88 protein-coding genes and 1 pseudogene (2 of these 89 only partly in view) are annotated in these 115,343 nt (G+C 46.1%); 73 read left to right on the top strand and 16 right to left on the bottom strand.

The window, feature by feature from the left end; translation table 11 throughout:
- The 11 genes and pseudogenes from ACSQ8O_RS23505 to ACSQ8O_RS23455 form a co-directional block, all read left to right on the top strand.
- A protein-coding gene (locus ACSQ8O_RS23505; RefSeq protein ID WP_436243584.1) for a hypothetical protein crosses the window boundary here: on the top strand, positions 1-546 show its end. It extends 1,215 nt beyond the left edge of the window; 546 of the gene's 1,761 nt are visible here — the last part of the coding sequence; its start codon lies off the left edge, out of view; its stop codon occupies positions 544-546.
- 327 nt (positions 547-873) lie between these two features.
- On the top strand, positions 874-6,300 hold the full coding sequence (locus ACSQ8O_RS23500; protein ID WP_436243583.1) for an S-layer homology domain-containing protein: 5,427 nt from the start codon (positions 874-876) through the stop codon (positions 6,298-6,300).
- 78 nt (positions 6,301-6,378) lie between these two features.
- Positions 6,379-9,108 (top strand): hypothetical protein, encoded by a 2,730-nt coding sequence (locus ACSQ8O_RS23495; protein WP_436243582.1) that lies wholly within the window; start codon positions 6,379-6,381, stop codon positions 9,106-9,108.
- A gap of 75 nt (positions 9,109-9,183) precedes the next feature.
- Positions 9,184-11,496 carry a helix-turn-helix domain-containing protein gene (locus ACSQ8O_RS23490; protein ID WP_436243581.1) on the top strand — a complete coding sequence of 771 codons (2,313 nt, stop codon included), beginning with the start codon at positions 9,184-9,186 and terminating at the stop codon, positions 11,494-11,496.
- Positions 11,497-11,604: 108 nt separating this feature from the next.
- Positions 11,605-12,117: pseudogene (locus ACSQ8O_RS23485) on the top strand (TerD family protein); the annotation flags it as partial.
- Between the two features lie 129 nt (positions 12,118-12,246).
- Entirely contained in the window at positions 12,247-12,861 is a 615-nt protein-coding gene (locus tag ACSQ8O_RS23480) for a vWA domain-containing protein (RefSeq protein WP_436243940.1), read from the top strand.
- A 199-nt stretch (positions 12,862-13,060) separates the two neighbouring features.
- On the top strand, positions 13,061-15,427 hold the full coding sequence (locus ACSQ8O_RS23475) for a bifunctional diguanylate cyclase/phosphodiesterase (RefSeq protein WP_436243580.1): 2,367 nt from the start codon (positions 13,061-13,063) through the stop codon (positions 15,425-15,427).
- A 24-nt stretch (positions 15,428-15,451) separates the two neighbouring features.
- The gene (locus ACSQ8O_RS23470) at positions 15,452-16,801 is read left to right on the top strand and encodes an ABC transporter substrate-binding protein (RefSeq protein WP_436243579.1); all 1,350 of its coding nucleotides are present in this window, start codon (positions 15,452-15,454) and stop codon (positions 16,799-16,801) included.
- 52 nt (positions 16,802-16,853) lie between these two features.
- Positions 16,854-17,381: a hypothetical protein gene (locus ACSQ8O_RS23465; RefSeq protein ID WP_436243578.1), complete on the top strand. Its 528-nt coding sequence runs from the start codon at positions 16,854-16,856 to the stop codon at positions 17,379-17,381.
- A gap of 12 nt (positions 17,382-17,393) precedes the next feature.
- The gene (locus ACSQ8O_RS23460; RefSeq protein ID WP_436243577.1) at positions 17,394-17,909 is read left to right on the top strand and encodes a DUF402 domain-containing protein; all 516 of its coding nucleotides are present in this window, start codon (positions 17,394-17,396) and stop codon (positions 17,907-17,909) included.
- A 33-nt stretch (positions 17,910-17,942) separates the two neighbouring features.
- The gene (locus ACSQ8O_RS23455) at positions 17,943-18,734 is read left to right on the top strand and encodes a Nif3-like dinuclear metal center hexameric protein (RefSeq protein ID WP_436243576.1); all 792 of its coding nucleotides are present in this window, start codon (positions 17,943-17,945) and stop codon (positions 18,732-18,734) included.
- On the opposite strand, the gene ACSQ8O_RS23450 is transcribed toward ACSQ8O_RS23455, so the two are convergent.
- Entirely contained in the window at positions 18,700-18,912 is a 213-nt protein-coding gene (locus ACSQ8O_RS23450) for a hypothetical protein (protein ID WP_436243575.1), read from the bottom strand. The two genes, ACSQ8O_RS23455 and ACSQ8O_RS23450, sit on opposite strands and share 35 nt — an antisense overlap.
- A gap of 481 nt (positions 18,913-19,393) precedes the next feature.
- Here ACSQ8O_RS23450 and ACSQ8O_RS23445 point away from each other — a divergent pair, with 481 nt between their 5' ends.
- Entirely contained in the window at positions 19,394-19,651 is a 258-nt protein-coding gene (locus ACSQ8O_RS23445; RefSeq protein ID WP_436243574.1) for a hypothetical protein, read from the top strand.
- A 137-nt stretch (positions 19,652-19,788) separates the two neighbouring features.
- Here ACSQ8O_RS23445 and ACSQ8O_RS23440 read toward each other — a convergent pair whose 3' ends face one another.
- The 3 genes from ACSQ8O_RS23440 to ACSQ8O_RS23430 form a co-directional block, all read right to left on the bottom strand.
- On the bottom strand, positions 19,789-20,322 hold the full coding sequence (locus ACSQ8O_RS23440; RefSeq protein WP_436243939.1) for a hypothetical protein: 534 nt from the start codon (positions 20,320-20,322) through the stop codon (positions 19,789-19,791).
- Positions 20,323-20,430: 108 nt separating this feature from the next.
- Positions 20,431-21,762, bottom strand: coding sequence for an FtsW/RodA/SpoVE family cell cycle protein (locus tag ACSQ8O_RS23435; protein ID WP_436243573.1), 1,332 nt, complete (start codon positions 21,760-21,762; stop codon positions 20,431-20,433).
- On the bottom strand, positions 21,759-22,091 hold the full coding sequence (locus tag ACSQ8O_RS23430; protein WP_436243572.1) for a PadR family transcriptional regulator: 333 nt from the start codon (positions 22,089-22,091) through the stop codon (positions 21,759-21,761). The genes ACSQ8O_RS23435 and ACSQ8O_RS23430 overlap by 4 nt, the downstream gene beginning before the upstream one ends.
- 369 nt (positions 22,092-22,460) lie before the next feature.
- On the opposite strand from ACSQ8O_RS23430, the gene ACSQ8O_RS23425 reads away from it, so the two are divergent.
- The 5 genes from ACSQ8O_RS23425 to ACSQ8O_RS23405 all read left to right on the top strand — a co-directional run bounded on the left by ACSQ8O_RS23425 (position 22,461) and on the right by ACSQ8O_RS23405 (position 26,990).
- Positions 22,461-23,447 carry an ABC transporter substrate-binding protein gene (locus ACSQ8O_RS23425; protein ID WP_436243571.1) on the top strand — a complete coding sequence of 329 codons (987 nt, stop codon included), beginning with the start codon at positions 22,461-22,463 and terminating at the stop codon, positions 23,445-23,447.
- 70 nt (positions 23,448-23,517) lie between these two features.
- Positions 23,518-24,528 (top strand): FecCD family ABC transporter permease, encoded by a 1,011-nt coding sequence (locus ACSQ8O_RS23420; protein WP_436243570.1) that lies wholly within the window; start codon positions 23,518-23,520, stop codon positions 24,526-24,528.
- Entirely contained in the window at positions 24,525-25,568 is a 1,044-nt protein-coding gene (locus ACSQ8O_RS23415) for a FecCD family ABC transporter permease (RefSeq protein ID WP_436243569.1), read from the top strand. The genes ACSQ8O_RS23420 and ACSQ8O_RS23415 overlap by 4 nt, the downstream gene beginning before the upstream one ends.
- A gap of 11 nt (positions 25,569-25,579) precedes the next feature.
- Positions 25,580-26,428, top strand: coding sequence for an ABC transporter ATP-binding protein (locus ACSQ8O_RS23410; protein ID WP_436243568.1), 849 nt, complete (start codon positions 25,580-25,582; stop codon positions 26,426-26,428).
- A complete protein-coding gene (locus tag ACSQ8O_RS23405; RefSeq protein ID WP_056623282.1) occupies positions 26,409-26,990 on the top strand; it encodes a nitroreductase family protein in 582 nt (193 codons plus the stop codon). The genes ACSQ8O_RS23410 and ACSQ8O_RS23405 overlap by 20 nt, the downstream gene beginning before the upstream one ends.
- A 57-nt stretch (positions 26,991-27,047) precedes the next feature.
- Here ACSQ8O_RS23405 and ACSQ8O_RS23400 read toward each other — a convergent pair whose 3' ends face one another.
- Positions 27,048-27,623 carry a TetR/AcrR family transcriptional regulator gene (locus tag ACSQ8O_RS23400; protein WP_436243567.1) on the bottom strand — a complete coding sequence of 192 codons (576 nt, stop codon included), beginning with the start codon at positions 27,621-27,623 and terminating at the stop codon, positions 27,048-27,050.
- Between the two features lie 171 nt (positions 27,624-27,794).
- Here ACSQ8O_RS23400 and ACSQ8O_RS23395 point away from each other — a divergent pair, with 171 nt between their 5' ends.
- From ACSQ8O_RS23395 to ACSQ8O_RS23310, 18 genes are all read left to right on the top strand, one after another.
- Positions 27,795-28,535 (top strand): SDR family oxidoreductase, encoded by a 741-nt coding sequence (locus tag ACSQ8O_RS23395; protein ID WP_436243566.1) that lies wholly within the window; start codon positions 27,795-27,797, stop codon positions 28,533-28,535.
- An 832-nt stretch (positions 28,536-29,367) separates the two neighbouring features.
- Complete coding sequence (locus tag ACSQ8O_RS23390; RefSeq protein ID WP_436243565.1) at positions 29,368-30,945, top strand: helix-turn-helix domain-containing protein; 1,578 nt, start codon at positions 29,368-29,370, stop codon at positions 30,943-30,945.
- Between the two features lie 99 nt (positions 30,946-31,044).
- The gene (locus ACSQ8O_RS23385) at positions 31,045-31,893 is read left to right on the top strand and encodes a DUF2935 domain-containing protein (protein WP_436243564.1); all 849 of its coding nucleotides are present in this window, start codon (positions 31,045-31,047) and stop codon (positions 31,891-31,893) included.
- A 387-nt stretch (positions 31,894-32,280) separates the two neighbouring features.
- Positions 32,281-33,624: an ArsB/NhaD family transporter gene (locus ACSQ8O_RS23380; RefSeq protein ID WP_436243563.1), complete on the top strand. Its 1,344-nt coding sequence runs from the start codon at positions 32,281-32,283 to the stop codon at positions 33,622-33,624.
- A gap of 152 nt (positions 33,625-33,776) precedes the next feature.
- Positions 33,777-34,445 carry a hypothetical protein gene (locus ACSQ8O_RS23375; protein WP_056623309.1) on the top strand — a complete coding sequence of 223 codons (669 nt, stop codon included), beginning with the start codon at positions 33,777-33,779 and terminating at the stop codon, positions 34,443-34,445.
- A 304-nt stretch (positions 34,446-34,749) separates the two neighbouring features.
- Positions 34,750-35,526: an ABC transporter ATP-binding protein gene (locus ACSQ8O_RS23370; RefSeq protein ID WP_056623312.1), complete on the top strand. Its 777-nt coding sequence runs from the start codon at positions 34,750-34,752 to the stop codon at positions 35,524-35,526.
- A 21-nt stretch (positions 35,527-35,547) separates the two neighbouring features.
- Positions 35,548-36,360, top strand: a complete 813-nt coding sequence (locus tag ACSQ8O_RS23365) for an ABC transporter permease (RefSeq protein WP_436243562.1) — start codon at positions 35,548-35,550, stop codon at positions 36,358-36,360.
- Positions 36,361-36,401: 41 nt separating this feature from the next.
- Positions 36,402-37,259, top strand: coding sequence for an ABC transporter permease (locus tag ACSQ8O_RS23360; RefSeq protein WP_436243561.1), 858 nt, complete (start codon positions 36,402-36,404; stop codon positions 37,257-37,259).
- Positions 37,260-37,281: 22 nt separating this feature from the next.
- Entirely contained in the window at positions 37,282-38,877 is a 1,596-nt protein-coding gene (locus ACSQ8O_RS23355; protein ID WP_436243560.1) for an FAD-dependent oxidoreductase, read from the top strand.
- Positions 38,874-39,215 (top strand): 4Fe-4S dicluster domain-containing protein, encoded by a 342-nt coding sequence (locus ACSQ8O_RS23350; protein ID WP_236290689.1) that lies wholly within the window; start codon positions 38,874-38,876, stop codon positions 39,213-39,215. Before ACSQ8O_RS23355 ends, ACSQ8O_RS23350 begins: the two co-directional genes overlap by 4 nt.
- Before the next feature lie 178 nt (positions 39,216-39,393).
- Entirely contained in the window at positions 39,394-40,998 is a 1,605-nt protein-coding gene (locus ACSQ8O_RS23345; protein WP_056623326.1) for an FAD-dependent oxidoreductase, read from the top strand.
- Positions 40,995-41,330 carry a 4Fe-4S dicluster domain-containing protein gene (locus tag ACSQ8O_RS23340; protein ID WP_171634581.1) on the top strand — a complete coding sequence of 112 codons (336 nt, stop codon included), beginning with the start codon at positions 40,995-40,997 and terminating at the stop codon, positions 41,328-41,330. The genes ACSQ8O_RS23345 and ACSQ8O_RS23340 overlap by 4 nt, the downstream gene beginning before the upstream one ends.
- A gap of 45 nt (positions 41,331-41,375) precedes the next feature.
- Positions 41,376-42,428 (top strand): ABC transporter substrate-binding protein, encoded by a 1,053-nt coding sequence (locus ACSQ8O_RS23335; RefSeq protein ID WP_436243559.1) that lies wholly within the window; start codon positions 41,376-41,378, stop codon positions 42,426-42,428.
- 34 nt (positions 42,429-42,462) lie between these two features.
- On the top strand, positions 42,463-43,077 hold the full coding sequence (locus tag ACSQ8O_RS23330; protein WP_436243558.1) for a nitroreductase family protein: 615 nt from the start codon (positions 42,463-42,465) through the stop codon (positions 43,075-43,077).
- A 4-nt stretch (positions 43,078-43,081) separates the two neighbouring features.
- On the top strand, positions 43,082-44,335 hold the full coding sequence (locus ACSQ8O_RS23325; RefSeq protein ID WP_436243557.1) for an MFS transporter: 1,254 nt from the start codon (positions 43,082-43,084) through the stop codon (positions 44,333-44,335).
- Positions 44,336-44,831: 496 nt separating this feature from the next.
- Positions 44,832-46,196 carry an ABC transporter substrate-binding protein gene (locus ACSQ8O_RS23320; RefSeq protein ID WP_436243556.1) on the top strand — a complete coding sequence of 455 codons (1,365 nt, stop codon included), beginning with the start codon at positions 44,832-44,834 and terminating at the stop codon, positions 46,194-46,196.
- Between the two features lie 137 nt (positions 46,197-46,333).
- Entirely contained in the window at positions 46,334-48,088 is a 1,755-nt protein-coding gene (locus tag ACSQ8O_RS23315) for a cache domain-containing sensor histidine kinase (RefSeq protein ID WP_436243555.1), read from the top strand.
- Between the two features lie 8 nt (positions 48,089-48,096).
- Positions 48,097-49,713 (top strand): response regulator transcription factor, encoded by a 1,617-nt coding sequence (locus ACSQ8O_RS23310; protein WP_436243554.1) that lies wholly within the window; start codon positions 48,097-48,099, stop codon positions 49,711-49,713.
- Here the strand turns inward: ACSQ8O_RS23310 and ACSQ8O_RS23305 are convergent.
- Entirely contained in the window at positions 49,695-50,015 is a 321-nt protein-coding gene (locus ACSQ8O_RS23305; protein WP_436243553.1) for a type II toxin-antitoxin system RelE/ParE family toxin, read from the bottom strand. The two genes, ACSQ8O_RS23310 and ACSQ8O_RS23305, sit on opposite strands and share 19 nt — an antisense overlap.
- Entirely contained in the window at positions 50,002-50,268 is a 267-nt protein-coding gene (locus ACSQ8O_RS23300; RefSeq protein WP_436243552.1) for a type II toxin-antitoxin system prevent-host-death family antitoxin, read from the bottom strand. Before ACSQ8O_RS23300 ends, ACSQ8O_RS23305 begins: the two co-directional genes overlap by 14 nt.
- Before the next feature lie 239 nt (positions 50,269-50,507).
- On the opposite strand from ACSQ8O_RS23300, the gene ACSQ8O_RS23295 reads away from it, so the two are divergent.
- From ACSQ8O_RS23295 to ACSQ8O_RS23245, 11 genes are all read left to right on the top strand, one after another.
- Complete coding sequence (locus ACSQ8O_RS23295; RefSeq protein WP_436243551.1) at positions 50,508-52,355, top strand: GH32 C-terminal domain-containing protein; 1,848 nt, start codon at positions 50,508-50,510, stop codon at positions 52,353-52,355.
- Positions 52,356-52,379: 24 nt separating this feature from the next.
- Positions 52,380-53,312 (top strand): carbohydrate ABC transporter permease, encoded by a 933-nt coding sequence (locus tag ACSQ8O_RS23290; RefSeq protein WP_436243550.1) that lies wholly within the window; start codon positions 52,380-52,382, stop codon positions 53,310-53,312.
- A gap of 19 nt (positions 53,313-53,331) precedes the next feature.
- A complete protein-coding gene (locus ACSQ8O_RS23285) occupies positions 53,332-54,168 on the top strand; it encodes a carbohydrate ABC transporter permease (RefSeq protein ID WP_436243549.1) in 837 nt (278 codons plus the stop codon).
- Positions 54,169-54,201: 33 nt separating this feature from the next.
- Positions 54,202-55,185 carry a carbohydrate kinase family protein gene (locus ACSQ8O_RS23280; protein ID WP_436243548.1) on the top strand — a complete coding sequence of 328 codons (984 nt, stop codon included), beginning with the start codon at positions 54,202-54,204 and terminating at the stop codon, positions 55,183-55,185.
- On the top strand, positions 55,182-56,681 hold the full coding sequence (locus ACSQ8O_RS23275) for a glycoside hydrolase family 32 protein (RefSeq protein ID WP_436243547.1): 1,500 nt from the start codon (positions 55,182-55,184) through the stop codon (positions 56,679-56,681). The genes ACSQ8O_RS23280 and ACSQ8O_RS23275 overlap by 4 nt, the downstream gene beginning before the upstream one ends.
- 99 nt (positions 56,682-56,780) lie before the next feature.
- Complete coding sequence (locus tag ACSQ8O_RS23270; protein WP_436243546.1) at positions 56,781-57,911, top strand: glycoside hydrolase family 88 protein; 1,131 nt, start codon at positions 56,781-56,783, stop codon at positions 57,909-57,911.
- 810 nt (positions 57,912-58,721) lie between these two features.
- On the top strand, positions 58,722-59,333 hold the full coding sequence (locus ACSQ8O_RS23265; RefSeq protein WP_436243545.1) for a hypothetical protein: 612 nt from the start codon (positions 58,722-58,724) through the stop codon (positions 59,331-59,333).
- An 85-nt stretch (positions 59,334-59,418) separates the two neighbouring features.
- Positions 59,419-59,637 (top strand): hypothetical protein, encoded by a 219-nt coding sequence (locus ACSQ8O_RS23260; protein WP_436243544.1) that lies wholly within the window; start codon positions 59,419-59,421, stop codon positions 59,635-59,637.
- Positions 59,638-60,368: 731 nt separating this feature from the next.
- Entirely contained in the window at positions 60,369-61,082 is a 714-nt protein-coding gene (locus tag ACSQ8O_RS23255; RefSeq protein WP_056623385.1) for an ABC transporter ATP-binding protein, read from the top strand.
- A gap of 17 nt (positions 61,083-61,099) precedes the next feature.
- Positions 61,100-62,320, top strand: coding sequence for an ABC transporter permease (locus tag ACSQ8O_RS23250; protein WP_436243543.1), 1,221 nt, complete (start codon positions 61,100-61,102; stop codon positions 62,318-62,320).
- A 138-nt stretch (positions 62,321-62,458) separates the two neighbouring features.
- On the top strand, positions 62,459-64,492 hold the full coding sequence (locus ACSQ8O_RS23245; RefSeq protein WP_436243542.1) for a Na+/H+ antiporter: 2,034 nt from the start codon (positions 62,459-62,461) through the stop codon (positions 64,490-64,492).
- Positions 64,493-64,634: 142 nt separating this feature from the next.
- Here the strand turns inward: ACSQ8O_RS23245 and ACSQ8O_RS23240 are convergent, their stop codons facing one another.
- On the bottom strand, positions 64,635-65,267 hold the full coding sequence (locus ACSQ8O_RS23240) for a DUF2306 domain-containing protein (RefSeq protein ID WP_436243541.1): 633 nt from the start codon (positions 65,265-65,267) through the stop codon (positions 64,635-64,637).
- Positions 65,268-65,461: 194 nt separating this feature from the next.
- On the opposite strand from ACSQ8O_RS23240, the gene ACSQ8O_RS23235 reads away from it, so the two are divergent.
- The 9 genes from ACSQ8O_RS23235 to ACSQ8O_RS23195 all read left to right on the top strand — a co-directional run bounded on the left by ACSQ8O_RS23235 (position 65,462) and on the right by ACSQ8O_RS23195 (position 75,004).
- Entirely contained in the window at positions 65,462-66,157 is a 696-nt protein-coding gene (locus tag ACSQ8O_RS23235; RefSeq protein WP_436243540.1) for a hypothetical protein, read from the top strand.
- A gap of 124 nt (positions 66,158-66,281) precedes the next feature.
- On the top strand, positions 66,282-67,568 hold the full coding sequence (locus ACSQ8O_RS23230) for a hypothetical protein (protein ID WP_436243539.1): 1,287 nt from the start codon (positions 66,282-66,284) through the stop codon (positions 67,566-67,568).
- 5 nt (positions 67,569-67,573) lie between these two features.
- Positions 67,574-68,440: a sugar phosphate isomerase/epimerase family protein gene (locus ACSQ8O_RS23225; protein ID WP_436243538.1), complete on the top strand. Its 867-nt coding sequence runs from the start codon at positions 67,574-67,576 to the stop codon at positions 68,438-68,440.
- 18 nt (positions 68,441-68,458) lie between these two features.
- The gene (locus ACSQ8O_RS23220; RefSeq protein WP_056623421.1) at positions 68,459-68,938 is read left to right on the top strand and encodes a DinB family protein; all 480 of its coding nucleotides are present in this window, start codon (positions 68,459-68,461) and stop codon (positions 68,936-68,938) included.
- 108 nt (positions 68,939-69,046) lie between these two features.
- Entirely contained in the window at positions 69,047-70,534 is a 1,488-nt protein-coding gene (locus tag ACSQ8O_RS23215) for a protein adenylyltransferase SelO (RefSeq protein WP_436243938.1), read from the top strand.
- Positions 70,535-71,230: 696 nt separating this feature from the next.
- Positions 71,231-72,235, top strand: coding sequence for a sulfonate ABC transporter substrate-binding protein (locus tag ACSQ8O_RS23210; RefSeq protein ID WP_436243537.1), 1,005 nt, complete (start codon positions 71,231-71,233; stop codon positions 72,233-72,235).
- 38 nt (positions 72,236-72,273) lie between these two features.
- On the top strand, positions 72,274-73,458 hold the full coding sequence (gene ssuD, locus ACSQ8O_RS23205; RefSeq protein ID WP_436243937.1) for an FMNH2-dependent alkanesulfonate monooxygenase: 1,185 nt from the start codon (positions 72,274-72,276) through the stop codon (positions 73,456-73,458).
- Positions 73,427-74,209 carry an aliphatic sulfonate ABC transporter permease SsuC gene (gene ssuC, locus ACSQ8O_RS23200; protein ID WP_436243536.1) on the top strand — a complete coding sequence of 261 codons (783 nt, stop codon included), beginning with the start codon at positions 73,427-73,429 and terminating at the stop codon, positions 74,207-74,209. The genes ssuD and ssuC overlap by 32 nt, the downstream gene beginning before the upstream one ends.
- A gap of 15 nt (positions 74,210-74,224) precedes the next feature.
- Positions 74,225-75,004: an ATP-binding cassette domain-containing protein gene (locus ACSQ8O_RS23195; protein ID WP_056623436.1), complete on the top strand. Its 780-nt coding sequence runs from the start codon at positions 74,225-74,227 to the stop codon at positions 75,002-75,004.
- 72 nt (positions 75,005-75,076) lie between these two features.
- Here the strand turns inward: ACSQ8O_RS23195 and ACSQ8O_RS23190 are convergent, their stop codons facing one another.
- From ACSQ8O_RS23190 to ACSQ8O_RS23180, 3 genes are all read right to left on the bottom strand, one after another.
- Entirely contained in the window at positions 75,077-76,555 is a 1,479-nt protein-coding gene (locus tag ACSQ8O_RS23190; RefSeq protein ID WP_436243535.1) for an oligosaccharide flippase family protein, read from the bottom strand.
- Between the two features lie 222 nt (positions 76,556-76,777).
- Positions 76,778-78,394 (bottom strand): response regulator, encoded by a 1,617-nt coding sequence (locus tag ACSQ8O_RS23185; protein WP_436243534.1) that lies wholly within the window; start codon positions 78,392-78,394, stop codon positions 76,778-76,780.
- The gene (locus ACSQ8O_RS23180) at positions 78,387-80,201 is read right to left on the bottom strand and encodes a cache domain-containing sensor histidine kinase (protein ID WP_436243533.1); all 1,815 of its coding nucleotides are present in this window, start codon (positions 80,199-80,201) and stop codon (positions 78,387-78,389) included. Before ACSQ8O_RS23180 ends, ACSQ8O_RS23185 begins: the two co-directional genes overlap by 8 nt.
- A gap of 181 nt (positions 80,202-80,382) precedes the next feature.
- Between ACSQ8O_RS23180 and ACSQ8O_RS23175 the strand changes: the two genes are divergently transcribed.
- From ACSQ8O_RS23175 to ACSQ8O_RS23160, 4 genes are all read left to right on the top strand, one after another.
- Positions 80,383-81,726 (top strand): ABC transporter substrate-binding protein, encoded by a 1,344-nt coding sequence (locus ACSQ8O_RS23175; protein WP_436243532.1) that lies wholly within the window; start codon positions 80,383-80,385, stop codon positions 81,724-81,726.
- 89 nt (positions 81,727-81,815) lie between these two features.
- Positions 81,816-82,697 carry a carbohydrate ABC transporter permease gene (locus tag ACSQ8O_RS23170; RefSeq protein WP_436243531.1) on the top strand — a complete coding sequence of 294 codons (882 nt, stop codon included), beginning with the start codon at positions 81,816-81,818 and terminating at the stop codon, positions 82,695-82,697.
- A 10-nt stretch (positions 82,698-82,707) separates the two neighbouring features.
- Positions 82,708-83,532: a carbohydrate ABC transporter permease gene (locus ACSQ8O_RS23165; RefSeq protein ID WP_436243530.1), complete on the top strand. Its 825-nt coding sequence runs from the start codon at positions 82,708-82,710 to the stop codon at positions 83,530-83,532.
- A gap of 5 nt (positions 83,533-83,537) precedes the next feature.
- Positions 83,538-85,250: a glycoside hydrolase family 66 protein gene (locus tag ACSQ8O_RS23160; protein WP_436243529.1), complete on the top strand. Its 1,713-nt coding sequence runs from the start codon at positions 83,538-83,540 to the stop codon at positions 85,248-85,250.
- Between the two features lie 131 nt (positions 85,251-85,381).
- Here the strand turns inward: ACSQ8O_RS23160 and tnpB are convergent, their stop codons facing one another.
- Positions 85,382-86,497, bottom strand: coding sequence for an IS200/IS605 family element RNA-guided endonuclease TnpB (tnpB, locus tag ACSQ8O_RS23155; RefSeq protein ID WP_436243528.1), 1,116 nt, complete (start codon positions 86,495-86,497; stop codon positions 85,382-85,384).
- 384 nt (positions 86,498-86,881) lie between these two features.
- Here tnpB and ACSQ8O_RS23150 point away from each other — a divergent pair, with 384 nt between their 5' ends.
- Both ACSQ8O_RS23150 and ACSQ8O_RS23145 read left to right on the top strand, forming a co-directional pair.
- Positions 86,882-89,788 (top strand): glycoside hydrolase family 66 protein, encoded by a 2,907-nt coding sequence (locus ACSQ8O_RS23150; RefSeq protein ID WP_436243527.1) that lies wholly within the window; start codon positions 86,882-86,884, stop codon positions 89,786-89,788.
- A 25-nt stretch (positions 89,789-89,813) separates the two neighbouring features.
- Complete coding sequence (locus ACSQ8O_RS23145; protein ID WP_436243526.1) at positions 89,814-92,573, top strand: glycoside hydrolase family 15 protein; 2,760 nt, start codon at positions 89,814-89,816, stop codon at positions 92,571-92,573.
- 59 nt (positions 92,574-92,632) lie between these two features.
- On the opposite strand, the gene ACSQ8O_RS23140 is transcribed toward ACSQ8O_RS23145, so the two are convergent.
- Entirely contained in the window at positions 92,633-94,990 is a 2,358-nt protein-coding gene (locus tag ACSQ8O_RS23140; RefSeq protein ID WP_436243936.1) for an immune inhibitor A domain-containing protein, read from the bottom strand.
- A 329-nt stretch (positions 94,991-95,319) separates the two neighbouring features.
- Here ACSQ8O_RS23140 and ACSQ8O_RS23135 point away from each other — a divergent pair, with 329 nt between their 5' ends.
- Both ACSQ8O_RS23135 and ACSQ8O_RS23130 read left to right on the top strand, forming a co-directional pair.
- Positions 95,320-95,805: a GNAT family N-acetyltransferase gene (locus ACSQ8O_RS23135; RefSeq protein WP_436243525.1), complete on the top strand. Its 486-nt coding sequence runs from the start codon at positions 95,320-95,322 to the stop codon at positions 95,803-95,805.
- 24 nt (positions 95,806-95,829) lie between these two features.
- On the top strand, positions 95,830-96,333 hold the full coding sequence (locus ACSQ8O_RS23130) for a dihydrofolate reductase (RefSeq protein WP_436243935.1): 504 nt from the start codon (positions 95,830-95,832) through the stop codon (positions 96,331-96,333).
- Positions 96,334-96,352: 19 nt separating this feature from the next.
- Here ACSQ8O_RS23130 and ACSQ8O_RS23125 read toward each other — a convergent pair whose 3' ends face one another.
- Both ACSQ8O_RS23125 and ACSQ8O_RS23120 read right to left on the bottom strand, forming a co-directional pair.
- Positions 96,353-96,658 (bottom strand): hypothetical protein, encoded by a 306-nt coding sequence (locus ACSQ8O_RS23125; RefSeq protein WP_056623474.1) that lies wholly within the window; start codon positions 96,656-96,658, stop codon positions 96,353-96,355.
- 200 nt (positions 96,659-96,858) lie between these two features.
- The gene (locus ACSQ8O_RS23120; RefSeq protein ID WP_436243524.1) at positions 96,859-97,833 is read right to left on the bottom strand and encodes an aldo/keto reductase family protein; all 975 of its coding nucleotides are present in this window, start codon (positions 97,831-97,833) and stop codon (positions 96,859-96,861) included.
- Between the two features lie 514 nt (positions 97,834-98,347).
- Here ACSQ8O_RS23120 and ACSQ8O_RS23115 point away from each other — a divergent pair.
- The 10 genes from ACSQ8O_RS23115 to ACSQ8O_RS23070 all read left to right on the top strand — a co-directional run bounded on the left by ACSQ8O_RS23115 (position 98,348) and on the right by ACSQ8O_RS23070 (position 114,767).
- Entirely contained in the window at positions 98,348-99,310 is a 963-nt protein-coding gene (locus ACSQ8O_RS23115) for an ABC transporter permease (RefSeq protein ID WP_436243523.1), read from the top strand.
- Positions 99,311-99,337: 27 nt separating this feature from the next.
- Positions 99,338-100,216, top strand: coding sequence for a carbohydrate ABC transporter permease (locus ACSQ8O_RS23110; RefSeq protein ID WP_436243522.1), 879 nt, complete (start codon positions 99,338-99,340; stop codon positions 100,214-100,216).
- Between the two features lie 108 nt (positions 100,217-100,324).
- A complete protein-coding gene (locus tag ACSQ8O_RS23105) occupies positions 100,325-101,923 on the top strand; it encodes an extracellular solute-binding protein (protein ID WP_436243521.1) in 1,599 nt (532 codons plus the stop codon).
- Positions 101,924-102,004: 81 nt separating this feature from the next.
- Positions 102,005-103,018, top strand: coding sequence for a response regulator (locus tag ACSQ8O_RS23100; RefSeq protein ID WP_436243520.1), 1,014 nt, complete (start codon positions 102,005-102,007; stop codon positions 103,016-103,018).
- Positions 103,018-104,823, top strand: a complete 1,806-nt coding sequence (locus ACSQ8O_RS23095) for a cache domain-containing sensor histidine kinase (RefSeq protein ID WP_436243519.1) — start codon at positions 103,018-103,020, stop codon at positions 104,821-104,823. Before ACSQ8O_RS23100 ends, ACSQ8O_RS23095 begins: the two co-directional genes overlap by 1 nt.
- A gap of 718 nt (positions 104,824-105,541) precedes the next feature.
- Positions 105,542-109,852 carry a chondroitinase-B domain-containing protein gene (locus tag ACSQ8O_RS23090; protein WP_436243518.1) on the top strand — a complete coding sequence of 1,437 codons (4,311 nt, stop codon included), beginning with the start codon at positions 105,542-105,544 and terminating at the stop codon, positions 109,850-109,852.
- Positions 109,853-109,885: 33 nt separating this feature from the next.
- Positions 109,886-110,923 carry an SGNH/GDSL hydrolase family protein gene (locus tag ACSQ8O_RS23085; protein ID WP_436243517.1) on the top strand — a complete coding sequence of 346 codons (1,038 nt, stop codon included), beginning with the start codon at positions 109,886-109,888 and terminating at the stop codon, positions 110,921-110,923.
- 40 nt (positions 110,924-110,963) lie between these two features.
- Positions 110,964-111,734 (top strand): SDR family NAD(P)-dependent oxidoreductase, encoded by a 771-nt coding sequence (locus ACSQ8O_RS23080; RefSeq protein ID WP_436243516.1) that lies wholly within the window; start codon positions 110,964-110,966, stop codon positions 111,732-111,734.
- Positions 111,731-113,788 (top strand): heparinase II/III domain-containing protein, encoded by a 2,058-nt coding sequence (locus tag ACSQ8O_RS23075; RefSeq protein WP_436243515.1) that lies wholly within the window; start codon positions 111,731-111,733, stop codon positions 113,786-113,788. Before ACSQ8O_RS23080 ends, ACSQ8O_RS23075 begins: the two co-directional genes overlap by 4 nt.
- Before the next feature lie 97 nt (positions 113,789-113,885).
- Entirely contained in the window at positions 113,886-114,767 is an 882-nt protein-coding gene (locus ACSQ8O_RS23070) for a TolB family protein (protein WP_436243514.1), read from the top strand.
- Between the two features lie 10 nt (positions 114,768-114,777).
- On the opposite strand, the gene ACSQ8O_RS23065 is transcribed toward ACSQ8O_RS23070, so the two are convergent.
- Positions 114,778-115,343 carry the 3' portion of a helix-turn-helix domain-containing protein gene (locus tag ACSQ8O_RS23065; protein ID WP_436243513.1) on the bottom strand. The gene runs 205 nt beyond the window's last position, so 566 of the gene's 771 nt are visible here — the last part of the coding sequence; its start codon lies off the right edge, out of view; its stop codon occupies positions 114,778-114,780.

Here is a 115,343-nt window from a genome sequence, read left to right as displayed (position 1 = left end):
AGTCAACTGCTGCTCGGAGTGAATTTTCTAACGAATGGCGGGGATACACATCCCAATTTGGATCGTATCCAAGGGAACATAGCAGCGACTGATTTCCGGATTCGTATGGAATTTGGCGGTTGTTTGGAACGAGTACAGCTAGAGAAGCAAGGTGCTAAAGCGCAGGTGATCATTGATGGAATGGTATTGCGATTCGAAAGTGTGTATGCCGTCTTTGAGGAGTCGGAAGAAACTCGATCGCCACGTGAGGAAGAGTTGTCCAGCTCATTGGCAGGTTGGGATTGGGAAATAAGCAAAGAAGGAGACATATACGGGCTTGACTTGATCATTCATCGTGGAGAGAAACGCACAATAGACTTTATGGCTTTGAACAAAGCAGCATTTCTTTTCTCCCTAACCATTGGCGACTTGGAAGGGTTACATCCTCAAATAACGCTATTGGAAGAAGCTGACCAAGTGACGGCGAGATATGTTGACGATATTGCCGATCGTGCGACACAGCAGCTGTCGATTTCATTGAAGCCGAACGATAAGCATCCGAACTAAGGTAATTAAGCATTTTGTAGCAGGGATTTCTCTCTGTTCGAAATGCTTTTTTTATGTTGAATGGAGTGACCTCATCATGCTACAGGTTACATCTTTTAAGGTGAACATAAGCAATCTGTTAAATGATAGCCGATTCAACAGGATCGAAAGAAATGCCACGTCATATAAAAAGTGTCTCTTGTGATTTTGTCCGTATTTGACTAAGTTAATTTCAGCATCCAGTTGTGATCATTGACGAGAGAGGACGTGTGAAAACGTGGGTTGATATAACTGTTAGATCAAATGACAAGTCGGTCAGGTCAATCGTTCGAGAAAGGGAGTTCTGTGATGAAGCGTCTAAAAAAAATAAGTTCCATCCTTTTCGCTATGATCGTTTTCATACAAGGTTTGGGTATGGCTTCGATGAGTCCTATGACCGCACAAGCGGCTGAATCCGTTTCACCGAAGTTGCTGAGCGGTAATAGGCTAGGTGAATTGTTCCCTCCGAATACAATCGTCATGAATACAGGAGCCTCATATACCTGGCAGCAAGATGGGCTTTATGCAACAGAATCCAATCTTGTCGCTTCAGATCCATTGGCTGCACGTAAAATGATGGACGGTTCTGTAAGCGTTGTCAGTACGGCTAGTCAATCTGGAAAAGCTTATGGAACAGTAGTCTATGACCTGCAAACTGTAAACCGTCTAACATCCTTGCAGGTGTGGTCAGAATTTTCAGCTGCAAGCGGATTGAAACAGGTAGAGATTCATGCAAGTCTCGATGGCATCAATTACAATCGTGTTGCGGTAACTGAGAGTGTATATGGGAATGATGTGGGCATTGTGCCTGTGAGCAGCGATATGAAACCTGCCCCCTATGCAAGATATGTAAAGGTTGTGCTTCATAAAGATCCAGCCAAGCTTATGATGAGCATCGGAGAAATTGCCATTTGGGGTGATGCTGTTCAGGAGCCGGCGATTCTAAGCAATAATCAATTAAAGACCGGTGGTTACTACCCAACGGGGACGCCGAAGTTGGATACGAAAGCAACGTATAGATGGAATACGGAGCAGCCCTTTGTGACACAGGCAGGATTACTTGCAACGGATAATGAGGCTGGTGCGAAGAATGACGGCAGTGCAGGCGGCTTGCCTGATCTGATTGATGGCTCGAGCACAGAGGGGACAGCGGATACAACAGCCAGCATGACTGCAGGTTCGCAAGGTCAATACGGAACCGTCACATTTACATTAAATGACGTATACCAGATCGGTTCAATTGATGTCTGGTCCAAAGCGAGCAGCGGAAATTTCATGGATGGTTATGAGGTTCTGTTAAGCACGGATAACATTAACTATTTCTCTAACGGTTATACGGCGAATCCGAACAATCGATACTCAGATGCGATGCTTAATACACCTTCCTACGGCATCCCTGGCAAGCACGCCAAATATGTCAGAATCGTCATGCATAACGCCAACGATTCCGATCGGTTAATTGCTGGCGAGATTGCGATTAAGGGTTGGAGACTTTATGATGCGACACTTGTCAAGAAAGACATGCCGGATCTTGTTGAACTCACCACTACGATCAAAAATTACAACACGTTGTATCTGGATTGGTCAGCCTACAATTCGGTGGTCAATAAGGTAAATAAATACAGTATCTATATACAGAAGAATGACTTCACATCGACGAATGGGCTAGCCGCTCGGGTGACAGCCGAAAATGGGTCAGCCGAACAGAAGGGGAAATTTCTTCTCGTTTCATCCTTAGAGCCAGAGACGACTTATTACATAGCTGTAACGCCAACGAGCACAACTTCGGGTGAACGTAAGGATGTCAGCACAATTAAAATAACGACGCCTAATGTCCTTGGCGGGGAGAAGATTGGGGACATTTTCGCCATTAATGATACACCCTACGGTGGAGGAAATTATGTTCATCACGGGGATAAAGAGGAAGAAAATATCATCCGTAAGCTTATGCTCATGCGAAGCATTGAAGGGATTAATTTTAATCGGTGGTGGATTCATGATTCTTGGGTTAAAGCATTCTCTAATATATACGGAATCGGGTTCCACACGTTTTATCATGGACCACAAGATGTACCCATGGAAAATAAGCAAGGGACCTGGACTTTCTCTACCGTCAATGAGCCCGATCTGAAAGGGACAAATCCCTCTGCACTAGCCTTACAGTTTAAACAAAACCACGAGAGCATGAAGGCAGTGGACAACCGAAATTTACTTATTGAGCCTGCTTTAGGCGGGACTGAGCCAGCAAGTATGACTTGGCTTGAGAATTTGTATAAATCCGATGGCCAAAATGGCGCTTTAGTAAAAACGTACTTTGATGTTCTTGATGTGCATCCTTATGTGAAAAATCATGAAGGTAGTCTGCCAGGTCTCGTTCCAGGCGCCCCGGAAATGCTAATCGGGAAAATAAATGAAATCGGTGCACTGAAAGCAAAATATGGCGATCAACATAAGCCCATCATATTCAGTGAACTTGGATGGAGCACATATACAGGAAGCGGCTATCTCCGACCTGTGGATAAGATGACGCAACGTAATTACTTAGCTAGAGCCTATATGCATGCAATTGCTGGCGGTATTAAGCGAATGCATTGGTACGATTTCCAAGATGACGGAGTCGATCCGACGAATCTGGAACATAATCTGGGCTTGATCGATTGGTATGGCGTTCCGAAGCCAAGCTATTATGCTTACTATACGATGGCAAAAGTGTTGAAAGACGCCAAGTTTATTGGACCCAAAGCGAATGTTGATCATCCGTATTATGGATATGAATATTGGCATGAAGGGAAAAATCAGTACATTACATCACTGTGGGCTGCTGATGAATCGACCAAAACAGCCACTTTCCAAACGAAGGATACCAGCCTTACTGTTGTGGGTATTGATGGGAGTTACGCCTACTTACCGGTTAATGATGGGATTGCCAGTTTAACAATTAGTGGTGCTCCTGTTTTCATATACTCGAGCACGGGCTTGGAAATCTCTTCGATTGATGATTCCTTTGTATTAAAAAACACTTCGGTGGATGTCAGACGTGGCGATACGCTCCATACGGTTATTCAACGTTCTGGCTTGGGAGTGGAACTGAATGGAAAGATTCAACTCATGGGTCCATCCGGTGATTGGAAACTCGAAGGTGAAGAAAGCTTTACTGCAGGAACAATGGCGATTCCGGTTGCTATCCCCATCCCTTTTAACGCGGAAGAGAAGGTGCATGAGGTAACGATTCAAGTGATCTCGGGTACGTCACTCATTGCAGCCATGAAATTGAAGGTCAACGTACTAGAGACCGTCAAAGTTCGTATTGTGCCTGAGGTTGCAGTGCCTGGAAGATGGAATGACTGGAATGCGGCAATCTATGTAGAGAATGCGACTGCTGACAAAGAGCTAAACGGTATCGTTCGAGTTACGGACGCGGTATATCTAACCCTAGGACAAGGAAGCCCAATTACGTTCAATCGCTTATTGCCAGGTGAAATTACGAAGATCACCATGCCGATTACCGCTCTACCGGAGCAAGCAAGAGCTAAATTGAAATTATCCATTGATTTGGATAGTGGATTTTCGAAGATTGTGGAAAGACCGTTTAATTTTATTGCAGCTGTAAACGACCAGACAGCGCCAATTATCGATGGCAAGCTATCTGAGGAAAGCTGGAGCAATAGCATGCCCATCGTCATAAACAGACGAGATCAAATTAAAAACATAGTCAACTGGGGTGGTGAGGCTGATTTAAGCGGCAAGGGCTTCCTGAAGTGGGATATGAATCAGCTATACTTTGGCATGGAAGTTCAAGATGACAAGCATTATCAAGTTGGAGCTGGCGGTGATCTGTGGCAAGGGGATAGCATCCAATTTGCCATTGATACGGGAAGAGAGGGCGGAGTCGGTAGCTCAGCCAACAATGAGTTCGGCATTGCACTAGGAGAACAAGGTCCGATGGTTTGGCGATGGCTCGCGGCTAACGGCAAGCCTATTGGGGAAATGACGACTGTGCAGTCAGCTGTTTATCGAAGCGCCATCGCTACTACCTATGAGCTTGCGATTCCTTGGACAGAGCTGCTGTCTCCAGGCCATACGGTGACGGACAAAGACATTTTTGGCTTTTCGATGCTCATCAATGAGAATGATGGAACAACCCGCCGAGGTTGGCTTGAATACATGAGCGGTATTGGTTCCAGTAAGAACACGCAATTATTTGAAGATCTGATATTCAGCCAAATCAATGCGCCAGAAGTAAAGGTTACTGGCGTGAAGCTTGACCAACCGACAGTAATTTTGAACAAGGGGCAATCCATGGTTCTGAATGCAACTGTACTTCCGAGTGATTCAACCAACAAACAGGTTCGGTTTACATCCAGTGATCCAGCGGTGGCCAGCGTATCGCAAGAGGTCTATGGCTTGCAAGCGACGGTGACAGGCGTCTCAGCTGGAACGGCAACGATTCGTGTGACGACCGTCGATGGCAGCTATTCGGCGACTAGTCGAGTAACCGTTCAGTTACCATCAGGTGAAAGTAATGTGCCTTCAGGCGGGGGAGCATGGATTCCAGCGCCAGTTCTTCCTGAGGTTCAGGCTGGAACGATCCGCTTTACAAACCCAGTGCTGAATCAAGACGGAACGGTTGAGATTGAAGTACCTATGGCTTCCTTGGAGAAAGCGATAGAAGGAGCATTATCTTCTGATCGAACGCTTATCGTCGATATTGCGAAAGTGACAGGTGCCAAGAAATTTCGGCTTAAGCTCCCTACAGCCATTCTTGACTCAGCTCAAAAGAGTAATATTGAAAGAATCCAATTCCGAACAGGTTTGGCGACGATAGCGTTGACTCCTGATGCGCTGTCTGACCAAGTGAAGCCGAACTCAGCTATTTTGGAGATTGTAGTGGAGGCGGTGCATTCAGATGCTCTTACTGGAGCAGTGGATTCCCGCATAGGAAACCAAGCTGTATATGACTTTAAAGTCATCCTTGACGGAATTAACATGCATGCGTTTTTCCGCAGAGATGCAGTTCAGATCTCGATGGACTATACGCTCGCACCTGACGAGAAGGGCGATCAAGTCATTGTGTACCACATCCGAGATGGTCAGATGCTTGAAGTGGTGAAGAATGGGAAATATGATGCCGCAACAGGGCAAGTAACTTTCACGACAAATCATCTTAGCTCATATACAGGTTTGTATACGCATGTGACCTTCGCCGATCTTCAGGATGCTGTGTGGGCGCAAAACAGCATTGAAGCATTAGCAGCAAGAGAAATTGTAAATGGTATTGAAAGTGATCGCTTTGCTCCGAATGAACAGGTTACGAGGGCCCAGTTCATTCAGATGCTGATGAATGCCTTCGATCTTACAGAAGCGGATGCTACAACGAGCTTCAGCGACGTGAATAAAGACGATTGGTTCTTCAAAGCAGTGGCAAGCGCTCAGAAGTTGGGAATCATCCAAGGGTATGTGGATGGGTCCTTTGGTGCCAATCAACCCATATCAAGACAAGATATGGCGGTTATGGCATCTAGAGTAATTACGTTAGCAGAGATTGAGCTGCGGACATTGATCGATCCTGTGAGTTTCGATGATCAGCCAGACATTGACGCTTATGCTCAGGAAGCGGTTAAGTCGATGCAAGCGGCTGGTATCATTAACGGATTAGCTGAAAATCGATTTGTACCGGATATGAATGCGACACGTGCACAAGCTGCAAAAGTCATTTATGGGCTGTTGTTAATGTAATTCTGAATGGGGTCGGTAACTATCGTTTTCAGATGGTGTACCGACCCACTAGTTAACCATCCAGAAAGGAGCTTTGCCATGCGTATTACGAAAAAGAGTTGTGCTCTGATAAGTGCTTTTGTGATTCTTCTTGGCTCGTTTTCCGCAGTGATCCCCACTAGTCAAACCGTACAGGCGGCAGTCAATCAAAAGCTGCTAAGTGGGAACGCTGTTGGAAGTGAATTGTTTCCGGCAGATACGCCAGCAATTGCAACAGGTGCGTCTTATACTTGGCTGTCCGAAGGGACCCATGCGACAGATCCAGGTCTCCTTGCATCGGATGAATCAGCATCACCGGATATGTCGGATGGTGGTAACGGCCCAGATGAGAATACCAGCAATTCGACGGGGAGTGTTGTAGGAGCGGCGGTTTATGGAACGATCATCTATGATTTGAAATCCGTATTTAAAGTATCTTCAGTTACCGTATGGGCGGACACGAACAATCAAAGTTATATGGATCAGTTAGAGGTATACGCCAGCTATGACGGTTTAACTTACAATCGGGTCGGGATTCAGGAGAACACGAATGCGCCAGATTCGGGTTTTGCTCCTGTTTCACTTGCCATTAAGCCTATTGTCAATGCGCAATATTTGAAAGTTATTATGCATAAAGATCCGAACAAGCAAGTCATGAGGCTAGGTGAAGTGGCGGTTCTTGGAGATGCACTTGAGCCTATGGCGATACTCAGCAATAACTATTTGAGAGCTTCCGGTACCTACAATACGTCCAAGCCGAAAATTGCAACAGGTGCTTCTTACACGTGGTTAACCGAGAATCCATTCATCACAGATGGCGATTTAATCAAGTTTGATAACGATGGATCCAAGAATGACACGGTAGGGGGACAGCCGGATTTAATCGACGGATCTAGCACGGAATCCGATGCAGCCTCAACGACCAACTCGATCTGGGGCTCCAAAGGGAAATTCGGTGCGGTTGTATTTAACTTAAACGATGTGTATCAAATTGGGAAAATTGACGTATGGACCTTGGCATCGGGGGGGAATAAGTTCATGGACGGGTATGAAGTTCTCGTCAGTACAGATGGTGTGAATTACACATCCCTCAGTTACACGACGAATACAAGCAGCCGTACGGCTAATGTGTTCGTGAATACACCAAGCTACGGCGTTCCTGGTCAGTTTGCCAAATATGTCAAAATCATTATGCATAACGCGAATAATTCGGAAATCCTGACGGTGGGAGAAATCGCAATTTGGGGCTGGAAGCTTTATGATGCGTCACTTCCTAAGCAGGCAACACCGGATCAAGTAGAGTTCACGGCTAAGCTCAAAAATTACAGCACGATGTATCTCGATTGGTCCAGTTACAACAGTGTGGTTAATAATGTGAACAAATATGGTGTCTACGTGGAGACCTCTCCCTTTACTAGTACATTGGGATTAAAGCCTACGTTTACAGCTGAGGCAAAGTCCGTTGAACAATTAGGTAAATATTTACCCTATTTCGCCTTGAAGCCCGAGACCACTTATTATGTAGCAGTGACCCCCTTCCAAGCGACTGGTGTTGAAAGGCGCGATGTGCAAACGTTGAAAGTAACAACACCATCTGTACTTGGAGGTGAAAGTGTCGGAGATATATTCGCCATCAATGATGCTCCCTATGGGGGTGGAAACTATATGCACCATGGTGAGACTGAAGATCTCTTTTTGATGACGAAATTGCGTTTGCTAAGAGATCTTGGAGGTATCAACAAGAACAGATGGTGGGATCACAGTAATGCCATGAAAACCTTGTATGGTAAAAGTGGATTGAATTTCCACTACTTCTATCATGGACCGAGTTATGTTGAGGGGGATAATAATGGAGGAGTCTATACATTCTCGACCTATAATGAACCTGATCTTGCCAATCGAAATCCAGCATCTGTAGCAGGTCAACTCAAGATAAACCATGATAGCTTGAAAGCCATCAGCAGCAAGAGCCTGCTTGTAGAGCCTGCACTTGCGGGTCTCGATCGTTTAGATCCCGCCAAAGGTTTAAATTGGCTGGACGATTTCTATAATTCCGATGGGCAGAATGGTGCTTTAGTGAAGACCTATTTCGATGTCATGGATGTCCATCCTTATGTCAAATATGAATATCCAGCTGTACCTGGACTTGATCAGGGTACTCCGGAGAAGCTTCTCGACACGCTGCAGCAATTGAAAGATACGATGACGAGCCATGGTGATGGAGACAAACCGATTGTTATTACGGAGTTAGGGTGGAGCACTTACACAGGCGGAAGCTACTTGAAAAAAGTAGATCGTGCGACCCAACGTAATTATTTGGCTAGAGCCTATATGCATGCCATTGCAAACGGAATTCGTACCATGCACTGGTATGATTTTGCCGATGATGGCACGGAGATGAATAACTTGGAGCATAACTTAGGGTTAATCGACTGGAATGGTAAGCCTAAGGAGAGTTATTACGGTTACTATACGCTGATTAGAGTGTTAAAAGATGCAAACTATTTAGGTGTGGTACCGGGCATTGCCAATCCTTACTATGGCTATCAATTCTGGGATGAGAATAAGAATAGATACATCACGTCTTTATGGGATGCCAGTTGGCAAACAACAAGTACCAATTCACGAACAGCGGTTATTGAGACGACTGAACCAGGAGTAACGATTGTTGGCATTGATGGAAGCTATAAATATGTCGCTGCAGTTTCGGGAGTTGTAAGCGTACCTCTTACAGGAGCACCTTTGTTTATCTATTCTCTGGCGAACGTAACTGTGAATTCCATTAATTAATGTATAATTATTCCTCCTGAAGGTCGTGTTAATGATACAATAAAAAACAAGTGCACGACCGAATGGAGGCCTGCCATGAGAAACAGTATTTCTGCGAAGGCCATGATGATTTATGGCATCGTATTCCTCTTTATTATCAGCCTAACGTTCTGGCTGTCCTATACGGGGACAGTGGGTAGGCTGCAAAAGGATTTGAAAGATACGAATCTTGCACTATTGAAACAAGTAGACTCCAAGATCGAGGGTGCCTTCCGCCAGACGGAAAAGGATTTGCTCTCCATGGCTGAGGGGTTGGAGTTTATTTATTTTATGAATAATAGCTATAGTGATGATGCACAAAGATACAGTATCCATTACACGCTGACGACAAGGCTGAGGGATTTTATCGCGAATAATCCGAATTACTCCTCTGTATTTGCTTATTCTCATGTTAGCGGAGATTTAATGACCGAGGCAACTTTTTTAAAACAAGCCTCGACAGAGTTTAATTGGTTAGCCCAATATTTGGATATGCCCGAATATTTCAAGTGGTTGTCGACGCAGAAAGTATGGGATGGTCAAAAAACAAAGGATGTAATTACTTTGGTCCGCAGTTTTCCAGCCCTCAGTAGCCCCGGCTTTAGGAAGGGTCTCATGGCCATTAGTATTCAAGAGGATGAATTGTTCCAAATGATTAAGACGATCTATGAGGATGGTCATCCCGGTCATTTCTTCATTCTGGATGCAGAAGGGAACGTCGTTACGCATGACGATAAAACTCAGCTTTACCGCAATATGAAGTCGTTACCCTATATAACTACGATACTAACAGATTCGGATAGCGGTTCGTTTAACGTTAAATTGGATGGCGTGCAGCAGTCTGTTTTTTATCGGACAAGTGAATATACGGGATGGAAAGTTGTCAGCATTATGCCGGAATCGACGGTATTTGAACCCCTTAAAGTTACACGCAATCTGTTGCTCATTTTTGCCGTTATCATGTTCAGCCTCGCGTTGTCTGCCTTATTCTATGTGAATCGCTGGACCTTTAAGCCGTTAGACCGATTAGCAGGCAAGATGTCTGGTATGAAGAAGGGGAGAGGACAGGGAGCTGAGAGCATTGGACTCAGCAGCTTAGAGCATATTTTCGATGAAATCCTAACAGACCGTGAGCACTTGGAACAGCATGTGAGGGATTCGAAGCCAATGCTCAAATGGAAGATCATGATGGAGCTATTGAATGGCAGTCGTTCTGATTTCCATGCAGTGTATCATCATTTGGAGTTTCAGGGGATACGCATGTATCCGGAGCGCTTCCTTGTGTGTACAGCAGAAATTAGCAAAGATGGCGAACAACTGTCACCGCGTGACGAAGCTTTGTACACCTATATGTTCTGTAATGTTACGGAAGAGTTGATTCGATCAGAGCATGCAGGAGCAGCTATAGACTTAGGAGGCGGCAGGGCGGCTGTCTTGCTAAGCTTTGCTGAAGGTGACCCAGAGCAAAATCATTTGCGGACATTGGTCATTCTTGAATTGATTCTTGATATTATGAAAAAACAATTTGGTTTGTCAGTGACGGTTGGTGTAGGCACATGCCGTATGGATATGCAGGAGATACCACGTTCGTTCGATGAATCACAGAAGGCACTACTCTATAAAATGATTTTCGGAAAGCACTCAGTGATATCTATAGACGATTTACAGCCGCCAGACCGACAAGATTATTACAAGCTCAGCCGAATGTCCGATCCAGTCATGGAAGCTTTAAAGCAGACCGATCGGGGTAAGATGCTTGCTTACTTATCAGATACCTTCCGTGCAGCTGTCGAAAGTAATCTTCCACCGGAGCTGATTAGGCAGCTGTGCTACGATCTCATGATGAAATCACTGCAAACTGTAAGTGCAATTGGCATTGAACCGGAAGTATCGATGGGGCCATTAAGCAGCATTTATGAGCGTATCGCAAAGTGTGAAAACTGGAAGGAAGCGGAACAGCTGGTTGGCGATATTCTCGAGGGTTTGGCCTCTCAAATAGAGGAAAAGCGCAGCCAACGCGGGAAGAATGAGACGATTGAGCGAATGCTGGATTATATTCGTACGCATTATCAAGAGCATGATCTATCTTTGGAACGACTGGCCAGCATGTTTCATCTGACTCCTCCATATATCAGTAGATTGTTTAAGGATCACACGGAGAGCAATTTTATCGATTATATGATTGAAATTCGCATCAAGGCTGCCATGGAGTTGTTGAAAGACAAGTCGATTAAAGTGAATGATGTATCGGATGCAGTAGGTTATGCGAATACGAGGAGCTTTCTGCGAACGTTTAAAAAATACACGGGTTTAACACCAACCGAGTATCGAGAACACATGTTGAAGCGAGAAACGTCGCAAATTGTTTAATGAAGTGGCCACGATGATATCATCGCGGCTTCTTTGTTTTCATAGGAAATCATGATACTGTTGAAGAGGTATAAACTACTATTTTTTATATGCTGAGGAGAAACATGTATGCTTCTTTCAAAAGGTCAAAAGATAGATGTAACTAAGGGAAAAGGGTTATCAAACCTAAAATTGCAATTTGGATGGTCGGCAGATTCAAAATTGAGCATAGATTCTTCGTGCTTTGTATTATCGGCAAATAATCGGTGCGAAAAAGATGAAGACTTTATCTTTTACGGGAATCCAGTTGCGCTAAATGGAGGAGTGATGCATGGTCAAGTTAGTGGACCAGATAAAGAGGTCATCTCCTTATGTCTGTCGAAGATCCCAGAAAGTACAGCAAGGATTGCTTTTTCGTTAACCATTCATGAAGGTGAAAAGTTCGGATACAGCATGCAAGATGTTTCTAATAGGTATGTAAGACTCATGGATGCCGATCGTGACGAGGAACTATTTCGTTATGAATATGGATCAGACTTGTCGAAAGAAACAGCAATAGTCGTTGGGGAATTATATAGGCACAATGGGGAATGGAAGTTTAATGCGATTGGCAGTGGTTTTTTTGGCGGATTAGCGGCGTTATGTACGAACTTTGGCTTAGAGATCGAGGACGAGGTAGTGAAAGAAACGGTTGATATAGAAAAGAAACCAGCCCTCTCAACTATCGATCTACGCAAGAAGCTTGTTCAAATCACGCTAGAGAAGAAAAAGATGAACAATGTTGCAGCTAGAGTTGGCTTAGTGCTCGACATCTCAGGATCCATGCAACTCTTGTATAAGAATGGGACAGTTCAAGAGGTTGTTGAACGGATACTGGCGGTAGCATGTAAATTTGATGATAATGCGACGCTAGACATTTGGGTGTATGACAACGAATTTAGTCGATTGTCTGCTGCAACAGAGCAAGATTTTGATCAATATGTGTTAAAAAATATTTTGAATAACAGAGATATCCATAAGTTTGGCCGTAATAACGAACCTCCTGTTATGAATGATGTTATTCGTAAATATACAGTTGAAAAGGATTCACCGCTTCCAGCGTTTGTTATCTTTATTAACGATGGCGGAGTTGTAAAATCAATTAAAAAAGTAATCGTGGAATCCTCACTCAAACCACTTTTTTGGCAATTCGTCGGAATAGGAGATTCTGATTTCGAAGTCTTGAAGAAGCTGGATACGATGGAAGGTCGAATCGTAGACAATGCCAATTTTATTCACATTAAGGATATTGCTAAGATATCCGATGAAGATTTATATAATCAGCTGCTGAACGAATTTCCATTATGGCTTAAAGAAGCGAAGGATAAAAGGGTTATTCGGAGTTGATGAACGGGCCCCTAACCATTCAATCTCAAGGGCTACCTCAACAAGGGTAGTCTTTTTGCACTTCAGTACATGCATAAATAAAGGAATCATCGTAATGCTAATACATTATTAATGATTTTCTATATAGATACTAAACAATTATAGGTTATGATAGGTTTTAGTTCAGTAACCGTAGAGTAGACAGGAGTTGACCATCCTTTTGATACACCTATTATCCAGGCTCGCTAGGCAATGGCGGCATAATTTTAACTTGTTCCGCAAAGCCCCGGGCGTACAGTCGGTGGGTCTGAAGCTGTTGGTCTGGGCAGTTGGCGGCACAGCGATCCTCTTTATTGGATTCAGTTTTTTTTCTTACTCACATTCGCAGCAGATTGTCATAGACAAGGTGACTTCAGCTACCAAGCAAACGGTTGTGCAATCTAGAGACACGTTAAATATTGTTTTTCGAAATTACGAGGATTTAACCTTTAGTATTTTGACTGATGAGGAAATGTTGAATCAACTGGGCATTTATGGGAGTGCGACAACAAGTCAGAATGAGAAATTCATGGCTAGGAATAAAATTGTTGAGAGCTTCGCTATTCGATTCTTTAGCAAAAGTGATATCACGAATATTCATGTGATCCCAGTAGATCCGAAGCTGAAAGAAATTACAACGGATACGCTCCATGCGGAATTAATCGAGTATAGTAAAGAAGAGTGGTTTCAGAGGGCGGTTATTGCCAATGGTGAAATCGGATGGCTCCCTACGAAAAGATATGGCTACTCGGATTTAGGACAACCCTCTTTTGCCATCAATCGGCTCATTAAATTGAGATCAGGTATGAAATATGTGCTTCTCATTGAGATCAGCTCGGAGGTATTAAAGCGTTCCATAGGTGATATATCAAGTGGAGAAATGGTTGTTCTGAATCCGGCCAATCAATTGTTGACCAGGACGAATTCAGAAATCGAAGGAGACTTCTATCGTATTCCTAACTTGTTCCGAGCAAATCCAATTCATGCTGGACATCCTTCCGAAAGTAAGACGGTCAAGGTGAATGGGGAGATGCAACTGGTTGTTGCGGAGAAGTTAGCGGCCAGTGACTGGACTGTACAGGCTGTGATCCCAGGCTCGGAATTGTTTAAAGATGCGAACACGATTGGCAATAGTATGTTGATAAGTATGATCGGAATTGCAATCATTACCTACTTATTTAACTACTACTTACAACGGCGACGGAATGCGAAGAAAATCCGATATATGGCTTACCACGATCACTTGACGGATTTAGCAAACCGGAAGCTGTTTATGGAGGTTATTGAAAAGGAAATTCAATCCGCGCGGCAATATAAGATGGAATTTACCGTTCTTTTTCTGGATTTGGACAGGTTCAAAATTATTAATGATACATTTGGCCATGAAGCGGGCGATAGACTGCTCATTGAAACAGCGCGCAGACTAGAAGATATCTTGGATAAATCATGTACCATTGCTCGTTTTGGCGGGGACGAGTTTCTGGTGCTGATACCGAACTCAGGGGATCCAGATGCAATATTGACAATCATTCAAGAGATTACCTTTCAGATTCAGAAGCCGGTATATTATGAAGAGAAAGAGCTTCATGTCTCTGTTAGTATAGGTGTTAGTATGTATCCGCAGGATGGAAATGATATCCAAAGCCTAACTAAGCACGCGGATACTGCCATGTACAGTGCGAAGGAAAGCGGCAGAAATAATCATAAGTTTTATAACACCACGATGGAAAAAAATACATATGAAAAGCTGTCATTAGAAAGAGATTTGCGCCATGCGATAGAGCGGGATGAGTTATTTCTCTATTATCAGCCTCAAATCGAACTAGACTCAGGGTGTATCATCGGGGTTGAAACGCTAGCCAGATGGGATCATCCGAAGCATGGTTTCATTCCACCGTCGGAGTTTATTCCTATTGCTGAGTACTCACGGCTCATCGTGCCCATCGGCAAATGGATTTTATACACAGCGTGTAAGCAAAACAAAGCTTGGCAGGACGCAGGGCTCCCTAAGGTGCATGTAGCTGTCAATTTATCGATTCACCAATTCCAGAATTCAGAGATTATCCAAACCGTTGCACAGATCCTGGAGGAAACAGGCTTGGAGCCGCAATATTTGGAATTGGAAATTACGGAATCCATTGCGATGCAAGATGTGGAGCAGGTTATTTTAACCTTGCAAGGCTTGTATGCCTTAGGGGTGAAAATTTCCATTGATGATTTCGGCACAGGTTATTCTTCCTTAAATTATTTGAAAAATTTCCCGATTCAACGGTTGAAAATTGATAAATCGTTTCTAGATGACATTGTACGCAATGAGAAAGAACGTGCTATCGTCGGAGCGATCATCATCATGGCACACAGTTTGAATTTACGAGTGACAGCCGAGGGCGTAGAGTCTATGGAACAAGTAGCTTTATTACAAGCCTGCAATTGCGATGAGATTCAGGGTTACATTTACAGTCGTCCCATTCCGACAGGCGAATGTGCAGAATTGCTGGCAGAGAGAAGGGTGTTTGACACAATTGGGAAACAACTACAGAATGGCTAACCATTTGAGCGCGAGGGGGAAACCATGATGAGGATTAAACAACGCGATAGGAAGAATTGGTTATTCGTTATGAATTGGATTGTGCTTGTGACCTTCGTAATGGGGTGTTCCGGTCAGGAGCATCCCTTGCCAACTTCATCGCTATCTAACGACACGAAAGTAACGCTGCGCATGATCGAGAGCTTGACGAATCAGAGTCGAACGGTCATTTTAAAAGGTTTACTTACCCAATTCGAAAGCCAAAACCCCAATATCCATGTGGAATTAATATCACCCCCGTTTACGCAGGCGGATATTACCATTAAGACGATGCTGAATGTGAAGCAAGAGCTCGACGTTATGGAAGTCAGAGATATTAATGTCGCTGATCTGGCGAGTCAAGGCTATATTGATCCATTAAACACGTACATGTCTTCTTGGGATGAACTAAATACGCTGTCTAATGCAGCCAAATCGATCTCAGTTGTGGGACGTAAGAATTACTTTATCGCGAACGGCTTGTATCAACGTCAAATGTTTTACAGAAAGGATTGGCTGGAGGCTGCAGGCCTTAAACCGCCTTCTTCGTGGGAAGAGATGTATGAAACGAGTAAAAAACTAACAGACCCTGCGAAGAATAAGTATGGCTTTTCCTTTCGTGGCGCTAAAGGGTCGATTACGATCTCGGATACGTTGATCAGGGCTTATAATGGTGATCGCGTAAATCTCGATGATGGTCAATTTCTGAGTGACGGATCGACGATTTACACTTCACCTGAAGCGGTGAAAGCGATGGAATTATATATGAACCTGTATAAGGATGCTTCGCCACCCGATTCGATTTACTGGGGATTCCAAGAACAGGTGGAGGCGTTCACCTCAGGTGTAACAGGTATATTGCTGCAGGATCCAGATGTTATTCAAACGATACAGGATAAAATGCAGCCAGGAACGTGGGCAACAGCACCTCTCCCAACAGGCCCCAAAGGGAATGCGCTTGTAAGTGTTGGCGGAGCCGGCTGGGGGATTGCATCGTATTCCAAGCATAAAGCGGAAGCATGGAAGCTGATTGCTTTTCTTTCCGGAGCTAAGCAAAATACGGAATTATCCAAAAAATACGGCCTGATACCGATTCACACCTCCGCGGTTTCTGATGCATTTTTCCAAACAGGACCCTATAGAACCTTGCTCGATATGACGCTCAAGCCAGATACTTTCCTTCTCTTCAAACCACCTTTCCAATATCCAGGCAACAGCAGCTGGGACAAGGTAGCGATGGAATCGGGGCAGGCGATGCTATCAGGGAATGCCACAATTGCGGAAACGTTAAGTAAGTGGGATGCTTTCTGGAAGGAACAGAAACGAACAACGGGGATTGAATTGAACAAGAATTGAAACGTGATAGAATAGAAAATAGCTGATATGTTTTTGAAAAGGAGAGCCTCAAGTGATTCCAGATATAGGGAACCTAGTTACTGTGACTCAAACCTTAGATCAAGCCGGCGTTCGTTACTCGTTAGGTGGCAGCGGCTTAATGCTGAGCCTTGGTTTAACGAACACGGTGGGTGACTGGGATGTTATGGTTGAAGCCCCAAAAGAGCAGGTCAAGAATGCGTTGCAGCACGAGCACATCGAAGAAATAACGAGTGGGGACTACCCATTTGGCACGGACTATAAGCTAGTCGTACAGAGTGATGCACCTCAGGTAGAGATTATCGGAGGACTCTCGATTTATACGGATGAAGGTCAATGCAGACTGCCCTCCATCCCGAGTACTACTTGGAACGGTATTCAAGTTGGCAGCCCTGAGGTCTGGTATGTGGCCTATGCCCTTATGAATAGGAGTGCGAAAGCGGCGATATTGCTGTCCTATTTGAAAGAAGTCGGTGCTAATAAAGACATTCTTATCAGACTGATGAATGAACCGCTTCCTGATGCGATCATGGGGGAAATCAGATTTCTGATTGAAACGTAAAAGGATGAAACAATGGCAAATCAAATCACAATTCAGGCGTTAAAATATGGTAATCGTCAACATTACGAATGGAACACAACCTTATTAGAAAAGACGGATTCACATATTGTTGTTCTAGGTGAGTACGGAAGACAGCTGCATCATTACACGAAGCAAAGTGTATTTACGATTGATAATTGGTCTATTGAATTTTTCTCATTTGATTCTTGGTTTACAGTTAGTGCTGAAGTTGTTGACGGCAGGTTAGAACAGTTCTATTGTAATATCAATCAGCCGGCAGTGATGAAGGGGAACTCCGTTTCTTTTGTTGATTTGGATTTAGATTATGTGAGAAGAAATGGTGTTTGGCAGGTTGTTGATGAAGATGAATTTGCTGCCCATGCGATTCAATTCGGTTATCCCGTTGATCTGATTGGGCAAGCCGAGCAAGCGTTAGTGAGTTTAAAGGAAAAGGTTGCAAAAAAGGAATTTCCGTTTGATGGTTATCTCGAAAAGTTCATGAATTGTATTCCTAGGTCATGCAGGTAATGATTACGAAACTATGGGGAGGTTTCATTTATCATGATTACGGTACAAATGATACTAGATCGCCTTATTGAACCCGTTGGACAACTAGAGAAGACAGTAGATACGCTGAAAAGTGGACGGTTGGATACGGAAGTTCAAAAAGTGGCTGTTGTATTTATGACGACGTATGCGGCAATTAAGCAAGCTGTCGAAGCAGGTGTCGATCTCATCATCACGCACGAACCGACGTATTACAACCATATGGATGAAGGCGAGTGGCTTAGCGGGAATCCAGTGTATGAAAAGAAGCGTGCGCTGATCGAGGAATCGGGTATTGCGATTTTTCGTTTGCACGATTACGTACATAGCTATAAACCAGACGGCATTCTGGTAGGCATGTTGAAGCAGCTAGAATGGGAATCTTATGCAAGTCCTGAGAATATGAGGCTGCTTACGTTGCCTCTTGATGAAGTGCATACCGTACGCACCCTTGTTGCTCATCTGAAAAGTAAACTGGGCATAGAAAATATGCTTGTAGCCGGGAATCCGGATCTGCCCGTGAAGCGTATGGGCCTAATGCCAGGAGCTTCCGGTGGCCGTTCTCATATCAAATTCCTCGGAAGTCAGGATATCGATGTACTAATTGTTGGCGAGACGAGTGAATGGGAAACGAACGAATATGTGAGGGATGCCGCGGATATGGGAATGGCGAAGGCGCTGATCGTAACGGGACACCAGAAGAGTGAAGAAGCAGGCATGCAGACAGTTGTGGAGATGTTACGCGAGGCGTTTCCTGAGGTGCAGGTGGCATTCATGGAGTGCCCGCTTGCGGTACAGCGGATTTGAGAATGATGAAAAAGAAGCCTGTCGCTTTGCGCGGCGGCTTCTTTTTGCTTTGTGAGGCCCGCTCGCCATCCACCATCCACCATCCACCATCTCTCCCTCGAGCCCGCCATCGACCACACTTCCACCCCGTCACGAGCTCTGCATCGGCCACACTTCCACCCCACCACGAGCTCTGCATCGATCACACTTCCACCCCGCCACGAGCCCTCCTCGAAGCCCTCCCTTTTGCGCAGGTTTAGTATATAAATGGAAAAAATACAGTTAATTTTGCCGATTTTCCTGAGATTGAGTGAATAGATGGAAAATGTACAGTTAATATAAGCACAATTAGTGGTATATGAGCTTTTGGCTGAAATTAACTGTATGAAATCCAGCTATTGCTTGTAAATGAGCAGAATCAGCAAAATTAGCTACATAATATCCAGTTAATTTAATTCGGTCGACATAGCGTGGGGCGAGACAGATTATGGTAGAAGTAGAAGTAGAAGTGGAAGTGGAAGTGGAAGTAGAAGTAGAAGTAGAAGTAGAAGTAGAAGTAGAAGAGTAGTTTCAAGCAGCAGTAGCAGTAACTATAGATTTCATGCTTGAATTAATGGCATAATTAGGAAAGTTAGTATTCCTAGCAAGAATGAATGCATTTGAGGAAGGAGATCGGGATTATGCAGCGTTTTAAGTATTTCTACAAGCAATTTCTGAAAGAGCCACTATGGTTTAAAATACTTGTCCTAACTGCATTGGTTATTGCAGTTGTGTTTAGTAGTTCTGGGTTTTCGACGAATGTCCAAAGTGTAGCCAAACTCGCTGCGGCGATCTTTTTTTGTACTTATGCGATAAAATTCCGAAAGCAAGTTAGGATCTCTGGTGCATTTTATGTGCTAGCAGGGTTATGTTTGTATGTGGCGTGGGATCGGTTATAAGCGTTGTCTTACTAATCCAAGGTGTGTACTAAGCATAGCATGGTCCCTTGGAGGTTAATTGAGGTGCCCACTCTCGCTTGCACAAAGCAAAGAAGCTAAGCGCAGTAAGCCGCTTAGCTTCTTTGTATGCCAGCACGTTACTTCTTCTTCCTACGCTTGCTAGCCAATGTATTAGAAGCCTTCCCATTCCCGCCGACGGCATCCTGCTGCTTCGTACCCGGACTTTCGATAGCGGAGTTGGTCCCACTCGTGCTGTACTTGCCAGCGCCGCTTGCCACCTGGGTAGCCGAAGCATTCGCTGCATGTTTGGGGAGCTTCACGATTTGATCGTTAATGACGACGATGATTTCTTTACCTTTACGGCGGATCTTGGCTAATTGTTTACTGCCAACACCAGATAACTTGCCTTTAGCGCCTTTCCCTATTCGGTTCTTCGCTTTGCCTCCTGCTCCAACACTTTGCTGTTGCTGACTGTGCGGTGATTTAATAGCGGCGTTACTGCCAGCAGCACTGCTGCGGCCTGCACCACTTGCGAGTTGCGTCGTGTTCGGGGCATTCGTAAATTGATGGTTAATAACGAATACCAGTCTATCGATGCCATGAATTGGCGATTGCGTAATGATACGTTTTTTCCCTTTTTCAATAATGATCGTGAGACGGTCTGATTTCATAATCACACAGAACCTCCCCATAGGTCTTTTCTCTTATGTATATGTCTGTAGGACAAATTGGTAAGGGATAGTTGCTGAGTGGGTGAAAAAGAGGTGCGAGCTACACGTCTATGTCATCAGGTAAGAGCCGAGGTCTTTACGCCGATATACACTAAGCATGAGACCGATGGATATAAATTGAAGAATAGCAAGTAATCCACTATAGCTAATGAATGGAAGTTGAAAGGTACTATATGGCGCTAGACCGATTGACATGAGCATGCTCCACGTATATTGCGTTGTAAACACAGCTAATAGGGCAGTTACGATGGCTTTTCCATAGGGCTCTTTCACTTTCCGGGAAACGTTAACGGTCTGCTGGACGAACAGAGCTACCATCATGACTAGAGCAATTCCAGCCCACCAGCCGAAACAGTAGATGAGGAAAGGGAACATCATCTCGGATTGAAGCGCAGGCAGTTTACTAAGCGGAGCACCAAAGCCATATCCCCACCAACCAGCAGATTGAATAGCTAATTTGGATTGAGTCAGCACATAATTCATACCTAGCGGATCTTGATTTGGATGTAAATAGGCGTAAAGACGATCGGCCTGATAGCTTAATTTGAGTACGAACAAGCCAAATGCAGCAGCAAGTAGGCTACAATGCGCAGCGAGAAGGGCACGCTTTTTTCGCAAAACCAGCAGCAAGCTCAAACATCCAATAAAGAACAGTACGAAATTATTAATTGAATGTGTAAATAAAAGGAGTGTACTTGGAAGCCAGACAGTTCCTACGTTGATCCAACTCTTTCGAATGAACGCACGTAGAGAGGATTCGTTCGCAATAGTTCTCTGTGGTTTACTCCAAATTCCAGCTAAAGCAATGAGCAGCAAGTAGGGGGAGAGCGCAGGGATATTCAGTTGAATAAGCCCAAACCTAACATAACCTCTAATGCCATTCATCATATCTCCAGAAAGTAGGACATAACTAAGTAACATAATTGTGCCGATATAGAGGACCCATGAGTATCCGGCTAATTTACGATAGTTACTAAAGCTGATCAACAGCATCAAGCATGAGCCTACGCTAAAAAACATAACTTGCATCTTGCCAAGTGAATTGAGATATGGACGATAGTTGGCGGCTTGAGCAGAGAATATAGCTACCAAACCGATGCCCATAAGAGCTACGACGACAGCAAGAAGCCCCCAGTTAAAACGAGGCCGATGGGCAAGATGAAACTGATGCCCGATCACATCAGGCGTCCCCATTTGAGAAATAGATTCCTTAACGGCAGCATCCAAATCGAACCCACTACTTAGTTTTTCCTCAATTAATTCCTGCAAATGACTTTCAAGCTCCAGACGAACTTCTGAATGGACTTCTTTTGCTTTAATTTCGCGACAAACCTGTTTCAAGAACGTAGTGATCTCCTCATGATGACGAAAGCTACTCATACGCCGCCCTCCCCAAGAACACGATCCACCGTATTGCGAAAAAGCGACCATTCTTGTTTCTTCACTTTGAGTTCGCCTTTGCCTGCCTTCGTTAGGCGATAATTTTTACGTTTCCGTCCCTCTTTCTCATCCCAATAAGCTTCAACATAGCCTTCAGATTCAAGCGTATGCAAAATGGGATAGAGCGTACCCTCCTTTAACGTGAATACGCCATCGGAATGCTTCTCCATTTCTTTGGTCATCTCATAGCCATACATGTCCTTCCGATCCAAAAGGGTAAGAATCAGAATGACGGTGCTTCCTTTCATGAGCTCTTTATTGATTTTCATGGTTGGCTCCTTTTTGACTATAGGATTACGATGCATCGAATATCTATGTATAATATAAAACAAAAGGAAGGTAATGGCAATATATTGCTGTCATTTAGAGAAATTAGATGATAACACAACGCTAACCCAAAAGCCTGAATCCATTTTCAAGTGGATGCAGGCTTTTATATCTTCAACGAACGTCCCACCAAAGATAAATTTAGTACATGAATCGGATAAAATCGGATATGTACAATATATTTTCAGCCCTTTATAATTGAGACTGAGAATTATTATCAATTATAAAATAGGGAGTCAGCATTAGCATTCTAAATAGATGGCTTGTTCATCACCAGTGTGTGCTCTGCTGTACAAGGAGGAAGAAACCGAATGAAATCTTTAAAAATGATGATCGTGCTGTTGCTAGCACTAGCCATTACGGCTTGTGGCAGTGGGACAACAGGCGGAAATGCAAGCAGTACAACGGCATCACCAGAAGCGGCTAAAGCAACTGCTGCAGCTGTGGTAGAGAAAACAATCAAGCACGCGATGGGGACCGTTACTTTGAAGAAAAAACCAGAACGGATCGTCGTTCTGTTCAATGGTATGACGGATATTGTTACACATTTAGGCGTCAAGCCTGTCGGTTCGGTTGAATCATGGGAAGAGAAGCCATGGTACAACTATTTGAGAGCCAATATGGAAGGCGTTAAGAATCTGGGTGAAGAAACGCAGCCGAACGTTGAGGCGATCGTAGCATTGAAACCAGACTTGATCATTGGGACCAAAGCTCGCCACGAGAAAATTTATCCGCAATTGGAAAGCATCGCGCCAACGATCATCACAGAAGAGATTTTCGATTGGAAAGCAAATTTGAAATATGCTTCGGATGCTCTTTATAAGGAGCAAGAAGGTGCGAAGATTGTAGCGGATTGGGATAAAGGGGTAGCGGAGTTTAAACAAAAAGCCGGGGATAAACTGGCAAAATCCGAAGTTTCGATTATCCGCTTTGAAAGAGACGGCAGTGCGCGTTTTTATGCAACTGGATTTGCTGGAACGATCTTTAAGGAACTGGGCTTACCGCGTCCGAAAGCACAGATTGTAGAAGGTAAGGCTGTAGTAAACATCACAACGAAGGAGCAAATGTCCCAGTTGGATGGCGAGTACATCTTTGATATTACGCGTCTGAACGCGGAGGAACCTGCAGTAGAGAAATCGCAGAACGATTGGACGTCTCATCCACTTTGGAAAAATCTCAAGGGTGTGAAGAACGGTAAATACTTTAAAGTAGACACGATTACATGGAACTTAGCGGGAGGCTCGATGGCAGCGAAAGCGATGCTAGCGGATCTCTACAAATATTTTGATATTAAATAGTTGAAACACTTAGGGATGAACGCTATGTTCATTCCTTTGTTGAAATATAAGGATTTGGGAGATTGTCATCATGAACCTTATGAATACGAGCTTATGGAAAATCGCCGGACTGTTCGCGCTGGTACTTATCCTGCTTGGGAGTTTTGCTTCCAGCATTCTGTTCGGTGCGACGCAGTTTGACTGGCATACGGCGTGGGCTTCCATCTTTCATTACGACGAGAATATCAATGATCAAATCATTCTTCGTACAACGCGTGTGCCGAGGGCCTGTATTGCCGCTGCCATTGGCGCAAGCCTAGCAATCGCAGGTACATTGATGCAGACTCTAACACGTAATCCACTGGCTTCGCCGAGTGTACTCGGGGTCAATGCGGGAGCAACATTGTTCGTTGTTCTTGCAGCAGTTGCGTTATCAATTTCATCGATGCAAGCCTTGATGTGGATCTCTTTTATCGGAGCGGCAGTCGGTGCCTTATCCGTGTATATCTTGGGCTCTTTTGGCCGAGATGGCTTAACGCCACTCAAAATTGTGCTCGCAGGAGCAGCCATGACCGCTCTATTCTCTTCCTTTACACAAGGCATCTTGGTGCTGAACCAACAGGGGTTAAGCACGGTGTTGTTCTGGCTAACGGGTACAATTGCGGGACGATCTCCGGATATGTTAATGACAGTCATCCCTTTCATGGCCATATGCTGGGTAGCTGCCTGGTTCATCGCGCGTGATATGAATTTACTTCTCATGGGTGAGGATACGGCCAAAGGATTGGGTCAAAAGACGATCTGGGTCAAATCAGTCGCAGGCCTTCTGATTGTCGTGCTTGCGGGCTGCTCTGTGTCGGTCGCGGGTCCCATCGGATTCATTGGCATTGTTATTCCGCATATCTCTCGGTTTTTCATCGGTGGCGATCATCGTTGGGTGATTCCTTATTGTGCCGTACTGGGGGCGATTCTGCTCATACTGGCGGATTTGGCTGCAAGATTTATTATGATTCCTGAGGAAATGCCTGTAGGCGTTATGACGGCCATTATTGGTGCCCCATTCTTTATTTATATTGCACGAAGGGGGCTTATCAAATCATGAAGGGTCATGTTCCGGTTCGATTGCGGCAAGGTAGGATTTCTTTTTTAGTCGAAAAGAAAGCGTTAAAGATCTCCCTCTTGTTATTCGTGGTTTGTATCGTGATTGCGATAGTAAGCACGGGGATGGGGGAAATGTACATATCTCCGATCGATGTGGTCCAAAGTGTCATAGGCATTGGCGCTGATGATCACGCGATGGTCGTCCAAAAGCTCCGCCTACCGCGAATTGTTATTTCCATGTTAGTTGGTTCTGCACTGGCTGCGGCGGGTGCGATCATGCAGGGGATCATTCGGAATCCATTGGCATCGCCAGATATGATGGGCGTAACCGGTGGAGCTTCGGTAGCGGCGGTCACTTTCCTTACGTATTTCAATGGCATGATCAGCATTCGGTGGCTGCCGGTGTCGGCTATGCTGGGCGCTGCGGTTGTTTCCGTCATTTTGTATATGCTTGCTTGGAAAAAAGGGGTCACACCCATTCGCCTTATTCTGGTCGGCATCGGGATGTCTTCGCTCATGTCGGCTGCGACGACGATGATGATCGTGTTTAGTCCGAGAAACGATCCCGGCACAGCCTACTTATGGCTGACAGGATCGGTTTATGCGTCGAATTGGGAAAATGTGATGACCGTACTGCCATGGACGGTTATCTTGATTCCACTAGCTTTTCTATTAGCTCGTCATGTCAATGTTGGACAGCTCGGGGATGATGTGGCAGCAAGCGCGGGAAGCGCGGTGGAAATCAACCGCTTAGTATTGCTGCTCATCAGTGTGGCGCTTGCGGGGGCAGCAGTTTCCGTAGCTGGCACGATCGGATTCATTGGCTTAATCGCACCGCATATGGCACGCAAATGGGTAGGCTCGAGCTTTGACAGCCTTTTACCCGTCTCAGCTCTACTCGGAGGCGCTATTGTGATGTTGGCTGATCTAGCGGGAAGAACGTTCTTTCTACCGCTCGATGTGCCAGTCGGTGTATTTACGGCAGCCGTAGGGGCACCATTTTTCATCTATTTGCTGTACACCAAGCGAAATTCAAGATAGGAGTGAAGAGCGTGCCAACCTTGGAAACCAGAAATCTTAATTTGACCTATGGCAACGAAAATATCATCGAGGGTCTGAATCTGTCTATTCCCAAAGGAAAGATTACGGTATTGATCGGTTCTAATGGCTGTGGGAAATCAACACTCCTGCGTGCGATGGCTCGCTTATTGAAGCCAGCTCATGGCGAAATCATTCTGGATGGCAAGCATATCGCGGAAATTCCAACGAAAGAAATCGCGAAGCGCTTATCGATCTTACCGCAAGGCCCGATTGCTCCGGAAGGGTTAACGGTATTTCAGTTAGTGAAACAAGGTCGGTATCCGTACCAGAACTGGCTAAAATCGTGGTCAGATGAAGATGAGCAATGTGTGAAGGAAGCTTTAGCGGTGACCAAAATGACCGAATTAGCGGAAACCGCGGTAGACTCCTTGTCCGGCGGACAGCGTCAGCGGGCGTGGATCGCAATGACTCTCGCGCAAGGGACCCAAACCATCTTGTTGGATGAACCGACAACGTATTTGGATATGGCTCACCAAGTGGATATTTTGGATCTGTTGTTTGAACTGAATGAACGTGAACAGCGTACGATTGTCATGGTTCTCCATGATCTCAATCTCGCTTGTCGATATGCGCATCATCTCGTTGCGATCAAAGATAAATCCGTCTTTGCCCAAGGGAAGCCAGAGGATGTCATTCATTCGGAGCTTGTCCGGCATGTTTTTGGAATGGAATGTGAAATTATCGGGGATCCGTTCTTCGGTACACCGATGTGTATTCCGAAAGGAAAAGGCCGGAAATCCGACAAGCTCATACCTAAGAAAATAGAGGAGGAAGTGAAGCATGAGCTTATCCGAAGTTAAACCAATGGGAACGGTAGCTGCGTTAATTAAAGAAAGAAGAACGATTCGTGACTTCAAACAAGATCCCGTTTCGGACGAATTGCTGCTGGCGTTACTGAATGTAGCCGTATGGGCACCGAATCATGGGAATAGACAGCCTTGGCGTTTCATTTTGTATAAAGGAGATGGACGCAAGGCATTGGCAGATGCGATGCTCCAATCCTATGATGACCCAGATATGAGAGAAAAACACGGGATACCCAAATGGAACGATTTCATGGCGATTCCCGCGCATCTCGTTGTGATTATGAAAGAAGACACACGCCAAAAGCAATGGGATGAAGACTACGGCGCGGTCTGCGCCCTCATCCAAAATTTCCAACTGGCTGCCTGGGAGCAAGGGCTCGGCGTCGTGTGGAAAACGAACAACTATAATTATGAAGCTGAGTTCCAACAATCAGTGGGCTTGCAGGCTGATGAGAAAATTGTTGGCGTTCTACATGTCGGATATCCAGCATCCATTCCCAAAGTACAACCGCGAAAGTCAGCCGAGGAAATGCTGACGATTATTGATTCTAAATAGCACCATTTAGCTCACGAATCGTTAAAGTTGATTCGCGGGCTTTTTTTTAGTTCCAGACTACTTCGGGTACACTTGATTATTTTCAAATAAATTCCGAACTTGATCGGCCATAAATTGTGTGGATTGCGGCATGTGATGACGTATCCACCACTCCACAATGCCAATAAAAGCAGAGGCCATGAATTGGGCTTTGATCTCATTGTCAATAATAGGCGTGTTGTCCGGCCTTTCCATTTTAACCATCAGATTGACTGTGATAAATTTCAGCAATTGGTCCCTGAATAGAAAGGCTCTCTGATTGGAAAACATAGCTGAGAAAAATGGGAAATGGTCACGAAAGTAATCAAAAACCGGTTTAGGCTCTTGTACCATTCCTTGGCTAACCGTATCGTGCTCCCGTTTCTTACATAACGAGATCAATTCGTTGATGTGCTCTTCAATGCATTTGTCCAAAAGATCGTATTTGTCACTGTAATGCAGATAAACGGTGCCGCGGTTCACATTGGCACGATCTGCAATCTCGTTAATGGTGATGTGTTCAAAATCTTTCTCCGAAAAAAGCTCGAGAAACGACTTCGTTATGGATTGCTTGGTTCGGAGTATACGGCGGTCGGTCTTAACAACGGATTCCATTTCTTTATTTGCCTCCTTCAGTTAATCAACATTTCTACGGGTGTTGTTGGATATGACACATTTACGTATCAATTAACCATTGAGTAATACGTGCTTCTGTCTATAATAATAATCAACGGCCGTTAAATATTCAACACGCGTTCAATATTGCAAGTGGGGGAGCATATAACAATGGAAAACATTCAAAATAAAGTAGTTATTATTACGGGAGCCTCCAGCGGAATAGGTGAAGCTACAGCGAAATTGTTGGCCCAAAGTGGCGCGAAGGTGGTATTGGCTGCAAGAAGAGAGGAACGCCTGCATACGATTGTAAATGAAATTAAACAGGGGGGCGGCGAAGCCGTATCTGTAAAAGCAGACGTCGTTTCTGTTGAAGATATGCAAAATTTGGCCAAGTTTGCTTTAAATGCGTATGGCCGAATTGATGTACTGGTGAACAATGCAGGAGTCATGCCAAGTTCCAGGATGAATGAATTACGAGTAGTCGAGTGGGATCACATGATCGACGTGAACATCAAAGGCGTTTTATACGGTATCGCCGCGGTATTGCCTATCATGCGGGAGCAGCAGTCTGGTCATATTATCAACCTATCTTCTACTTCCGGGTATCAAGTGTCCCCGACATCAGCCGTATACGCGGCCACCAAGTTTGCCGTTAGAGCCATTTCGGAGGGACTTCGTCTGGAAGAGTCAGCGACTTCAGGTATTAGATCGACCTTGATTGCGCCAGGTTTGACGAAGACTGAGCTTTTTGATAGCATTACCAGCCCGGAAGTGCAAGCAATCGCCAATCAAATAAGCGGCTTTGGGATTTCTCCCAACAGTATAGCAAGAGCGATTGCGTTTGCCATTAATGAACCCGATGACACGCTCATCAGCGAAATTATGGTTAGACCGACCGCGTTGTCTTAAATGCTAGTTAGTAATTGTAATATAATTGAAATCTTATCTTCATCTGGCATTAATATAAGTAGCCTATAATAAACCTCGACCCCCTTTTTAAATATATAAACTTAGACCCTCAGCCCGTTGCTGTGGGTCACTTTTTTTTAAGTCAAATAGTAGGGCCCACGTCCGCCAACACCGAACGCTAAACGCCGCACCCCGCAAACCGTCACCACTCCTGCCATCCCCGCCGCCCAACACACATCGACTCTCCCCCAATATGAGTAGTGAGTAATAATGACAGTATGGTGGAGTTATGAGAGTAATTAGTCAGTAGTGAGGATACAGAGGAGAATGTGGGAAAAGTGGAGTAATGTGAAGTGGGAGGAGTATGTGGAGTAATGTAGCAAGGTAGCAAAGACTGCTAATGATTGTCCGATAGAGTAAGGTTGTTGATTACTAAGAACTCTCCAGTTCAGGTTCTTTCCCCTGTCAAAAATGCAAAAAAGCACTTTTCGAATGGGTTCCCCCTCCGTTATTGGAAATAGATGCAAATAGGCATCAATTTAGAGTGATTTCAGGAGATTATCATGAAATACGTTAAAAAGGTTGCCTATTTGCACGTATTTACCAATCCCAATCATGAACTCATAAAAAGGTTGTATTATTGCATTTCTGAGCGAGAGACCCAACCCTCAAACACTTCAACTTAGAAATAACTGTAGTTTCTACAGCTAATCCCAAACGCACGCCTAGCTATGGCCTAATTTAACCCCTTTTCAATTAAATGGAAAGCATTTATACTGAACCTACTGATAATCATTATCAATGATGACCGTGAAAGGGGTTAAAGCTGCACATGCTGCCGGTTCAAGGACAGGAATATTCCCTTCTAATGCTTTCATCCCTACGTAGACGTCGTTTCCATAAACGGAATACGCTGTATAAAAAAAATATCCCAGGAGATATGCTCTTTGTTGTAACACAAGGTAGGGGCATTCTTTGTGTCGATAATCAAGCCATACCGATCAGGCCGAATCAGACCTACTATTTACTTGGAAATAAACCAATTGAAGTGATGTTGGAGTCTGAATTCATCGATTTCTATGTGCTAGTCATTAGACGCGTGACATTTGCCAAAAAGAAAGGCAGCTGGCATTATGTCAATGCAGCAACCGATTCTTCGCTCTTTCAGACGGGCAAATTACAACTGAAACACGAGAAGCAGCACCTCGAAAGCATAGAGCAGCTATATGAAGAATGCCGATATAAGTCAGTTAAGGATCCAAGTATTCAGCTCAAATTTCAAAGTCTGATCCAAGCCATGCCGGAGGAAGTGCCAGAACCACTTGAACTTGAGGACGCGTCAAAAGGTATTGATCAAAGCATCACGTATATGTACAAGCATTTTAATCACAAAATTAAACTAGATACCTTGTCAGACATCGCAGGCTTGACGCCAACTTCTTACTCAAGAAGCTTTAAGAAAGCCAAGAAGATATCACCTGTCGAATATTTAAATCACATTCGTATCGATTTTTCGAAAGAATTATTGCAACGGTCCGATCCCTCGATTAAGGATATTTCAACGGCTGTTGGGTTCGGGAATGAGTTTTATTTTAGCCGCATGTTTAAGAATAGCTTGGGCATTTCGCCTACGATGTATATAAAAAGGAAACAATTGAAGGTGGCTGTAGCATCGTGCTTCCGGTATAAGGAATGTTTGCGTGACCTTGGGGTTGAGGACACTTACGAATTAAATGGTTACCGGCATTTGGAGTTAGGTGTCGAGGAGAATAGGAGGCTTACACAAGTTCAACTTGAAGGGTTGCGTAACTATCGACCGGAATTAATTATCGCAGATTATAGGCATCTTCCGCTTTACGATCAATTAAAGCTTATTGCTCCAACAGTCATGGTAGATTATTCCATGGATTGGCGTGCGTATTATGTGCGGATTGCGGAGTTGGTTGGACGGGAAAAAGAAGCTCAACAAACGTTCAGTCAATTGGAACTACGGTTGAAAATTACGAGAGACGCGTTAATGGATACAATTGGTCATCAAAGTGTCTCTTTAATCCGACTATATAGTCGGAGAATTCGCGTGCAAGGCCTGGTGGATCACCCCTTAAGTCACTTACTATATTCGGAGCTTGGCTTAAAGCCTGGTAGTTGTGTCCCATTGAACGAGAGGACGAAGGAGTTTGCGGTAGATGGCATGCCAACCTTTGATACGGATTATCTCCTGATTGATAAAAGACTTACGGTACAAGAGGAAACTAACCTATACGCGAATGTCTTGAATGGAAGCACTTGGGATGCGATGAAGGCTGTGCAAAACAATCAGGTTCGCGTGATTCCGAATTGGATCAGTATGAGCTGGTCCCCTAGCGGCCAGAACCAAATCCTAGATAATTTGCTGCAATGGCATGCCTGAAGGAATAAGCACCAATGAATCCCCACATGAGTTGTCCTAATTGAGGTGAAGTAGCATATGTACGACATCTGCTCATTATACATGGGATAGGAGAACATCATGGTGAGGAGAGTGCCTATATTGTCAAATGAGTTTGTGATGCGTTCATTGGATGAGATCCGGTTCTGGTCGCGTATTATGAAGGAACATTCCTTATTTCTCAAACTGGGTTTTCGATGTGAGGACACGACATTGATCCAAGAAGCGAATCATTATTATCATATTTTTGAGCATATCGAGGGTCGATCCCATGCGTATAACGAATTGACAGACCCTGAACAAATTCGGCGATTCAATACGGAAGTTTCTTCGGCTGCTGCACATATCTGGGCGTTCAAACGAAAAGTTCTCGGACTCATCATCCAATGCAAGCTGCCTGGTGGTAACAACTTTCCCTTACTAGTCGACCATACGAGCCGTGAGGCTAACTATTTTCGAAATCGTTTATACGAATTAAACACAGGACGATTAGAACCGTTACCCGACGCGATTATTGATGAAAATATCTTCTTCTTGCGTATTATGGCGGATCACGCCAAATTTATTGGTCACCTGCTGGACCCATCCGAACGTCAGTTAGTGGAACAAGCAAGGAATTTTAGTCATGATTTTGACCAACTCCTCTTTCAAGCTATTGATTTAAGCGGGATGAGGCCTCAATCCCAAACCGACCCGCTATTGGATCAGTTCCTTGACCAGAATCGTGTCTCAGTCGTTGCCCTGCGTGATTTCAAAAAGACAGCCCGCGATTTAATTGAAGCTTGCAAAATCAAGAGCATTATCCATCCCTTGCTGGCGGATCATGTCTTCCGGGAGGCGGAACGCTTCTTAGCGATCATTGATATGTTCGAGCAGTGCTTGACAGGCAATCCAGTCATTGGGATGCGGGAGGAGCATCTGGGTCATTAAATGTATGGGGACATCCATAGGTCAAAAGGTCACTTGCTGAAGCAAGTGGCTTTTTACTTTGCGTAGGCACTCCTTCAGAAGGGGGACAAGGATGTGATAGATTCGTGACAATGGCCTTAGCAAGCAGTTGTCTCCAGTTTCTACTACTAGGTCAATATACAGTGCTATTAGTGGAATTATTATAGAAATAGTATAAACAACTAGTCCCCACTATGTTTTAGGAACATATTATGCTAATGAAACGATAAGACATCTATCATGGAGGGAGGAATAACTAGAAAACCGTAACTTACAAGCGATTTTTGTTCACTAGAGAGATCTGTTAAAAGTGGATAAATAAGATCTTCGTTAAGACCTTATTTTACCTTATCGAAAAGAGGTTGAATTATGATGCTGCAAGATTTCATGATTCCTATCACCATATTGTCGTTTATATGCACCATTGCTTTTATTATCTTTCGTCCAAATGTAAATGAATCTATTCCCGCAACCGTCGGCGCCATATTTGTCCTTCTAAGCGGTAGTGTTACTATACATGACGTGGGTAAAATAACTGAAACCATAGGTGGAGCAGCAGTAACCATTATGGCAACGATTGTTATGGCGATTGTTTTGGAGAGCTTCGGTTTTTTTAATTGGGCTGCAGAGAAGCTCCTAGAACGAGCGAAAGGATCAGGAATACGCCTTTTCTGGTACACGAATTTATTTTGTTTTCTGATGACCCTTTTTGTAAACAACGACGGTAGTATATTAATTACAACACCGATCTTACTTATGCTGCTACATCAATTAGGCCTTAAAAACCATCAAAAAATTCCTTATTTACTCTCCGGCGCTTTAGTTGCAACAGCTTCTAGCGCACCAATTGGTGTAAGTAATATTGTCAATTTAATTGCACTAAAAATTGTTCATATGGACCTCTATATGCAAACAGCGATGATGTTTGTCCCTGCTTCACTTGGTCTTTTACTCCTTACACTCCTTCTATTTTTCAGTTTTTATCGCGTATTACCTCGCAAACTAGCACCAATTAAAGTAGGAGCCTTACACCAAACACATCCACTGCAAGATATTTCGTCACCGATTCCGATAGAGAATCGAACTAAATTCATGCGGAATATCTTAATCTTCGTATTCAGCGTTCGAATAAGCCTATTTGTTGCCTCTTTCATTCATTTTCCAGTTCCATTAATGGCTGTTATCGGTTCTACCTTCCTGCTGGGCTGGCGTTGGTATTATTTGAAAATTGCGCCTACAGATATGATTAGAAAAATGCCTTGGTATATACTGGTTTTTGCCTTCAGTATGTATGTGATTATATATGGTTTGCATAATATCGGATTAACCCAAATGCTTATCCAGCTTATGCAACCACTTGTTTCGGGCAGTTTACTTGATGCGAGCCTAATGATGGGAGTTCTACTTACCATATTATCGAATTTATTTAACAATCATCCTGCATTAATGGTAGGAACGTTAACCTTGACGAACATGGGTCTTGACCCGCTTACCTTAAAAATTTCTTATCTAGCTGGTGTTATCGGCAGCGATATGGGTTCCCTTATTTTACCGATTGGGACGCTTGCAACTATCATGTGGATGCACATTATCAAGAAAGGGAAAGTAAAGTTGAGCTGGGCCGAGTACTTAAAAGTGACGATTACAGTCATTCCAATTACTCTTATTTTTACGTTAGTTATTCTAGCATTCTGGGTATCCTGGATTTTTTAACCACATAAGAATTTATTAGTTTCCGAGGCTCGGAAGAACAAATTCTTATTGGCGATAAAAACCACCTTTGAAACGCGGTCGCTCATCCTCGAAGTACTTCGATAGAAGTTTTTCTCATTCGGCAGATATGATGATAACTGGAGGTTATTCGTATGCGTGTGCTTCAACAATTTGTTGGCCAACAAGTGATTGTTGAAATTTCTGGAAATAATAACTGTATGGGTAAAATAATTGATTTAGGGCTTGATATTATGGTTGTGGTTAATAAACAACAGTTCTATTATATCCCCTTAGTAAACGTACAGAATGTTAGATTGAATTCAGAGTCCAGAATGGAAACTGAGCTCATATCTGATGAAATGCCAATTGATTATCAAGAGGATAGCCTCTCATTTCGAAAGATATTAAATAATGCAAAGGGTCGATTTGTCGAGATTTATGTAACTGGCAACAAAACGATACATGGCTATTTAACTAGTATTATGAATGACTATTTTGTCTTTTACTCCCCTGTCTATAAAGCCATATTTGTGTCAATGAACCACTTGAAATGGTTAATTCCTTATCATGCTCACCTCACGCCGTACTCGCTAAATAATCAATCACTACCTTTGAATCCTATCAACGTATCCTTATCAAGAACCTTTGAAGGACAATGTGAAAAACTGAAAGGAAACCTAGTCGTATTTGATTTTGGAGATAACACGAAAAAAATAGGCTTACTTCACAAAGTGGAGAATGGTTCCGTAGAATTGATTAATGCCAATGGAGATAAAGTCATTTGGAATCTGCAGCATTTAAAAACGGTGTACACACCATGATTGAAGAAGTGTATTGCTGCGGAAATAAAAAAAACGACCTTCTGGGAGAAGGTCGATCGAAAAAAAGGTTGAATTATGCATTCGCACACCTTATCTTATGAAAGTAAGCGCTGGATCGTTTGGGGTAGTAACTAGACGAATAAACTTTTATATCCGATAAAACTTATAGGAATATAATAAATTATGATTGACGAAGTTTCATCCAGAGTGGTACTCTAGAAATGTGACCACCGTATGAACGGAGACGCTATTCTCTTTAGGGAGAAAAGTGTCTTTTTTTCATTTAAAAGAGGAGTTGAATGGGATGAGCCAACCGTTGTTGAAACTCGAGCATGTGAACAAAACTTTTCAGTCCAGTAAAGGGTCTGTTCAAGCCTTGCACAATATTCAGCTGCAAGTGAAAGAAGGAGAATTTATTACAGTCATAGGACCCAGCGGCTGCGGCAAAAGCACGCTGCTCAAGATCATTGCTGGATTGGATGTTACGCATACCGGCGAGGTTCAACTGGGCGGTCAGGTGATACAAGGACCAGGCATTGACAAGGGCTTCATTTTCCAAGAGCCAAGGCTGTTTCCGTGGTTGAATGTTGAGAAGAATATCGCCGCTGACCTTTCGCTGAGAGACCCTGAAGTGCGCAAGAAAGTGGATGAACTCATTAAACTCGTCCGCCTGGAAGGCTTTCAGAAGTCGTTCCCGAAAGAGCTTTCTGGTGGAATGGCTCAACGTGTTGCCATAGCGAGAGCCTTGCTTCGTAATCCGAAAGTGCTGCTGCTTGATGAGCCGTTCGGTGCTCTAGATGCTTTTACTCGAACGCACATGCAGGAAGTGTTGATAGATATTTGGCAAAAAAATAAAACGACGATGATTTTCGTCACGCATGATATTGATGAAGCGATCTATTTAGCCAATCGTGTTGTGATTCTCAAACCACGGCCTGGCGCCATCAGGAACATTGTGCCTATCGATCTGCCGATCCCGAGAAAGAAGACGACGACGTCTTTTCAGGAGCTGCGGCTTAAGGTACTTAGTGAATTCGAGAAAATTGAAGAGCTAGAATTAATAGATAGTTCCGGCATTTAAGGAGAAAGGGGGGAGATCTCAATGAGCCAACAAGGACAATTGGTAGGTGTTGATCAACAGAGATACAAGCAACGAGTTCATCGCGTGCTACTTGGCGCTTTGGTACCTGTACTTGTATTGCTAACTTGGCAGCTTCTAGGCCATTTGGGTATTATTTCATCGTTGCTATTCCCAACACCGCTTCGCATTATGAACGCGGGCATTCGACTCATTCAAACGGGTGAGCTCTATGACAATATTAAAATTAGCGTCGTCCGAGCACTTTCAGGTTTCCTGCTTGGTGGTTCTTTGGGCCTTGCCTTCGGCATTCTCGTTGGTTTATTTCGTAGAACGGAGAAAGCGCTAGATCCCACGGTCCAAATGCTTCGCATGGTACCTCATTTGGCAATCGCCCCCTTGTTTATTTTATGGTTTGGAATTGGTGAAACGGCAAAGGTTCTGCTTATTGCCAAAGGGGCTTTTTTTCCACTTTATATTAATGCTTTCTTGGGTATTCGAGGCGTGGATAACAAACTTTTCGATGTGACACGCGTGTTAGGGTTTAGCAAATGGAAGCAAATCATCCGGTTAACGATTCCCGGAGCGCTGCCTCATATTTTACTAGGCGTTCGGATCTCATTAGGTGTGTCATGGCTTGGACTTGTTGTAGCTGAATTAATGGGATCGACCGCAGGGATCGGGTATATGATGTCGGATGCGCGCCAATTTTCCAAAACACCTGTTGTGTTCGTTGGTATTCTCATATTTGCCGTTTTCGGTATTGTTGCGGACTCCGCTGTAAGGCTGCTCGAACGCAAATGGCTTAGCTGGCAAGACAGCTATAAAGGGCACTGATCACTAAAAGGATATACGTACAAAGCTAAGGGGGAGAAGGGATGAGCAATCGTGTCGAGGCACTAAGCCAAGCTACGCAGGGCTTGGAGAAATCGAAAATACAGAAGCTAGAGTTTGTTCGGATCAAATGGTTGTGGGAGAGAGTGAACGATTTCGTCATCGGTGCGGTCGTACCATTATTACTCCTTGTCATTTGGCAAGTATCAGGGGATTTGGGGCTGTTTTCACCATCCTATTTACCAACTCCGTTACAAATTGCCGCTGAGTTTCGTTCATTAATCGCTTCTGGTGAGCTGACCCAGCATCTGTCGATTTCTTTGCAACGAGCTGTCATAGGTTTTCTAATTGGAGGATCCATCGGGCTGGTGTTTGGCTTTTTAGTTGGTTTTGTTCAAAAGCTGGAGTTCATGCTGGATCCTTCCTTTCAAATGCTGCGCATGATTCCACATCTCGCGATTGCGCCGTTAATCATACTTTGGTTCGGTTTCGGCGAGGTTTCGAAAATCGTGATCATCGCGAATGGTGCTTTTTTTCCTATGTATATCTATACCTTTCTTGGCATTCGAAATGTGGATCACAAATTATTCGAGGTTGCTAAAGTACTGAATTTCAGCAAGTCGAAGCAAATTTTTCGCTTGATTCTCCCAGCCGCCTTGCCTGGTATTCTGTTAGGTTTACGCCTATCTGTTGCGATTTCTTGGCTGGGTCTCGTCGTAGCCGAGTTGATCGGTTCTCAGGAAGGGATTGGCTTCCTTATTAACTATGGTAAACAAAATTCAAGCGCTGAGCTTATTTTCGTTGGGGTCATCATTTTTGCAGTGATCGGGAAACTTGTGGATTCACTTGTACGTTGGCTAGAAAGAAGATGGCTGAGCTGGCGTGACAGCTTCCAAGGCTAGGATACATCAAGGAGGGATTGCGGTGAGCTCGGGCAAAATTACGAAATTAGAAGCCGATGTCTTAGTCATCGGTGGAGGTCCTGCCGGGGCTTGGGCAGCTTGGAGCGCAGCCCAGCAGCATGCGAAGGTCATCCTCGTGGACAAAGGATTCCTAGGATCGAGCGGAGCTACGGCACCTGGAGGCACGAATTTGTTGTACCTGCCGCCAGATTCTGAATTGAGAGAAAAGGCAGTCCAGCAGCGGTACAAAGAAAGTGGGTACTTGGCAGAGCCTGCCTGGATTCACCGTGTGCTTGATCAAGTGTATGAAAGCTTACTGTTAGTGGAGAAGTGGGGCTATCCGTTTCGCCGTGATGAGCAGGGCGTTCCTTTGCGTGATCACTTGCAGGGACCAGAGTACATGAAGCTAATGCGTCGTCAGGTCAGTCGGGCAGGTGTGAAGATCCTTGATCAATCGCCAGCTTTAGAACTGCTCGTCGATGAGCATGGGGTTGGAGGAGCTCGAGGCATTTCACGCTTAGATGATTCCGAATGGGAAATCCGAGCGAATGCCGTTGTGATTGCAACAGGTGGATGTGCTTTTCTAAGCAAGGGGTTGGGTTGTAACGTCCTCACTGGAGAGGGTGTTCTGATGGCGACGGAACTTGGTGCCGAGCTATCTGGCATGGAGTTTACGCGCCAGTATGCGCCAAGTGCGGCTTTCGGTACGGTGACTCGTGGACGGCTGCTGAACTGGGCAACTTATACGGCGGAGGATGGTACGGTACTGCAAGGCGGAGGCCCTAGAGCGGGGGATTTTCTGCCGAAAATGCTGAGCAAAGGCCCGGTGTATGCAGTTCTAAACCACGCGGATACGGAAGAAAAGCAGCAAATCCTGCGTAAATCGCATGCGATTTTCTTCGTGCCCTTGGATCGCGCAGGCATCGATCCCTTCACAGAGCGGTTCCCGCTCACGCTTCGCTATGAGGGAACCGTCCGGGGGACAGGCGGCATCCGCCTTACCGATGAGAGCTGCGCCTCAACGGTACCAGGCCTTTATGCCGCTGGCGATGCGGCCACCCGTGAACGCGTCACGGGTGCCAAGTCAGGCGGAGGCGCGTTCAACGCCTCCTGGGCCATTTCCTCCGGCACGTGGGCCGGTGCCGGAGCTGCGAAGCATGCGCTGACGCTGGGGCGCAGCGCAAGAGATTTGCGACCAGCGGGCCGTTACGGCCTGGTCGACCCAGATGCAGCCCCCGATCGCATCCTCGATGCGGGGGGCTTGGTTGAGGCTGTCCAGCGGGAGGTATTCCCGCTGGACATCAATTATTTCCGCAGTGAGCCCGTGATCCGTCAATCGCTGGCGCGATTGGACGGTCTGTGGGCGAGCTTGCGGGGGACGACCGTGCACCCGACGGTGCAGGGTCGGGTTCGGGCACGCGAAGTCGCTGGGATGATCGCGACGGCGAGGTGGATGTACACCGCTGCGCTCGCACGCAAGGAGACGCGGGGTTTGCATTCGCTTGAGGAGTATCCGGAAACAGACCCTGCGCAGCAGTACCGCCTGATTGTCTCTGGTATTGATGAGATTGAGCTGCGCACAGAGCTGGCGGCGGATCAGGAGGTTGTGGCACGATGATTGAATTCGTAAGTACGGAACGGTGTGTGGGGTGCACGCTTTGCGTGAAGGTGTGTCCGACCAACGTATTTGATAAAGGGATTGATGGCATTCCGAGCATCGCAAGGCAGGAAGATTGCCAGACTTGTTTTATTTGTGAAGCGTATTGCCCCGTTGATGCGTTGTATGTATCTCCGTTTGAATCTCCTTTGGAGGAAGTGCCGACAGAAGCGGAGTTGGTAGAGGCCAATCTGCTGGGCAGCTGGCGAGAAACACTCGGCTGGGGTAAGGGGCGAACAACGTTGGCGGAGTTGGACACAACACCTTTTATAGATCGCATTTTACCTTCAAGACGATAAGTTAATCGTAATAAATAGTATTGACGAGTTTGAAATACGGTGCTACTATGTGTTTAATCTTAGTAAACAACTTGGTTTTGTCGACATACAATTGCATACCCTGTCCAACCGTACACACGGAGGCGTTCCTACATAAGGGATGCCTCTTTTTATTTTCATATTAGAGGAGGTCATGTAGATGGCAAAGGTTTTGGAAGATAATGATTTGGGACTTATTGCAGATGTGTTGGTAATTGGCGGAGGTCCTGCGGGAACGTGGGCGGCCTTAACAGCTGCAACGAATGGCTCCAAGGTAATCTTGGTGGATAAAGGCTACTGTGGAACGAGTGGAGCAACGGCACCATCGGGTACGGGGGTTTGGTATGTCAAGCCGGACGAGAAGCTGCGAGAAGAAGCCAGAGCGAGTCGCTATCTGTTAGGCGGTAAGCTGGCGGAGGTTCCTTGGATGAATCGCGTGCTCGATCGAACCTATGAGAACATGAACAAGCTAGGCTCCCTGGGATATCCGTTTCCGAAGGATGATATCGGCGATCCGTATAAGCGCGGTTTGCAAGGGCCTGAATATATGAAGCTAATGCGCAAATTGGTTCAAAAAGCTGGCGTGCGCATCCTCGATCACAGTCCTGTGCTCGAATTGCTTGCCGATGAGCATGGCGTTGGCGGTGCAACTGGCGTGAGAACGCAGAGCGGGCAGACCTGGACGGTGCGTGCAGGAGCGGTAGTGATTGCGACAGGTGGTTGTGCCTTTTTGAGCAAAGCATTAGGTACGAACGTGTTAACCGGAGATGGCTATCTATTGGCTGCTGAGGCCGGCGCTGATTTCTCTGGGATGGAATTCTCGAATGCCTATGCGATCTGCCCGACTTTCTCTTCCGTAACTAAAACAGCCTATTACCGCTACGCCTCCTTCTACCACGAAGATGGCTCCATTGTAGAAGGCGCAGGGTCACAACGTGGCCGCTCGATCATTGCGCGGAATTTGCTGCAAGGCCGCCAGGTTTACGCCAGCTTGGATCAAGCGCCGGAAGAGATTCGTCCTTTACTGCGTGTGAATCAAACGAATTTCTTCTTGCCTTTCGACCGACTTGGCATTGATCCGTTCAAAGATAAATTCCCTGTTACCCTTCGCTTAGAAGGCACGGTGCGTGGAACTGGCGGTATTCGCATTGTGGATGAGCAATGTTCAACCATTGTTCCAGGTTTATATGCAGCTGGCGATGCTGCAACGCGTGAGCTGATCTGTGGAGGTTTCACAGGTGGTGGCAGCCATAACGCGGCTTGGGCGATGTCTTCCGGTTCATTTGCAGGGGAAGGTGCTGCGAAATTTGCCAAGGATCTTGGAGATAAAGCGGATAATCGTACACTTAAAAGCGTCTCAACGACAACGTTCACGAAGTCGGGATCGGGTCAGATTTTAAGCAAAACAGGCGAAGCCATTCAAGCGGTACAAGAGGAAGTCATGCCATATGACCGCAATTTGTTCCGTACACAGAAAGGGTTGGAAGGCTCAATCAATCGTCTGGATGGACTTTGGAACGACTTGCGTGAACGTGTGACGACGCTAGATATTGCAGGTGTTCGTCATCGTGAAGCGGCGGCTATGACAGCTACGGCCCGTCTTATGTACAACACGGCACGCGAGCGTACTGAGACGAGAGGGATGCATAAGCGTGAGGATTTCCCTGAGACTGATGCTGCGCAAGGGTATCGCTTAATTAGCGGAGGATTGGATCAGGTATGGACGAAAAAGGCTGAAGTGAACAAGGAGGCTGTTACCCCATGATTGAGTTAGTCAGCGAGTCCAAATGTGTAGAATGCAACCTCTGCGTGTCGGTATGCCCAACGAATGTATTTGATCGTGTGGAAAATGGGATTCCGGTCATTGCTCGGCAAAGTGATTGCCAGACCTGCTTCATGTGCGAATTGTATTGCCCAGCGGATGCGCTCTATGTGGCGCCAGATGCTGAAGGACCGATGCATGTAAGCGAAGAGAGCTTAGATGAACAAGGATTCTTTGGTGGTTATCGGGAGAAAGTAGGCTGGGGGAAAGGGCGTAAACCAGTCGCCGAACATCCTTATATGTATGAATTAGCGAAACTAACTTCTATTGGGTAAGACAGTGGATACCCTTTTGTGGTCAATTTGAAAGGAGAATGAAAGATGATAGAGAGACAGAAGATGAGTAAAAGGGGATTCGGACTTTTCCGTACCACACATTTGGTTATGATGTTAGCAGCTATGGTCGCTTTCTTAGCGGCTTGTGGCAATTCCGATGGAGGTGCCAAGACGGCAGGTGCTAGTGCAGCAGCGACAAGCGGCGGAGCAGCCAAGGTACAACCACCAGCAGTGATCAATTACGGATACATTGGCACGAACAAGCTGAATTTCCCGGGTGGAGCTGAGGGTTGGGGCTTGTACAAAGGCATTATCCAAGAGGAACTCAAAAAATACGGCATCACCGAAATCAAGCCCGTAGCTTTTCCGAACGGACCTGACCAAAGCGAGTCGTTAATCAGCGGCAGATTGGATTTCGGCAGTTTGGGCGATACGCCAGCGATGCTTGCTCGTTCGACGGGAGCGAAGACGAGAGCGATTACCCAGAACACAACAGACAATATAGGTTACTTGATTGGCAAAAAAGGTGGACCAACGACGATTGCCGATTTGAAAGGTAAAACGATCGCAATTCAAAAGGGCTCCTTCATGCACCGCTACATTGCCGGCCTTGTGAAAGAACAAAATGTACCCGACGTGAAGTTCATCCATATGCTGCGCCCTGATGGTGAAGCAGCATTGTCTCGTGGCGAAGTGGATGCGATGACGAATAGTGCGATCTTTGCTCTGAAACAAATTGAGAATGGGTTCCCATTGATTGATGATGCCACCAAGCATCCGAATTTAATCGGAGGCAGCGTTACGGTTGTGTCCGAGGATTACCTGAAGAAATTCCCCGATTTCCCGAAAGTGTGGAATGCAGCTAGGGAGAAAGCGCTCAAGGATTTACAATCCAAGCCAGATGAATATTACCAATTCTTATCTCAGTTGAATGGGTTCACGCCGGAATTGAACAAGAAGGTTACACCGATTGAGACGATTAAAGATGTTAATTTTAAGGATGATGGTGTGAAGCTGCTTGATGGAACGAAGAAATTCTTGGTCGAAGAGAAGCTGGCAGAGAAGGATTTTGATCTGAATCAGTGGTTACTTAAATAAAGGCGACACGCCTATTCGGAAAGGAACTGATAAGATGACTGTATCAGCACAAGTCGATAATCAAGCTGTTTTAACCCCTGAAGTGGAGGCTAATCGTAAGGCGGATTATCCTATTCATCCGCTGTTTCTGAACCGTTGGTCGTCGCGTGCTTTTGAAGAGAAGGAAGTAACGAATGAGACCTTGTACACGATACTGGAGGCTGCTCGCTGGGCACCTTCCAGCTCGAATCTACAGCCGTGGCGATTCGTAGTCGCTCAAACAGAGGAGCAGAAACAGAAGTTTCAATCGTTCATTAAGCCGAACAATCAATTGTGGACGAAGCATGCTCCTGTGCTGTTGCTGATCTTGTCTAACAAGTTCCGTCAGGATGGTGAACCAAGTGGTGCACATGCTTTTGATGCAGGTGCAGCTTGGGCATCCATCGCTTTTCAAGCGAACTTGTTAGGTCTGGCTACACGCGCTGTTGGCGGCTATGACAGAGAAAAGGCACGTGAAGTACTTCAAGTTCCAGCGGAGTATGAGCTTCATGCCGTGATTGCTTTGGGTTACCGTGGAGCACGTGAAACGTTGGCCGAAGACTTTCAACAGCGTGAGCTGCCGAATGGACGACGCGCATTGAGCGAGAGTATCATCGAAGGCTCTTTCTAGTTCGATGGACTCGTGGAATCGGCAGTTTGCAGCGTTGCTCTCTGTACAATTGCTTGTATCAACCGCGCACGGCATGTTCGTTCCCCTCTTGCCCAGCTTTCTTCAGGATGTTGGGCATGTGAGTGGGGATTCGCTTTACATATGGTCAGGCGCCATATTCTCGGCCAATTTCATGATTATGATGCTGCTCATGCCTTTCCTTGGGCGCATCGGAGATCGATACGGGCGTAAGCCTGTGATGCTATGGTCTGGATTTGGGATGACCCTCGTTACGGCTTGCATGTCGCTTGCCACCGAGCCTTGGCAGTTGGCGCTGCTGCGATTGGCACAGGGGTGTTTCACCGGCATCCTGCCATTCACCATGGTGCTGATCTTGATCGGTGCTGCCAAGAATAAGGTTGGCGTTTCGGCTGGCACCATGCAAATGATGGGCGAGACCGGATCGCTAATCGGACCACTGATTGCGTCTTCTTTGCTTACATTTTACTCGGTACGAGGCGCGTATCCGGCAATGAGTGTGTGCATTTTGCTTGCGACCGTCAGCGTACTTTGCTTTGTCAAAGAAGGTCCCCGTGCACCTGTTGTATCTAAAATGGAACGGAGCACCTTGCTAACGGACTGGAAGCACATTTGGCGGATGAAGCCGCTCCCCTCGTTGCTGCTTAGTAGCCTATGCATTAATTTCGCATTAGTGGGGACGAATCCGATTATCCCTTACTACGTGCGGCAATCCACGCATACGCTCGCCTTTCTCAACGATCAATGGCTGCTCGGCATCACCTTATCGGCGACCTCTCTCGCCGTTATCGTATTCTCCCCATTGCTGGGCATGCTCTCCGATCGCGTAGGACCTTTACTGTTGCTCAAAATAGCGACCAGCACCGCGTTTCTCCTCTGTATTGTGCAAGCTGTGACGCACCTGTACCCGCTCATTCTTGCATGTCGGTTTACGCTCGGCCTGTGTGTAGCGGGCATGATGCCCAACATTCAAGCTCAGGTGAGAGGCTTAGTCCGCAAGGGAATGGAAGGGCAGACCTTCGCCATGGTGAACTCATGGATGTTCCTGGGCTGCCTAACCGGGCCACTTCTCGGAGGCGTTATCGTCGCGCATTTCGGCATTCGTGGCTGGTTCATTACCGCTATGCTCGTTTTTGGCGTTAGTTGCTGGCAAGCTTTTCACATTGGAAGCTACCAATCGCGGAGGGCAGAGATGGAAGTGACTCAAGCCGTGACGCGCGTGTCGACAACTACAAATTAAAACGAAGCGAGCCCTTTGGGGCTCGTTTTTTTGCCTCATAAGAATGTATAAGTTCATGATAAGGCGGTTATATGTATCGTAAATATTCGGTGCTCCAGTCAAATAGTTGGATTTTATACAGTTATATTTTGGGGTTTTCCGATCAAATGCTTAATAAATGGAAAATATGCAGTTAATTTAATATAGTTTAGCTAACTTGAACATATAGAGCTGATTTTAACTACATATTTTCCAGTTAATACAAAATTGTAACTTACGTGTCCCTCCAAACCTACAAACGCCCCCAACACCGTCTGAAATCCCGTTCGATAGAAGTTTTTGTGGAAATATAGAATGGTTGTGTTTCACACAACTCCTCCTACCCCCCTTTTACTTTCCCCTCAAGGCATGATAATTTTATAAGTTAGAAGCAGAGCATTTTGAATTTAATGTTTCGTCCCCTTTGATAAGATGATGACAAGAACAACAATAGAGTATTGAGAGGGGCAATAATCGTATGAAAAAGCTCAGTCAAACAGTCGTAAGCGCTATCGTAGTTGGTGGCTTGTTGGCAGGATGTTCTTCCCAAAGTGATAATGGAGGCACAGCAAGCACATCTTCGTCATCCGTACCAAGCCAAACAGACACAGCCGTGAAAAAAGAAGAAAAAGTAAAACTTACATTTTGGAGAAACTCGGGGAATGATACAGAGAATGCAGCTTATGACAAGTTAGTAGCCTCTTTTATGCAAAAGTATCCGAATATTTCCGTGGAAATGACACCGATACCATACTCGGATTATGATACGAAATTGCGTGTATCCATCGCTTCTGGAAGTCCACCTGACATCATGGCCCTTGATGCGCCAACCGTTGGTTCGTATGCAAACGCGGGAGCTCTTAAACCATTAACTGCCTACTTCAAAGCAGACGGCAATATGGAGGATGTTCCGAAATCAACACTAGCTACCTACACGTATCAAAATGAAATTTACATGGCACCGCTGACCGAGTCTTCGATTGCGATGTTCTATAACAAGAAGCTATTCCAAGCGAAAGGCATTCCGCTTCCTTCCAAAAACCCCGATGAACCGTGGACATGGGATCAAGTTTTGGATGCTGCCAAGAAAGTGAACGATCCAGCGAAGGGGATCTTCGGTATCGATCCTGCGCAGGGCTTTGGTAACGCGGGAGGTACAGCTTACTTCAAGTATCCAATTATATGGCAGCTGGGTGGCGAGATCATGAGCCCAGATGGTAAAACGTCCAAAGGCTACCTTGATTCCCCGCAAACGAAAAAAGCCGTACAGTTCTTCTCGGATTTGTACAACAAAGATAAAGTATCTGCGCTGGAGTATCCACCGGATCCGTTCCCGAACGGCAAGCTGGCCATTACGATTGACGGCTCGTGGTCCTTGGCTAATTTGAAGGAGAAGTTTCCTAATTTCAAGTTGGGCGAAGACTATGATATTGCACCATTGCCAAAAGGAACAGCGCAAGCGGTAGCCAACGGCAGCTGGGCCCTCGGTATTTCCGGGAAAAGTAAGCATCCAGATGAAGCTTGGAAGTTTATCAACTGGGTAACTGGTGAAGAAGGTCAGAAAACGTATGCAGGTATGACGAAAGATATCCCATCCCGTTATTCTTCTGCAAAGGCGTTCCCAGAGCTGAATGAGTATCCGAAGAACATCTTCGTTATTCAGAATCAGAAGTACGGCAGACCGCGCCCAATCACGCCGATCTTCCCGCAAATGTCAGATGCTGTGAACAAAATGTTTGAGGATGTCACGATCGGCAAAAGAAACATTGATGCGTCTATCGCAGAGGCCGTTACGACAATTGATAAAGCGTACGCAGATGTCCTAGCACAGCAGAAGAAGTAAGCAGTTCCAGATAAGTGAGACGAATCATTTCGATGATCGTCTCTTTGTCGTTGTTTCTTCAGAAGGCCCAGAGGTATGATATAAAGAATCAGACATAACGGGGGGATATCATGTTTTTCTCATTGAGGAGCCGTTTGATGGCGGTTTTCTCGGTTCTACTGCTTCTCCCTTTTGCCACGTTGGCCTATATCCTTAGTGAGGAAGCGACCAAGTCAATCAAGTCGTCGATCGAAGCTTCAACCTCTCAAACGATCGAGCAGTTCGCCTCGCATGTGGGGACGCTGTTGACACAAGTGGAGGATACAGGCAATCAGGTAATGAGCTCCCGAGTCACACAGGACTGGCTGACCGTTCATTTGAACCCAGATAGCACCATTCAGGAACGAGTGCTCACGAAGCAACGATTGCGGGAGTATTTCTCCTCCTATGGGGTGAACAACTCCAGCGGCATTTCCATTAGTGCGTTCGCCGAAGATGCTGGCGGTGTGTGGACACAAGACAGAACCTACAAGAACAGCGCGTGGTTTCAGGATTTTATTAATGAAAACAAGCGTTGGACGACCGCACACAAGGATGTCGATCAGTCGGATGATTTTATGAGAGCTCGATCGATTAATAGCTTCCTTTTCCCACTCGTACAATTACAATCGCTAAAAAATATGGGCTTCATCAAAGTGAATTATCCAACAACCCTGCTTCGCAATGCCATTGAAAAGATTCATGTGGGGAAGACAGGGAAGGTTGTTTTGCTGACGCATGACGGCAACAGTGTGCTGGATCAGAATCTGTCTGAAGACAAGGACATGCTAGGGAAGGGGCTTCAGCTGATTGATGCACGTTATGACGGGGAAGCTAGTGGAATTTTCCCAATGGAGGCGAAAGGAGAGACGAATCTGCTCTTTTTCCGCAAGCTGCCTGCTCAGAATTGGACGATTATCGGGAGTGTACCTGAGGCTGAATTGTATGAAAAAATCACACACATTCGCCAAACGATGCTTGTCGTTAGTATTTTGTTGCTAATCGTTGCGATATTGGTAGCCTTTTGGCTGTCCGCAGGTATTACCAAGCCGCTGAGTGTGATGGGGAGAGCAATGAAACATGTAGAGCGCGGGGAGTTTCAGCAGGCGCTGCACATGATGCCGAAGGTTGGCCAGGGCCATAGTGAAGTGAACTATGTGACAAGGGTTTTCGAGCAGATGACCCATCGGCTGCGCTATTTAATCGAGACAGAGTTCGAGATGAACCTGCGTAGGAAAAATGCCGAGTACAAAGCACTGCTGCTGCAGATCAATCCGCATTTTTATAATAATACGCTTGAAATCATTAGTGGTCTGGCGGCGATGAAGCGGGAAGACCTTGTGATGGATGCGACGGAAGCTTTGGGCAAAATGATGAGATACTCGCTTAACCTGGGTAGTGATTTGGTTCGAGTAGCAGAAGAAATGGCGTATATCCGGGATTATTTGTTCATCCTTCATTTGAGGCATGAGGAGCGATTGCAAATTGTGATCGAAGAAGATCCCCAGGCAGCCCATTTCTTGATCGCCAAATTCATCATTCAACCTCTGGTCGAAAATGCGGTGAAGTATAGTTTAGAGAAGGATGGCGTTGCGCGGGTTACCCTAAGGACGAAGCTGCAAGAGAATAAATTACTGATCTCCGTGAAGGATAATGGCGTTGGCATGTCTCCGGAATTGGTTCAAAATCTACGGGAAGAGATCAAGATTGGTGATCCTGTAGCAATCCTCAGTACCGAGGGGCAGAGTATCGGGCTTCGCAATGTTTTATCCCGCTGTCGATTGAATTATGGTGAGCAATTTCATTTAGAGCTGCATTCCAAGCTTGGTGAGGGGACGGAACTCAACCTGATCCTGCCGCTGATAAGGAGCTGACAACCGAGATGTACAGAATCATGTTGATTGATGATGAGGTCGGCGTTCGAAATAGTATTAAAGCCAAAATCGATTGGACATCCGCCGGGTACGAAATTGCGCAGGAAGCGGCTAATGGTCTGGAAGCGCTGCAGCTTCTGGAGGCACATCCGCTGCCGGATGTTGTAATTACAGACGTTCGCATGCCGCAAATGGATGGGATTTCCTTCGTTAGCGTATGCAAGGAAAAGTACCCCGCGCTTCGTATTATTGTGCTCTCTGGCTACTCGGATTTTGAATATATGAAGGCTGCTATTCAGCTTGGGGTGAAAGATTATCTGCTCAAACCTGTGGTTCGCAGTGAGCTGATCGCACTTCTTGGTAAGCTAGCCGCGGAATTGGAAGAAGATCGCAATCGCTTGCGGGAGCAAGATCAAGAGGAAATCAAAAACCATCAACAACTTGTGCTGATGCAAGAGCAGCTTCTTTGGCAACTGGTGAAGGATGAATGGTTCAGCGTGTCCACCATGAAGGAGCGGATGGAGCAGTTACAGTTATCAACGTTAGCGGGTGACGATGTTCATGCTCAATTTGTAACCGTAGAGATGCGTATTCCACCAGGACGTTTGGACGATTGGAGTGAGCGGAAAGACTTGCTGTACTTAGCTTTTCAGATGTTGTGCCGGGAGTCCGCCGAGAAATGGGAGCACATCTATCCGTTCTACGCGATGAGTCACCCTGCGATGATACATTTTGTCATTCGGATTCAAAATGCCGAGCATGACCGCTTCTTGGCTGACTTCGTACGCAAGCTGAAGCGGGATATCCAAAGCTACCTCAAAGTAGATAGTGTGCTCGGTATTGGCGAGCCTATCCATGGTTTGAGGCAGCTCAAAGACGGCTATGCATCTAGCATGCTGGCTTGGAGTCAGGGCACGATCCATTCCGATAAGGCTGAGACGGATCGGAATATGCTCGCCATGACGCACGCCTTTTCACCTGAGGTGGAAAGAAGGTTGATGCAAACCATCGAAAATCTCGATATGCCTGCTTTTACTAAGCAGCTGCACGCTATTTTCGCTGCGGATCGAGATACGCCGATGTTTGTGTTCACCTTTTTGACACTGCGCATCATTCTCTTGTTTAACGCCATTGCTAAGAAATTCGAGCTCGGAGATATGTCTCTGCAGAGCTATCTCTGGAATTGCCAGATGACGGTGAGAGATTACTCCTCCCGGGAGCAGGTGCTCGAGCAGCTGCACGAAATGGCCAGGCTGGTCATGGAGGAAGTGAGGAAAACCAGGTTCTCAAGCGGTCAGCAAATGATGGAAGCTATTCGCAATTATGTGGATGAGAACTTTTCCTATGAACTCACGCTAGCCTCGTTGGCCCATATGTTTCATATTAATGAAACGTATTTATCTGGATTGTTTAAGCAGAGTGTGGGTGTGACTTTTAGTGATTATGTCACGAGGTTACGTTTGAGCAGGGCTGCGGATTTGCTCAAAGAAAGTGAGCTCAAACTAACGGATATTGCTACATTGGTGGGGTACTCTAGTTCGAGCTATTTTAGTACGGCTTTTAAGAAGTTTTATGGGAAGGGGCCGAAGGAGTATCGCGAGGAGAGTCAAAGTAAATCTGTATAGTTTTGTGCACCATACATGATACGCATAATAACAACATGTTTATCTAACTCATTGATCAAATAAAAAATAAGATAATTATCAACGATTAACTTGCGATATCCTCTGGTTTTTAGAGATTCTTCTAACAAAACGCTTCCTGAATACGGGAATCCAGCGAGGCTCATAATACTGGATTCAATCTTTACTAGCAGGTTGTCTGCAGCAGCTTGAGCCAATAATTTATGCGATACATAACTATAAATCTGCTCAAGAACGTCACTTGCTAATGGTGTGAATTTCAAACCATAATCATTTGTTTGCATATTTTTCTCTCAGCTTTTTAAAAACTGCCTCACCTTCTAATAATGGTAGTCCCTCAGCAATTTGCTTTTCAGCTTCAGCTAACTTTCTATAAACTTCAACTAGCGCAAGTTGACGTTCATAGGTTTCAATACTCATTACGACTAAGTCACCATATCCGTTCTTAGTAATAAAAATGGGTTCGTCTTGTTTATGACAAAGCTCAGAGATTTCAGTTGTATTTCTCAAATCTGTTATTGGTCGTATGTGAGGCATAATCAAACCACCTTTCGTTTATTTACATGTCATAATTATAGCATTATAATGTACATTTTTCAAATAACATATCTTTATAAATAAATGCAACTTTAGCCTCATCTAACAGATGAGGTTTTTTGGCACGCACCTGCAAATTATTTTAAAACACAACTCCCAATGATATTGAAATCTTTCTATTCGCTGACTCGGTACAATAACGATACATCGAAATAGACAGCCAGTTAGAGGGAGGAACCATGCGAAAGAAATTAGGATTATGGGTGGCAAGTGCCGCCGCGATCGTACTTCTGGGTTGGGGGGTGACGGCTTTGGTAGCAGGTGATGATATATCGACGGACTCCGCGGGGGAAGCGGCTTTCTCCTACGCAAAGGATCCGACTTATTATACGGAAAAGTTTCGTCCTCAGTATCACTTATCACCGGAATCAGGCAATCTAAGTGACCCAAATGGCATGGTCTATTTTGAAGGAGAGTATCATCAATTCTATCAAAATAGCGGCCAATGGGGTCACGCGGTTAGTCGCGATTTAATCCATTGGGAGCATTTGCCGGTCGCGCTAGCTAGGGATTCGCTCGGTGAAATTTGGTCAGGCAGCGCGGTTGTGGATGCGAAGGATACGAGTGGCTTCTTTGGCGGCAAGGCGGGTCTAGTCGCGATTTTTACGCATTTCAAAGGCGGCCTGCAATCTCAAAGCCTTGCCTATAGCACAGATAAAGGCCGGACGTGGACCAAATATGAAGGCAATCCAGTGATTCCGAATCCGGGCTTGAAGGATTTTCGAGATCCCAAAGTGATCTGGCATGAGCCTACGAAATCGTGGGTGATGGTGGTGTCGGTCGACAATCGAGTTCAATTCTATACATCGCCGGACCTGAAAGCTTGGAAGCTCGCAAGTGAGTTCGGAAGAGATCAAGGCTCGCACGCAGCGGTTTGGGAGTGTCCGGATTTGTTCGAACTGCCTGTAGAAGGCTCCAAAACGAAAAAATGGGTGTTAGCCGTCAGCATCGGTAGCAACAACACGACCAAAGGCTCCACGGCCCAATACTTCGTCGGAACATTTGACGGTCACACGTTCAAGAACGACAATCCAGCTTCTGATGTGTTGTGGACGGATTACGGGAAGGACTTCTATGCCGCTGTGTCCTATTCGGATATTCCGGCAAAGGATGGACGTCGCATTTGGCTGGGCTGGATGTCCAACTGGCGCTATCCGTTCGCGATGCCAACGGGTGCTTGGAAGGGCAATATGTCCATTCCGCGCGAGCTGAGACTGAGGAATATTCCTGATCAAGGCATACGCTTGATTCAGGAGCCGATCAAGGAATTGCAGACGCTGCGCGGCAAAGAAGTAACGGTGAAGAAGCAGAAGTTAGCAGCAGGGGTTAATCCTTTTGATCCTATAAAAGGAACATCTTATGAGCTAATCTCGGAGCTTACGGTTCAGCCGAATAGTAAGGTTGAATTTAAACTGCGCAAAGGAACTGATCAAGCAACGAAAGTCAGCTACGATGCTGAGACGGAAAAGCTAACGATAGACAGAACCCATTCGGGTATCACCTCATTCGAGAAAGGTTTCGCCGAGGAAGTATCGGCACCACTGCAGCTGAAGGATGGCAAGCTTAAGCTTCAATTCTTCGTGGATGAGGCTAGTTTGGAGGTATTTGCTAATGATGGCGAGGCTGTTGTTTCTAGCCTGATCTTCCCAGATCCCACGAGTAATCGACTGGAGCTGACCGCGTCAGAGGGCAATATCACGTTAGAAAAAGCACTGTTTTATCCGATGGGGACGGTTTGGCGGAAGGAAGATGTGGATGGCGCAACGCGACAAAGAGTAGTCTTGAACAAAACTACGCTTGATGTAGCGGTGAAAAGCAGCCAACTTATCGAAGCATCCGTTATTCCCCTGAGCGCACCTCAGGAGCTGAAATGGACATCTAGCGATGAAGGAATCGCGTCCGTTTCAGTGGTTAACGGAGGGGCAACGGTGAAAGGCGTTAAGACCGGGCAGGCTGAAATCAAGGCGACTAGTCAGGATGGAACGGTCATGTCGAGTCTCCAAGTGTATGTTTTTGATGGCAAATGACAGATGTGAATGGAGAGGTGAGTTATGGCTACTGCAGAAACGATGGAAACAATAAAAACGGTTAGTTCAAGCAAGAAAAAATCGCAAAGCTTTCGCAAGCATGAGCAAGCTACTGCCTTCTGGTTTATATTCCCGGCGATAGCCTTGCTGCTTGTGTTCGTATTCTATCCTATGTTGCAAGCTTTTCTAATCAGTTTCAAAAACTATTCCTTAGTCGGCGCCGGTGATGTGTTCGTCGGCATGGACAATTATGTGCATCTAATGAAGGATCGTGCCTTCTTTAATAGCTTGAAGCATTCGTTTTATTTCGCACTGATTGTGATTCCGATTCAGACGAGCATCGCACTTGGCCTTGCCCTATTAATTCAGAAGAAAACCGCGACAGCCGGGCTGTTCCGAACGCTTTATTTTATCCCGGTTATTATCTCGACAGCGGTGGCGGCTACGGTTTTTAAGCTCATTTATAACAAGGAGTTTGGCCTCCTGAACAGTGTGCTCAAAGCGCTGCATATGCCGGTTACAAGCTTCCTATCTGATCCGAAAACAGCGATGAACGGCATTATTGTGCTCGGAATTTGGAAGGGCGCCGGGTTTTTCATGATTATTTTTCTAGCAGGCTTGAACAATATCTCGCCCGATCTCTATGAAGCAGCCAGAGTGGATGGCGCATCACGGATTGGGCAGTTTACCAAAATCACGCTTCCATTATTGAATCGGACGATGTCCTTCGTGGTCATCATGACGACAATCGATGCGATCAAGCTCTCGGGCTTAGTTTTCGTACTGACTAATGGCGGACCCAATAGCTCAACGGAAACGGTTGTTTTCTATATTTATAAACAAGCTTTCACGCAAATGAGGATGGGGTACGCGACGGCGGCGGCTTTTGTGCTTTTCGCGATTGTATTGACCATTTCGCTGATCCAAATGAAGCTTTTTAACAAAGACACAGACTAACAACGAGGAGGGATTCGCTGTGAAGAGGCTAACAAACATCGTAACGATGATCGTCATGATCGTAATTGCTCTGATTTCTGTCGCTCCTATCCTATGGATGGTTACTGGCGCTTTTCGACCCTATCAGGAGCTTTTCAAATATACATCATTGAATATTCATTTAATAGTTCCCGTAGAATGGACATGGAAGAACTTCCATAATGTCATTTTTAATACGCGAAATCCGTTCTTACGCTATATCTGGAATACATTGCTCGTAGCTTCCATCGTAACGATACTGGTGCTGATCATTAATTCGATGGCGGCATTTGCGTTTGCGAAGCTCAGATTTCCCTTCAAAACGGTCGTATTTGCCTTATTCATGTCAGCGATGATCATCCCAGGTGAAGTAACACTCGTACCTAACTATTTGTTGATGCATGATTTGGGCTGGCTCAATTCGTATAAAGCACTTATTATTCCTTCGATGTTGTCCGTGTTCGGCATCTTTATGCTGCGGCAATTTTTCGCGGAAGTTCCGAACGAAATGATGGAGGCTGCACGGATTGATGGAGCGACATTGCCGCGCACTTTTGTAGCGATCGTGCTGCCAGCTGCCGTGCCTGCGCTAATTACGCTCGGACTGATGACTTTCCTAGGAAACTGGGACTCCTATCTGTGGCCGCTTATTGTGATCAATGATCAGAAAATGCAGATGATCCAAGTCGGGATCTCTACGTTTTCCTCGAATGAGGGGACAGATTGGTCGAAGGTTTTGGCGGCGAATACGCTATCTACTGTGCCAATTCTCCTGCTTTTTCTATTTTTGCAGCGTTACTATATTCAGGGGATTACGATGTCGGGCATTAAGGGTTAAATGGTTTAGGGTAAAAAGAAAGGAGCAGATGGCATGAACTACGATGTAGTTGCGCTTGGGGAGTACTTAATTGATTTTACACCTTATGGTCGATCCGAAGCGGGACAGCCGTTGTTTGAGCGCAACCCAGGCGGAGCACCAGTAAATGTGGCAGCTGCGTTGGCGAAGCTCGGCAAGAAAACGGGGTTCATCGGGAAAGTGGGCAGCGATCCATTCGGTGCGTATTTACGGGAAACTTTGCTCGATGTGGGCGTGTCAGATCGTGGGCTAGTTGAGACGGACGAGGCGCATACGACGATGGCTTTCGTCCAGCTGGATGCAGATGGAGATAGATCGTTTCATTTTGCAAGGCATCCTGGCGCTGATCAGCTGTTGAGAGCGGATGAGTTGAATCATGCCATGCTGGGGGAGACACGGATTTTTCATTTTGGCTCGATTTCAATGACGGCGGAGCCTGCTTATACAGCTACTCTAAAAGCTGTTCAGTTTGCGAAGGATAAGGGAGCGCTTATTTCCTATGACCCGAATTGGCGTCCTTCCTTGTGGCGGGATGAGGAGCATGCACTAGAAGTAATTCGAGTTGGCCTAAGCCTCGCAGATGTGGTAAAGGTTTCCGAAGAGGAGCTTGTCTTCTTGACGGCTGAACAGGATTTAGAAAAGGCAGCGAGAAAACTAATTGAACAGTATGGAATTACGTTGCTTTTGGTCACGGCAGGAGGAGCGGGTTCTTTTTATCAGATGAAGGATTGGTGGGGCAAGGTAGAGAGCTTCCCCGTTCTTACGCTTGATACGACTGGTGCTGGGGATGCGTTTTTCGGGGCATTGTTATATAAATTGTTGGAAAAGGGAAAGGCGTTGCAGTTGTGGGAAGAAGAGGAGCTTCAGCTAGCATTGCGCTTTGCGAATGCGGCGGGAGCTTTGGCGACAACTCGGAAAGGTGCGATTCCGTCGCTTGGAACAATGGAGGAAATTCAAGCGTTGATACGAGATGGAGCTAGGGAGGATGTTCTAGGATGAGTCAGCAGACAGAAAATGGAATGAATCAGCTCCACATGGAACGCGTGGAACAAGCGAATCAAGCGTTGGGGCAAGCCATCAAGTCAATCGCGGAGGATGGATATAGGCTTGGTTATCACCTTATGCCTCCAGCGGGCTGGATGAATGATCCAAATGGGCTTATTTATTGGAATGGAGAGTATCATGTGTTTTATCAGCATTATCCCTATGAGTCGAAATGGGGTCCGATGCATTGGGGGCATGCCAAAAGTAAGGATTTGGTGCACTGGGAGCACTTGCCTATCGCCTTGGCGCCTTCCGAAGATTATGATAGCGGGGAAACGGGTGGTTATGGCTGTTGGTCGGGCAGTGCAGTCGATAATAACGGCGTTCTGACATTGGTCTATACGGGGCATGTAGATGGACGAACGCCGATGGAGGTGCAGTGTCTCGCGACCAGCACGGATGGGGTTGCTTTTAACAAATCAGTGGCTAATCCTATTATTGGTGCCGCACCGGAGGAGGGTGGGTTCGGCTTCCGCGATCCGAAGGTTTGGCAGCATGACGGTCAGTGGTACATGGTCGTCGGTTATGGAAAGGACGGCTTGGGCAAAGCGCTGATGTACACGTCTTCTGATTTGCTCACATGGCGCTATTTAGGTGTTGCAGCAGAGAGTGACGGCACCATGGGCGATATGTGGGAGTGTCCTGATTTATTTCCACTAGGTGATGGGGATGACCATGTGCTCATTATTTCCCCGATGAACATGGGAGCTACAAAAACGATGTATCTCACTGGCAAATTAAACTATGAAACAGGAAAATTCGATTACCGCGATGCCGAACGATTGGATTACGGGTTTGATTTCTATGCGCCGCAAACGTTGGTGGACGGACAGGGACGGCGCATCCTGATGGGATGGATGAACATTTGGGGCGCTCAAATGCCGGAGCAAATAGATGGCTGGATGGGGGCTTTTACTTTGCCGCGCGAGTTGACGCTAGCAGAGGATGGCACGTTGAGGATGCAGCCTGTGGCGGAACTGGCGGTGCTGCGGAAGAGCAGGGAGTTCGTCGATCGACAGATGATTCCTGCGGAATCGATCATTTCATTGGCCGCTATTCAAGGCGACCAATTAGAACTGATTGCCGTGTTTAACACAAAGGGATCTAGCGGGGAGGCAGTGTTTGGACTTCTCATTCGTTGCTCTGAGGATGGATCTGAGTACACGGAAGTTTCGTATTCCGTAGCGGAGCATACACTCCGCGTTGATCGTACACACGCCGGTTCAGGTGAAGCCGGTGTGAGCGAAGCTCAGGTGGAACCGATGGAGGATGGGAGCATCAAGCTGCATCTCTTCGTGGATCGTTCTTCGTTGGAACTGTTCGCGAATAACGGGGTGAAAACGATAACGAATCGGATTTATCCGAATGGTGACAGTCTAGGTGTTAAGCTTTTTGCAAGGGATGGTGAAGTTTGTTTAGAAAGTTTGGACGCATGGCAAATGTCATTGTAGATACAACAGAATAACCAATTTTAAACAAGCGAGCATTCCGCGAAGCCAGGTGGTATAATAGGTTAAACGTTTCAACAAACCTGGCGAGGAGTGTAATAGATGACGACAATTCAGAAGGGTTGGGCTCAAGAAGCATGGGCACAAACCGTAGCGAAAGTAGACAAAACAAGTAAACGCATTGGTGATGGGTTCCCACATGCAAGTGTAGGCGGAGAGTATAAACTGGAGCCTGCTTACTGGTGGACAGCGGGCTTCTGGCCTGGGTTATTGTGGTTATTATATCGTGACACCAAGGATGAGGGTTTGAAGCAGTTGGCTGAGTCTTGTGAGCAGCAGTTGGATCAAGTTGTAACGGACTACTATCGTCTGGATCATGATATCGGCTTCATGTGGACGTTGACGAGTGTTGCTCGTTACAAGCTAACGGGTGCAGATGATTCGAAGCGCCGCGCTCTGCTCGCGGCGAATCTGCTGGCTGCACGTTTCAACGTGAAGGGCAGTTACATTCGCGCTTGGAACCCTTGGCGCGAAGGCGAGGACAATGCAGGCTGGGCGATTATCGACTGCATGATGAACCTGCCGTTGCTGCACTGGGCTACGCTGACTACAGGCGACCCGCGCTTCAAAGAAATCGCCGTAAGGCATGCCGACATGGCGGTCGATCACTTTATTCGTCCCGATGGATCGGTGAATCATATCGTGATTTTTGATCCTGCCACTGGCGAGAAGCTTTCCGTAAACGGTGGGCAAGGCTTTGCGCCTGAATCGGCCTGGTCGCGTGGAACCGCGTGGGCGATTTATGGTATGAGCCTCAGCTACAAGTACACGGGCGATGAGAAGTATTTGCATGCGGCCAAGCGTGCAGCACATTTCTTCCTGGCTAACCTGCCGGAAGATCATGTGCCACATTGGGATTTCCGCTTGCCAGATGGCATTCCGGCGTACCGCGACTCCTCGGCAGGCGCGTGTGCGGCTTGCGGTTTGCTCCTGATCGCGGAGCAAGTGAACGGCCAAGAGGCATCCCTCTACCGCGAAGCGGGGGAGCGTATCTTGCACTCGCTGTACACGAACTACGGTGCGTGGGATACCGAAACCGAAGAAGGGTTAGTCACCCACGGAACAAGCCATTATCCAGAGGGGAAAAACATCGACGTGCCGCTCATTTATGGCGACTACTACTTCGTAGAGGGTCTTTCCCGATTGCTCGGGCATGGCGAGTTGTTCTGGTAGGTCTAGTTAATTTGATAAGAGAGTTGTCTTTCAGCAGCTATAGCTGCTGGAGGACAGCTCTTTTTTACGTTGTTTCCACGTCGTCGCTCCAGCACTCCAGGAACAATAACTGGATTTCCTACATCTAAATTCAAGCCAAACACGCTTTTGACGCGAATAGCTGTATTTCCTCCAGTTAATTCAGGTCATTCCTGCCGGATGTATCGATTTGGGCGAAATTAGCTACATAATTTCCATTTATATGCAATAAACAGATTAATCAGCCAGAATTAGCTGTATAATTTCCATTTAAATTCCACGAGGCGGCGGGGGTGTGTGTGGCAGGGAGTTGCTGGGTTGTGGTGGGAGGTGCAGGTTAAGTGCGGTGGCAGGGAGTTGCTGGGTTGTGATGGTGAGGTGCAAGTAAAGTGCGGGGCAGGGAGTTGCTGAGTTGTGGTGGTAAGGGTGCTAGTAAAGTTCGGTGACAGGAAGTTGCTGAGTTGTGGTGATAAGGTGCTAGTGAAGTTGGTGACAAGGTGTTACTAGAGTGTGGCTGGCAGTCTCCACAAAAAGACTTTTACTACAGTAAATCGACATCTGCCCTCATTGTTGGTCCCATGCCCTGAAACCTATAATTAACACATAAGACAAATAGATAGTGTAGGTGAGAGCAGATGAAATCCGCTACTGTGAATGAGGTTGTTCAGCGGTCAACCCAAGCATGAAAGAAAAAAGGTTGGTGGAAATACGTCCTACAGCATCGGGCATTTTATATCATGCTGATTCCTGGACTCGCCAGAGGGCTCGAATCGAACCGCTTCCAACAACTATATGAACGGATTCAGTGCAACGACACGGGCGAAACTGGATTTTGTCTCGGTACACGATTACAGTACGTATGTCGATGTGAATCATTTTGGTAAACCGCTGATCGCGACGGAGGTTAGCAATTTCCAAACCGCCAATGATCCGAGCATCACGGATGGGTTGAAGTGGGCGAATATGATTGCCGCCGATTTGAAGCGAGGCGAGCGGGGCTGGATTTACTGGTGGGCAGTGAATCCCGCTGCAAGTACCTCAGGTGAAGGGCTCATTAATCTAGGGGCCAATAATTCGTACACGGTGAATAAAAGACTTTATGTCATGGGGCAATTCAGCCGTTACCTGCGTCCGGACGATACCCGCATTCTGGCATCCTCTAGTGACAGCAACCTTGTTGCTATTGGGGGGAAGAATGGGACGGGGCGCGCATCTGTTGTGCTGATCAATAACAGCACGGCAGCCATTACGACGACGATTAGTGGTCTGACGTTGGCTAATGTGTCTGGACGACGAACCAGTGCTACGGAGGATCTGGCCAAATTGACGGATATGGCTGTGACTGGCGGTGCTATTACGGTTACACTGCCAGGTAAATCCGTATCAAGTTATGTGGAGTTTTAGGCGGGGAGGCTAGTTTAGGTTGTGCTAGAGTTGGGTATCCTTTTACTAGAGTGTAAGAAATCTAGTGAAAAGGTGGAGTGTTTCGATGTCAACGATACTAAAGCCAATCATTCCTAGTAAAATTGCAGAGTCCATTGAGAGTCTACGTGGCGAAGGTTGGACGGCGGATGATTTTTTGAATTTTCCGCGATATGACGAAGAGTGTCCCGAGGCGCGTGTGTTGTATCACTTTTTTCGGAACAATCGTGTAACCTTTGCGGCGGCGATCATTAATAGTTATCATGTACAGGAGATGCAACAGTAACTGATAGATATACAGAGATCCTTATCCAGTTGAGACTGGGTGGGGGTCTTTTTTTGCATCATCAGGTAATTCCAAAAGCCTCTCCAGCACTCGTGATAGTCGAAATAATGGACTAATGCACCTCCAAAAGCCCCTATCGTAGCTGAGATAGTCGAAAAAATCGACTTAGAGCAGAGAACCGTGCTCAGAGAGTTGCGAGAAAATAGGGCAAGCTGATCTGAATGCGGATATGTTGGTTAAAAAGTAATTCAATCAGAATTATGTTATGTTAAGTGACATTAATATGATTTTATCAGCGTGTCCAGCGCTTGATCACTATTTATGTGATATTAATTGACATTCTTTTATTTTGTAAGTATACTCTAATTAACCGCACGACGATGTGCAACTAATATTCGAGGCAATGGCGCCTATCCTACCACAGGATAGGCGTTTTCTGTCTTTTTGAAAGGGTGAATACGATGATGAAACACATGAAGAACCTTGTTTTGTTTATCCAATGTCTGCCTGTTGCTTTGAGATGGTACTAGTCATTCATGTTAGGTTTCAATACGTAAGCTCCCATTTGTTATAGACAACTTTTAACGCGGTCGCTCGTCTAAGGGTGACTGCGCTTAAAGGTTTTTTGTCGTTTTTATCTAAACTTCATACTTTGGGCAAACTTTCATGATACGATGATGGCAAAGCAATGTGAATAGGTTGCATGATTAGGATGGAAGGGAAGTCGCGGAATGCCAGATGAACAATTAGCGGTATTAGATGTATACATTGAACAGGCCGGCTACGATGAGGTGCCGGATATTATTAAGGGGATTCATTTTACAGTGAGGCAAGGGGAGCTCGTGGGATTGTTAGGTCCGAATGGTGCCGGCAAAAGCACGACCATCAAGAGTCTACTCGGTTTGTTGAAGGATTTTAAAGGGAAAATCTCCTTCATGGGTGAAAACAAAAGCTATGCCTATATTCCCGAGCATCCCATTCTGTATGATGAGTTGACGTTATGGGAGCACATGGAGTTCGCGGCATCGGTATATGAGTTGGATCGCACCGTGTTCTTAGAGCGTGCTGACGATCTCTTGCATCGGTTCCGTCTATTAGATGAGAAGCATCAATTGCCTGGGAAATTTTCCAAAGGGATGCAACAGAAGATCATGCTCATTCTTGGTTTTTTGAATAAACCCGATGTGTATATCGTGGACGAGCCCTTCATTGGGCTAGATCCGAAGGCGATCAAGGATTTCTTGGGGATGCTGGAAGAGGAGCGGCAGCGCGGGGCAGGCATTCTGATGAGTACCCACGTGCTAGATACAGCGGAGCGGATTTGCAGTTCATTTGTACTGCTTTCGGGTGGCAGATTGGTAGCGAACGGAACCCTGCAAGACATTCAAAAACAATGCGACATGCCGGATGCTACGTTATTCGACTGCTTCCATTCCTTACTATGAGAGGGGGCGAGAGTGGGTTGAATAGCAGTTTCCAGGTTTTTACACGCAGAGTACGTTCGGATTTGAAATTTCAGTATCGAGCCTTGCGGATGGCCGTCGATTGGGTTATCGCCATATATTTCGTCATTCCTCTGCTGATCGTGGCGGGCTATCATTATTACGCGTGGTACATGACGCCTCCTGCCTGGTTAAGCGGGATATCCATACATACGGTGGCTACACTTTTTTACATTCTCACATGGTTAGGCACGTTGCGTTACTTTGTCGAAGAAGGCGATCAGTTGTTTCTCCGGCAAAATGAAGGTTGGTTTCGACATCTCATGCATCTCGGCTACCGGTATTCGGTGGTGCTGCAAGGGATTACGTCGTTGCTAGTTACGCTTCTTTTCCTACCACTATTAGTACCTGTTTATTCGTTTAGCATCGTGCAGGTCGTGTGTTTTTGGCTGCTTACTTACGTGGTGAAGCTAAACATCGGCCTCATTCGACAATTGCTAGCGCTTCGCTTCCAACGCTTCCTGCTATGGTTGCTTCGTATTGTGATTTTTGCAGCAGGCGTATTCGTATTCCAATGGTTAGTTGTGGAGATCAGGGATCAACTACTGTACAGTTGGCTAGTCATCTTGTTACTGGCCGGTACTTTCCTGTTGCTAACTCGGACACGACTGCGTGAAAAAGGTACCTTCTTCGCGGATGTCGCGCGCGAACGTGATGCACGGATGCGGATCGTTTCTCTCATGTTAATCCGTGTGATGGAGCGCAAAAGAAAACCAACCCGCAGATATCCGCTTCTGTTCAGCAGATCGCAGCGATTGCTCAAAGGAAAAGGAGCTGGCACGGGCATTGCTGAGCTATTAGTGAAATCGTATTTCCGAAATGGTCTGCAATGGCGGCAATCCATTCAGTTTGTTATCGTCATCAGTGGCGCTCTGTTTATTTTGCCAGGTGCGATTAAAATTCTCGTATGGATTCTTGCGGCTGTCTTGCTTGTCTTCTGGCGCAAATCGTTCTGCAAGGATGAACTGACGGCGCCATTCCTGTCCCTATTCCCGATTCAAGATCCGATGAAACACCAAGCCATTCAGACAGCCATTCCGATCTTAGTGCTGCCAGCGATGATGGTCATTAGCTTAGTAGCAGGCATCTCGATGTTTACTTGGTGGGGACCGATTGTGATGATGGGAGTAGCGGTGCCGCTAACGTATGGAACTTCTTCGGTGTTTACAAGTTGGTATTGAGTAGGTTTTTATGCAAGGGAATCAAAGGGGAGTCAGGATGTTCTGGCTGCTCCTTTTCTCTTGGAATAGAACAAGGGATTATAGCGGATGCTACCCAATAATTCCCTCTACAAGGAAATGAAAGAGAGGCAAGTTTTGATGGAACTTTTGTTGCCTTTATTCATTGTGGCAGCAGTAATCGTAACAGCTACACTGCTTAATAAGCGTTATCCCCGAATCCCGTTGCCCTTTTACTTAATTGGTTTAGGAGCTTTGGTGTCATGGCTGCCATTCGTTCCTACGGATTTCGATTTTGAACCAGAAGCCTTTATGGTCTGTCTCATTGCACCCATTTTATTTGGAGATGGCCGTGTCATCTCACGCAAAGAATTGCTGGAGTACCGCAAGCCTATTTTGCTTATGGCGTTATGGCTTGTCGTTATTACCGTCATAGGTATTGGATATTTTATTCATTATCTGATACCCGCGATGCCGCTACCCGTCGCATTCGCTCTAGCAGCCGTCATGTCTCCAACAGATGCCGTTGCTGTGAAGTCGATGACAAGGGGAAGGACGTTCCCCAAAGGTTTAATGCCGATCTTAGAGGGGGAGTCGTTGCTTAACGATGCGGCAGGTCTTGTTTCCTTCAAGGTAGCTTTGGGTGTTGTGATGACAGGTGTCTTCTCGGTCCGATCAGCAGCATGGGAATTTCTGCTTGTCGCCATAGGTGGCATTATCGTTGGGCTCGTACTAGGTGCACTCTTGGTTAATTTCAGGCTATTTTTGAGAAGAAAAGGGCTGGAAGAAGTTAACTCGCTCGTCACCATTCAGTTGCTGACACCGTTCGTGATCTATTTGGTTGCTGAGGAAATCCATGTTTCAGGGATCTTAGCCGTCGTAGTTGCGGGGATTGTGCACGGGTTAGAGCGTGATCGGTTACAGCAAACAACGACCAAACTACACATCATCTCGACCAATACATGGTCAGTGCTTAGCTTCATTTTGAATGGACTCGTATTTGCCTTGCTCGGCTTGTTGCTGCCAGAGGTCATAACAGGATTAGTGCATAGTGGTGAGGGTTCTATCTTGAAGGAGCTTGGATTAGCGGTTGCGATCTACGCGGCGCTATTTGCGGCTAGGTACATCTGGGTCTATCTCTTTCACGATGAGTTCGTTCCTTCTAATCAAAGGACGACAGAGCCGAATACATATACGAGCAGAAGGAGTTTTGCTCTTGCTGCTAGTTTTTGCGGTGTCCACGGTACGATCACGTTAGCAACGGCGTTGTCGATCCCTTTCGAATTATCTGATGGGACGGCCTTCCCTCTGCGCCATACCATTTTGTTTATTTCGGCCAGTGTAATCTTGATCAGTATGTTAGCTGCTACATTCGCAATGCCGTTTATTGGAAAATCAGTCACCGCGGCAACCTCCGACCAAGCAGCCTTGTCGTTGAAAGAAGCAAGTATTCTGCTGGCTAAGAGAACGATTCAAGCACTCAAATCGGAGAAAAATGAGGATAACTACGATGCTACTCTCGCGGTTGTTCAACAGCTAGAGGAGCAAATACGGATGGACTGTTATGGAACGGTCAAAGTATCGGGGTCTTACATTCGTGAACTTCAACAAATTGGGCGAACAGCCGAAGCCGCTAGGTTGGCGGAATTGATTGCGCAAGGTGTCATTTCGCCGCAGTTGCAGTCTGTATTTACTTTATTGCATCAGCCGCAGTCGGAATCGTTCTTTCTTGCAAGGATGCAATATCTCTGGGTTAGATTAAAACTGAGCCTTCTGAACCGTAAGATTCAGCAGCACCGAAGAGAAGGGCTTCCAGAGAGATTTAGGTCCGTCACAGAGATGTTTGAAGAGCTGCAATCGATTGAGAAGCAGCTGCAAGAGGCAGCGGTTACAGCCATTCGCAAACAGCAATCGCCGAAGCATCAGTTAGAAGCGCTGCTCGTTATCCAACACTACGCTCGCAGTCAGAAACAGGACGGTAAGTGGTTAAGCGCGCATTCGGAAGTCGAATTCCTGCATCAACTGAAGATTGTTCAATTGCGAAGCGTACAGATGAAGCGGGATGGGATACAAGAGTTGGAAGAGGCTAATCAAATCTCAAGCGGAACTGTTCTTGAATTATTGCAGGCGATCAATTATGAGGAAATGCTTATTTTGGACAATGGCGAGAAGTAGAATAGATACATCTTATAGGAAAGGGCCTTCCCCTAGTCACTAGGTGGAAAGCCCTTTTTCTCACCACATAAGAATTTATAAGTTTCCGATTCTCGAAAGTACAAATTCTAATTGGCGATAAAAACTACATTTAAAACGCTTCTCATTTTTTCGATCGCAGCAAAAACCATTCCACGACAACAAGATTGATGATCAAACTCAAGCACACGTTGATGTTGAGAATCTCTGCAACCATCTGGGCTCGCCCACCTTCAGGAAGATGGAACCCGTGCATAGCTAGATAAAGGAGAATGCAGATCGGAACGATGACCCTAGCAGATACGGCAACGAGTGTGATGGCATAACTTCGCATCATCCAGATCCGATGCTGGGCGAGCTGCCCTTTGACCGCAAAGCGGAAACCATTCCACGTGGTGATCAGCCAAAGTACACTTAAGACCAGGAACGCCATGGCTTTCGTGAAGTTTTCTGCGTAGAAGCTTAAGACAAGACCTAGACATCCGCTTATCATAATGCTAAAGACATAGATCCGTCCAAGCGCTCGATGCAAGGCTGGATAGTTGGTGCGAAAGCGTGCCTGGAATTGGAACAAGCCGCTGATAAGAGCAACCAAAGCAAGCGCAATATGACTTGTCAGCACGATGTAGTGCAAAGGGAAATTCGCATCAAGCGTAACACGACTGTTCGCTGGATTTAAGGTGATATAAGGGAATATCGCCACGATCGCAATCGTAATAATGATGAAAATCGAGATTATTCCTAGCTTTTTACTCATATATGGCTATATCCCCCGTTAATTGACTCACTCCTCTCCCATTGTAAATTGTAGATCTAAACAGATGGTTATTTAATTCTTAAAAGAATCTAAAGTGCTTGCGTATGCAAATATCTCTGCCAGCATAATAAACCTCCATATTGTGGTAGTATTATAAAATATAAGCATTTATTACGTCATGGAGGTGCTCAGAAATGCGAACAAATAAAATACCACAAATACTTTCAGTCATCGTACTGACAGGTCTGATCACTTGGGCCGTTGTGAATGACGTCTCGAGCCGTAAAGTTATGAGTGCTCCTGAGCTTAAGGTGGATGATAAATCAGACACTTCAACCTGGTCAGCTTCTCCTGAACCGTTATTTGATGGCAAAAATAATGAAAAGCTGAAGCCATTTATGGGGCTGATGTCAGGTTCAATTGCACTTCAATATGATGGGCCGCAACAGAAGCTTGCAGTTAGTTTTGATTATTGGAATGATGGCGTGAAGAAGAATACGTTAGCGGGCATGAGCATGATCATGATGGAGAAGGACAAAGACACAATGGGTAATTACCATTTTGATGGTGATTTTGTTTATTCGTTTAAGGATCGCCAAGACCCTAACGGTGCAGTCTATAGCGAGCTGGAGTATGCAATCATCGAACGTAATGGTTACTATAGTTCGACAATCAGAGTGACTAAACCTGAGGGAATTGGCCTGACAGGTGAAATGAAATTACAACAGAGCGTCAAAGTGCCGCAAAATGAAAGTATCGTGGTATGGGGTTTGCAAGGAACCGATAAACAATCGATGTTATCGTATTCGACCATAGCAGAAACGCTGAAAATTGCCAAATGGGCAATGACCGTCCGACTAGGTTTTATCGGGCCCAATGAGGAATTGTAATCCGCAATGTTATGTGTTTTAGTGCAAATTTATATGTGATTCAATGCATGTATTCTTCTAGAAAATAACACTATGATTAGTTCATAAGTTCATATTATAGTGCAAAGATACTGGAGGGGTACTTATGCTGCATCCATTCATGGGAATCAAGGATTGGGATCGTATCGGCATGTCCGTAGAGGAATCAGCCAAAACGTTACAACGAATTGCTTATGTCGATCGCCGCCATATGCGGATCGAGGCTGCGCATATGGCGGCTAGACCTGAATATGAAATAAAAGGAGCGCTTGCGCGCTTGAGCTCGCAGGATGCGGAGCATCACGATCAATTCCGCAATCGAATTAAGCAGTTGCGCATGAGCACGGTTGCATTCGATAAATGTCCAGACGCATCGCTCAATGAGCTCATGCAAACGGTGCTGAATTCAGCAACAACGTTGTGTTTGTTGACTGCACTCTTTGACGTGGTGAAGCCTGCGCAAATTGCGGCTATTCATGCCTATAGAGGCAAAGCGCAGCCTCTCGTTGATGAACCTACACTTCATATCTTGAAGCATCAACTCATCGACCGCGTGGAGCAAATGGACTGGGGGCGCGAGGCGCTTCAATATCTGCTGCAATCCGCATCGGAAACGGAGAAGGAACAAGCGCAGCATTGGAGAATGTATGTGGAACAGCTGCTTGCAGCAGCGGGCGGTGTAACAGGATGGGAGGAACGAGTTCCCGTAGATCCATCTGCTCGGATCATCACCGAACCATTCGCCATGCCGCAAATTAGTACGCGAGACAGTCGTTTTACCCCACAAGTAGTGAAAATGCAGGGGTTGAACATCCCGGACAATGTGGAAGGTCGATTCATGACGATGATGCTGGCGAGGTATTTCGAGATGTCTCCAGCGGAAGGCGTGGCTTATGTCCATTTCACAACCGAGGGCAAGCCTTGGCATTTCTATCGCGATACGGCTAGGCATATGTGGGACGAGGTTCGCCACAGTTGGTTCGGCGAGGCTGCTCTTCGTGCGAAGGGGTACGATGTGTATCAATTCCCCAACTGGACGGGGTGGTACGATATGACAGCACAGCTATTCGAGGGCACTGAAGCTTATTCGCATTTGACGATTGCCATTGAGAAGGCAGCAATGAAGTATCCACCAGGCAAGCGCGAGGAGTGGGAGTTCTGCCGCGATCTCGCGAAGGATCCGCTTATGACGACGTTTCAAGATTTTGACTGGGCAGATGAGGTTGTGCATGCAGGCTTTGGACAGCGTTGGATGATTGAAGATGTTCATGGCGGCGACGCGCGTGCGGCACAGGAAGAAGCTGAGCGAACAGTGAAGAAACGTGCCGTGTACATGGAGGCGTATGGTGATCTGAATAAAAATAAACCGGCGGGTAGCCTAGGAGGCTATTAATACGAATGATGGGAAAATTCGATATAACCAGGATCAATGATGGCTCTAATCGCCCTCCACGGCTCGAAATTCATCAATCCATGTGGGCCATGATGGAGTTAGAAGCTGAGCTTTCGCTTGAGGCAAAACTTGAGCGTATTGCAGGTGCAGGTTTTACTGGCATCTTGGCGAGAGTGCCGGAAATAGATGCTAGGGATGAGTGGAAACGGTTGCTGAAACAATACAGTCTGAACTTTGGCTCGCATTGTTTCCCATTCAGCGCGGGTGACTTATCGGCACATATTCAGCATGCCGCTGATATGGATATGCTGTATGTGAATGGTCAGGTGGCGGACTCTTTTGTGATTGACGAAGGGGCCATTGATCTGCTTGGTGGGCTCGCCACTGTGTCAGCTGCGCATAGTATGCCATTTTGTGTAGAGACGCATCGCGGCAAAATTACACAAGACCTAATTCGTACTGTGCAATACGCGCAAGCGCTGCCAAATCTGCGGTTTACGCTGGATATCTCCCACTATGTGCTGGCAGGGGAAATGACGGAGAAGCAAGAAAAGGCGGAGCCTCTTCTTGATGTGGTGCTGCAACGAACGTCAGCAATTCATAGCCGTATATCATCGGGCGAACAAATTCAAGTCGATGCTGGCTATTCGGATGCGATGCTGGCGCGTTATGAGCAATGGTGGACGCAAGCGATGCGCTATTGGCTTCAAGGGGCTAAGCCTGGTGATGTGCTTCCTTTCGTCTGCGAGCTTGGTCCTGCACCTTATGCGATCAGGGGGCAAGATAGTCGAGAGCTCTCCAGTCGGTGGGAGCAAGCCTTGATTTTGAAAAATGTGGCGCAAGCTTGCTGGAAACGTGCTACAGTAGAGTAAAAAAAGCGAGGATATCTTATGGAGCAAATCACTCTCAAGCAACTGGATTTTATTCGCAAAACAACCATCAAAGCGGTTGCAGGGCTATCGGAAAACACAATTGACCACATACCCGAAGGATTTAATAACAACATCCGATGGAATTTGGGGCACATTTACACGGTTCAAGAGAAGTTTGCCTTTCATTTTGCTGGTGAGCCTTTACACCTACCTGAGAACTTTGATCGATTATTTGCAAAAGGCACCAAACCCGCAGATTGGAACGAGGAACTCCCTTCGCTTGAAGAATTACTTGCGTTGCTTGCTGAGCAACCCAAACGGATTCAGAGTATCTTACAGGATCGCTTAGATGAAAGCGTGGCTAAGCCATTCACAACAGGCAGTGGATTACTCCTAAATACAATTGGAGAATTCCTAAACTTCACGTTATATCACGAGGGCATGCACTTCAATACGATATCCATATTAAAACGATTTGCAACGCAGCATCAGAAATAGAAACTAACGATAAGGAAAACCTCTTCGAGTATGCTTATGAAGAGGTTTTTTTGTCGACTATGATATAATTAGGAAAGTAGCATGTTAGAGCAAGAAAGAGGAGATATGATGACTGATCACATTGCTAAACAAGATACAGGCTGGAACTTTGATAACAGCTATGCACATCTGCCGCAAACCTTCTTTACGAAGGTGAACCCTACCCCTGGACGCGCACCGAAGTTGATCGTTCTGAATGAGCCATTGGCAGAAGCGCTGGGGCTGAATGCTTCAGCATTGCGAAGCGAAGATGGCGTTGCTACGCTCGCAGGCAACCATATTGCAGCAGGTTCGGTGCCACTTGCGCAAGCTTATGCGGCACACCAATTTGGGCATTTTAACATGTTAGGGGATGGCCGGGCTATCCTGTTGGGTGAACAGATCACTCCCCAAGGGGAGCGGGTGGATGTTCAGCTGAAGGGTTCAGGCAGAACACCCTACTCCCGTCGAGGCGATGGCCGCGCAGCCCTTGGACCGATGCTGCGTGAATATATCATTAGCGAAGCGATGGTCGGACTTGGCATTCCTACGACGCGAAGCTTAGCTGTAGTAACAACGGGTGATGTTATTTACCGTGAAACCGAGCTGCCTGGTGCAGTTCTGACACGCATAGCGGCAAGTCATATTCGGGTTGGTACTTTTCAATATGCTGCTCAATATGGCACTATTGAGGATACTCAGTCACTTGCGGATTACACCATACAGAGACATTACCCTGAAGTTGATGCAAATGAGAATGGAAGTGAGCAACGCTACCTTCAGTTCCTTCAGGAAGTGATTAAACGTCAGGCCAAGCTCATTACGAAATGGCAGCTCGTTGGCTTTATTCACGGCGTGATGAATACTGATAATATGGCGATCAGCGGAGAAACGATTGATTATGGTCCTTGTGCTTTCATGGATGCCTATGACCCAGCCACGGTATTCAGCTCCATTGACACGCATGGCCGCTACGCCTATGGTAATCAACCGCGTATAGCGGTATGGAATCTCGCTAGATTTGCAGAAACCCTATTGCCGCTGCTGCATGCTGACGAGGAGCAAGCAATCAAACTAGCCGAGGGTGCGCTGTCGGAATTTTCCACGACATATCAACAAGCGTGGCTCACGGGAATGAGAGCGAAGCTAGGGATCTTTAATGAAGAGCAGGAAGATCTTGCATTGATCGAAGGCTTACTAAGCATGATGGAGAAGACAAGTGCGGATTATACGAATACTTTCTTAGCATTGACGTTTGATAAAATAAAAGAATCAGTCCTGTTCGGCACGCCGGAATTTGCCCTTTGGCAGGAACAGTGGCAGGCAAGACTAGGCAGACAACAGGAAGACCAAACGGCTTCACAGCAATTGATGCGCAGCAGCAATCCTGCCGTCATTCCGCGCAATCATCGGGTAGAAGCCGCACTAGAAGCCGCGGTCGAACATGGTGACTATAGCGTGATGGAGCAACTTCTTGCTGTGCTAGCGAACCCCTTCGCACACGCACCTGAGCAGGAGGAGTATGCTGCGCTGCCGGAGCCATCGGCTTGTGCGTATCAAACGTTTTGTGGGACTTGATATCCGAGCCAACGCGCTATGTTCAAAGCCAACTGCCGATTGTGGTGGTTGGCTTTTTCGTACTTATTCCATTTTTGCAGGGGCTCAGGTAGCTGGCTGGCCTTCACTGGGAGGTTAACTGGATTTCCTCCATCTAATCGAGCTGAAATCCGCCTGTTTTTTGAACTAGCAGTATTTTCTACAGTTAATATTCTGTTTTTAGCCCGATTCCTTAAATAACTCTTAGAATAACTGGACTTTCTACATCTATTCGCCGGAACCCAGGAAATTCGCTAAATTTAACTGTAGATTTTCCATCTAAACGGTTAGAAGGCCCCTCGCGCCTTCGAGTAAAGACTGGATGAGTAGGAGCAAGTCTTCCTAGTTCCTCGGAACAGGGCTTGGGGGATACCAACTTTGCCAACTGAGGCGGTTGGAGTTCTCTTTCTGCGTCCTTCTCATTCTGTGCTGCGTCTCCTTCTCCTTCCTGGTACCCCGTATTGCGGACAGTTCCAGAATTTTCAAATAAAACTATTGACGTACAACAAGAATGCTGATAAATTAAAACCAAGTAATCTTATCAGAATAATTATGTATCGACCGGACCACCGGAGACACAAGCGAAACTTCCTGCAATGGGGAGAGCTGTGTCTCTTTTTTATATCCAATCGGTGCGCGCTATAAAGAAAACCATATAAGAAATAAGGGGGCTTTATCATGAAAAAAAATGTCATCATGAGTTTCGTTTTATCCACTTTGCTAGTTACGGTGTTGAGCGGTTGCGGAGCGGCTTCCAAGTCGACAACAGGTGCAGCTGACACGAAGGCGCCTGTGGCTACAACCAAATCGGAGAAAAGCACGACATTACGCATCGGCTATCAGAAATACGGCACAGTGAACTTCCTGAAAGCGAACGGGGAGCTAGATAAAGCATTAAAAGAAAAAGGTATCACCATTCAATGGACGGAGTTCCCAGGTGGTCCTCAATTGCTAGAAGCGATGAATGTTGGCAGTATTGACGTAGGGCATACGGGTGAAGCGCCGCCGATTTTTGCACAGGCTGCAGGGACACCGCTCGTTTACTTAGGGCATGAACCGGCAAGCCCAGCTAGTGAAGCGATCCTCATCCCGGAGAAGTCAGAGATTAAATCCGTTGCTGAATTGAAAGGCAAGAAGGTCGCCTTGAATAAAGGTTCCAACGTACATTACTTGTTAGTGAAGCAGCTCGAAAAAGCTGGTTTGAAATATGAAGATATTCAAGTGGTTTTCCTTCCTCCGGCAGATGCGAGAGCAGCGTTTGAGAAAGGCAGCGTCGATGCTTGGGTCATCTGGGATCCCTTCTTCTCAGCAGCAGAAACTTCGGCTAAAGCGAAGATCTTGGCTGACGGCAAAGACACCGTTGCCAATCACGAGTTTTATCTAGCTACTCGCAGCTACGCAGAAAACAATAAGGAAACCGTCAAGATCGTATTAGATCAACTGGCCAAAGTAGATACATGGTCCAAAGATCATCCGAAAGAGCTTGCCGAAACGTTGTCTCCCCAGTTGGGTATTGATGTTCCTTCCCTGGAACGCGCGGCAAAACGTAGAACATACGGCATTCAACCCATTGATGATGCTTTGATCAATGAACAACAGAAAATCGCTGATACCTTTTTCAAACTAGGCCTGATTCCGAAAGAAATTAAAGTGAAAGATGCCGTATTGCCAGCTACGAAATAGGTTCGAGCTACTCATAAAGGATAAGGGAGACGATGAAGATGGAAGTATTCTGGTTCATTCCGACACACGGAGACAGCAGATACATTGGAACAACGAAAGGGGCACGCGCAGTCGATTATGGCTACATGAAGCAGATTGCGCAAGCGGCTGATCAACTAGGCTATGGCGGCGTGCTGTTGCCGACGGGCAGATCTTGCGAGGATGCATGGGTCGTTGCATCTTCCTTAATTCCCGTGACAGAGCGGCTGAAATTCCTAGTTGCAGTCAGACCGGGCTTGATGTCGCCGACCCTTTCAGCCAGAATGGCTTCCACCTTCGATCGTTTATCGGATGGTCGCTTATTGATCAACGTCGTCACAGGCGGCGATGCGAAGGAGCTTGAAGCAGAGGGACTCTTCTTAGAGCATGATGACCGCTATAAGTTGACTGACGAATTCCTGCATATTTGGCGAAAAGAGCTTGCCGGTGAGCAAGTCGATTTCACAGGTGAACATTTGAAAGTCAAAGGCGGGAAGATTGTTTATCCGCCAATCCAAGCGCCATACCCGCCGATCTATTTCGGTGGCTCCTCACCCGCTGGGATTGAAGTAGCAGCAGATCATGTCGATGTGTACTTAACGTGGGGAGAGCCGCCAGCTCAAGTTGCTGAGAAAATTAAAACAGTTCGCGAAGCTGCAGCCAAGCGCGGCCGTACGGTGAAGTTTGGTATTCGATTGCATGTCATCGTACGTGAAACCTCAGAGGAAGCGTGGGCTGATGCTAATCGCCTCATTTCCCATTTGGATGATGAGACCATTGCTTCTGCGCAGAAAATATTTGCCAGCATGGACTCTGTTGGCCAACGCCGTATGGCAGAGTTGCACAAGGGCGATCGGACCAAATTGGAAATTAGTCCTAATCTGTGGGCAGGCATCGGGCTTGTGCGCGGGGGTGCTGGGACAGCCCTAGTTGGTGATCCGGAGACGGTTGCGGCACGAATGAAAGAGTATGCGGACCTAGGCATTGAGACGTTCATTTTCTCAGGCTACCCGCACTTGGAGGAGGCTTATCGGACAGCGGAGCTGCTGTTCCCGCATTTGCCTTTGAAAACGCAAAAGAAGCGTTCTTCTGAATCTGCGAATTACGTAAGTCCGTTTGGAGAACTCATCGCCAACACCGAGTTGCCGAAGCCTGCAAAGGGGGTTCGGTCCGATGACAACCAACCTGTCAAAGTCTCTGGCTAAACAGTTGCTCCCTTGGGCGCTTCCGATTGTACTTATTGTTTTATGGCAGCTATTGGGGCAATTTGGGTTCATTTCCACCCGAATTCTATCTACACCTTCAGCCGTATTTGCGGCTGGTGTCCATTTGGCAGAGAAAGGGACCTTATTCACGTATATCGGTGCCAGCTCCAAACGAGCATTTATCGGCTTTGCGATTGGTGGCAGTATCGGTTTTGCCTTAGGCTTAATTAATGGACTCTTTCCTATTCTTGAAAAGGTGACGGACACATCCGTACAAATGCTGCGGAATATTCCTCATCTAGCGATGATTCCGTTGGTTATCCTCTGGTTTGGTATTGGTGAAGAAGGTAAGCTCTTTCTAGTTGCGTTAGGCGTGTTCTTCCCGATTTATTTAAATACTTTCCATGGCATTCGATCCGTTGATCCAGGTTTGATCGAGATGGGTCGCGTTTACGGGCTTCGCCATTTTCATTTGTTTCGCAAAATCATTATTCCCGGTGCGCTGCCCTCGATTTTGGTTGGGGTTCGTTTCTCACTAGGTATTATGTGGATAACTCTAATCGTGGCTGAAACGATTTCGTCCTCTTCAGGGATTGGCTATATGGCGATGAATGCGAGAGAATTTTTGCAAATGGATGTTGTGATTCTGAGTATTATCGTCTATGCCCTACTAGGCAAAATATCAGACTATATAGCGAAGCTTCTGGAACACGCATGGCTGCAATGGCATCCTAATTTCTTGAAACCATAAAGGAGAGTGGGCACGATGGCGGAAGGTACTGGCATTCGATTGCAGGTGAAGCAGGCTGCGAAGGTTTTCGGCCAAAAGCAAGTGCTGCAAGGTGTAGAGTTGGACGTAGCACCTGGCGAGTTTATTGCGATTGTCGGGCGAAGCGGCTGTGGTAAAAGCACACTGCTGCGCTTAATCGCCGGGCTGGATAAGCCCTCGAGCGGCCAAATCGAGGTCGATGGCCAGACGCTCAAAGGCATCCATTCCGAAACACGTGTGTTGTTTCAGGATGCGCGCCTGCTTCCATGGAATCGTGTGCTCGCGAATGTTCAGGTTGGGGTGAAAGACGGCTCGCGCGCTAGAGCCGAAGAGGTTCTTGCGCAAGTGGGGCTTGCGGACAGAACGAATGAATGGCCGGGGGTTCTGTCCGGGGGGCAACGTCAACGCGTTGCACTGGCCCGTGCTCTGGCCGGGCAGCCTCGCCTGCTGCTGTTGGATGAACCGCTCGGCGCGCTCGATGCGTTGACCCGCATTGAGATGCAGCAGCTCATTGAGCGGCTGTGGTATCAGCAGAAGTTTACGGCGCTGCTCGTGACGCATGATGTGTCGGAAGCCGTTCAGCTTGCGGATCGTGTTATTTTGATCGAAGAAGGGCAGATCGCCCTCGATGTAAAAATAACGCTCCCACGCCCTCGCGTGCGGGACAGCGGGTTCGCTTATTTTGAACAATTGATTCTGGATCGCATATTGGTGAAGGAGCAGAATCCTGCTCTAGGGGATATTACAGCAAATAATAAATATGCGTATTCAATTTAGTATTAGCATACAAAAAGCACTCCAAGGCGGTATGGCTGCCTTTGAAGTGCTTTTCTGCATGTAACCCTATAACTAGCGGGCTGCTGGCGTATGAACATCAGTCCCTGTATGGGGGCGTTTTTCAATCATGATCGTTAAAATGAGCAAACCTATGAGTCCAGCGACGATGAAAATGGGATACCAACTTCTCGCAAACGAGCCAGCTTCCATGATAGCCATCATCCCGATCGTAGGCAGCAGAGGTTGTCCGTAAGCCTTCCACCAGTCAAGCGGGAACTTTTCATAGTAGAAAAATCCAATCATCGCAAGTGCGGAGACAGCCCATCCCCCTGTATAAATACAAACAGCCAAGACGGGACTTTTAGCTGCAATGAAAGGGACAATGGCAATGACGAAAATTCCAGCGACGATCATGACCCAGAAGTTAGCCTTTGTTTTGCCAATTCCCGCTAGAATGCTGCCGCCTAGTCGACCTACGGAGGAGAATAAGACGCCTAAAGCCATCAGCCGAATATAAGCTGCAGAATCCCCGGATGTGAAGCTCTCCCCGAATAGAAATCCGTTGATCTGGTCGGGATATAAACAGATGAGCGCTGTTAGCGGATACAGAAAAATATTGTTATACCGAACACAGCTCGTCCCACGGTGTTTGCTTTCCTTCAAATCCTGTGCACTCTCGGCTACGAATGGGAAGGTGACGATCATGAACGCCCATGTAATGATGCCGATGAAGCCTGTTATACGGAATCCATTCGATAAATAACCAACGGCGATAACCGAACTGGAACCAACCATCATGACCAGAAAAGGCTGTTGAAATGCTTTTGCGATATTACCCGCCCAGGAAGGCAGGCCGTATGCCATCATGCTTCGAACCTCTTGGAAAGGGAGACCACCGAACCATTTCGGATTATGCACACGTTCAACTTTCCAGCCAATAAAAAGAGCTGTCAGGATCGCTCCCACGCTCATCCACACCGAAATATTTTCAAGAAGGTTCAACGAGCCAATGGGTAATAAAACGCCGACAACCGTACCTGAAGTGGCAAGTGTCGTTGTAATGACCATGAAAAAGGCCTGAAAACCAAAATCACGGTTTCCTGAGAAAGAAGCGACGCCAATATTAATCATAGAGTTGAAAACAAACATGATCGAGCTTAGGATCAGGGCTCCTTTTAGCTCAGGTAGCTGATAGTAATTCGCTAGGGTTGGTGCGAGTAGCGCGAGTACGATCCCAAAGATAACCCCGAATAGAGAGCTCCCGAAAAAGGCGACGCGAAAATTGGTTTGTACCGCCTCAATCGGTTTCCTAGAAAAGGTGTAAATTAAGGAGGAGTTGAATCCGACATTGAGAAACAAGGAGGCCATACCGAAAATTTGCAACAAGAGATTCACTTGTCCGAATTTGGTAGGATCGTCCAATACACGAGCTAGAACGATGCTTCCCACGGTTTGGAGCATTTGGTTAATGAAGAGACCGAGCACAATGATAGACACATTTCGAAGCAAAAATCGCTGCGTATCCGTTAACATGACATTCCGATTCAGCATGGGGATAGCCCCTTTTCCCGTTAATAGGTCTTGTTATCCAAAGAGTAGCAGACCCCTACCAGGTTGACAACCGAAAGAATGGCAGATAAACGGAGATAAATGAAGGGATTCGGAGATTATATGTTGCCTCGAATGGTTGAAAGAGTAATACGGGGATTGCAAATCCCCTAGGATGTTAAACCTAAAATATGCCGCCAGGAAGATCTTCCCTGACGGCTTTTCTCATCCTTTTAACGCGGCAGCTTGCTTTTCCTGATACTCTCCAGGGGGCATGTAGAAGTGCTGCTTGAATACATGGGAGAAATGTTTAACACTCACGTACCCTACTTTGTCTGAGACATCAATAATCTTCTCTGCGGGTCTTGCTCTCAGTAGCTTGGCGGCTTGCTCCATTCGCACTCTGGTTAAAAATTTAATATAAGATTCATTCACGCTTTTATGAAAAATATTGCTCAAATAACTAGCGGAAACGCCTATTGTATCTGCAATAATAGCGAGAGATATAGGCTCCGAGTAGTGCGAATAAATGTATTCCTTAGCTCTGGCTACAAGGTCATGCTCGTTCTCGTTATCGAGCTTCGGCGTGGCATGTAGGATAAAGGATTTGAGAATTTCATAAAAGTTAAGCAGCACTTCTTCTTTTGACGGTGCCTGTAAAGTGGGGCTTTCCAACTTCCTAAGGATCGTCTGCGCTGCTTGAATTCCTTCATCCGTAAAGTTCGGGTTCATGGCCGCTATGTTCCTAATTAAATGAACGCCATATCGGTAAGCAACGGAAAGCTGATAACTGCCCATAAGCTCGGCATAATTCCGAACGGAAACCATGTAGTTTGTTTCATTTCTATCGAGTAAACCGGATTGAATAGCCATCATCGTTTTATCCAATTCTAGAATGGAAGGCATCTCCTTACTCTCATCGCTGAAGGCGAAGCAGGAGTTACCGCCACTCAGCAGACGGCTCATTAGCATCTTGCGCGCTTTGCGGTAGGAGGAGTTCAATCGAAGCACATCGTTGACACAATTACCAATAGCACCGGAGATCGTAATACCCGTACTCCTATAGATCGCGTCAGCTACTTTAGCATGGATGGCTCTGCATTGTTTAATTAGGTCATCTTGACAATCGCCGGTTACAAGTACAATTGTATTTTCCTCCGTATCGTAGAATACCCGTCCTTCTTCCACAATTTCAGTTGTAATCTGTTGTAAAATATATTTAAATACAGGAATATCGGCGTATGGAATAGATTTCCTAAGAATCATATCTTCATCCAATGAGAGGATCATTAGATTACCTTCTGTCTCGATTAAGCTCACCTTTAGACGGAAGAGAAGTGGGTAAAGTACTTTAATTTCCGCATTGCTGTCTACGATAACGGCTTTCAAGAAATTTTTGACTACATGGTTTTTGGAATCCTCAGAGAGAATTTGCATGGATTGTTGGGTCAGCAGCTGACTTTTCTCTTTATCCAAATCTTGTGTAATACGTTCGAGGACGATGCGCAGCTCTTCCTTAACAATAGGCTTTAGCAAATATTCATTCACACCATAGGTTATGGCCTCTTTAGCAAAAGTAAACTCATCATGGCCTGATAGGATGACCGTTCTTGGGCGTGGAGACATTTTTGAAACGATTTTACATAAAGTGAGGCCGTCCATGACAGGCATTTTAATATCGGTGAGGATTAAATCAAGGGCATGCTGATCAAGAATCTCAAGAGCTTCCTTGCCATCTGAGGCGACATGCGCGACCTCCCACCCAGGATTGATCTGCGGAATAGTTAGCTTCAGGTAGTCTCTAGTAAGTGACTCATCGTCGACCACGAGCATTTTATACATGCCGATTCTCCTTTCTAACGTCTAATTTGGGTAAAATGATAGTGACGCATGTGCCTACTTCCGGCGTACTATCAATCGTAAGTCCATACTCCGTCCCATACTTCAGCTTGATCCGCTTATTCACATTGACAAGACCGATTCCCGTACCAGCACTATGATGTAAACCGTGGAGATCTTCGTTATAAACCAACGATTCTACACGTTCCTGGAGTTTTGCAAGCTTATCGGCATCTATCCCTTTTCCATTATCGCGGACATAGAAATAGAGATTAGTGTCATCTTCATCACTATATATGTGTATAATCGTTTTCTCTTTCTTCATCTCACACCCATGAATAACGGCATTCTCAACGGCAGGCTGTAGGAGGAGCGCAGGAATATAATAACTGCCCAGCGAATTAGCAATGGTAATTGTGTATTCCAGTCTTCCGCCAAATCTACTACTTTGAATGCTGAGGTAAGCTTCGAGTAAGCTGATTTCCTGCCCAAGCGTGATTTCTTTATCCCAGTTTGTCATACCCCTTAGGAGGGAACTAAGCTTATTAATTTGGTCTACCGCTTGCTCCTCTTTGCCGCTCTGCATCAGAAGACTGATCATATTGAGTGTGTTGAAAATAAAATGCGGTCTAATCTGGTTGAACAAGGCTTTGATTTGGGCTTCCTTTTGCAGGAAATTTGCCTCATACACTTCTCTGACAAGTTTCGTGTTCTCTTCGAGCATCTCTTGAATGCGATGAACCATCTCATTAAAGGAGGACCCCAGGTAGCCAATTTCATCATGCCTGTTGTTCGGGAAGGTGACCGATAAATTGCCATGATCAATCTCTTTCATTAGCTTAACGATAGTTAGCAACGGATTGAGATATCTTTTGATGAAGAAGAAATAGACAAGAATAGCGAGAAAGGAGCTAATAATCGCCATTAAGAATGCGATATTTCTTGTTTTGACGGCATTGTGATTGAGTTCGGCAACGGAGTTTACGGCTACAACGGTCCAGTTAGCTCGTGAAATGGGAGTCGCATTAAGCAGATAGTTCTCATTATCCAAACGGATCGTCGTCTTAGAATGGCTGGTTTTCAGCATGGTTTGATAGAGGTCCAGCTCATGACCGCCTTTGACATTGGAAAATATAAGATTCTGATCTGCATCCACAATGAAGAGCCCGCCTTTGCTGCCCATGTTCACTTTATTGCCAATGGCTTCAATACCGCTGTAATTGGCATCCACCTTAATAATGCCGATAATTTTCTCCGTATCCTTGGTGCTGCGAAGCTGTCGTACGATCGAGAAGACCTTATTCTTCGGGTTCTTAATAATTTGCTGCATATGCGCGGGGACAAAGATAGACTCTTGTGTTGAAAGCGCTTCCGTATACCAATTGAAGTTGTGGAAATCGACCTTTGAATCGATGTTGGTCTGCACCCTGCCGCTCGAGTATGCCGTATCCGTTAGTACAAAAACAGTAAGAATATCATTTCTTGGAATGATCATAATCTCATCCAGAAAATCTTCAATCGTACGAGTCTTCTTGAGTTGTTCGATCTCTGAATCGGGGTGAGTAGTTTCAAGTGCAGCCATCACGGCCGAATTTCGGTAGGGGGCGACTGATAAACGCGATAAGTCGTCGAGATAATTGTCGATGTTCAGAGAGGCTTGCTCGATTATTTGCTGAACCCTTTCGGTGGACTGATTCTCGAAGTCTTTGGTGTACTGATGATAAGAGACGAAGGAAACTAGGATCACGGATAATAAAATTAATAGTCCAGTCATGATTAGCAGCTTGAACTTAATGCTCCATTGTTTCATTCCATTACCTCCCTCTATGCCCAATATATCACATCAGGTTCGGTAACATCAGCACTTCTAAAAAAACCGCACTCCAATCAAGAAAATTGAGGTCTTAACGAATGATTGGATTGAAAGTAAGATGAAATAGAAGGAACTGTTTACAAAGTTTTCTTATGTGAGACAAAAGGGAGGAAACAACGTGTTAAACAGAGCGCTGTCCATGGTCATGTGTTTTTCAGTTATTTTGGGTATTGCAGCAGGATGCGGAACTAAGGAAGAGGTAAAGCCAACAACAGCCATTAGCAGCGAATCGGCCAAAGCAACAGAAAAGCCAACAGAGAAACCGAAAGAAGTCGTCACACTAAAGTTTTTGACAGGTAAAGTAGAAACGGTAGATTTGGTTAATCAAATGATCGCTAAGTTTCAAACCGAAAATCCAGGTATCAAAGTAGAGCAGGAATATCAGAAGGATGCCAGCAATGTGATCAAGATCAAGTTCGCTTCCGGTGATGTACCTGATATCACTACGGTCGTTAGCCAAGATTATATTGATCAAGGAAAATACCTCGACCTATCGAACGCTGCCTTCTGGTCGAGAGTTCTGCCGGCTGTCAAGGATTTGAATACGGATATTAAAACAGGCAAGCAGTTCTCAGCAGCAGCAACAGTCACCATGGGCGGTATATTTTATAACAAGCAAATCTTCTCTGAATTAGGATTAAAGGAAGCACTCACATGGGCTGACTTCAAAACAAACCTGAAAACAATCAAAGAGAAGAAAAAAGGCGTCGTGCCAATGTTCTTGCCTGGTAAAGAAGCATGGTCTATGGGACATTTGATCGAATTTATGGCTCATGGCATCATCAAGCAACAGTATGGTGTTTATGAATCACGCAAAGCGTTCATTAACAACGATGGGGCAAAACTTGCGTTTGATGCCCCAGGCGGCAGTATGGAGACCTTCGCCGCTCGAATCATGGAGCTTAAGAATGAAGGGTTGATCAATGCGGATGCATTGACGGCTACCTATGATAATGAAAAAGAGGATTTTGTTGCTGGAAAAGCAGCTATGTTCAGCCAAGGCATGTGGGTACTGGGCGATCTGCTCAAGATCAATCCGGATTTTGCTAAAAATATTGGCTTCAGCCCATTCCCAGCTTTACAAGATGGAGGTAAGCCAGTCGTATTATCCGCCGAGGATTCCAAGTATGCGATCACTTCTGCATCCAAGCATCCGGAAGAGGCTAAGAAATTCCTTGATTTCCTCTTCAAAGCGGAAAATTTAAAGTTATACAGCGAAGCGATTAAATCACCTTCCGCCTTCACCGATGTGAAAGCTGATTGGGGCCCGCTCCAAGATCAAGCAACGCAAGCATTAAAAACAGGTGTGAACATTGCCTTCACAGATACACCTTCGGGCTTCTCGGGTGATGATGTAGGCCGCATGGTGCAAGAATTGATTGCCGGCAAATACAAAACACCAGCTGATTTCGCCAAGACGTACAAAGAAACATGGGATAAAGGATGGAAAGCTTCCAAGTAAAATTGAATGAACTCGCGAGAAGGGAAGGATCACCGATCTCTTCCCTTTCTCATAATCGTTCATACATTCGGGTTTAGGAGAGGATCGCTATGTATCTCTTGCGCGCCATTAATACCAATCTGCACAAATTTATGGCTGTACCTGCTATCCTTTTATTCGCGTTGTTCTTCATATACCCACTCACACAGGGAATAGGAATTAGCTTAACGAATTGGAACGGGGTGTCCCAAGCCAAATTTGTCGGGTTGCAAAATTTCGTCGATTTCTTTCATGATGATCGAGCTAAGCACGATCTGTACAATACCCTTTTTTTTGCACTCGGAAGTGCGCCGCTGCTTAATATTTTTGGACTCGCGTATGCACTTATCTTAGATCGGAATTTTAAGGGGAAGGGCGTAGTTAGGGCTATCGTATATTTACCAGCAGTTATCAGTCCATTAATTATGGGATATGTCTGGTATTTCATTTTACAGCCGGGGAGAGGCTTCCTCTATCATATTTTGGACAATATGAATCTAGGATTTATGAACACGAATTGGCTTGGTGATAGTTCGTCTGCTATGAAAGTACTTGTGATGGTCAACGTTTGGCAGTTTGTTGGTATGACGATGATTATTTATCTGGCAGGGCTTCAATCCATACCGGCAGAGTTATATGAATCCAGCAAAATCGATGGAGCTGGCTACTTTGCCACCTTACGCTCTATCACCATTCCATTGCTATATCCAGCCATCCAAATTAATGTCGTTACGAATATTATAGGTTCCTTGAGCGTATTCGAAATCATTGTCGCCTTAACAGACGGAGGGCCAGGTTACAGTACGGAATCTTTAAGTATTTATATTTTGCGCATGCTATATGGCAGTTTCACAGGGTATTCAACGGCAGTGGCGTTAATATTATTTGTGATCATTGTGATTCCTGTCATTATCTTTATGCGTTTAACGAAATCCAGAGAGATTGAGATGTGAGGAGAAGGCGATGCGAAACAAAACCCTTAGGTTTGGCAGATATGTCGTCGTAACGCTCATGGTACTCTTATCCCTCATTCCATTCTACGCATTGTTATATTTATCTCTGAACACACCATCCAGCAGCTTCTTTGATGGCAATATTCTGCTGCCGGATTTTCATTGGGTTAACTATGTGAACGCTTGGAAAATCTCCAAAATTGGCAATGCTATTCTGAATTCGCTGATCATTACGATAGGTTCAGTGGCAATAATCGTCCTATTCGCGAGTGCGGCAGGCTATTCCATTGCTCGATTTAACAGTCGCTTCAATCGAATTATCTTTCAGCTTCTCCTGCTGTGTATGATGATTCCCGCAATTATTATTACGGTTCCCCTATACACCTTGATGAAATCGATTGGCGGCATTAATACGCATTGGGCGATGATTCTTCTTACTGCAGCCACTGCACTGCCACTATCTGTCTTTCTCTATGCTAGCTTTATTAAGCAGCTTCCCAGAGAGGTTGAGGAGTCTGCGATTATGGATGGATGCACCTATTTTACTGCGTTTTGGCGCATTACTTTTCATTTCGTTAAGCCCGTGACCGCTGCTGTTGTCATTCTATCGGGACTTGGGATTTGGAACAATTACGGTCAGGCCGTCTTTTTCCTGCAAAGTCAGACGATGCATACCGTCCCCCTAGCCATCTCCATTTTTTTTCAAAAATATGGCGCACAGTGGAACTTAATGGCAGCTGCAGCGGTGATCGGACTTGCTCCGGCTGTACTTGCATTTCTTATTTTCCAAAAATATTTTATTAAAGGCATCACGGCAGGTGCACTGAAGGGATGAGATGAGTGAAGCCATATATCCATGATGTTTATCCGGTAAAAGCACAGTTCCTGCGAAATCAACCGATCACCATTGCCGTGGAGTTAGATCTCCCCTTTGCAATGGATAACGGTCAGGTTGAATTGGAAGCAAAAGTTTACGATTTGAACCAACAAATTGAAGTCTATCGTCACAAGATTGGCAGATCAGATCCAGGACAGCAAACCGTCCAGTTGATGATTAGTCCTAAGGATGTTGCGTTTAAAGGCTATGGTGTTGATGTTCATTTGTATTTGGAGGAGGAGTGGCTCCAAGTAAGTTCAACTTCTTTCGATGTGGTTACGAACTGGAGACAATCGCCAAGGTATGGATTTCTAAGCGACTTTCACCCGAATGAAGCTGACGACAGTGAAGATATCAAGCAAATGACCAAGCTTCACATCAACCTCGTACAATTCTACGATTGGATGTATCGTCATGATGATCTGGTAGCAAAGGTGGATGTCTATTCGGATTTAATGGGCAAGGTGTCCAGCCGGAAGGTGATTCAGGAGAAAATTGCCTTGTGTCACAGCGTTGGTATGAAGGCGATTGCTTATGGTGCTGTATATGCGGCAAGTCGAGAGTTTTATGAGCAGCACCCCGATTGGGCTCTTTATGGCAGCAATGGAAAGGTTCTCGATTTTATTCACATTTTTTACTTGATGAATATTGCTGAAGAGTCACCGTGGCATCGCCATATCATTGAGCAGTATAAGCGTACGATTGAGGAGCTGCAATTTGACGGTATTCACATGGATACGTATGGTTCACCGAAAATAGCCATATCCAAGCTAGCTAATGAGGATAGGATTGTGAGGCTGGATGAGCACTTTCCGGTACTGATCAATAACACTCGGATGACGCTGCAGCGAAGTATAGATGACTTATGCTTGATTTTTAATAATGTGGGGAATTGGCCGGTTGACAAGGTTGCGCGCGCTGAACAGGATGTTATTTATATTGAGGTTTGGAAACCTTATGAGCGGTATCATCATATCGTTCAAATCTTACGCTGGGCACAGCAATACGGTGAGGGGAAGCCGGTGATATTAGCCGCTTATTTAAAGCCCTTCATGGAGACAGGTGATGCATCCATGGACCGAGCAAACCATGCTGCACTGATTCTAACGGCAGTGATCTCGGCCAGTGGCGGTTACCATTTGCTGTTTGGCGAGAATAAAGGTGTGCTAACCCAAGGCTATTATGTGGATTACTCTAAGTTGTCTGATTCCTTCTTCCGAGACATTCGATTGTATTACGATTTCATCATCAGGTATGCTACTGTCTTGTTTGACCCAGAGTTAAGGGACGTTTCGATGACACATGTGGATGGCGATAATCTTGAATATGTTTTCGAGAAGGTTTCATACAGTACTTACGGTGAAGCGAACAAGGTTTGGACACTAATCAAAGAAAAGCCGGGACTGAAAGTGGTGAACCTGATTAACCTTTGTGGTGTATCAGACGATTATTGGAATACAGGGAAGGAAAAACCAACTCCGCAGAATGATTTTTCATTAACTATTTTGCTGGAATCGGATGTGAAATCGGTCTTTATTTCGACTCCGGATGACGAGATGGGGAGGCCACAGCAAGCACAATACGAGATAGAGGATAGGGATCGCGGCAAAACACTCGTCTTGACAATCCCTCACCTTGATATTTGGACTTTAGTGGTTGTTGAGCTTGTACATTGAACACTCCCACCACCTGTAGAGGTGGGGGATTCTTGGGTCGTGGTATCTAACGAAACCAAATGTTTCACGTTTCTCCTGTGAAAAACATGTTACACCAAGCGAATCTGTAGTTCCTACAGATTAAAGGTTTTCTAAATCGCAACTCTTTTTTTATTGTAAACCTTCCCCATAGCAAGGATATTTTGTGCAGCGTTTTCGTCTCGATCATGGATCGTATGGCATGATGGACATGTCCATTCTCGCACTTTGAGGTTCTTTACCTCTTTATTGACAAAACCGCAGGCATGACAGGTTTGGCTTGTTGGCTCAAACTTGTCAGCTAGTTTCAAAGTGCGCCCATACCAATCCGCTTTATACGTGATTTGACGAGAAAATTCGTTCCAGGACACATCTGCAATGGATTTTGCTAGCTTATGATTTTTAAGCATGTTTACCACTCTCAACTGTTCCATGCTGATCGTTTGGTTTTCACGAATCAGCGTTGTTGAAAGTTTGTGCAAAAAATCATGGCGGATATTTGCAATTCGCTCATGAATGCGAGCGACTTTTTGCTTGGCTTTGTGCCAGTTGGCTCCTCCTTTTGTGCGGCGAGCCAAACGACGTTGCCAAAATACTAACTTCTTTTCATGTTTGCGAAACACTTTTGGGTTGGCAACACGTAACCCATTGGAGCAAACCGCAAATTCTTTGAGTCCAAGATCAATGCCAATTTCTTTGTCGGATTGCGGCAATGGTTTTATTTCGACTTCGCAAACAATTGAAACAAAATACTTGCCTGCCGCATTTCGGCGCACCGTAGCGGAAAGAATGCGACCCACAAGTTCTCTGGAATTGACGCAGCGAAGCCAGCCGAGCTTTGGAAGCTTGACCAAATCGCCATCCACAGAAATGTTCCCGTTGGTGTATTTGGTAGTGTAGCTTTGTAAAGGATGCTTACGGCTTTTGAAGCGTGGAGTTTGATTCTGCTTTTTGAAGAAACGATCAAAGCTGTTTGCCACGTTTCGCACAGTCGATTGCAAGGCAATGCTGTCTGCGTTTTTAAGCCATTCAAATTTTGTTTTTAACGAAGGAAGTTGTGTGGCACAGGCATTGTACGACAATCCTTTGCCTGTCGTCGCATAAGTGTCATTCCACAAATGCAGGAAATGATTGAACACAAAGCGACAACAGCCAAACATCTGATTGATGAGCATCTGCTGTTCTTGGTTTGGATAGATACGATATTTATAAGCTTTATGAGTAAGCACGCCACACAACCTCCTTTCAAATGGAATGTAATTCCATTATAGCACATGTGTTCGTGTTTACAACCGAAAAGAAGCCGATTCAACCCCCACCTACAGTGGGTGTGGGTATTCTCGTTAAGTTTTAATAAAAATACGTACCTTAATAGCAATTTTAAGGTGTTTCAAGTGCAATCAGATGGGTTTACAATGAAGCTGTAACAAAGCTACCACTTCAATTTATGAAAGACTAGCAACCCTTAATCGAACGGAAAAATGTCCATTTTTCTCAGTGTATCGATTAGGGGTTTTTCTGTCTTGAAAAGGAGGTGAGCAGGTATACAGATCTTGAAACTAGCAGCCAATGGAAGTCAACAATTGTGCAAATCTTAAAGGAGGAATTCATGAATGTTATCAACGATCTATAGAAAAGCAGTCATGTTAGCTGTGATCAGCCTTGCAATTGGGATGCTCTTCGTCGTTGTAGCTAATGCCGCAACCAGCGGAATCGTAAAGCGAGTATATACGGACAAAGCACGGTACAACACGGGAAATACGGTAACAGTCTCGGCAGAACTTACGAATGATACAGGCACTTCCTATAGTAACAATATTACGATAACGATTTACCAAGGTGAAACCCAAAAGTATACGACATCAACAGCAGTAACTCTCACGAATGGAAGTTCTACAACGGTGAACTTCACATGGACCCCGCCATCAACAAATCATATCGGCTACTTCGTGAAAATTACTGCTGGTGGGTCTGCTGGGACAGGTGCTACAGCCATTGATGTGTCCAATGACTGGATAAAGTATCCGCGTTATGGATTTATGAGCGAATTTCCGGTTGGTGAATCAAGCAGTACAACCGATGCTCGTGTAAAGAAGACGATGCAGGATTACCATACCGTATCGTTCCAATTGTACGACTGGATGTGGCGGCATGAGAATATGATCAAACGAACATCAGGCGTTATTGACAGTTCCTGGACGGATTGGAGCGGAAAGTTGACCATTGGATGGCCAACGATTCAGAATCTGATCTCCTCCATGCATAATTATAATGCCGCAGCTATGCCCTATACGATGACTTATGCGGCGCTTCAAGATTATTCCACCATCTCTAGCGTTAGCAATCAATGGGGAATGTTCTATGATGCTGCCCATGCCAATCAGTTGGTTTTTGATTTCGTGGATAACAATCCCAATACCAACTTATGGTTGTTCAATCCGGCAAGCACGAGCTGGCAGAACCATATTTACGGACAGTATAGAGATATTTTGAACACAGCAGGATTTGACGGCATTCATCTAGATCAAATGGGTCAAAGAAGTGACCCCTACGCGTATAATGGGTCAACCATTGATCTTGATAACACGTTCGCAGGATTCGTCAACAATTTAAAAACCAATCTGAATGCAAATTCGTTGTCTAATAAAGTAGTAACCTTCAATGTAGTGAATGGTGCTGTTGATGGCTGGGCAGCCCCCGATGTCACCAAGAACGCTCAAACTGATTTTGATTACAGTGAAATCTGGGAAGGTTCGGATGATTACATTGAACTGAAGGATTATGTCAATTACGCTCGCCAAAATAATGGTGGCAAAGCATTTGTCCTCGCGGCTTATATGAACTATGAGGAGAATCTCGGTACAAAGTATGAAGCTGAATCTGCTACGTTGAATGGTGTGGCAGCTAACACCAATCATACTGGGTATACTGGAACTGGATTTGTGGATGGCTTTGGAGATAATGGTGACTATGTGGATTTCGCAATTTCTGCACCGGAAGCAGGCAAATATGCTTTAGTGTTCCGCTATGCGAATGATACGGGTGCCAAATCCACGAGAAACGTATATGTGGATGGCGTGCTCAACAAGGAGATTGAATTCCTGGATCAAGCCGATTGGAACACATGGGCATTTGACGCCTACAGTGTAGTTCAGCTGAGTGCCGGCTCCCATACAATTCGCCTGAAAAAAGATACAGCTAGCACTGGCTTTATTAACCTGGATAGCTTGACGCTCGGTACTTTCGAGGAAAATTCCGTTCTTTTGACGAATGCAGCGATTGCAGCCAGTGGGGCTTTCCACATTGAGATGGGTGAGGCCGATCAGATGCTAGGACATCCTTACTTTCCCAACTTCAGCAAGCAAATGAGAAGTACACTGCGGGAAGGCATGAAGGATCACTATAATTTTATCACAGGCTATGAAAACTTATTGTTTGATACCGACGTAGTCAATAACGATTCTGGCACTCAGTTCGCAAGCATCACGGGTCAAACCGTAAGTGGGGACGCAGCTTCAGGCACGATATGGCAATTAAATAAGCGCAGCACCAACTATGACATTGTGCATCTAATTAACTTAACGAATAATGATACGAAGTGGAGAAATGGGGCTAATGCTCCAACGAACATGTCGAATTTAGCCACAAAGGTTTATATTGGCAATGACGAAACGATCTCTAATGTTTACCTAGCATCTCCAGATATTTCGAATGGAACAACCCAAGAACTAACCTTCACCAGCAGTTCTGATACCAATGGTAAATATGTTTCCTTCACCGTTCCTTCCCTGAAGTATTGGGATATGATTTATATGAAAAGAACATTTAGTGTGCCAACCAATGATATTTATGAAGCTGAGACAGCGATTAAATCCAACGTTGCAACGAATACCAACTATGCTGGCTACACAGGAACTGGCTTTGTCGATCAATTTGCGAATTCCGGCGACGGCGTATCTTTTATCGTCAATTCAGCAGCAGATGATGATTATGTACTCAGATTCCGCTACGCCAACGGTGGTACTAACGCAACTAGGGATGTCTATGTCGACGGCAAATTTGCTGGAACCGTTCAACTAAAGTCAACCGGAGGATGGGGGACCTGGGGATATGGTGAAATGACCGCACATTTGAAGCCGGGTCATCATAGCATCGTGTTATGGTACAACAGTACGAATGCCGGAGCGATAAATCTGGATCATCTGGATTTGGATAAAACGTATATTTGGCAATTTGATCGCCAGATTACCACTGTTCCAGCAGGGTATAGGATCACGTACCGGGTGGGTGCACCTGGTTGGGTTCATTGGGGTGTAAACAACTGGACAAATGTCGTAGATACCTCATTTGTATCTAATGGTTCTACCAACGGCAATTTGGACTATGAGATTTCAGTTGGCCCCTTTACGACAGGCACTACGGTAAACGCGACTTTCCTTTGGGATGATAATGCTAATGGCGTGGCGGAGTACAGCACAGACCGCTGGGAGGGTACGAACTACAATATAACCATCAATTGAAAAATACGAACTAGGAGGTTTAACCATGGTCCTTATGCGCACTTATAAATCTAAGCTGGCACTATTTCTTGCCGTAGTGTTAACACTAAGTTTATTGCTTATTTCAGTGCCAGTCTTTGCCCTGACCTCTCCCACTTCGCAGTCCATTACGAGCCTTTATATGTCCAACTGGACGAATGCCATGAATATTTGGATGGCTAGCAAGCTGTCTCAGAATGACACGGGCACGTTCGGACCAAGGATTGGCGAGATGCGGATCAGCGATGATTATTCTACAAATCAAATCGTTGATTACTCAAGCTTTTTTCGAAATGAAACCAGCTCGACCAAATATGATCAGCCGCATAATTTCAATTCTGAAGCTTATTACGATAACAACGGGATTTTACGTACCAAATATTTGGATTATAGCGGGACTAACATGCCGATTACGGTAACGAAGGATTTTGCTATGGTGCCAAATGATAATTTCACGGTTGCGACCTTTACGTTTACGAATCCAACAGGCTCTGCCATTGATTACAACATGCTGGAGCAAATTCATGTCAACAATAAAACCAAGGGAGGCACGAATCAAACGAATACGGGCTCCTACGATGCAACGCGGAATACCTTATTCGTCAACATGAGCAATTCGGGACAGTATTATGTCGCCCTTGGCGCTTATCAAACAATGGATGGTTATCAGGTAGCTGACGATACGCAGTCCTCGCTAGCTGCCTCCGATGTTGCGGCATGGTACACCTTCGACAACAATGGAACCGTTAAGAACAACGCCAGCAAGACAGCTGTAGACATCAGTGTAGCGTTTCAGGATCGATTTACGATTCCGGCAAACAGCTCAGTCACGCGTTCTTTTGTAGCAACAGTGCGCAATTCACTTGCGAATGCACAAAGCTCGATTGATACGGCTCGAGCACAAACAGCCTCCTATTGGTTTACCCAAACCGGAACTTCTTACACAAATTGGTTAACAGGAACCGGTAAACAAACCGTCAACTTCACGGATACCGGCATCAACGATACGTATAAACGCGGCTTAATTACGATCAAGAACTCCATTCAGCCAACTTCCGGAGCAATGCCGGCAGCAACGAATCCGATCGCTTATGGGTATAAGGTTTGGGCAAGGGATTCAGCGGTGACGGCGATGGCGCTCGATCAAGCAGGCTTTACCGATGAAGCGGAGAAATATTGGTATTGGCTGCAGGATCGCCAGCTATCTGACGGCAGCTTTAAGACAACGTTCGATTTATGGACTAATAATTATGTTTCTTTTGTCGAGCCTGAGCATGATTCCATCGGCATTTTCTTAATAGGCGCTTACCTGCATTACGTAAAGACGGGAAATACGACCTTCCTCAACAACATTTGGACCAAATATAAAAAATCCGCTGATTTCATTTGGTCGAATTTAGGGTCTGACCCGTATCAATTCGGCGTGCCGGATAATAGTATTTGGGAGGAGAATGTGGAGTACAACGCCTTCACACAAGCGGTCTATGTAGCTGGTTTGGATGCGGCACAGTACATGGCGAGGGCGAAGAGCTTGAACAGCATAGCCGACGATTATAATGGAGCAGCCAGTAAAATTCGTTCCAGTATTCAAAGAGAAGATACGTGGAATCCCAAAGGTTTGTGGAATGTCGTGAATAACTATTACAATCGGGCCGTAACAACCTCCGGAGGCGCCAATACGTTGGTAGATGCATCATCAGCGGCGCTGATGGCTTATGGGGTAGTTGACGCCAATTCTTCACGGGCAAGCAGCCATATTAACAAAATAAAAACGAATCTGCAGCATGATAACTATGGCATAGCCCGTTATGATGGGGATACCTTCTACTACACCGCATCGTTCAGTCCTGCAGGTAATGAAGCGCAAAGCGATGAACCATCATGGCCGCAGATGAGTCTCTATATGGCGCTCTATCATCTGGATCGTGGAGAAACAGCGAGTGCTCTTAATTATTTGCAATGGGTCGTTTCCCGAACGGCGGTCGGCTATATGTCAGCGGGGGAAGCAGTATCACGGATTACACTCAAGCCGCTGCCGAGTACATCCGTTGAGCCTGTAACAGCGGCTTGGTTTGTCCTTACGGCTTTGCAGTATGAAGGGAAAGCGGATATTCGGATTACACCTCCGCAATCGAATAGCGGAGCTTACAAAGCTATCACAGTTACGACTACTGTAGCGAATGATTTGTCTCAATGGAGTAATGTTCCTTACTATATTGATAAGATTTCAGACAGTTCATCAAGTTCAGCGGATACCGACATTAAAAAGGTTTATGTTAGTAACGATGCTAATAATCTATATGTCCGCATCAAAAATAATAGCGGTGCCTTATCAGGCTTCAATACCACTCCGCGATTTGGAATGATGGTATACGCTGAGGACTTTAAGCACAGTGCTGCCTCGAGCAAATCAACAGGCATGTATGGAGGAACCTTGGATCGACCTTTCCAATATTTAGTTGGTCGTTGGAGTGATGGAACGAATCTTTCTAAATTTAATGTTCAAAGCGGAAACTGGACATTTACCAACCATATTACAGGAGTCACCATTCCTCAGTGGGACACAACTACAGGCGAGATGGAGATGGTCATTCCACTTAGCCAGTTGGCCAGCTCTGCGGTGGCTACAGGGGACTTTTCTAATTTAAATATTGTCTTAATACGTCAAAATCCAAGCACGTTAGCTTGGACGGAGGACGATAGAATTGCTCTGAATTATCGCATTATGACGACGGGTGAAGCTTGGTACTACGGCAACGTCGAGTAAAATACGAATAACAAGAACCCCTTAGCTTAGGCTAGGGGGTTCTGTTGTTCCTATTATCTTTACTTATGGATCCAAATTAATCCAGCAGAATTATCCTTCGCCTCACCCACAACTCGGAACTTTAATCCAAAGTTCGGGACTAAGCGTCCGGCATCTGGAATCAATGTATTCATGTAGCTGTTGGAGTCGGAGAATTCCTCGACACCTTGCATGGATTTATACGTATACTCACCTCGGGTAGGGTTGTTGATGTACCAAGCTGGTGTTTTGTCCAGCGAGAAGGCTGCGTCCGCTACTTGATAACGTGTCGTTTGCGAGACGGAATCTTGTCCATCCTTCTTAAAAATCATCGCATCAGCATGCGAATCTACGACACCAAGGAAGCCTTGTCCAGGGTGGATACCGACCCAGTTGTCCAAATAACTATCATCTGCGTACCACACAAGAAGTCCAGTATTGTATTTGACACCACGGCTAAAGGCAAGAGCTTTATCAGACCCCGCGTAGTTTCTCCACTCCAGGTAGTAATAGTGCTTCTTGAATTCAATACCGTTCGAGACGACAAAACCATCGAGGTTAAATTGAGGAGCACCTTCGGCATCGTCGGAGAATACGACTTGACCATTTACGGTTAATTTCGCATTATCCATAGCAAAACCATTCAACGCGAGCCCGCCATCTGTGACGTAGTCGAAGTGGAGGGTTACTTTTTTACCAGCAAAATGGCTTAAATCATAGGACTTGTCTACCCAAGCTCCGTTCGTGGTTTCTGCACGTGCATCGCCATTCGTGTCATTGTCACCAATGATATCGAGGATTACTTGCTCGTTGTAGGTCGATGCTGTAACCGTTAAGTAGTCATATTCGAACTCGACCTCATACAGCGTTTTAAAATCAAATGTAGCTGTTTGTGCTTGAGTTAAATCAAACTCAGGCGAGGAAAGCGTCGTATGAAGGTTGTCGCCTTTCGTGCTGTAATAATACTTAGTTCCGAAAGCTGGCTGGATGCCTGTTACTGCTTTATCTGGCAAAGTCACTTTGACAATACCTGGATTTTGCGATTTCGTTACACTCTGATCAATGATGGCGGCCTTACCTAATTTCGTAATTTCAGAAGAATCAATTTCAGTCACATTGGCCCAGTTGCCACCCATGGTTTTCTGGAAGAACTCTTTATTTTGAGGTGAAAAAGAGCTAGGAGTTGTACCCGCAATGTTGCCGTTCCAACTGCCACCGCTCATGATGGACCAAGAGGCAATTGGCTCACCTTGTCCGGAATATTGGGTATCATATTCATCCGGCAATCCTAAGTCATGACCGTACTCATGAGCAAATACGCCCACAGCACCATCTTCAGGTTGGATTGTATAATCATAAGCAGCCATTCGGCCACCCCAATAATCTACACCTGCTGTCGTTCCAGGAATCGCATACACACTACTAAGTGTCCAACGATGAGACCAGATGGCATTATCGCCTAACTGACCACCGCCAGCTTCTTGGCCCGTACCCGCATGAATAATCATCAGGTGGTCGACTAGACCGTCAGGTTCATTCTGATTGCCATCGCCATCCAAATCATATAAATCAAACTTATCATAGTCAGCTAGCTTAAGGCCGGTTGCAACTGCAGCATTCAGCGCGTCCTTCACCAGATCTCGAGGCCCTTTGGGGTTGAGGTTATCGTGACCGCCTGCAGGGTTGTCATCACCGTATTCGACGGCTTTGCCTGGAACGGTTAACCAATCGGAGACATAGCCATCCACCGTATAGCTGCCACCGGATTGCTCTTCGTAGTATTGTTTGAAGGTTTTGATCTTAGAGCCGTCGAATAAAGTGAAATCTTTATTGCCGAACATGAGCTGTTGATAATGATCACGGTTGAAATCTTTGGCAAACATGAATCCAGGTTCTTGCTTGACATTGTTATGTTTAAAATCCGAGAATTCGGTCAAAAGAACAAGGACTTTATCCTCGCGTACGGGACCGTTGTAGGAATCTTGTTTGGCGGATGGAATAGGGATGCCACCCGGGAGACCATTCTTCAAATCCAGATGGCCTTTGTTTAACTGTGATAAAAGCTTATCTTTTTGCTTCGCAATGAACTCCTTCGATCTTCTGTCAATCTCATTGCTTTGCTTGTCCACTTTGGTTGGAGCCATTTTGTTGTTCTTTACAGCAACATACGATTTGATAGCTTTACTGATTTGTTCAGGGGTAGCACTTTTACTTAATAGACCTCGGTCCATTAAGCCTTTGGCCAGTCGGTCATCATCGACGATATTGAAATCGACCGGTGGTGCTTCAAGTGCGTCAGCGTAGTCGGCTTCTGCTGCGAATGCAGATGTTGCTGTTGTGAAAGCGGCTGTTGAGAAAAGTCCTGCGGTTAAACTTGTTGCTAGTAAAACTCTAGTCATCTTCGAGGTGTAGTTTTTCAATAGGAGACCTCCTGCAAAATAGAGTATGAAACTAAAACTAATCTATGTATTTGACCTATGGTCATTTCAATTAAATACTAGATTCGACTAGTCTAGTAAGTGCTTATGGTCCTGCTCACATGGACCCACCCAGTTATTTCCTAATTCGACATGATGGCTCTGATTTTGTCGTTTGATAGAGTGGCGGATTACAAAAAAGGAAACGAGAACTTCCTCTCGAAATTGTATGGCTATGCGCAAGTGGAGGATGTGGGCAGGGAGGTACATTCGCTTTAATTCCCCACTTTTCCATAAAAGGAGGAATTCCCATGTTCACATGTAGATCAGCAACTAACGAGGATTTCAACACAATTCGTTCCTTTCCGCGCAATGCGGAAGAGCTGTATTATATGTCACCTGTGCTGCAATACCCGCTTACGTCTGAACAACTCGTGGAGTCGACTAAGAATAGATTGCAGCAAACGGTCGTGGTGGATGAGAAGGGGCAGATACTGGGGTATGCCAATATATATGGCTTAGAGGATAATAAACACTGTTGGCTTGGCAACGTTATTGTATCTCCGGAGGCGAGAGGTACCGGGGCAGCCGAATCTTTAATTAACACAATAATTGCGAAAGCGAAAGATGAGCTAAAAGTGCAAGAACTGCATCTCGTTTGTCATAATGTGAACACACGAGGATTAATATTTTATACCAAGCTAGGGTTTAAGCCCTATTTGGTAGAGAAGAAAACGAATCATACGGGGCAAACCATAGCAGGCATACGGATGAAATTGTCTGTTACGGAACCGTAAATTTAAGACAAGGCAGTGATCTCTTTGACAATTTCGTTCATAGTAGCCATGGACAAGAATCGCGTTATTGGTAAAAATAATGACCTGCCGTGGCGACTGCCCAAAGAGTGGCAGTATGTAAAGAAAACGACGATGGGGCATTCAATCATTTTAGGGAGAAAAAATTTCGAGTCCATCGGCAAAGCGTTGCCTGGGAGACGGAACATCATCCTGACTAGGGATACGACCTATTCCGCCCAGGGATGCGAGATCGCTCATTCCGTTACAGATGTACTAGCGATGTGCCGCGGAGAAGAAGAGATCTTCATTTTTGGCGGCGAAGAAATTTATCGTCTATTTTTACCCTATGCGGACAAGCTCTATATGACCAAAATCGATCATGAATTCGAAGGAGATACTTACTTTCCAGAGGTTGATTATACGGAGTGGCAGGAGGTTTCTGTCGAACAAGGGATTACGGATGAAGCAAATCCATATACGTATTATTTTCATGTGTACACAAGGGTAAATACAGAGCTATTTGGTTAAAAAAGAGCCGGTGGTCCTTTTAACGTGTTAACACCTTGATACCCATCACAATATTCCAGATAAAGACGACCAAATAGGCAACCCCCGTTAATATCAACGGAATGATGAACTGGGACATGTGACCGCCATTAAATATGCTGTTTAAACCCAATATCCAGGAGAGAATGAAGCCTGCAATGGGCAAGCAATGTGAGAGGAATGCCCATTTCGCATGATGCTTAACCTCACGGTCCATAACAACGAAATAAATAACAATAGGCAGAAGAAAAGGAGCAAAAAATACGCTGAAATAGCTTAAAGCGGATAATATATGTCGGTTTTCCATAAAAGCCTCCCATTTTCTAATTTGTTAGATAAGAAGTAATACGCCTCGTATTGGGTATTTATTACAAGACTTCTAATGGATAATATAACCTATTCCGCTATAAAAAGCCGTTCGCAAGGTCTTTTGACCTTAGGAACGGCTTCTCGTTGTGCATATATTCTTCTATTAGTGGGGGTAAGCTCTATCCATTGTTCAAATGATTAGCGTGCTGGAGAGAAATCCGCGACCTTCTTCAAAATATCCTCGATTTGCTCCAATGTTTCTGCTCCGAGCGCAATATCAACAGCTTTCACGTTCTCTTCGATCTGCTCAGGCTTTGTCGCACCAATCAGTGCGGAGCTTACGCCAGGTTGACGAAGCACCCATGCAATCGCGAGCTGTGCGATAGAGATATCCAGCCCTTGGGCAACTTGCTCAAGTTCATGAACGGTCTGTAGTACACGGTCATTCAGATAGCTGTTGATGACTCCATTTACGGAATCGTTCGCAGCACGACTATCGGCAGGGAGTGGCTGCCCCAACTTATATTTACCCGTTAGAATGCCTTGCGCAAGCGGTGAAAAGACAACCTGACCAAGCCCCTTGCGCTCGGATACAGGAAGTACTTCGCGCTCGATATAGCGCTCGAACATATTATAGATCGGCTGATTTGAAATCAGCGGACGTAGAAGGAGGCGCTCAGCAATGCTTGCAGCCTCGGTGATTTGAGCGCCGTTCCATTCGCTGACGGCAGGATAAATGATTTTGCCTTGCTTAACCAAATCGTCGAGCGCGCGAAGTGTTTCTTCTAGCGGTGTGTGAATGTCATACCGATGGCAGAAATAGATATCGATGTAGTCGACACCAAGCCGTTTCAAGCTGGCATCACATTGCTCCATAATGTGCTTGCGGGATAATCCGCGATCGTTCGGGCCATCGCCCATCGGGAAATAGACCTTCGTCGAGAGCACATAGCTCGAGCGATCATATCCTTTTAGCGCGGCTCCCATCGCTTTTTCGCCTTCGCCACGATTGTAAGCATTCGCGGTATCGAAGAAATTAATACCACTTTCAAAAGCTTTCGCGATGCAAGCATCAGCGGCTTTTTGCTCTGCGGCTGTACCGTATGTAAGCCAGCTTCCTAAAGCGATTTCACTTACTTTTAACCCGCTGCGTCCCATATTTCTATATTTCATCTGCTAATATCATCCTCTCATCAACCCTTGTTGCTGTAAGTATAAGTGAGGTGGGGTTGGCCGACAAGAAGGCACTATTAGTTCACTTAGTTACGTGGAGTTAAGTATTGGGCGGTCCCTACTAGCCCCCAGTAACGAATAACTGGAAAACATACAGCTAATTTCGTCGGAAATCGCCCATTTCACCAACTAGATGTAAAACATGTAGGTAACTCGGCTGATTTAGCTCGATACGGCGCATATGACCAAATTTAGATGTACTTTATCCAGTTAATTCCGATTACCTGGCGCAATGAGAGGATTTAGCTGGAGGAAATCCAGTTATTTCGGCAGAGAGGTAGTGGGGGGACGAAATGACTAAGAGGTGTTGTTAGAGTGCTCAAATGGTGGAGATGGGGGAATAAGTAGAGTCAAATATTAAAAAAAGATAAGTGCCCTTAATTCACGGTATGCCTCTTTCGCGCCGCCTACGGTACACTTCATACATAACAACGATGATAGGGTGATGGAGAACATGAGCTATTCAGAGGTTAAGCCGACGCTAAGCAAGTCTCAAGAGCAATCAGCGAAAAAATCAGGGTTGTTGACCTATTACAATCGCTACAAGGTGCTGTACCTGCTGTCGATTCCGGGCATTGTTTACTTTTTAATCTTCAAATATATCCCGCTGACGGGGTCAGTCATGGCCTTTCAAAACTACAGTATTTTCTCGGGGATATGGAAAAGCGATTGGGTGGGCTTGGACAATTTCCGGCGCATGTTCGAGTACGCGGATTTCTGGCGCATTTTAAAAAACACGATGGCCATCGGCTTCTACACCTTGTTCTTCGCCTTCCCGATACCGATCCTATTGGCGTTAATGATGAACGAGCTACGCAACCAGTTTTTCAAGCGTTTCGTCCAGACGGCCGTATACCTACCTCACTTTTTATCATGGGTAGTGGTCGGGGGCATTGTGATTGAAATCTTAAATCCGACAAGTGGTGTCGTCAACTATATTGTGACACTGTTCGGACATGAGCCGATTTATTTCATGGGTGAGGATTCCTTTATTCGGACCATCATTGTGAGTTCAAGCGTTTGGCGCGATGCGGGCTGGAGTACCATTATTTATTTGGCGGCGATGAGCGGGATCAATCCAGATATCTACGAGGCTGCGCAAATTGACGGAGCGTCTCGGTGGAAACAAACGTGGTCCATTACGATTCCGAGTATTCTGACGACGATTACGATCCTTTTTCTTTTGCAAATTGGTAATTTTCTGGATTTAGGCTTTGAGCGCGTGTTCGTGTTCCTGAATCCTTTGAACAATTCGCAGGGCGATATTTTGGATACGTACATTTATCGGGTGGGGCTGATTCAGCGCGAATATAGCTACACGACAGCCATTGGCCTATTTAAGTCGGTGATTGGTTTCGTTCTGATCGTAACCGCTAATATGTTCAGCAAAAAAGCAACCGGCGAAGGCTTATACTAACCCATCGAAGAAAGGAGGCACCTAAGTATGTCTAGTAGTAAGTCTGCGTTAAATAAACCAAGCCCTATATCCATATTGAATCCAATTGGGCTCATTCTGATCAGCTTAATTATGGTGCTGCCGATATTAAATATTATCGCCCAGTCTTTCAGTGGACCTGTTGCGCTCAGTGCGGGGAAGGTTGTGTTATGGCCTGTTCAATTTACAGTCGATAACTACGTAACGGTTCTGAAGCAAATCGCGATATGGCGCGCTTTTAGTGTAAGCGTAATTATTACTGTTTTCGGTACGCTGATCAGCCTTGTCATGACGGCAAGCTTAGCGTATCCGCTATCCAGAAATGAGTATCGAGAACGCAAATATATTTTGCTGCTCGTGCTGATTACGATGATTTTTCATGCTCCGCTAATCCCGAATTACTTGCTAGTTCGTAATCTGGGCCTTTTGGATAGCTTGTGGGCATTAATGCTGCCCGGGGCGATCAGTGCGTTTAATTTGTTCGTGATGCGCTCCTTCTTTCTCTCCATTCCAGGTGAGCTGATTGAGTCCGCACGGATTGACGGTGCTGGGGAGATTCGCACGATTTGGAGCATTATTTTGCCGCTTTCGAAGCCAGCGATGGCGACGATGAGTATCATTTATTCGGTGGCATTGTGGAACAACTATTCGAATGCGCTCTATTTTATTAACAATCGTGCGCTGTTCCCGCTTCAAGTAAAACTACGTGAGTTTGTCGTGACCGATTCGTCCGATTTAGCCAATACGGCAGGAGATATTGCCAATTTATCACCTGAAGGACTGAAGATGGCTGTTATCGTCATAGCGACGATTCCGATCATGCTCGTGTACCCTTTCCTGCAAAAGCATTTCATCAAAGGGATGTTAATCGGTTCGATAAAATCGTAAAACCTGTATAATAAAGATCAACTGAGCTTAAAAAACACAATGTTCCAAGTTTTTCTTTCACGATAAGATGATCACGAATCAACAACATATCGATTAGGGGGATATACAATGAAAGCTTGGTTGAAAACGGGTCTCGTCTCAACGCTAATGGTGGCGGTTATCGCGGGTTGCTCCAATTCTTCAACGAGTACGACTGGAACTAGTGCAAGCCCAGCAAATCCAGCAAGCCCTGCAAGTTCCGCAAAACCGCAAGCACCGGTGAAAATCTCCATCTCCTTAAGTGACTCCTTAAATAAATATGCGCTAGGCAGCACAGACATCAACAATGATAAATGGGTGAAAAAGCTTGGTGAATTAACGAATACACAGCTTGATCTTCGCCTAGTACCGCATGCGGAATTCAAACCAAAGACAGCCTTGATGTTCGCCAGCACGGATTTGCCGGATGTTATGAACACGATTCAAGGGATGTTCCCACAGGGGCCAGATATGAGCGGAGCGATCAAGGGTGGATTGTTCATGCCACTTGATGATCTGCTCAAAGAATATGGCAAAGATTTATTGAAAGCGATTCCCGAGCAAGCGTGGAACGAAGTGAAGTACAACGGAAAAATCTATGCCATTCCTGAATATTTGTCCAATGCAAGCCGTCGCTCTACGTTTATACGGAAGGATTTGCTGGATCAAACAGGGCTGCCAGTTCCGAAGACAGTAGACGATTTCCTCAACGTCCTGCGGGCCATGAAGAAGAATGGTGTTGCTGAACCGTATGCCTTCCGGAAAGATTTTGTGTATTCCGATGTGATTTTCGGAGCGTATGACGTTATGCCGTATAGCACGATGTTCGAGAAAATTGGCGATCAAGTTGTACCGAAATTTTTCAAAGTGGAAGCGATGCAGAAAGCACTGACCGTCTACAAAACGATGTACGATGAAGGCTTGATGGCGAAGGATTTCGCGAGTCTTGACGGTAACAAATGGACGAACAACATCAATGCTGGTAAATCCGGGGTATGGAATCACAACGCGAACTTGCTGATGAACTGGATTAGTACAACGAAGCCTGCTAACGCCAAATCCGAAGTCATCATTATTCCGTCCCCAGTTGGTGATGATGGCAAGGGCGGTATGATGAAATATAGCTACACAGGCGGATTGTCCTACATCAATAGCAAGGTCAGCAAGGAGAAGGCCATCGCGATTGTGAAAATGATGAACTACATGGTGACAGAAGCGGGCGATCGATTCTTTAACTTCGGTATTGAAGGCGACACGTACACGATGCAGGATAATAAAGTCGTTTACAAACAACCGACGACACCAGAAGGCTCGCTTGAAGAGCAATTCCGCTCCGTTATGCTGAGACTTGTGGAAGATACAGCACTTAACAGAACACTTTTAAACACAACCGAAGATGGTAAAAAGCTAATCACACAATTTGACACCATCGTTACAAAAGAAGGAAGAAACGGGATCTCCTTCGCACCGGAGCTGACAACAACAGCGAAGTTCACAGATGCGGGTCTGAAGTTCTCCGATATGCCACCTGTTATTCTAGATCATATGCTGAAAATGGTGTACGGCAAGGAACCGATCTCTGATTGGCCGAAAGCGTTGGAAGATTGGAAAGCCAAAGGTGGAAATGAAATCATTAAGGAAGCAACCGAGCGTTATAACAAAAAAGACGGCGTCGTGATGGGTGACTAAAAAATAGCTTGTGCATTGGGTGGAAAGCATTTATTCTCGGGTTGAGGATAAATGTTTTTTGCCATAAAGGAGGGCGGCTGGATGAAGCAAATTCTGATTGTAGACGACGAACCGCTTATTCTAAAAGGTATGGTTATTATGCTGAAGCAGCATTCGCATACATTTGATTCGATACGCACAGCTAGCAATGGTGTAAAGGCACTGCAAATGATCGAGGAATCGATGCCGCAGCTGCTTTTTACAGATATCCGAATGCCGAAAATGGATGGGCTGGAACTGTGTAAGCAGGTGCATGAGAAATATCCACTGATCCAAAAGGTCATTATTTCGGGTTATGGTGACTTCGAATATGCTCAGGCTGGTATGTCTTATGGGGTCAAAGAATATTTATTGAAACCGTTTACGCCGGTCAAAATCCATGATCTGCTGACGAAGCTGGTTTCGCAGAGCGGTCATGCCATTTTATCCATTTCCAAGTATGAGGATTGGATTGAGAAAATTGTAGAGGCCATCTGGACGCTGCGGATTGATGCGGTAGAGGCGCATTTGGAGGAATTGCGATTGTATTGCATGTCGGCTTCCTCCTCGGATTCCGAGTACATTCAGCTGCTGCAGGATTGCCTCCCCATGCTCAAGAAGCGACTCTCTCTTCGCAGCTTTCAGCCCAAAACCGAAGAAATGACCGATACAACAGATATGATGGCTTACTTCCTGCAGCTTCAGGAGCAAATCATGAAGATGATCGATGAGCTGGCGCTGCAACGAGGTGGTCAGGATCTCATGCAGAAAGCGAAAATTTACATGGATGCCAACATCACGAATAGTCTCTCCCTAGAGGACGTTGCTGAGTATCTCGGGATTACACCTCCTTACTTGAGTTTGCTGTTCAAGAAGGTGTTCAAGGAAACCTTTGTGCAGTATCGCATCACGAAACGAATTGAGCTAGCGAAGCGGATGCTGGAAATGCCGCACTACCGCACGAACGATATCGCGTATGAGATCGGCTATGAGAACTACCCGCATTTTTCCCGGATGTTCAAAAAAGTCACAGGTCTCTCACCGCTTGAATACCGGCATATGATGGGGATTAAATAATGAAGCCATCGTTAGCACGCAGCATTTTCGCCTATGTGGCAGCCATTGTTCTGATCACAGTTATGTCGATCGGTTTCTCCTCTTACTATATTTCCTCGAACAAGCTGAAGGAGCAAACCGAGCAGCATTTGACGGAAATTGTATCGAACGCGGTCAACCATACGGATTTATATTTGAAAAATTATGAGCGCGCGCATCTGTCGCTTTTTACCAATAGCTCGGTCAAAAAGTTTCTAGACGACCCGCCAACAGGCGATTACGAGTATTATCAGTTCACAGACAACTTGATGGATAACGTCATTAATCCGCTTTTTATTAAGTCTCCGGAGATTATGACCGTCTACTTGGCCGATTATAACGATCATTGGGTGTATTATGAGAATCCGGCGTTAAAGCCGATTGTTGATCCGGTGCCTGCTTTTACAATGGAAGAGTTGGACAAAGAGACGGATGCACTAGGCAACATGACCATTATCAGCAACAGTGTATTCAAGGAGAGCAACAATCAATTCATCACGTTGGCACGCAAAATTCATGGTGAAGTGTTCAATGAGTTCAAAGGTATTTTGGCCATCGAGATTAAGGCAGACGAGTTCGCAACCTTGTGGAAGGGCATCAATTTGGGGCCGAGTGGATTTTTTGCCATTGTCGATAATGACGGGCGCATCGTGTATCATCCCGACAAGCAGCACATCGGTACTACGGTGAACAAGGCGCTGATGGCGAAAATAGAAGGGAATGACTTGAAATCTTTCAAGGATTCCTCGTTTGGGGAAGAGCGTATGGTCGTCAGCTCGAAGTCAGCTTATACGGGTTGGAACCTCATGGTGTCGATTCCGACGGCGGACATTAATCGGCCTCTATCGAGCATCCGTTACTCCTCCTTCTGGGTGGGGGGCCTTACACTGCTGTTGGCGTTACTGTTATCTTATCGATTTGGTCGCAACATTACGAAACCGATTCAAATTTTGAAAAATGGCATGCGCCAAACGGAAAAAGGGAACTGGGTGAAAATCCCCCAGTTGCAAACGAAAAATGAGCTCGATGAGTTGATCCAGCGTTACAATTTGATGGTCGTCTCTCTGTCGGAATTAATGGACACCTTGTACCGAACAGAGCTCAGCAAGAAGGACGCTGAGTTGGAGCGACAGAAGGCCGAACTGCAATCGCTGCAGCTGCAAATCAATCCGCATTTTCTATACAATACATTGGAAAATATTATCGTCTACGCCGTCATTCAGCAATCCACTGAAATTACGGAAATTGTGGATGCGATAGCTACCATGTTCCGTTACTCGGTGCAGACGCATATCGAAGAGACAGCCATCGTCAATGAACTCAAGCATGTGCTGAACTACATGACGATTATGAAACACAGGGTAGGGCGGGAGTTTGAGCTAGATGTAAGAATTCCGCCAGAATTCTTTTTGAAGAAGACAGCTCGGCTTACCTTACAGCCGTTGATCGAAAATATTTTTCAGCACGGCTTCGCTGATGGGATCGAGGAGCATCACTACATTCGGCTGGATGCGTGGATGAAGGACGATGATCTGATTATCGTCCTTGAGGATAACGGCGTCGGGATGACGCCCGAGCATCTCGCTTCGCTAAACAAGCAGCTGAGCACCAATCAATTGGCGGAAGCGAAGCTGCATAAGGGTGCCGGCAACAGTGGCGGCATCGGTATGATGAACGTGCACCGCCGCATTCAGCTGGTGTTCGGCGAGCAATACGGCCTGAGTATCGCGAGCGAGCTCGGCGTTGGCACACGGATCTATATTCGGTTTCCGAATATAGGGACGTGAGGGTGAAGGGGGGCAGCAGGCTGTTCAGGCTTGGCCTTAACCAAGGCTTATTGAGCCTGCTTAACCGAGCAGCCTAGCAGCTCAGCAACACAGCGACTCAACAACTCAGCGACTCAGGAACTCAGGAACTCAGCAATAGAGCAACTCAGCACCCTAGCAACCCAGCAACTCAGCGACTCAGCGACTCAGTAACTCAGCGACTCAGCAACTCAGCAACACAGCGACTCAGGAACTCAGGAACTCCGCAATAGAGCAACTCAGCACCCTAGCAACCCAGCAACTCAGGAACTCAACAATCCAGTAACTCAGGAACTCAGCACCCCAGCACCCCAGCACCCCCATCCCAAAGCCTTGCCCCCACACGGGAGCGGGGCTTTTTGCTGCATCCTTCCCCCAAGGGGAACGAGGGTGCGCTATTCCGAGTAAAACAGACTTTTTCTAGCCGGAAGGGAACGAGGATGCGCTATTCCCCAAAAAACCATCATACTCACACGTAAACGTTGCAAATAGCGCACTGACGTTCCCCTCACCTTCGCACATAGGCTGAATACATAATAATAGCGCACCAACGTTCCCTCACCTGTTTAAAAAAACACAATGCTGCTTAAATTCGATCATGTGTTTCAGCGTCACACCTAACTATAATGAGTCTTAGTTCAATATAAAGGATGGTGAATTTATATTTATGAATGACATGATGGTTAGGAAACGGAAGCTTTTGAGTGGCATATTGTCCGTACTTTTGCTTTTATCCCTGTGTCTGGCCATCATCCCTGCACCTGCAGCCTCAGCAGCAGGACTGCCGCTTTCGGAGGACTTTGAAAGCTATGGCAACGCAACATCCGGCTACACCTCACCAGTTGGGAGCACATCGACCAGCACCCAGCCATGGAAAACTGTCGTTGGCAGCAGCACGAGTTGGTCCATGGACGAGGAAGCCGCATCCGGTGGAGCGACACAGAATCACTTTCTTAGACAGACGGATGCAACTACAGGAGTCACGTATGTCATAGCGAATGACCAGTGGGGCGCTGCGACGCCAGCGATTCAGACAACCGACATCACTTTATCAGGTAAACTCAAGGTGACCGGCGCCAACAGCACGTACGCTGGGCTCGTCGCCAGATACTCGGGCAGTGGAACGACGGCTACGTATTACCGTTTTACGATGAAGAAAAACTCTTCCAGTTATCAGTTTTATCTTGAAAAAGTAACAGGCAACACGAAGATCAGCGTGCCCCAAACGGCAGGCACCCCGAATGCAAGTGGTGTTTCCGTCACTAACACGACGTTGAGCACATCTTTCGATAGTCTCGGCTACTTGCCTGTTAAGCTGCAAGTGATCCAAAACACGGATGGCAGTCTATCGCTCCAAGGTTACTATGGCAGCACGCTCATCCTCTCGGGAACAGACACGACCCCATATACATCCGGTCAAGTCGGCGTGTACAGTTATGCGGGCGCGACAGCGTTTGACGATATCCAAGTGGAACTCAAAACGGCTAAAGAAGACTTCGAAAGCTATGGCAATGCCATAAGTGGCTATACGTCACCAGTTGGTAACGCTTCCACCAGCACCCAGCCTTGGAAGACTGTCGTGGGCGGCAGCACAAGCTGGCAGATGGGGGAAGAGACCGCCGCAGTCGGGCTCAATCACTTCCTCAAACAAACGGACACCACAACAGGTGTCACGTATGTCCTAACGAATGATCAGTGGGGAGCAACGACCCCTGCAATCCAGACAGGCGACCTCACGTTAACGGGTAAGCTAAAAGTGACCGGCGCGAACAGCACCTATGCCGGACTCGTCGCCAGATACTCGGGAAGCGGCGCAACGGCGACGTATTACCGGTTTACGATGAAGAAAAACTCATCCAGCTATCAGTTTTATTTGGAAAAGGTGACAGGCAGCTCGAAGATCAGCGTGCCGCAAACAGCAGGAACGCCGAACGCTAGCGGTGTCTCCGTCACGAATACGATGCTAAGCACATCTTTTGATAGTCTAGGCTACTTACCAATGAAGCTCCAATCGACCCAGAACTCGGATGGCAGCTTGAAACTCGAAGGCTATTACGGCAGCACGCTTATCCTCTCAGGAACAGACACGACACCGTATACAACAGGTCAAGTCGGCCTTTATAGTTATGCGGGTACGACGGCATTTGACGATGTAACAGCAACAGCAACAAGTGGATCGACACCATCCCCGACAGTACCGAATGCGCCGACGAACGTAACGACGTCCCTACCTAGCACAGGTGTCGTGAACGTCGCATGGACAGCTTCGGCTACAGCAACTGGCTACAACGTGAAGATGGCGTCTAGTGGGAGTGGACCTTTCACAACGGTGAACAGCTCACCGATCTCCACAACGAATTATACGGTGACTGGCTTAACGGTTGGTCAGACCTACTATTTTGTGGTTAGTGCTGTGAATACACCGGGTGAAGGTTCAAATAGCACGCCAGCTATATCAGCGGTACCGCAAACCATTGCGAACCCACCTGTCTCTGTAAGCAACTCAACCCAGCTCGCGCAAGCCATTAATGCAGCAAACCCAGGTACTGTGATTGAGCTAGAGAATGGGAACTATGCTTCCTTTAGCATCACAGGCAAACATGGCGATGCCAGTAATCCTATCGTGATCAAAGCGAAGAATAAAGGGATGGCCGTTTTCAATGCCGGTCCGATCAAATTCACAGACAGCTCCTACATCACCATCCAAGATATGACGTTCGTCATGGACAGTACAGCTTCAAACTGGATTCGAATTACAGGCTGTAACCATATGCGGATCACGAACAATTATTTTCACTCACCAAGCTCAGTGACAGATGCGACAAAATCCAGCTGGGTGTATATCGACGGTTGGAGCTCTCATCACAACCAAGTAGACCACAATTTGATGGAAAATAAAAAGGATCGCGGCAAGTTTATACTCTTCGACGGCAACCGAGACACCGTAGCGGGTACGTACGAAATTACCCAGTACGATGTGGTGGAATACAATATTTTCCGCAATACGCTGCCTCGTCAGGAAAATGAATCCGAAGGCATCCGCCTCGGTGTGACGGATTTGGTGCATCTGAATGCGTATGCGACGATTCAGTACAACATTTTCGACCATGTCGACAGTGACCCTGAATATGTTTCCGTCAAAAGCGGCGGCAATGTCATTCGCTATAACTATTTCATTGAATCCTTAGGCGAAGTCTCCCTTAGATCAGGCAACGGTTCTAGCGTCTATGGGAACATGTTTATTGGAAATGGTCGTGAAGTACTTCCAACTAACCCAGATAGCCGAACGTTAGGTACAGGGGGTGTGCGGGTTTACGGTCAGAATCACAAGGTGTATAACAATTATTTTCAAGGGCTGACAGGAACGGAGTGGGATGCGACGATTGCCCTCACTACAGGCGATAACGATAATTTGACGCAGCCGATCCCAAGCAATAATCACTACATTGCCAAGAATATCATGATCGCAAACAACACACTCGTGGACAATAAAAGCGGGATCGAGCTGGGATTTGTGCGTTACGGCATGGCTCCGCAGAATGTAACTTTTGCCAATAATGTGGTTGTTGGTGGTCAGCAAGAACTCATTAAAATTATGACGCCAATCCCAGGCTTAAGCTGGTCTGGCAATATCATGTTTCCACAGCAAGGTGTGCCCCTAATTACGGGAAATTCGGCTGCACTTACTGAATCGGAAGTGAAAGTTGCTTATCCGATGATGAAAGAAGCGGTGCTGAATTTGAGTCCGACGGACTTCGCATGGCTTTGGACCTCAAGTGAGTATGACAGACTTAGAACGATTCCTTATAAAAAGCTTGCAGCTAACAGCCCAGCGATCAATAGCTCGGTTGGCAATTATGGCAGTGGCGGCGCACTGTCCTTCGTGACGGAAGATGTAGAGCACGAAGCAAGAGCGGGTGTTCCCGATGTCGGAGCAGATGAGTACATCGCTGATCTTCTGACAGATCTCACGGCACCAAGCTGGAGCTCAGGCACACCGTTATCACTTGGAACTGTAACTCCGCGTCAAGTAACGTTGAACTGGCCAGCGGCAAATGATGATACAAATATTGTTGGTTATCGCATTTATCGTAACGGCGTTCTGTACGATACTACTTTTGGGAATAAGACCTCTTATACAGCAACGGGTCTTCTACCAGGCACGTCGTACACATTCAAAGTGGAAGCGATGGATCAAGCGAATCGAACAACGGCAAGCAATACCGTAACAGCGGTTACGCCTGCTATGACGAGCATTACGATCTCAGGTGTACCGGCGAGTATCGCGCTCGGCGGTGGAGTGAAGCAGCTTCTAGTGACCGCACACTTCGCAGACGCCTCAACGGAAGACGTCACTGGGGCAGGTGCTGCTTTTACAAGTAGTCAGGCAAGTGTTGTGTCGGTATCGGGCAGCGGCGGTATTACCGGCGTTGGTTTAGGAAGTGCTACTGTATCGGCAACATATAACGGATTCACATCTTCCGCTCTGACCATCACGGTAAAAACACCATCACAAACAACGAAAGTTGTGGATGCAGATACGTATGTGGACAGCGTTACATCGACCAATGCCAACACAAATTACAGTACAACGACAACGATGCTTATTCAGACAGATGGCGGGAAGCAGGCGGGTTACATGAAAGTAGCTACCCCGACCTTAACAAGTACCGTGGATACGGTTCAGCTGCGATTGTATGTCGCAAGTGCACAGGCCGGAGCCGATCTCATGCTCCATGGGATTGCCTCGGATAGCTGGGATCCAACGCTCATTACAGCGGCGAACCAGCCAGCAAGAGCATTTACCGATGTAGATGCAGGCGATATACCAGTAACTGCTGGCAACTACGTGACATTTGACGTGACGAAGTATGTCCAAACCCAAAGTGACGGCACACTTAGCTTCCGGTTAACGATGGTGTCGGACGATAATCCAGCTACCGTATATACCAGAGAATATACGGATAGTAACAAGGCACCAACCCTTATTTTTACAACGATTACCCCGTAATTCAAACATAGAGAGAAAGCGTGGAGAGAAGCGATGCTGGACAATGTGGCGTTTCATAATACAGCGGAGTTGGAATCGAGTATGTATCTACCTAGTCTTAGGCTACAACGGTTTCCCAAGCAGGTTCGCGAATCGCTAACCGAAAAAGGCCGAACCAAGGCTGCCGAGTCTAGCGGCTGTGAGATTCGATTTGTGACAGAGGCTGCGAATATCAGAGTGACGATGGCTGCGCAAGAAAAGGATGGACGTGCGCTCGTTTTCAGAGGCGATTTTTTCCATGCTGCGTATGACTTGAAGGCAGGTGTCGTCACGACTTTACAATTGGAAGCACCAGAAAGATTTGCTGAGGTACCTTCGGAGTTACTGGATAATGTCGCGTTCTCTTCAAAAGTGTGGCGTATCTATTGCGACCGGTTTACAGCGATCTTTTATGACATAGATGCTTATGGCTTTGCGATTAGGCCTCCTGAGCGTCAGGAAGTACCGCAATTGACCATGCTTGCCTACGGTTCGTCGATTACACAAGGGGCGGGTGCGTTAAGTCATTATAATGGCTATGTCCAGCAGACGGCACGCCGTCTTGGTACGGATGTGTTGAATCTAGGACTCAGCGGGTCTTGCTATTGTGAGCCGGAGCTAGCGGACCATTTGGCGGAGCGGGAGGATTGGGATTTGGCCTATCTGGAACTGGGCGTCAATATGAGGGGAACCGTGAGCACCGAGGAATTTCAGCATCGCGCGACTTATTTATTGGATGGGATCATCCGTAATCACCCTACGAAACCGATTCTTGTGACAACGATATATCCAAATCGGGCAACGTATTTTCATGATACGGCACATCCGTTTGGTGTGGCTGAAAAGCAATTTAATGATGTGTTAAAACGGTACGTTGAGAGTCGTCAGCATGCGAATTTAACCCTGTTAGATGGGGCGCAGATCATGATTGATTTTACTTCTTTGACAAGTGATTTGATTCATCCTTCGGATTATGGACATAGTCGGATGGGGGAGCAATTGGCTGGGTTTTTACGACCTTCTGTGGATAAGTTACGGGCTGCACAAGGTTGATCAACATATAAAAAGGTATTCAATAGGAGGCAGAAATCATATGAATGGAATTAATTTTACTGGGAAAATTGCGCTTGTTACAGGATCAAATGCGGGGATTGGTCGAGCGATTGCTCAGGCTTTAGCTGCGAATGGAGCGAAGGTTGGCGTGAATTACCTTTCTAACATAGCTCAGGGCGAAGAAACGGTGGCGGCCATTCGTGCGGCTGGCGGGGAGGCCATTCTTGTGCAAGCAGATGTGACGGATCCCAATCAAATTGATCGGCTAGTAAACGAGGTTGAGAAGGCATTTGGCGGTTCCATCGATATTCTGGTGAATAACGCAGGTCATTTAGTGCAGCGAGTGCCGAACGCAGAGATGACCGAGGATATGTATGAGCGCATCATGAATGTGAATTTGAAAAGCACGGTGTTTATGTGCAAAAGAGTGCTGCCCGGCATGAAAGCCAAAGGTGCCGGCCGCATTATTAATATGTCATCGGTTGCTGCCTATAACGGTGGTGGACCTGGTTCTAGCATTTATGCGGCTAGCAAAGCTGCTGTGATGGCGTATTCGAAAGGGCTTGCCAAAGAAGTAGCGGCAAGTGGTATCACTGTAAATAACGTGTCGCCAGGGTTCATTGGCAACACGATGTTCCACGCCACCTTCACAAGTGACGCTGCGCGTCAAGCTACCATCGGTGGCATTCCACTTGGGCGCGAAGGCACACCAGAGGATGTGGCTGGTGCGGTTCTGTATTTGGCATCTGAGCTAGCTGGCTACCTAACGGGGGAAACGATTGAGGTTAACGGCGGGATGATGATGCGATGAGCGATGCCGTTAAGGTGAGCGAATCAATTCGCGCGAAGATTCAGCGCTTAGCTTGGGCGAGTGAGGTGGCGAACTCGCTGAAGGAAGAGATGGATGGGCTGCAGGCTAGCGGCAGTCTGATCATTCCACTGGAGCCAGGAGGTTGGTGGCACCAGTATGTGTGTCCGCAGCACCACACGGAGCTGCTGTTCGATCCTTCCGTAGCCGATGCGACGCAGTTTCATTGTCCGCACGGCTGTGTGGTGGAAGGCGCCGAGTACCGAGGCGCCTGGCTGGTGTATAAGCACCAGCAGCTCGCGCGGATCGCGCTGCAGGCTGCTGCTGTCTATGCGGGGCAGCGCGACTACGCCTATGCCGAAATGAGCAAGCGGCTGATCGTGGCGTATGCGGCGCAGTTCCCGCTGTATCCTGTGCATCCAGATGCACAGCCTTGGATGCTGAAGGGGCGCGCGTTTCATCAAGCGCTGACGGAATCGATATGGTCCACGACGCTGATTCGGGCGTATGGCCTGCTGTTGGATGAAGGGGTAGTTTTTAGCGCTGATGAGCAGCGTAAAATAGATACTTTCCTTCATCTGCTGGAAGAAAGCATGCGTGTGTATCGTGGGATTTTGATCCACGAGCGGAACAATGCGGAGAACAATTATACCGCCTGGTTGAACGCATCGCTGGCTTGTGTTTATGCCGCCCGAGGGGAGCGGCAGGAGCTGGAGGCATTAGTGGAAGCCGAGGGTGGCTTCCGGCATCATTTGTCGATCGGCGTGAAGCCCGATCAGCTGGAGTTCGAAGGCAGCACGTATTATCATGTTTTCGTGCTGCGAGCGTATTTGATCTTCGCTGAGATGGCGAAGCGATGCGATCGGGATCTCTACGCGTGCGAGGGATCGCTAGGGCAATCCATGCGCGGCATGGTAGAGGCGCTAGCGGAGCTTGCCGATGACCAAGGCGTGCTGCCAGCGCTGCACGACGGTCCGATGGAGCGGCTGCCATATGCCCGCGAAATCGCAGAGGTAGCCGAGCTGGGGCTGAGCCACTATGCGGTGGAAGGCCTCGAGCCGATTCTGCGCGAGGCATATCGGCAGATGGGCTCCGCGGACGGCTCGCGCTGCGGGCTTGAAGCGCTGCTGTATGGCGCTACGGCATCCGTAGCGCTTCCCTCCGAGGCTCTTACGAAGTCGCGCGGTTCAAAGCTTTGGCCAGCATCTGGTTTTGTTGTCGGGAGACAGGCGGATAACCCGCTGTCTTTTCTTGTGGATTTTGGCGAACACGGGGGTGCTCACGGGCACCTTGATAAGCTGCACCTGACGTTGATGCATAAGGACCAGACACTTACGCCAGATTTCGGCGTAGTTCCGTATGGATCCACGCTGCGTCCGTGGTTTGGTGAGACCGCCAGTCATAACACGGTTTCACTAGGCGGTAAATCGCAAGCTGAGCATACGGGGCGGTGTGTGCGCTTTGAGCAAACAGAAGCAAGCACCTACGCATGGCTGCAAAGTGATGCGGCCTACGAAGGCTGCAGGTTGAATCGTCATCTTCTTTTAACAAGCGACTGGCTGCTGGATTGGTTCGATGTCACGCTCTTGAGCGAAGGGCGTCAGTCGATCGAGTGGTGGATGCATCCCGTAGTTGCGCCACTATCGAAGCAGCTAGTAGAGCTCTCTTTTGCGGATAATGCTATCTATCCACCTATTCATACCCAACCAAACTTGCCAGAGTTGCCTATCGTGGGGCGCTTTTTCCCTGAAGAATCGAATGTTAGCATGAAGTATTTGCTTTCACATGACGGTGTCCTGATTCATCAAACGGCATTGGTGCTTCCGGGCCAAGAATTGTTGATGGTTCGAACACCAGGAAATTCCATCGACCCGAGCGTACCACTGACTGCGTTGCTGCATCGCCAACCTAGTAAACAGGCTAGCTTCATCCATGTGTATCGGATTGGAGCGGGAGCGATGCTAGGACTTTTCGCTAAGGATCACATTGGCATTACCGCAGATGGTCGCACGACGACCGTTCAACTTTTACCAGAAAAAGGGCTGCTGATTGTTTAGCAGCTCTTTTTTTGCTTAAAGTAGGCACTGTTTTGGTCAAATTTGACAGTACTTTTAGGGAGTGAGTATGATGGAACTATAAAGGACGGTGTATCCCATGAATACGTTGCAGGAGCCTCGCAAGCGGGAAGAACGGCATGTCATTAGTTTTCTTGAAATTGTGGATGTGGGCACAGGGGAACGTCACGTATTGGCTGAATTCGATGATCTAATTGAGGCTCCGAACTGGACGAGTGATGGTGAGCGTCTCATTTACAACCGGAGAGGCCTGCTCTACGCTTACGAAATGGCTACAGGTGAAAGCAAAGTGATCGATTCTGGCTATGCGAATTGGTGTAATAATGATCATGTGCTGTCCCCGGATAATTCGCAGATTGCGGTTAGTCATCATACGGAGGAAGACGGGCAGTCACGAATTTATGTGCTTCCGTTAGCTGGTGGTCAGCCTACATTGATTACAGCAATGGCCCCAAGCTATCTGCATGGGTGGTCACCGAATGGTCGTGAATTATCCTATTGTGCAGAGCGGAATGGCGTGTACAATATTTATACGATTCCCGTTCAGGGTGGTGTGGAGCGACAGCTGACAGATGTCCTTGGACTTGATGATGGTCCTGAATATTCGCCAAATGGTCAGCATATCTGGTTTAATTCCACACGATCCGGCTTGATGCAGGTGTGGCGAATGAACGTAGACGGCAGTGAGCAGACGCAAATGACAGATGAGCAGAGTAATAATTGGTTTCCTCACGTATCCCCAGATGGGAACACGGTTGCCTATATTGTTTATCGCGAAGGAGATGTCGAGCCTAATGCGCATCCCCCGAATAAAGAGGTTGAAATTCGATTAATGGCGAGTACGGGAGGCCCTTCTCGGACCTTAGTTTCGCTGTTTGGCGGACAAGGGACAATCAACGTCAACTCGTGGTCGCCCGATAGCCAGAAATTAGCGTTTGTTAGCTATAAATTGAAGAAGTAGGTTGAGCTTTTTAGAAACGGTAAGTCCTTCGATATATCGAGGGGCTTATTTTTATTTTGCTTTTAAACATGCGGCTCATATAAAAAGCATTCTGATACCCGCACTGCTCAGCGATGTCCTCAAGCGTTAGATCGGTGTCGACGAGTAAGGAGCGTACCTTTTGAAGACGAAGTGTGGTGGCGTAAGCAATGGGGGAGAGCTTATATACCTGCTGAAAACGTCTTGTTAACTGTGAAGCGCTGAGGCCAAGCTCCTTCGCGAGGTCTTGCAACTGAAAGTGAGCTCCGAAAGCATGCTGCTCGATATAGGCCAGGGCTCGATAGGTGATCGGGTCTGTTTTGTCCTGCTGGTAGGATGGAATATGCTCTTGTTCTTTCTCAATCTGGAACAGAAGATCCGCGATTAAGTGGTTTGCGTAGGTTCCATTTTTATCGGATGGCTCATCGGATAGATGTCGCAAATAAGTGAAGGTGGATGTTAAACGCTGAATATCTCGGATCATGATTTTGCCATGGGAATACGTGCGCTCTGAGCTGAATTCTATGAAAATAAAGGAGAGGGGTGACGTTACTTTAC

The sequence above is a fragment of the Paenibacillus sp. LjRoot56 genome, from assembly GCF_964253335.1.
GTDB lineage: Bacteria > Bacillota > Bacilli > Paenibacillales > NBRC-103111 > Paenibacillus_E > Paenibacillus_E allorhizoplanae.
This window is presented reverse-complemented; position numbering and strand designations above follow the sequence as displayed.

Bases quoted from the DNA above. Each gene is read 5' to 3' on its own strand.
- ACSQ8O_RS23500 (WP_436243583.1), top strand. From the start codon at position 874: ATGAAGCGTCTAAAAAAAATAAGTTCCATCCTTTTCGCTATGATCGTT.
- ACSQ8O_RS23495 (WP_436243582.1), top strand. From the start codon at position 6,379: ATGCGTATTACGAAAAAGAGTTGTGCTCTGATAAGTGCTTTTGTGATT.
- ACSQ8O_RS23490 (WP_436243581.1), top strand. From the start codon at position 9,184: ATGAGAAACAGTATTTCTGCGAAGGCCATGATGATTTATGGCATCGTA.
- ACSQ8O_RS23480 (WP_436243940.1), top strand. From the start codon at position 12,247: ATGAACAATGTTGCAGCTAGAGTTGGCTTAGTGCTCGACATCTCAGGA.
- ACSQ8O_RS23470 (WP_436243579.1), top strand. From the start codon at position 15,452: ATGATGAGGATTAAACAACGCGATAGGAAGAATTGGTTATTCGTTATG.
- ACSQ8O_RS23460 (WP_436243577.1), top strand. From the start codon at position 17,394: ATGGCAAATCAAATCACAATTCAGGCGTTAAAATATGGTAATCGTCAA.
- ACSQ8O_RS23455 (WP_436243576.1), top strand. From the start codon at position 17,943: ATGATTACGGTACAAATGATACTAGATCGCCTTATTGAACCCGTTGGA.
- ACSQ8O_RS23450 (WP_436243575.1), bottom strand. From the start codon at position 18,912: ATGCAGAGCTCGTGGTGGGGTGGAAGTGTGGCCGATGCAGAGCTCGTG.
- ACSQ8O_RS23445 (WP_436243574.1), top strand. From the start codon at position 19,394: ATGCAGCGTTTTAAGTATTTCTACAAGCAATTTCTGAAAGAGCCACTA.
- ACSQ8O_RS23440 (WP_436243939.1), bottom strand. From the start codon at position 20,322: ATGAAATCAGACCGTCTCACGATCATTATTGAAAAAGGGAAAAAACGT.
- ACSQ8O_RS23435 (WP_436243573.1), bottom strand. From the start codon at position 21,762: ATGAGTAGCTTTCGTCATCATGAGGAGATCACTACGTTCTTGAAACAG.
- ACSQ8O_RS23430 (WP_436243572.1), bottom strand. From the start codon at position 22,091: ATGAAAATCAATAAAGAGCTCATGAAAGGAAGCACCGTCATTCTGATT.
- ACSQ8O_RS23425 (WP_436243571.1), top strand. From the start codon at position 22,461: ATGAAATCTTTAAAAATGATGATCGTGCTGTTGCTAGCACTAGCCATT.
- ACSQ8O_RS23420 (WP_436243570.1), top strand. From the start codon at position 23,518: ATGAACCTTATGAATACGAGCTTATGGAAAATCGCCGGACTGTTCGCG.
- ACSQ8O_RS23415 (WP_436243569.1), top strand. From the start codon at position 24,525: ATGAAGGGTCATGTTCCGGTTCGATTGCGGCAAGGTAGGATTTCTTTT.
- ACSQ8O_RS23405 (WP_056623282.1), top strand. From the start codon at position 26,409: ATGAGCTTATCCGAAGTTAAACCAATGGGAACGGTAGCTGCGTTAATT.
- ACSQ8O_RS23400 (WP_436243567.1), bottom strand. From the start codon at position 27,623: ATGGAATCCGTTGTTAAGACCGACCGCCGTATACTCCGAACCAAGCAA.
- ACSQ8O_RS23395 (WP_436243566.1), top strand. From the start codon at position 27,795: ATGGAAAACATTCAAAATAAAGTAGTTATTATTACGGGAGCCTCCAGC.
- ACSQ8O_RS23390 (WP_436243565.1), top strand. From the start codon at position 29,368: ATGCTGCCGGTTCAAGGACAGGAATATTCCCTTCTAATGCTTTCATCC.
- ACSQ8O_RS23385 (WP_436243564.1), top strand. From the start codon at position 31,045: ATGGTGAGGAGAGTGCCTATATTGTCAAATGAGTTTGTGATGCGTTCA.
- ACSQ8O_RS23380 (WP_436243563.1), top strand. From the start codon at position 32,281: ATGATGCTGCAAGATTTCATGATTCCTATCACCATATTGTCGTTTATA.
- ACSQ8O_RS23375 (WP_056623309.1), top strand. From the start codon at position 33,777: ATGCGTGTGCTTCAACAATTTGTTGGCCAACAAGTGATTGTTGAAATT.
- ACSQ8O_RS23370 (WP_056623312.1), top strand. From the start codon at position 34,750: ATGAGCCAACCGTTGTTGAAACTCGAGCATGTGAACAAAACTTTTCAG.
- ACSQ8O_RS23365 (WP_436243562.1), top strand. From the start codon at position 35,548: ATGAGCCAACAAGGACAATTGGTAGGTGTTGATCAACAGAGATACAAG.
- ACSQ8O_RS23360 (WP_436243561.1), top strand. From the start codon at position 36,402: ATGAGCAATCGTGTCGAGGCACTAAGCCAAGCTACGCAGGGCTTGGAG.
- ACSQ8O_RS23350 (WP_236290689.1), top strand. From the start codon at position 38,874: ATGATTGAATTCGTAAGTACGGAACGGTGTGTGGGGTGCACGCTTTGC.
- ACSQ8O_RS23345 (WP_056623326.1), top strand. From the start codon at position 39,394: ATGGCAAAGGTTTTGGAAGATAATGATTTGGGACTTATTGCAGATGTG.
- ACSQ8O_RS23340 (WP_171634581.1), top strand. From the start codon at position 40,995: ATGATTGAGTTAGTCAGCGAGTCCAAATGTGTAGAATGCAACCTCTGC.
- ACSQ8O_RS23335 (WP_436243559.1), top strand. From the start codon at position 41,376: ATGATAGAGAGACAGAAGATGAGTAAAAGGGGATTCGGACTTTTCCGT.
- ACSQ8O_RS23330 (WP_436243558.1), top strand. From the start codon at position 42,463: ATGACTGTATCAGCACAAGTCGATAATCAAGCTGTTTTAACCCCTGAA.
- ACSQ8O_RS23325 (WP_436243557.1), top strand. From the start codon at position 43,082: ATGGACTCGTGGAATCGGCAGTTTGCAGCGTTGCTCTCTGTACAATTG.
- ACSQ8O_RS23320 (WP_436243556.1), top strand. From the start codon at position 44,832: ATGAAAAAGCTCAGTCAAACAGTCGTAAGCGCTATCGTAGTTGGTGGC.
- ACSQ8O_RS23315 (WP_436243555.1), top strand. From the start codon at position 46,334: ATGGCGGTTTTCTCGGTTCTACTGCTTCTCCCTTTTGCCACGTTGGCC.
- ACSQ8O_RS23310 (WP_436243554.1), top strand. From the start codon at position 48,097: ATGTACAGAATCATGTTGATTGATGATGAGGTCGGCGTTCGAAATAGT.
- ACSQ8O_RS23305 (WP_436243553.1), bottom strand. From the start codon at position 50,015: ATGCAAACAAATGATTATGGTTTGAAATTCACACCATTAGCAAGTGAC.
- ACSQ8O_RS23300 (WP_436243552.1), bottom strand. From the start codon at position 50,268: ATGCCTCACATACGACCAATAACAGATTTGAGAAATACAACTGAAATC.
- ACSQ8O_RS23295 (WP_436243551.1), top strand. From the start codon at position 50,508: ATGCGAAAGAAATTAGGATTATGGGTGGCAAGTGCCGCCGCGATCGTA.
- ACSQ8O_RS23290 (WP_436243550.1), top strand. From the start codon at position 52,380: ATGGCTACTGCAGAAACGATGGAAACAATAAAAACGGTTAGTTCAAGC.
- ACSQ8O_RS23280 (WP_436243548.1), top strand. From the start codon at position 54,202: ATGAACTACGATGTAGTTGCGCTTGGGGAGTACTTAATTGATTTTACA.
- ACSQ8O_RS23275 (WP_436243547.1), top strand. From the start codon at position 55,182: ATGAGTCAGCAGACAGAAAATGGAATGAATCAGCTCCACATGGAACGC.
- ACSQ8O_RS23270 (WP_436243546.1), top strand. From the start codon at position 56,781: ATGACGACAATTCAGAAGGGTTGGGCTCAAGAAGCATGGGCACAAACC.
- ACSQ8O_RS23265 (WP_436243545.1), top strand. From the start codon at position 58,722: ATGAACGGATTCAGTGCAACGACACGGGCGAAACTGGATTTTGTCTCG.
- ACSQ8O_RS23260 (WP_436243544.1), top strand. From the start codon at position 59,419: ATGTCAACGATACTAAAGCCAATCATTCCTAGTAAAATTGCAGAGTCC.
- ACSQ8O_RS23255 (WP_056623385.1), top strand. From the start codon at position 60,369: ATGCCAGATGAACAATTAGCGGTATTAGATGTATACATTGAACAGGCC.
- ACSQ8O_RS23245 (WP_436243542.1), top strand. From the start codon at position 62,459: ATGGAACTTTTGTTGCCTTTATTCATTGTGGCAGCAGTAATCGTAACA.
- ACSQ8O_RS23240 (WP_436243541.1), bottom strand. From the start codon at position 65,267: ATGAGTAAAAAGCTAGGAATAATCTCGATTTTCATCATTATTACGATT.
- ACSQ8O_RS23235 (WP_436243540.1), top strand. From the start codon at position 65,462: ATGCGAACAAATAAAATACCACAAATACTTTCAGTCATCGTACTGACA.
- ACSQ8O_RS23230 (WP_436243539.1), top strand. From the start codon at position 66,282: ATGCTGCATCCATTCATGGGAATCAAGGATTGGGATCGTATCGGCATG.
- ACSQ8O_RS23225 (WP_436243538.1), top strand. From the start codon at position 67,574: ATGATGGGAAAATTCGATATAACCAGGATCAATGATGGCTCTAATCGC.
- ACSQ8O_RS23220 (WP_056623421.1), top strand. From the start codon at position 68,459: ATGGAGCAAATCACTCTCAAGCAACTGGATTTTATTCGCAAAACAACC.
- ACSQ8O_RS23215 (WP_436243938.1), top strand. From the start codon at position 69,047: ATGACTGATCACATTGCTAAACAAGATACAGGCTGGAACTTTGATAAC.
- ACSQ8O_RS23210 (WP_436243537.1), top strand. From the start codon at position 71,231: ATGAAAAAAAATGTCATCATGAGTTTCGTTTTATCCACTTTGCTAGTT.
- ssuD (WP_436243937.1), top strand. From the start codon at position 72,274: ATGGAAGTATTCTGGTTCATTCCGACACACGGAGACAGCAGATACATT.
- ssuC (WP_436243536.1), top strand. From the start codon at position 73,427: ATGACAACCAACCTGTCAAAGTCTCTGGCTAAACAGTTGCTCCCTTGG.
- ACSQ8O_RS23195 (WP_056623436.1), top strand. From the start codon at position 74,225: ATGGCGGAAGGTACTGGCATTCGATTGCAGGTGAAGCAGGCTGCGAAG.
- ACSQ8O_RS23190 (WP_436243535.1), bottom strand. From the start codon at position 76,555: ATGCTGAATCGGAATGTCATGTTAACGGATACGCAGCGATTTTTGCTT.
- ACSQ8O_RS23185 (WP_436243534.1), bottom strand. From the start codon at position 78,394: ATGTATAAAATGCTCGTGGTCGACGATGAGTCACTTACTAGAGACTAC.
- ACSQ8O_RS23180 (WP_436243533.1), bottom strand. From the start codon at position 80,201: ATGAAACAATGGAGCATTAAGTTCAAGCTGCTAATCATGACTGGACTA.
- ACSQ8O_RS23170 (WP_436243531.1), top strand. From the start codon at position 81,816: ATGTATCTCTTGCGCGCCATTAATACCAATCTGCACAAATTTATGGCT.
- ACSQ8O_RS23165 (WP_436243530.1), top strand. From the start codon at position 82,708: ATGCGAAACAAAACCCTTAGGTTTGGCAGATATGTCGTCGTAACGCTC.
- ACSQ8O_RS23150 (WP_436243527.1), top strand. From the start codon at position 86,882: ATGTTATCAACGATCTATAGAAAAGCAGTCATGTTAGCTGTGATCAGC.
- ACSQ8O_RS23145 (WP_436243526.1), top strand. From the start codon at position 89,814: ATGGTCCTTATGCGCACTTATAAATCTAAGCTGGCACTATTTCTTGCC.
- ACSQ8O_RS23140 (WP_436243936.1), bottom strand. From the start codon at position 94,990: ATGACTAGAGTTTTACTAGCAACAAGTTTAACCGCAGGACTTTTCTCA.
- ACSQ8O_RS23135 (WP_436243525.1), top strand. From the start codon at position 95,320: ATGTTCACATGTAGATCAGCAACTAACGAGGATTTCAACACAATTCGT.
- ACSQ8O_RS23125 (WP_056623474.1), bottom strand. From the start codon at position 96,658: ATGGAAAACCGACATATATTATCCGCTTTAAGCTATTTCAGCGTATTT.
- ACSQ8O_RS23120 (WP_436243524.1), bottom strand. From the start codon at position 97,833: ATGAAATATAGAAATATGGGACGCAGCGGGTTAAAAGTAAGTGAAATC.
- ACSQ8O_RS23115 (WP_436243523.1), top strand. From the start codon at position 98,348: ATGAGCTATTCAGAGGTTAAGCCGACGCTAAGCAAGTCTCAAGAGCAA.
- ACSQ8O_RS23110 (WP_436243522.1), top strand. From the start codon at position 99,338: ATGTCTAGTAGTAAGTCTGCGTTAAATAAACCAAGCCCTATATCCATA.
- ACSQ8O_RS23105 (WP_436243521.1), top strand. From the start codon at position 100,325: ATGAAAGCTTGGTTGAAAACGGGTCTCGTCTCAACGCTAATGGTGGCG.
- ACSQ8O_RS23100 (WP_436243520.1), top strand. From the start codon at position 102,005: ATGAAGCAAATTCTGATTGTAGACGACGAACCGCTTATTCTAAAAGGT.
- ACSQ8O_RS23095 (WP_436243519.1), top strand. From the start codon at position 103,018: ATGAAGCCATCGTTAGCACGCAGCATTTTCGCCTATGTGGCAGCCATT.
- ACSQ8O_RS23085 (WP_436243517.1), top strand. From the start codon at position 109,886: ATGCTGGACAATGTGGCGTTTCATAATACAGCGGAGTTGGAATCGAGT.
- ACSQ8O_RS23080 (WP_436243516.1), top strand. From the start codon at position 110,964: ATGAATGGAATTAATTTTACTGGGAAAATTGCGCTTGTTACAGGATCA.
- ACSQ8O_RS23075 (WP_436243515.1), top strand. From the start codon at position 111,731: ATGAGCGATGCCGTTAAGGTGAGCGAATCAATTCGCGCGAAGATTCAG.
- ACSQ8O_RS23070 (WP_436243514.1), top strand. From the start codon at position 113,886: ATGAATACGTTGCAGGAGCCTCGCAAGCGGGAAGAACGGCATGTCATT.